This window comes from Paenibacillus sp. J22P218 (assembly GCF_056269195.1).
On sequence record NZ_JBWDNL010000009.1, the window covers coordinates 1 to 115,343 of the forward strand.

A 115,343-nucleotide genomic window follows, 5' to 3' on the forward strand; every position below is an offset into this window, starting at 1 on the left:
GTAGTTCGACTTGCTCATTACTTTGTATTGCTTTAGTTAGAAGCCGAAGCTTCTTAACTGGCAGTTTCGCTCGTTGTTCAGTTTTCAAAGAACAATCTTTTCTTTCGTGTCGGCGCTTTGTCTCAGCGGCGACTTTTATAATATATCACGTTCGCCTATCTCTTGGCAAGTACTTTTTTTTCAACTTTCGACATTTTTTTTAATCTGTCGATTGTTTCATTATTTCCTCTTCAAAAGCGGCGATTACTAATTTAACACATAGGCTTCTAACAAGTCAAGCCTCTTGCCGAATCTTTTTTGAGCAAAGAAAAAGCCGCTTCCCCATTCAATTGAACGGGTCAACGGCCGCAAGTACGATTCAAGGTTAAGCACTATGATTGGCTAGTCTGTAACGAAGCTCAATAATACCGGAGTCATCGCTTTCCTTCATTACAGCAACCTCGCTTATATAGGAACGCTTAACAAGCTTCTGCAATAAAAGGGACAAGTCTACATGAAGCACTTTAATATCTGGATGACTCTGAAGCTCCGCAATGCTCCATGGCTCTGATCTATCCGCTAAAATCTTAAGCAGCAGCGAGCAGCTCGACTTCATCTTATTCATAACCGAGAACTCACAGGCAAGCATAACGAGCTGTACGCGTTGCTCCAACGTCTCCGGACTTGCAGACAATTCTTCATATAGCTTATAGATTCCCGGATGTACAAGCCGCATCTGCTTCCATACGGTAAGCTCCGGATGACGTCCTTCTTCTATTAATACGATATGCGCCCAATGATGCAATGAAGTTAATACATGACTGTACGCATCAAGCAAGTTGCCGTCAAGCAGATCCTGCTTGGCCTGCAAGTATGTTCTTAAAAATCCTGAGAACTCGACAAGCTGCTTCTGTTCGCGCAAGGAGTGAGGAAATTGAAGCAAGCTCTCACGCACACTGCCCAAATAGCCTTCCCGATCCAACAGAATCTCCCCCCGAACGATCCATTCAATGATACTCCGGTTTTCACCGCTCGATATCCAAGCTTCCAAGCTCTTCTTATCAATCGTTCTAATCCATACGCGTTCGCCTTCGAATTGCACATGCTCACTGCTGTTCTCTATAGTTTCTTTGTCCAATACGGCGAGCACTAACAGGTCCAGTCCATCGATCAAAGGATTGTATGGATACGGATTTTCGATCGCTGCAAGACTGATTAGATCGGTATCGTTGCAGTACTGGCTGTTGAAATGACTTTTTATATGTTCCACTGTTTCCTCCATATAGCTAATCAGATTCCATTAAGCTATAATATTAATCTACGGATTTAATTCTTTTTCGACAAGTCTGCTCTTATTTCCTGCTTCGTCCGAAAAGAAAACAGGTCTCAATTTCATAAGCATAAAGACTTAGGAAGGATTGGAACAATGAATAAGATCTTTTTCAAATCAGCTAAAATAAACGAATTTCGCCTATGGGGCTTAGTCTTTACGCTCGTCGGAATGGGTGTAATGATTCTCGGCACAGCCGGCATTGTGTTCTGGGGACAAGCTGGCAAGATCATTGCCGCAATCTTCATGGTTATTGGCATGATCTCCTTGCTGATCAGCGTCGCTGTCTACTTCTGGGCGGGCATGATGTCAACAAGTGCGACGATGCTTCAATGTCCCGAGTGCGGACGTCCTACGAAGATGCTTGGCAAGACTGACCGTTGCATGTATTGCAAAACGATACTTACGCTTGATCCCGCTCAAGCGACTGCAGAGCCTTCGGAGCAACATTCCTAAACGGCTGTCGCTACGCACGAACCGTTAGCTGCGTTTTTGCGCAGCTCGGATCTGTGCCATCCCTTGGCGGCATAAGCTTTCGTTTCGCGTTGAAATATAGGCAGGTGTATAAGAGTGAAACTTATACACCTGCCTATATTTTAAGAAAACACCCTTCGCCGGAAGGGTGTTTTCTTGTTCTTATGGTATGATTACGGGCGCTTGTTGAGCGCTTCATCTATGGTTGTCCATATGGCTTCCGTCTGGAATGTTCGCTGCCATGTTGCGACTCCTGCGAGATCATACTTGCGGGCTAACGCAACGCGAGCCTTCATGGACAAGTCATCCTCTATCCATATCCGCATGAGTGCGCCATCCTCTGTATACTCAACATAGTTTTGCCCCGCCGCTTCATCCAATACGGGATTCAGTTTCTTATCCGCAATGATTTGCTTCACTTTGTCCATGCCAACCGACTTGGACGACACCTTCACAGTACCATCTTCACCTTTTGCTTCGGTCCATATTCTCGTGTATAGAGGCATGCTGAGCACTAGCTTGCTTGCAGGTACGGCATCCTCCTCCAGAATACGTCTGAGCGAATCTTCGACCCATGGAAGCGATGCGACCGATCCGGATTTAGGACTTGAAGCCCAATGCTCGTCATAGGCCATTACCATCATATAATCTACAACTTTGGCCAGTGCGGGACGATCCAAAAATAGCGACCACATCTCACTAGTCGACTTTGGAGTCACATCAATCGACACGACCAGTCCTTGTTCGTGTAGCAGAGGCGTCAGTTCTCTAACAAATTGGACCAAGTTTTCTTTATCGCTCGTTTTCACATTCTCGAAATCAATGTTAATCCCTTGCAAATTATACAGCTCTGCGAAAGACAACAGCTGTTGGATCATAAGAAAACGTGTCTCCACCGTGGCGAGTGCAGCTGTCGTCTGTTCCGGCTCGAAGCCGTTGCTGAACAATGCCCACACTTGCATGCCTTTCCCATGAGCCCATTTGACGTAAGCCGGATCGGCCTTTCCATTAATCGTACCTTTGCCGTCCGCCAATTCGAACCAAGTCGGGCTCACTACGTTAACGCCTGGCATAGGTCCAATTGCCGATGGATTCGGATTTTTGGAATAAACCGCTTCCCAAGTCATATTGATTTTGCTGCCAAGCACCTTCCAGGCGACAAAAGCAGGCACGCGGTCCGGTTCAGCTACTCGTTCAATCTCAGTCAGCTTCACGTCGCCTTTATTCATATAGCCGATATTTCCGTCCCCGCTCTGCACTATGAACCAGCCATCCTCCTCGCCCCATATCCGAAGCGATTCGTTCAATTCCAGCTTCCGAGTGTATGGAGCTCGAATGGTCGGTTCCGTTCGAATTGCTGCGCCATCGGCATCAGTAGCTTCTGCACGCTGCACCGCATTTCCAGCGACGAGCACGGTTACGATCCCCGTCTCCTCCACGTATTCAACTTGCAGACCGTATAGCTCCTGAATCGGCGCTACCGGTATATAGACATCGCCGGCCTCCGTCTTTTCGGCAGCAATTGTCAAGTCAAAAGGCTTGCTATTAACAGTCGCCGTCAAGGAATCGGTCTTCAGATGCAGCACCTTGTTAGCCGTAGTGAAAATAATGGATCCCGAATCCGCTTCATAGCGGACGGGCTTGTCCGGTCCTAACAGCTGTTCAAGAACCGGAAGCGGCAGCTTGATCTCATTATTTTCGATAATAGCGCCTTTATCAGCTTCCGCTCCGCCTACAATAATCGGGTGCTCCGAAGCGTACTCGGGTTCCGTCTGCTCCCTGTTCGGAATGAAATTCATATATCCGTACCAGCCAAGAACGGCTGCCGCTGCGATAACAAATAACAAAAATATAATTCCGATTCCGCTCTTCCGCTTGCGGCGCGGCGTTCGGCTTTGAGCCGTCTCCAAACCATCACTCTCCTCTATGTCAGTAGATGCAGTATAAACTGAGTTATATACGAATATTGTATCAAAATAGTTACAGCTATGGGCATACTAAAACTTTCCGAAGGAAAATATCAGCATAAAAAAAACGTGCAGATCAGCGGAATGCCGCATGCTGCACGTTTCTGTGTGGGTTCATAGCTCTGCTGGTTAATTAACTTGGCTTGCGCATGGAGGGCAAACACCGTAAATCTCCATTCGATGTCCTTCAACCATAAATCCCGTTTCACTTGATGCTGCGCGTTCTGCATCGAGTAAAGGGGGGTAATGAAAGTCAACGATTGACCCGCATTTCTTGCATATCGCATGATAATGGTCGGATAGATCGGAATCGAACCGGCTAGAATCATCGCCATATGTCAATTCACGCAATAAGCCTGCTTCAACAAATAAACGCAGATTGTTATATATCGTAGCTACGCTCATGCTCGGATAGTTAGGCGAGAGCGCTTTATAAATCTCATCTGCTGTCGGATGCGACATGGAATCCATCAAGTAGCTTAATATGGCGTGACGCTGCGGGGTCATACGGACGCCATTCATTTTCAACTGTTCAAGTGCTTGTGTTACGCTGGCTCCCATTCCCCTCACGCCTTTCTTAGTAATTATTCTTATTACTATTGTACGTTCTTCTTTCGGAATTTGTCAATGAAAGCGCATCTATATCATTGCCCAGCTTTTTTCAACGAAATACTGTTGTTCGCATTGACTTGAATACGGTGCGTTCCCGCCCCTACTGAACCCCGAATCGTTTTCTTGCTTATATCGAACGGAAAGTCGCTTGCAATGTTTCCAAAAGTTACCGATCCATAGATGGCAAAGTCGCCGACTTCGGGCAATACAAGCCGTATTTCGCCTACCGAGCTGTCCAAATCCCAGTCTCCGCCCACATGATCGCTGCTCACCTCAATCGATCCATTTAACGTATCCGCTTTGATGGATGCATCCGCTCCGGTTACTTTTATTTTGCCGTTCTTCGTCTCTGCTTCAAGATCTCCGCCAACTGCCTGCAGTTCCAAGCTTCCGTTCAATGTATTCGCGTACAGCTGGCCTTTGATTCCAGTTGCTGCGATCGTGCCGTTCTTCGTCTCGATTGAGCTGTCGCCGTTCACCTCTTGCAACTGAACATTGCCGTTGATCCCTTTTACCTGAACTTCGCCTACGATATGATCGACCTTCACATTGCCGCTGCTGATTCGAATGTCCAGACCGCCCGGAAGCAGCAAGCCTGACACGTCGACCGCGCCTAGCTCCGATTCGATCTTGAGCTTGACGGCACTCTTCATCTCTTGTTGCTCATCTGGCATACTCGTAGATGAAGGGGCTAGCGGCGTGGCCGTAACATTCGTGCCTATATCTGTAACATCAGGCGTAACTGCTGTTCCTTCGTCCGTAACGCCAGGCTGATCTGTCGTTATCGGCGGCGGTTCGGTAGCAACTGGCTCCTCGACATACACTTGATCGGATAGCGCCATTGGTATCGTCAACGTCAGATTCATTCTAGGCTTGTGGCTGCCGTTAGCGCCGTAGGCTTGGCCCTTCGTTTCGAAGGCAACCTCGCTGCCCGGCGTTACTTTAACCGTTGATTGTTCCGCGATTGAATCTGCCTCGGCTTGGTCCTCCACATCGACCCATACCGTTGCAAGCAGCTCCATTTCCTCGACGTCGCCGGAACGAACGGTAACTTGTCCATTCGGATTCACGATTCGAATAGACGAGATTTGCTCATCAAGCGGTACTTTAACAACCGTCTTATCATAACGGAAGCCTTTTTCTTCGCCATATTCTGAAATGCCGCTTATGTCCACATTCCATTGATCGAGCCATCTAAAAGGAAAGTCGGCATACTGGGTAACTACATAGGCCATTAACGAAATAACAAGCGCAACCGAAATACCTGCAACGTCGAGTCTTAGCTTCTGCACAATTTTGCGCGAACGAAGACTGTATATAATCATTTCAATACCAAGCATAATAAAGATAACCGGCCACCACTGGCCAAGCAGCGCAATATCGTTGCGTCCTTGGATCTGATCCCACAGGAGCAAAGCGCCCACAGCTACAATCAATACGGCTGCCGTATATCGACCTAGTTTGAACATTGTCACCAACCTCTTTCGCCTAAACGCCAATAATACAACGGCAATTCCTATAATAGCCGGACCTACGCTTAGCTCAGCCAGTTCATTCATCCATGGCAATATAACATCAGGAGGCTTGACCAATAAGAAGAGCAGTCCACCAGCAGCAGTAAGTGCTATTCCATGCGACAAACCAACATGGATAGGAGCTTCTTCTTCCCGCTCCAAGCTCTGCAACGAATCGTATACGCTCATGAAATAAAACACGGGCAGCATCAGTCCCAAATAAACGATTAGCAGCAGATGCCTGCCACCATCCGAATCCGCCAACCTTATAATAGCTGTCACATCAATGAAATAACCGACCAGCAGCAGCAGTCCTCTCGGATATTGGCCGGCATAGAGATGGCCCGTACCAGGCAATAGGAAAGCGAGAAGAACTGCCACCCATCTTCTTTTGTTGCGCTTTACTCCGAGCTTACCCAATGCACGCCCTCCAGATGCTTTATATGCTCCAGCAAATCAAACAACGGTTCTGACTTCGGCATCAAAACGTGAAAATGCAGCGCTACTCGCCCGTTGCCGTCGCCTTCGCTTTCTTGCAGCAGCATTTTGCGAATCACGATCTGCTTGTCGCTGAGCAGTGTGTTAATGGAACGAAGAATTTCAGCCTGATCCGTTGCCTCAATCTTAAGCAATTGCTCCTTCTTCGCACGTATATATCTTTTCTCCAGCTTATTGAATGCCCATAACGTAAGCAGCACCATCACCGTCGTTACCGTGGAAGCGAAGTAGAAGCCTGCGCCGACCGCAAGCCCTATCGCCGATACGACCCATAGCGATGCCGCTGTCGTTAGACCGGTAATTGATTTCCCGGTGAATAATATCGTACCCGCTCCGAGGAAGCCAACGCCTGTAATAACAGCCGCGGCTAGCCTTGCAGGGTCAACACGGACATTCGGCTCGTCGACGAACGCCGAGAAACCGTATATGGACAGCATCATGAGCAAACATGAGCCGAGACAGACGAGTATATTCGTTCGCAATCCGGCGGCATGCATCGACTGCTCACGCTCAAAACCAATAAGTCCGCCAAGCAGCAAGGCAAGCATAAGACGTAGAAAAATATGAAGTTCGCTAATGTACCATGGGTTTTCAATTGGATTCATGTTCGATTCATCCCGACCTTTCTACACGTTATTGTAACATAATTGTATGCCAATCATCGTCCTTACAGGCTAATACAATTATAGAAAAAGGCAGGCCGGGTGCTCCTTAGAGCTCCACAACCTGCCTTCTTGCTAATCATTACACTTGCCGCAAATATAATCCGCCGGCTTATTTCAGACGTTCAATCAGCAGCTTATTAACAAGCGCAGGATTCGCCTTGCCCTTCGTTTCCTTCATAATCTGGCCAACGAGGAAGCCAATAGCCTTATCCTTGCCTGCTCTATAATCTTCAACCGATTGCGGATTCGCCTCGACAATTTGGTTCACGATGCCAACGAGCGCGCCTTCGTCACTAATCTGAACGAGGCCTTGCTCTTCAACGATCTGCTGCGGCAGCTTGCCCGACTCCAGCATCGACTTGAACACAGTCTTGGCGATCTTGCCGTTGATCGTACCTTTCTCAAGCAGACCGATCATCTCGCCAAGCCCTTGGCCGGTAAGCTTAACGGCATCCAGCTCAAGGCTGTTCGCGTTCAAGTAACCAAGCAGATCGCCCATAATCCAGTTCGATACCGCCTTCGAGTCCTTCGTGTAGCTTAGGCTCTCCTCGAACAGATCAGCAAGTTTCTTCGATGAAGTGATTACTTCCGCATCGTATGATGGCAAGCTGTAGTCTGTTGTATAACGCGCCTTACGCGCATCGGGAAGCTCAGGAATTGTGCTGCGTACCGATTGCTTCCATTCCTCGCTAATATGCAGGCGGACAAGATCCGGGTCCGGGAAGTAACGATAGTCATGCGCTTCTTCCTTGCCGCGCATCGAGAACGATTTGCCTTGCGCATCGTCGAAGCGGCGCGTCTCTTGAATAACTTCGCCGCCGCTGTCGAGGATCTCAGCTTGACGAATTTGCTCATATTCAAGACCGCGTTGAACGCCGCGGAACGAGTTCATATTTTTAAGCTCGGCGCGCGTGCCGAATTTCTCTTGTCCATAAGGACGCAAGCTGATGTTGGCATCGCAGCGTAAGCTGCCTTCTTCCATCTTCACGTCCGATACGTCGCAATATTGCATGATGGCCTTCAGCTTCTCGAGATAAGCTTTGGCTTCCTCAGGCGTGCGGATATCCGGCTCGGACACGATCTCAACGAGCGGCGTACCGACGCGGTTGAAGTCGACAAGCGACGCATAACCGCCGTCAACGTGAGTCAGCTTGCCGGCATCCTCCTCCAAGTGAAGGCGTGTAATGCCGATTCGCTTCGTTTCGCCGTTCACCTCGATATCGATCCAGCCGTTCTGACCGATCGGCTGATCGTATTGCGAGATTTGGTACGCTTTCGGTGAATCCGGGTAGAAATAGTTTTTGCGGTCGAACTTGCTGACGTCAGCAATCTCGCAATTGATCGCCAAAGCGGCTTTCATCGCGTATTCAACCGCTTGGCGGTTCAGAACCGGCAGTACGCCGGGATGCCCTAAGCATACAGGGCAAGTATGTGTATTCGGCGGTGCGCCGAAAGCTGTGGAGCAGCCGCAGAAGATTTTGCTATTCGTATGGAGCTCCACATGGACTTCCAGCCCGATCACCGTCTCGTATTTGGTTGCTTCAGACATTCGTATCGATCCCTTCGTAAACGTATATAACCGCTTATCGCTCGCTTATAGAGGTTGTTCAAAAAGTCCAATTTTGATCACGAAGCTTATCAGGTAGCTTACTCGACATCGAATCTTGAATTCAGCCGGTGCTTACGAAGTATGTTTCCTCCGGAAACATTGTAGCTCACGTAGCTTTTTGCTACGCTCCGCTTCTCATTTCCTAGCTTCTTTCAACCTTCTCGATGCTGAAAACCGGACTTTTTGAACATGCACTTATAGCTGCGGACGCATTTGGTGATGCTCGGTTTGCTGCTCGAATGCATGCGCGGCGCGCAGCACTGTCGATTCGTCGAACGCTTTGCCGATAATTTGAAGCCCGATCGGCAACCCGTCAGCTATGCCGCATGGTACGCTGATCGCAGGAATGCCAGCAAGACTGACTGGAATCGTACAAATATCGTTCAAGTACATCGTAAGCGGATCGCCGACTTGCTCTCCGATACGGAAAGCAGGCGTCGGAGCCGTAGGACCGATAATAAGGTCGAACTTCTCGAACACTTGGTCGAAGTCCTGCTTGATGAGCGTCCGAACCTTCTGCGCCTTCAAATAATAAGCGTCATAATAACCGGAGCTAAGCGCGTAAGTGCCCAACATAATACGGCGCTTCACTTCAGGACCGAATCCTTGGCTCCGCGACTTGCGGTACATATCGATCAGGTTGGCCGCGTCATCTGCACGGACGCCGTAACGTACGCCGTCGAAGCGTGCCAAGTTCGAGGAAGCCTCCGACGATGCGAGCAAGTAGTAAGTCGCAATCGCATAATCGGTATGCGGCAGCGATACTTCTTCCCACGTTGCGCCCATCGATTCGTATACTTGCAGTGCCTTCATAACGGCTTCCTTCACGCGCGGATCGATGCCCGCGCCTAGATACTCCTTCGGTACGCCGATACGAAGCCCCTTCACATCACCGGTCAATGCCGCTGTGTAATCTGGAATATCTACGTTAGCAGATGTTGAATCGCTTGCATCATACCCTGCGATGGCTTGCAGTACGTAAGCCGAATCTTCAACGTTTTTGGTCAATGGACCGATCTGATCAAGCGATGAAGCGAATGCAACAAGACCGAAGCGCGATACTAAGCCGTAGGTCGGCTTAAGGCCGACGATACCGCAATAAGCTGCAGGCTGGCGAATCGAGCCGCCTGTGTCGGAGCCTAGCGCAAAGTATACTTGTCCTGCCGCAACCGATGCAGCAGAACCGCCGCTCGAGCCGCCCGGCACATAGTCCGTGTTCCATGGATTGCGCGTTGGGAAGTAGCTCGAGTTCTCGTTGGAACCGCCCATTGCGAACTCATCCATGTTAAGCTTGCCGATCGTCACGGATTGCGCAGCTTTTAGCTTGCGAACCGATGTTGCATCGTAGATCGGATTGTAGTTGCTTAGGAATTGGCTCGCGCAAGTCGTAAGCAAACCATCCGTTACGATATTATCCTTAATGCCCGCAGGCAAGCCGAACAATAGGCCGCGCTCTCTGCCCTCTTGCAGTTGCTTGTCCAACTCTGCCGCTTGCTGCTTCGCATTTTCTTCATTTAAAGTAATGAACGCTTTGATTGCGGAGTCTGTCTCCGCAATTCTCTTGTATGAAGCATCGACCAGCTCAGTGACCGATAGCTCCTTGTTGTTCAACTTGTTATGTACGTCCTGAAGGCGCAAATCAAACAATGCCAACAGTAGTTCCTCCCTTCAAAATAAACCAGTCTTATTATTCAAGTACCGCAGGCACTTTAATTTGTCCGTCTTCCTCGTCTGGCGCGTTCAGAAGTACTTTCTCAATCGGCAGCGATTCACGCTGCACGTCGTCGCGCATTACGTTCGTAATCGGCAGCACATGGCTGGTCGGTTCGACATTGTCGGTATCCAAACTGTTCAGCTTCTCCGCATATTTCAGTATCGCGTTAAGCTGCTCGGTGAATTGCGATTTCTCCCCGTCGGTCAGCTCAAGCCGCGCAAGCCTAGCTACATGCTCGACATCTTGTATCGTTATGCTCATAGGTGCATGATCCTCTCTCAAAGGTTTAGATGTTGCTTATCCTGCAATCAATCTTCCTATTATAGCTTAAGACCGCGAATAACATCAACGTTATGGCATGATGAATAGAAAGACCGCTCAACCCGTTAATCAAATAACGGACGAAGCGGTCTTCTGTGTCTCTAAATCCAAGCCTTCAAATTAATCTGGCGTATGAAGTCTGCAGGGCTAGCCGGTTCGGTGCTTGCCGTCTCGGCTTCCTCTTCCTCCGTTTCGCCCTTCATAATCCGATTGAACAACTGCTCGTTGTGCGTAGCCAGCGCATAGTCAATGAGAGCCTCTCGTTCAATACGATCGATCTCCTCTTGGATAAGCACCTCTTCAAGCTCAACGTCCTCGTCCGGAACTAGAAAATTACGATTCGCCTTCGGCACTCGCAGCACATAGTCGAATACGTTGTCTGCGTTACGGTCATAAGCAATAATATAGCCATAATCCCCGACGGGTAAATTTTGTTCGAAATGGTCAGCCACTATGACGACCTTTGTGCCTAATTGTAGCATCGTCCTCAACTCCTGTTTCATCGCCGCTGATTCTATCACTATTATCCTACTAAAAAATAATAGCGGTGTCCAATCGCGAGATAGAGAAGCTGCTGGAAATTATGATTTTTGCTAATGAAGCATGGCTAACGCCTTATCAATCTATTGCTGGCGATGCCCGGAGTACGCCGATCGCAACCATAAGCGCTGCAACTATTACAAGAATGCTGCTTACGAGCGACCAACCAAAAGCGGATGTTCCGTACTCGATATTCGCCGCCAGCTTCGCGGCGAAGCCTCCAAGCGCACCTGGACTCCAGCCTGCCTGCTTCGGCAGCAAGGACGCAAGCAAGGTAATGAGCGCCGCAAGGCCAAGTGAAGAGAAGGCTGCTCCTGCCGGACTGCGAAGCAGCGTGCTGAACACTAACGTTAAGGACATCACGACCGTAATCCATAAGCCGTATACGAGGACGCTTGTTATAATCTGCATAGGCGGCACTGAACCGATTAACAGCTCCGTATAATACCATGCACCAGCGTATCCTAGAGCCAATGAGCCCCAAGCAAGAATTAGCATAGCTAACCACTTCGACAATATAAACGAGGTGATCGTTACCGGCTTCACAAGAATAAGCGATGCTGCCCCGCTATTCCTCTCCGTCGATACCGTTCCCATAAATACGAGTACAAGAACGAGCAAACCCATCGTCCCGAATTGCGACAGCGTCCCAGCCATTACACTCGGCGCGCTCGGCAATGGTATGTCGATCACCGCACCTTCGGGAAGATTGCCCGCTTGTTCCAAAATGACCGGCATGTAATAATTCGATACCGGCTGCATAATGCCGAGCAATAGAAACACAAGCGGTACCCAAATAAGCTTGAGGCTGCGGACAAGCTCGAGCAGCTCCTTCTGAATCATTACGAATAAGCGCATTATTGGGACACCGCCTTCATGAAGAGATCTTCTAGGGTAGAATGGCCTACCTTCATATCCAACAGCTTAATGTTCTCCCTCGCAAGCTCTTCAAGCAGCAATTGCCTTGCTGCTTGTACCTCGGACACCTGAATCCGCCCTTGATTAGCAGTTACTTCTATGTCATCAATCAAATCGGCTAAATTTTCACTCGAGGGCATTGACACTGATCCTTCGCGCCTCATCCGCTGCTTCATTCCAGCAAGCCATGACTGCGAGTGGGCATCATTATCTACCGTAAGCTCGATAATCGGCCTGCGGTTCTCGTTCTGAATGGCGGCAATCGCTCCTTGCAGGGCGATTCGTCCATCGCGAATAATGATGACATCATCGCATAATGCCTCGGCATCGTGCAGCACATGCGTAGAGAACAATACCGTTGTCTCCTGCTTCAGTTCGCGAAGCAAGCTCAGCACTTCACGCCTGCCGACTGGATCAAGCGCTGATACCGGCTCATCCATTATGAGCAGCTTCGGACGATGAATAAGCGCTTGGGCAAGGCCAAGCCTTTGCTTCATTCCGCCGGAATACGAGCCGATTTTTTTGCCGGCAGCCTTAGATAGTCCTACTCTTTCCAGCAGATTCTTGGCAGACGACTTCGCCTCCGATGAAGCGAGTCCGCATAGCCTGCCTGCATACACGGCATATTCATATCCCGTCATCCAATTATAGAAGGATGGCGACTGCGGCAAATAACCAATCAACTCACGCTGGCTGCCGCCTTCTCGTATGCCTTGAAAGCTAATTCGTCCGCTCGTAGGAGCAAGCAGTCCGGCAATCATACGAATGGTTGTCGTCTTCCCTGCCCCGTTCGGACCAAGCAAGGCAACGCAATGGCTTTCTTGAATAGCGAAACTCATGTTTGTTACAGCTGAGAAGCTGCCGAACGTCTTGGTCAGCCCCTCCGCCTTCAGCAATACGGTCATCGTCCGTCTCTCCTTCCGAAGAGGAAGAATGCGATTGGTCCGAATAAGCTAACGAACACGATTATGAGAATCCACATAAGCTTCGGCCCTCTCGTTTGATCCGCCTTAATACACAGCACAAGAGCGATGACCATTAAGACGAACTGTATAACGAGAATCGGCGCAATAATAGGCAGAAGGGTAGACAAATCTATCGTTTCATTCATATTGTTCATGCAAAGCACCTCCAAATTTTTTAATCGTCGTTACCTTTACTGCGGTTAAGCCAACCGCTGCGGATAAAGATCCAATAGAAAATGAGCGGCAGCGGAAACTGAATCAGCCCCCACAACGCCCAAAACCATGGAAGACGTTCCCGTTTGCGAGCATCGAGGAACAGCCACGTTGATTGCGTACCTAGGATGAGCAGCAGGAGCAACCAGAACCATACCGACTCCAGCATCATCTGTTCCATCGATGACTCACCTTCTTTTTGCCGAACATGACAGCTACATAACCTACTGCGGCGCATGCAATAATGGCCTGTAAAATCGCGAACCATACAATATCCCGCTCCAGCACCCACATCATGCCTCCGAACAGGAAGCAGCCGATCAGCCAAAGCAACAGTAATTCCTTCCATTGCTTCCGGCGTATGGCTTGCTTATGAGCGCCTACTAGCGCCTCGAATTCAAACCGTTCAGGCGTATAGGGTTTATGCGCATCATCGAACTGCCTAAGGGAGTTTCCAACGCGGCTATCGAACCAGCGCTCATCGTCAGACCCTTTGTTGGAATTGTCATTGTCCATTATCACCCAACTCCTTCCGTAACTGCTTCAAACCGTTATGCAGCCTTGATTTCACTGTGCCGACTGGCAGATCGAGCATGCTTGCAATTTCCTCCTGGGCATAACCGTAATAATATTTAAGCAATACGGTTATTCGTATATCTCCGGCCATACGCCCGATAGCGTCAAGCGCTTCCGGCCAATCCCCGAGCACCGTCTGCGTCTCGTAACGAATCGCTCGGAGCGTCTGCTCCTCTTGCACCCATCTGCGCTCACGCTCCTTGCTGCGAAGCCGATCGACATAGATACGGGATGCAATCGTAATGAGCCAAGTCGAGAACTTTGCTTTTCCTTGAAAACCACTGATCTTCTCAATCGCTCTTAGCATCGTCTCTTGCGTGACGTCCTCGGCATAGCTTTTGTTCATCGTCAGCTTAAGCACATATTGATATAGGAAAGAATAATGCTGCTGCAGCAACTCCGAAAGCGCGTGGGAATCGCCGCGAGCTGCTTTGAGTATTAGACCATGCTCATCAACCACTACAACGATTCCTCCTTCTCTCTATCTATAGCTTTGACGCTTCAGCAGCCCATTTCGTTCACTCGTCATGAAAAAAACTGCGAAGGATTATTTTTCCTCGCAGTTATTCGTTATACGTATATTGTTATTTGGATGTCCTGCGACTATACCAACGCCATGCTTCTTCCACCTTAGTCTGCTCCAAACAGGCTACCCGGTAATCGAATGGACTTCCCATCGCCTGCACGGACAACGTAAGCAATTGTTTGCGCATCTGACTGCGCGAGCGTTTCACGCGCATCACAACGATTTGCGGACGGCGTATCATATAAGTTGACCGACCGATAAACCTTCGTCTTAACGTGAGCTGCCCATGCTCCAGGAGAAGACCTGCCGACTTGTAGCATGCATATCGCCAGCCCAGTACGAGAGGAAGCAATATAAGCGACCAAAGCGCAGCGGCTTTAAACAATACGATGGCTGCCGCACAGAGCACAATTGTTATAAGCAGCGTGCTTCTTACATAATAGAGAAGCGCGCGCTTAGGCGCAGCGGCATAGGCCGCATTTGGAGTGTCCTTTATCTGCGGCACGAACGCTTCTAGCAGCAGCGGAATTTCTGCCCGCGACAAGTAAGGGTGCAGCATCAATTGCTCGTTTTTGTCCGAGGATACGATTTGAAGTTTCACCTCGGCATGGCTTAACGCTTGGCGAAGCAGCCCTTCTTTCACGATAACCGCCTGCACCTTCTTCGGATCGAATAAAAAAGTCTTTTTCTCCAGCAAGCCATAAGACACCGATATTTCCTTGCCTACTCTTCTAGCCGTGTAGCCGCTGTACTTCAATATGTAGAGCAGAATGGATAGCACCCATGCCGCAGCAATGCCCAGTAGGACGATAACGCCGATTAAGAAGTAACCTGGCATTAGACTCGTCGAGTCTTCGACGACATTTTCGAAGAAGTGATCAGGCAGCAGCGCTTGAACGAAATCATCGGCGAATGAATACAGACCCGCTGCAAATGCCGCGACAAGACCAAAGTTCATCGAGGTCGCTGCCGCCTTCAGCAGCTTGACTGCATCAAGACGAAACGCTGCATCGTCGCGATCTGCCTCTGGATCTACCTGAGTACTGCTCCGTTTTTGGGCAGCAAGCTTGTTAGATAAAGCCTGAACGGCTTCCTCTCCTTGCGGCAGTTGCCGTTCTTCATCCGCCTCCAATTCTTGATTGCGCGGAACAGTGTCAGCAGCAGGAATCTGACCGCGAAGCACCAGCCGAATATGATTGGCTTCGCTAATCGATAGGGCAGGCAATATCCCATCCGCCTTCTTATTGCCGCCAGGCGTCTCGATCTTTACCTGTGCCACGCGAAGCAAGCGATGCACAAGCTGCTGCTCCACGTTAACGGAATGAATGCGGGTGAAATAGATCGTCTTCTCATCACGGAAGAAAACTCCTTTGCGAATGATGATGCGATCCGCTTCCACCCAAAATCCGAATTTGCGCCATTCCAAATATCCAAGCACAAGCAATAACGCGGCCAAAGCGCCGCCTCCCGCATACCAATACCAGTCCAGCTCCGACCACGCCGTCCCTTTGACCAAAGCGATCAGGAGGAGCGGAATAAAGCCTTGGATCGTATTCACAAGCGCAAAAAACACATATACGGGATGCAGCTTGCGGCGTTGTATCTCACTCATCCTGATCGTCCACCTTCGCCAGCTTGCCGATTCGCTGCTTAAGCTGCTGCGCTTCTTCCAGCTTCAGCCCGCTTATCTTATGCGTTGTCGCGGCCGTAACAACCGAGACAGCCGCGAGATCAAACTTGCGCATAAGCGGTCCGCTCTCCAGCTCCACATGCTGTACCCGCACCATCGGAACGAGCACATTGCTTATGAAGATAAGCCCTGATCTTATTTCCAGCTCATCCTCGAACAGCTCATATTGAAACCTCGCATACTTCGCTTTCGGTATAATCCACGTAAAGAGAACAAGCGATAAAAGCAAGAGGCCTAAGCTTATCCAAACCGGAATAAACGTCCATTCCTTCCATAACGCTAATAACGAATAAGTAATAATGATGAGCAAAAATACGCCATTCGTTATCATTTCGCTAATTCTGTACACCTTGATGTAGTCGGGATGCAGCCGCTTTGTCAGTTCATTGTTCATAGCAAGACTCCTTCTTCTTAAGGAAGTACGATGAGCCCCAGCTGCGTACGCGTCAAGGCTCTCGCTCCTTCCGATTCTACAAGATAGCTGTTCTCTACACCGACGACGCCAAGCCCCGGCAACGTAAACTTCGGCTCGACGGCGATAACCATGCCTTCTTGCAGCGGTATATCAAACCCTTTGGCTAGTACTGGCCACTCGTCGATCTCAAGACCGATGCCATGACCAAGAAACTTAGCTCGATCAGCGCCATAACCCATGAAATGATCAGCCAATCCCGCTGTCTCGGCGTAAGTAAGCGCATCAGCATATAACTGCGAGCATATAGCTCCCGGAATCATACTCTTCTCCGCTTCCAGCAGCAATTGTTCCGACAATTCATAGGCCTTCATTAACGGCTCGCTCAGTTGCCCAATAACTGCCGTCCTCGTCTGATCAATGACATAACCATCGATGCAGCAGCCAATATCGATGAGTATTGGTTCATTGCGCTTAACCGCCATCCGGCTCACGCTTTGCGGAGAGGCAGCGCCAAGCCCCAGGCCACCGGCAGGACCGTCGAAGTAAGAAGGTACAGCTGCTGCCGCCCCCGAAATAACCATGCCGGTCGTAATCTCTTGATTGTAGCCGCGCATTCTCATCAGCCCGATATGACCGCGCTTCCTTAGCTTATATTCAAGCGAAGCCATCCATTCCAGCTCCATTACGCCTTCCCTCAGCTCGCCGAGCGCTTCCTCCAGCGATTCGGATACGGCTAAAGCTGCCCGCTCAATGCGGCTAATCTCCCAAGGTGACTTGATCATTCGGAGCGTACGAATGATCCCCGAGCCATCGATCAGACGGCAACGATCCGGCACGCCTAGCAGCTCGGCTAGCTTTAAATAAGTTTGAGCGGGCAACACGTCAAGATCACAAGCGATCTTTGGCAGTTGGCCCGCGCCTAACAGCTCAGGATAATCCTTCTCGAGAGTAGCCCTCAGCTGCTTGAAGCTGCCCAGCTCCCGCACGCGCAGCGGCGACTCCTGCTCCGCCCGCCATAGGCTTCGCTTCACATAGAAGGACGGCTCGCCGCTGCACGGAACCAATAAATATCCGTTCTGCATCGAGCCGCTCAAATAATAAATATCAACGTTTTGCGTAACCAAATACGCATCTACGTGCCCTGCCTGCATGGCTGATTGCAGCTTCCTAATTCGCTCCCGCACCAGCTCTGCTGGAATATCCATTGCTATATGTAAGTTGTTCATACGTTACGTGTTCAGCTCCTAACTCGAATTCCCTCCCCTTATTAGACCAATTTTCCAATTTTGCGTCAACCTGCTACGAGCTCGGCTGCCCCCTTTATATACCATTGGATCGGTTCAAGTATGCGAAAGGCTCTCGGGTACTCCACTTTTGCAATGATTACGACGCTTGGCCTATAAAGCGTTACCTCATAGTCATAGCTATCGTTACGATAGACGTAAGGAAAGGTTTCTTCCGAGTTGACAATCTCGAATACGGCAAGCTCCAGCGGCTCGCGAAGAAACGAATCCGGCAACGGAACCCCCGCTTCGTTCAATCGCAGATTACGCTGCAGATAAACAGCAGCCGCCTGTGCCGCTTGCGTCGGAGCAATGCGCAGCTCGCCATTGCCAAGCGCCGTCTCATCAATCTGCTGCGCGGCTGCATGGGCAGCCCGATTGATCGCATGCTTGCCGAGGAACAGTGTCTTCATCGCCATCTCCTCCTCCACCTGCAACATATGAATCGCTCCCCATACGGACATCATCATGACTATTAGCAGCAACTTGTACACGATATTGTTCCTTTCCTCGAACTATCTTTAGATACTCCTGCTTAAGGCACATATTCGCTCATCTTCATGCCGAACGCCTTCATTCTCCCGTTCGCGGGCGGCGGCGAAATGCCGATCAGTCTGTCAATTTGAAATAAATTTTCATACGGATAGCTGGCAGTCAGCGACAAACCCGTTCCTCTCGGCAAGGGAGCGCTGGGATTCGTTGCATTAACCCCGCTCTCCGACTTCACTTCGAATAGGATCGACTCCCGCTTCAGGCCGAATGCCTCCATCCGGGACTTCGCCTGCTCGAGCATCGCAGCGCTAATATAGCCATAGCTTCCGCTTGCTCCTACCTCCAGCAAATAGTCGACTTCCTGCTGCAGCACGGCTTGCCTTACGATAAGCACATGCTTGTAGATTGGAGAGAACATCATCCAACATATAAGCCCCGCGAACAGAACGAACAATAAGATTTGCTTCATGGGCTCATCTGCCTTATATGATCGCTAATCGCCTCTCCAGCCCCGTTCACTTGGCTCTTCATTCCGCTGTCTCCTTCGGCAATTGCCGTGTATAAGAGCACAACCGTAATGAGCAGCAAAGTCGTTATTAGTATAGCCCTCATACTTCATCACCTCCGACATGTTCCGACTCCTGAACGACGACAACATTCATTATGGAACAAGCGCGCCAATCTTCGTATTTGCGGCATTGCCTTGGGATTCGATTTGGCTGCTCGTTCCTGTTGTATCCTTAGCGATGATCGTGTTAAACAATACGATAACAACGACAAGCAGCATGACAGTCATTAGAATATTTCGCATGTGAGTACACCTCCCTTCCATGAACTCGCTACGCAATTTGTTTCTACATTAGCTCAGCGATTGAAATAGTTTCTGCCCTTCACGCACCCACGGATAAATAAATACCTGAAACGTATATAAGATGGGAATACCTGCTATGATGAACAGTACATACGACGTCGATTCCTTCTTACTCTCCTTGGCAAGCTCCAGCTTCTCCTTATAATCCTCAATCCTCGCTCGCAAAATATCGTAATACTGGCTGCTCTCATGCTGGCGGAGCGCGTCGATTGTCTCGACGAAGCTTAATCCTTCATCCGTGCCTAGCCGCCGCTTAAACCGCTGAAGCGCCTCGCCCGCATCGTGATACCATTCAGCGAGCAACCGCTCCAATTCTGGACGCAAAGCTCTTGTAAAAGGAATGCATCGCAGCAGCTTGGCGTGGATATGAAGCGCCGAGTCTGACAAATACAGTAGTTGATTGCTCACTGCATAGATCTCCTTGGTCATTCGAAGCACCCGCACCTTGCGTATCGAGGAGAGCCAAGTCTTGTCAACCATAAGCAGCATTCCTGCAACTAACAGAGCACCGACGAAATAACTGGTCGAGGCAGTCACTATATGCAGAGCCGCGGCGATCAGGAGGATGATCGCTGCAGCAATTACCGTTGCAGCAATCCCGATTCGACGAGCTAATACGTACCAAGCAGCATCGAGCGTATACCCGCAGCCGCCAAGCAGCAGCTCGCGTTCAGTGAATGCCGCGCTTTTCCTAACTACTCCGAACAACCGCAGCCAGCTTGCCGGTGCCTCCTTCGTCCGCCAGCTCAGCAGCGACAGATGCTTCCAACGCATCTGTCGTCTCGGCAGCAGCTGCAGCAATGCTCCTAGAGCGATTGCCGCGAATAGAAACTGTCCGACCGTTGCAGCAATCGAAATGAACGATGCCGTAAAGTGGTGCATAGAACATTCCCCTCCTCCTCCTTCACATCTTCTTGCGCGATAACCAAAGCCCCATTAGGAACGATGCAAAGATAAGCACCATTGCGTTCAGCAGCATGTCTCTTCCGCCGGGATCGATCATGTAATAATAGTAGGAATTATCCCGGTTATACCGAATATTGATGCCGATGAAGAGGGCAAGGAAAAGCAGCGGCGAGAAGTTCGCAATCCGAATTTCCAGCAGACGATTCCGCTCCTGCTCGTTCGCCCGCCTTGCTTTGCGCATATCGGTAATGAGCTCCTTCAAGCTATCCGTAATGGTGACACCCTCCGTTATCGCAACTCGCAGGATGTTCGCGAAATAATCAGCCCATATGTGGCCTAGCGACGCCGATAATAATCGCAAGCTCGCTTCATCGTCGCCCCGCACCGATAGATTGCGATACAATTGTTCGAATACCGCTTGCATCGGACCGAGCAACCGCCGCTCTTCAATAGCCCGCTGCAATGCGATTCTGACTTGCCGCTCGCCCGTGACGAGATAACATTGATAGAACAGCTCAACCGCCGGCAAGAAATCGATCTGCGTCTTCATTCGCAGATTTGCGAGCATCGCTCGCAGCACCGTATAAGGCAACATGCCAAGGAGCAGTCCGAACAGAACCGTTCCCTTCGCGCTTTGAAAAAACAAGCCGCCTACGGCTAATCCGACTAACAGCATTAATACCGAGCTAAAGGCGAGCGCTACTGGCTTCATCCCCAGTTGAAGCGCTTCAAGCAATTCGGAGAGATGACGGTACAGCCGTTCGTTGCCCTTGAACGCTTCGGTTAGTCGATAGCGAATGCCCGAGTGATTCTTATAGCGGAGCCGATTTTGCAAATGACGATTGTTCATCCATAATTGAAGTAGACTGTACAGTGCTATGAATAGGATAGCTCCCAGCAGCAGAAGCATCGCTAGTGAAGACCAACTAGCCATAAGCAGCACCTGATCTCGCAAGCCTCGCTGCAGCTCTTAACGATGGGAGACTAGGGAATCGCCAGTCATCTGCCTCCTCGTCGAACAGAGCCCACTCCCTTACGATCGTCCTTCCGTCCTCCCAGTACAACTCTCCAATTCGGCTTACAATCCGCCGCCCTCGCCACAGCCTCATCTCAATACCGATCTCCGTCACGTATTCCGTGATCCGCTTCGTAAGCCGATCGGGATTCATCCCGCGTCCATCCAGCATGCACATATCTGTAATCGCCTCCGGGACATCCTCAAGACAACCTGCGTGGACCGTCGTCATACTGCCGGAGTGTCCCCTCGTACACGCGCGCACATAAATGTTCGCATCCAAATCACGAATTTCCGCATGGATGATCCGCCTTGGCGACTGCCTAAGCGCAAGCTTGAACGCTTGATCCGACCGATGCTGCGGGTCATCCTCTTCCGTCTCGTACTCGACGATATTTTTGTCCGGGAAATCTCGGCCAAGCATCATTTCATGCCTGCCCTCGATTGTAATAATCCGTTCATCGGCTGGAAGCTCGGCAATGAGTGCCTTCATCAGATTCGTCTTCCCCGAGTTCGTCGCACCGATAATGACGACATTGAAGCTCGCAGACAATACGGAGAGCAGCATGCTCCGTATTCTCCCGTTGATCGTTCGCAGCGCGGGAGCGCATAGCGCTTCCAGACTGAAGCTTCGCACCGTGTAGAAACGAATCGTCAGCGTTGGCGATGAGGTGAAGCCGAAGCCGGTCATCGTTACCCTAGAACCGTCCCGCAGCATGACCTCCGCCCATCGCTTGCGCGGATTAATTCGGTCGTTGTTATACAGCACTAAGTTTTGCTGAATTCGCTCGACGTCTCTTACGCTCTCGAAGGAATAAGCGGAAGCCGCCGTCTGGCCGCCCCTCACCTCGAAGATCCGCTTGCCCACGACTTGAATTTCTTCCAGCCCCTCCTTATCGGCAAGCACCAGTTCCAGCACATTAAGTCCGATTACTTCAGCGAACAGCGCTTCTGCCAATGTCTGATACGGCTGCTGTACATCCTCGAGCGTATGAATGCGAAGCCGAATGAGGCGATCCGTTATAACCGCGAGCACCTGCTCCCGCTCTTGAACGAAGCCAAGCACCGCCCGATTAAGCGTCTCCGTGTATTGCTTGCGCTCGAACTCCGTCAATCCTTGCGGGGCGCTCAAGTACGATCGTATATCTTCCGCCAGCCGCTGAAACTCGGTTGGCTCATTGTCCGCATGATGACTAATCCCCTCCGGTTTGTCTGCCGTCATACGGGCGGGTCTAACCTGCGCAGCGAATTCGGTTGGCGAGAACTTCCCTTGCCCGGCCGTCATGAACTGCTTCCTCTGCGATGCGTCATTAGCTTGCGATGCCATGGCTGCGTCCTGCCCGCCTTGAAAACGGGGTGTATTCCATGCCGATGCATCAACTGTTTGGCAGGCTCGTCCATTGCTTGCTTGCCTTGTGCGTCACTGCGAAGCCATTCCTCATAGCGCCCGCCATCGAGTTGACTGAACAATGACTCTCCAAGCTTGAACTGACCGAGCGATGTTGTACCGAGCTCCTTGCATATTTCTTTCATTCGATAACCTCCGCTTCCATGCGAATTGTGTATAATAACTGTTTCATATTGATCGGGTGTAACGCCGAACAATGGCGATACTTGATTAATCCAGCGCTTGCCGTCCTCTTGAAAATGCGAAAGCGCTGGCGTCGTCACAAGTATCCGCACATCTGCCATCCGCAGCGCACAGACCGTAGCAGCATTGTCCCAATAAGCGCTGACATCCAAAATCACGTACGCGAATGTCTCGCGCGCAACGTCCAACAAGTGATTCACTTCCTCCGGTGAGAAAAACTCCGCTTGATCCCTAACCATGTTGCCGAATAAGACATGTAGATTGGGCAGCTTCGTAATCGGACTGGCCGCTCTTCGCAGCTTGTCCGGAGTCAGCGTTTGCGCGATGAGCTCCGGCCTGAGCTTGTCGAGCGACACCTCGGGCTCATCCTCCCCTAGGAAACGATGAAGCTTTGCGCTCTTCAGGTTCAAGCAGAAATAGGCAATCGGATCACTGCTTGCCCCCGCCATGCGATAGGCGGTCGCAAAGGAGGCTGCAGTCGTACCGATATTCGGCGTTGTCCCGACGAAAGCGGCCAGCGAGGCATCTTGCCGGCTCACGATCCAGCCCCCTCGCCGCCGACCGCATCGACATTCAACGACTCCGGACTATACGCAACAACAACCTTCAGCTTCCCGTCCTTGCACAGCCCGTCGAGCTCCAGCCACTGTTCCTCAGTCATGTTGAGATTCAAATACTCGATCATCCCGTTCGCTTCCCGCCTGGAAGCGTACATCTTCTCCTTATCGCCATCCGCCATCGACATGAGATTCGGGTTGTCCATATTGTCGATTTCGACATTGCCAGACGACTTCACGGAGGCCACGACTATACTCTCGCCGAACAGCCTTCGTGATGGTGTTCCTTCACCGGATGCGTAGATCAGCACCTTATCACCCGCGCGTATGCCATTCGAGATTGAACGAACATACTCCTTCGGAATTTGGAAGGTCGATTCCGTTGGCTTCGGCTGCAAGTAATAGCTGCCGACCTTCCAATCGAGAATCGGCTCTCCCGCCCCTAGCGGTATGACCGTCTCCTTGCCCTGCGCCTCTGCCGCGTCAACCATCATATTCGGCGCCCATGCTGATTCCGGAATATGCTTATAGGTCAGCATATCTGTCGTCAGTCTCTCGCCTGCGCTTATGAAGCGACTCGGCACAATGACCGCAATCGTTCCTTCCTTCTCCATTTGGATTCGCTGCAGTTGATACAGCCCCGCTACGAGCGATGCCGATAAAAGCGCCGCAATCAAGCTAATCCATATATTCCTTCGTCTGTTCATCGCCTCTCCTCCCCCGAGCGCATAAAAAAAGAACGCAGCGGCAGCCCTTCGGCTATACCACATGCGTTCTTCGCAAAACTTGCTCTCATATATGAATTCAACAACCAACTACGCTCATAATAGCAAATGACTGAATATTTTGTCTATCATTATTTTTCCATTTGTTTCTATAAAGACTTGCGACATAACAAAAACAAGCCATAAACCATGGGGAATGTCGCCATTCCGTACCATATTTATGACTTGCTCCTATACTTTTCAAAAATCGATTAAGCCTACACTAATCAACAGTGCATCGTCTACTTTACGCATCGTTTCGTCGTCCAAATGCGTTATTTTGTCGGTCAGACGCTGCTTATCGATCGTTCGAATCTGCTCAAGCAGAACAACGGAATCACGATCAAAGCCATGCGTTGCCGCCTCCATCTCGACGTGAGTGGGCAGCTTCGCCTTTTGGATTTGAGCCGTAATAGCCGCGACGATAACGGTCGGGCTGAATCGGTTGCCGATGTCATTCTGAATAACGAGCACCGGTCGCACACCGCCTTGCTCCGATCCGACTACGGGCGATAAATCCGCAAAAAACACATCTCCGCGTTTTACGATCAAGCTCTACACCCCGCTTACGAGACGGCCAAGCGTATGATCGGCTTCTTCCTCCGCTTGAAAAGCTTCCGAGGCCATGTTCAGGTTAATTTTCGCCATCTCCATGTATCCGCGCTGCATCGACTCACGGATTTGACGTTTTTTGCGCTCCACGAGATACAGCTTCATGGCCTGCCGAATAAATTCGCTGCGGTTAGAATTTTCTTTGGCGACAATTCCGTCAACCTCCTCCAGCAAATGATCGGGCAGGCTAATCATGATTCTTTTCGTATTTTGCACATTGGCCACCGAACTCGCACCCCCAAAACTTTTCCAAAACCTTAATACTCATTATTGCAATATATTGCCGACACTATACTCAAACATATCTATGTCAGCCGTATATCAAATATGCTGTATGTCTTCATGCATCATCCCGGTAGATCAACTGTCATACTACATTCGCTTTAAAGTGCGAAAATCCTTTTGCACAACCACAAATAACTACATGTAATTTTTGGAAAATGATTTAAGCGAGTGCGTTCGTAATAGCCGTGACCTGTCCGTCCTTGACATAAATCCGTGGAACTCGTGCCGCAATCATGCAGATCAGCTCGTAATTAATGGTCCCTAACTGGTCCGCAACTTCCTCGGCCGTGATAACCGACGTGCCTTGACGACCAATCAGTACAACCTCTTCGCCAGCTTGAACGGGCGCAGGTTGACCTTCCGTCTGTGCCCCGTCAAGCGCTATCATGCATTGATCCATGCAGATCGTGCCGCGAATCGGCAGTCGCACCCCGCGTACGAGACCGTACGCCTTGCCTGTCAGCATGCGGCTGAAGCCGTCGGCATAACCAATCGGCAGCGTGCCGATAAGCTCCTCGCCCGAGGTAAAATATCGTGTGCCATAGCTAATGCCCCAGCCTTCAGGCGCCTTCTTCACCATCGAAACTCCGGTCTTCAGCGACAGGACTGGCTCAAGTGCAATTCGCTGGTTATTCACCTCTGCAGAAGGATATAAGCCATACATGCTAATGCCGAGCCTTAGCATCCCGCCCGCCCATTCGGGCGTGTCGATGCCAGCAGCGCTATTCGCTGCATGGATAATAGGGATAGGCAGCTTCTCGCGGCGGACGAACTCCGCAACCTCACTAAAACGATCATGCTGCAGCTTCGTGTAACTTTTGTCAGCTTCGTCAGCGCGGGCAAAGTGAGTGAACATCCCTTCCACCTCTAGCTGCTCCACGTTAAGCGCCTTCCTGATAAAAGCTTCCGCAGCCTTAGCGCCTACGATACCGAGTCTTCCCATGCCTGAGTCGATTTTAATATGAACCTTCAGCTTGCGACCTTCGCGATCTCCTGGAAGCTTGGCTGCCGCTTCAATGATATCGTCTCTGAACAAGCTAATCGTCACATCATTATCTCTAGCTGCCTGCAGCCCATCCGCAGGAACAAAGCCGAGCACCAGAATTGGCGTTCGAATGCCGGCATTACGCAATTGAAGCGCTTCGTCAAGGAAGGCGACGCCCAAGTAATCAACCCCGGCACGCTCCGCTTCCCTTGCAATTTCAACGGCTCCATGTCCATATGCATTGGCTTTCACCGATGCCATAAGCCGGCAATCCGCCGGCATCGCTTGCCTGAACGCCTGCAAATTATGATTCAACGCATCTAAATTTATTTCTACCCTCGTCGGGCGATAAAACGATTCCAAGTCGTTCACCTTCTCCTCATCTGACAACCACAACAGTCCGAGCAGCAAACATCAATAGAAATAATGTTAAACGTTGCTGCTAAGACTGTCAATGAAATGGCATCCAGATTCCACTAGAACGTCTTGGAAATTACGGTAAGCTGCTTCTATTACTTATCGATCTCGCCTTGCACGGATTGAGCAATCTTAATCATCTCGGTTTGCGGCAGATTCGCGCTTGTAAGACGGAATTGACTGCCTTCGTACGTCCACGTCAGTGTCTTCTGATCATTATCCGCGGCGTTTGTCAATTCGCCGATCGTGAAGCCTAGATCAACCATATCGCCGGCGACAAGCGAGGTTGCCATATCCTTCGGTTGCGTCTGAATTAGCGTGTAGCTGTATTCGCCCGAGTAACGGTTCATGACGCCAGGGTTGCCGCCGAACACGATATCAATCATGTCTTGCCAGGTCGCGCCTTCAGGCGTGTAAGACGGTCCCATTGCAACGAATGGCGCGTTCGCATCATTTTCCGTTCCAGCCGATGTTTCTTCATTGTCCTCATTTACCGCATCCGGATCGCCGTTATTGCCCGATCCTTCTTGCTCGCCGCCAACGGCGCTATTGTCCGGCGACTTGTCGCCTTCCGTTGCTTGGTCGCCTTCAGCGGATGCATCATCCTCTTGAACCGCCGCATCGTCGCCGCTATTCTCAGCCGATGCGTTATCGTCATCCTGCTCAGGAATCGCGACTGTCGGTTCATCGCTGCTTTGGCTCGATGGTGCTGCGTTCATGTTGGCTTCCGTCTCGAACACGCTCTTATCGAACTTCTGTCCGAACTCGAAGGAATCGAACTTCACTTCGACCATGACAGCTGCATTCGTGTCGCTGACTTCTACCTTCGACGGACGATAGTTCGATTTGTTCAGCCAAATTTTTTGGCGGGCAAGCGAACCGTTATTGTAGTTGGCCATCACATCGAACACATAATCATTTTCTTCGACCGCGAATTCACGCTGGCCGTCCACGAGAATGCTTTGAACGAGCGTTTGATATAAGTACACTTGGCCTTGATTTTGCGGCCAATCGCTTTGGAAGCGGAATACTTTATTGAGCTTAGGCGTTAATACGAATACGCCGTCATCGTTGCGAAGCACAATTTGGGTAATATCCTTTTCCTCATTCGTCAGCTTAATCCGGTAATAGCTTGGCTTCTGATAAGATACCTCCACCTTGTACGTGAGCGGCTGTTGACTCGTATTCAGCGTCATCGTCCCGCTTCCTTGATAGCTCTCCATACTGTTGACTACTTTGTCGAGATCCTTAATCACGGACTCGGCGTCCTTCGTACCGCAAGCGGCTGCTATTAATGAGAAACATAACAAGATTGCCGCGGTCCATGCAATGCGACGCATGAAATCATCCCCTCTGCACAATGTTTTATAACTGATACCAATCATATGAGGGGACTTGACCAATTATGCGGACTAGTTTGACAAGCTGCCTTGCCGCTAAAAGGCATGAAGTACGGGACGCAGCGTCCAACAATAAAAATACGCAGCACCTTATCAGCAAGGCGCTGCGCATTCCTTTATTCCCGGCGCTTCCGCTCAAAATCGCGGATCAGCGATTCCGTCACTTCGTCCGGCGTGTTATCCTTCAGCCACGTTTGACCGAACATTTGAAAAATCTTGATCACGGGAAAATCGCCCCAGAAGCCGATAAACTCTTCGCCCAGCTCAACCTTGTCGATGACCTGCGCGTTCATGTCGTTCAATCGGGATTCCAGCATATCGCGGGCATCCGAATCGCTGAGCCAATCGTTTAGCAAACTGAACTTATGAAGCGATATTTCTTCTACTCCGAAGTTGTAGTGCTGTCTGGCCCGTAGACGGATGTCTCGCGATGAACCTCCTGCCGCGAGCTGGAAATAGCCGGTCTCGGCGACCCATCTTCCCCACTTCGTATTGTAGTAGGCAAAATCGCGTTCTTCGAGGTCAAAACGGACTTCCTTCGTCTCGCCGGGAGCAAGCTCGACCTTCTCGAAAGCTTTGAGCTCCTGGTCGGGTCTGATCCACTTGCATTCCTCGTCATGGACGTATAGCTGCACGACTTCTTGTCCTCTCCTATCTCCCGTGTTTGTGATGCTAAGCGTTACCGTAACACCGTAGTCTGTCTGTACTGCCTTCATATCGGCGTACGCGAACGTTGTGTAGGATAGTCCGTGCCCGAACGGAAATTGAGGTGCAAGCTCCTTCTTGTCGTAATATCGGTAACCGACGAACAAGCCTTCGCGGTAGTGCAGCTTGCCGTTCTCCCCGCGAATACGCATGTAGGACGGGTTATCGGACAGCTTGACGGGAAACGTCTCGGACAGCTTTCCTGAGGGATTTGCAAGTCCGAACAGGATTTCCGCGATCGCCCGGCCGCCTCCCTGACCGCTAAGCCAGGAGTGGAGCACGCCTGGCACATGCTGAACCCAAGGACGCATCGCGAGCGCGGTTCCGCTGCTCGTCACGACGATGCAACGCGGCTGAACAGCAGCGACCGCTTCGATGAGCTTCGTCTGATGAGCCGGCAGGTCGATGCCGGCAAGGTCGTGCATCTCCGATTCGGCATATTCCGGCTGCCCGACGAACAACACGGCGATGTCGGCCGCCGCGGCCAGCCTCGCGCTCTCCTCAATAAGAGAATCGTCGAGCGAGTCGTCAAGCGGATACCCGTCAGAGTAAACGATCGACATGCCGCTTCCTGCCAGATTGCGCAGTTCATCAAGCGGTACGTCTACGCGCGTCGGCGTCACCTTCGCGCTGCCTGCTCCTTGAATGCGAGGCTGCTTCGCGAACCGGCCAATAACGGCGATTGAGGAGATGCTTCCCTTATCGATCGGCAGGATGCGGTTGTCGTTCTTAAGCAGTACAATGCTTTCAGCAGCAGCTTTCCGTGCCAGCTCGTGGTAGTCGATTGTCGCAAGCGATGCCGTCTCCGAGCTTTCCTTCGTCGTCTTCCGGACAAGCTCCAGAATGCGTCGCACGGACGCGTCAAGCTTCGCTTCCGGCAGCGTGCCGCGGCGTACGGCTTCCGCGATCGCCTTCGCGTTGTATTCGGCCGGCCCCGGCATCTCCAGGTCGAGACCGGCGCTCAAACCTCGGATCCGATCGTTCACCGCCGTCCAATCGGACAGCACGACGCCGTCATATCCCCACTCCTCACGCAAAATATCGCCGAGTAGGTGCTCGTTTTCGCTCGCGTAAGTGCCGTTGAGCAAATTGTAGGAGCACATGATCGTCCACGGGTCCGCTTTCTTGACGATTCTTTCGAACGCGCTCAAATAAATTTCCCGCAGCGTCCGCTCGTCGACCTCCGAGCTTGTGACCATCTTTTCGTACTCCTGGTTGTTGCAGGCGAAATGCTTCACCGATGCGCCGACACCGCGGCTCTGCAGGCCGTTCACGAAAGCCGCCCCAAGCTCGCCCGAAAGGCACGGATCCTCCGAATAATATTCGAAGTTGCGTCCGCCGAGAGGCGTGCGCTTCATGTTGATGCCAGGCCCGAGCAGAAGCTCCACGCCCATCGTCTTTCCTTCTTCGCCAAGCGCGACGCCGATTTCCCGAAGCAGCTCCGTGTTCCAGGAAGAACCGATAGCCGAACCGGTAGGATAACAGGTGGCAGGCATATTTTCGCCCGTGATCCCCATTTCTTCGTCGCTGTTCGTTTTGCGGATGCCGTTGGTGCCATCGTACATATGGATCGGAGGCACGTCCAAACGGTCGACTCCTTTCGTCATCCACATGTTCAGTCCGGCACAGAGGCTCGCCTTCTCCTCCAGCGTCATCTCTTTCAGCAATTGCTCCGTCGTAAGTTTCATTTCTCTCCCACTCCTCTTCCTTTATGCGAGGCTTTTACGCTTTGGAATCCGCCGCCTCTTTTTTGAGCTCCTGCAAGTCATAAGCTTTGTAGAACGGATACCATACGATGAACATCACAGCCAGCACGGCAGCTAGCAAAATCAAGCCATTCAGCCCGGAGACGATGTAAGTCGAGATTCCGATCGGCGTATACCACAACTGGAACAACTGACTTGGTATGTCGACTAGACCAAAATCCAACGCGAGATACACGATAATAGGCACCACGATGCCATTGATCCACATCGGCACCATTAAAAGCGGATTAAAAGCGATCGGCGCGCCGTAGATGACCGGTTCATTAATGTTGAAAAGCGAAGGCACAACCGTCGCTTTGCCGATGGAGCTGAGCTTCTTCGACTTGGCGAACAGGAACAAAATAACGAGAGGCAATGTTCCGCCAAGCCCGCCGACCCCAACCCAACCGGAGAAAAACGTCTCGAACGTATTGATGTTGATCGGATCGAGCCCTTTGGCCACAAGAGCCGCGTTCTCCTCGATAGCGGGAAACCAGATCGCATAGAAGATAGGGACCATCACCCACGGACTGACGCCGAAGGAATACAGCAGCACGCCAACGAAATTGAACAAAACAAACCCGATCAACGTTTGGCTAATTGCGTTAAGCGGCTCAAATACGTTAATGATCAAAGCGAAAATGTCAAAATGCAGCTGATAAATCAGCACCCATCCTCCAGATAGGATAAGGGCGATCGGCACCAGGAAGTCAAACCAGTCGACGATGAATTCCGGCAGCTTCGTATCCTTGCTGAACAAGGAAAAGCGATTGAAAGCGTTCATGACTACCGCTACAACGACGCCGACAAGCAACGCCGCGATCATGCCCGTAGGGCCGAAGCGCTCCAGCACGAACTGCACGGTTCCGTCTTCGCCGAACGTTGGACCCAGCAGCATCAGAAAGAGCGACAAGCCAGCAAACCCCGAAATAAGCTTGATCTTATGGCGCTCCTTCTTCTGCATGACCATATACGGCGTCAAAAACGAAATAAAGATGCCGAGAAGCCCAAAGCTGAACGTCGTAATCGGCGATAAATCCGGCATGCCGGGCACATAATCCTTCAAAATCGAAACCAGCGTAATCAACGAGCCGATAAAAATCATCGGCAGCGTCACCATGATCGCTTCTTGGATGGAATCCACCCAAACGTTTTTGGTGACGACCTCCAGACGCGGAGCGAACTTTTCCGTCATCCATTTCATCAGACGATCCATTCGTTTATTCCCCCCATGCTTTTTGATGTGTCATAACCTGATGCTTTATCAGTATAGTCGCGATTAGTAAGCGCTTTCTTGTCGTTATTTGCCCTTGTCGGGTTTCTTTTTTGCCATGTTGCCTTGATCAGCAATAGATTGACCTGCCCTGCCGATGCCTATACAGCAAAAAACACCCCTATCCGTCAGGGGTGCTCTTACTTTACGAGAATATGCGCTCAAACGTATACAGTGCTACGCCGTGAGGAGGAAGCCCGCATTCCAACTCGTAACGGCCATCAGCTTCGATCAGCTCCGTCCTGATCTCCGGGCCGCTTCTGCCGCGCAGATAGTTCATCTCCTGTTCTGTCAAATGGTAGGGAGCGCCGAGCCGCAGCCATTCGTCGAAGACGGAGCCGTGATCCCGGTCCAGGCGATAGGTCGTTACTTTATAGTGTCCGTTTAGTCCCTCCAGGCCTGCTCGGAAAAATGCGGTCCCCTTTTCCTCGAATACGGAATATCGGTTAAGCTCGCTTAGGCCGGATCGGTCGCCGCTTGCGAACAGCTTGTCGACATGGACGTAATGGTAGACAAGCAGTTGGAGTCCTCCCCCCTCATCCCGGGTTGCCACGTACCCCTCGCCTTTGGCTACGATCCTATTCCCTAGATTCCCAAGCAGCTCGAATGCGTAATAGGCCGGCTTCTTCAAGCCATCCCGGTTAATCAAGCCAAAACCTCCATAGAATGGAGATGGCGGAATAACGCTTTCCTCGAATACGTCCGTGAATGACCAGAACGCGATCGCGTTCATCGTGCCGATCGTCTCCAGCGCCTGATGAACGACGAACGGCGCCATAAACATCGTATCGTGAATCAGATTGCGGTCGTACAACGAAAAATTCCATTCCGTCATATAAAGCCCAAGCTCTTTAAGATCGTCCGTGCCGATCTTCGATCGAAGCTTGCGTACCGTATCCAAATAATAAGTCGGCGGCATAATCCTCGTCAGATTATCTGTTTCATCCTTGCGCAGCGGGTATTCCGAATAGACGTGAAAGGAAAAGAAATCAAGCGGCGCTTCCTTCTCTCGGCAATAAGCCATAAACGCCTCCGCCCAGTCATCGTTCCACAAGGAGCCGTAGCCGAGCGCGGGGCCGCCTACCTTAAGCTTCGCGTCCACCTCCTTCACCGTATGCGCCGTAGCCTCGTAAAACGCGAAATATTCCTCGCGCGTCCCCGCCCAACATACGCCGGAAAGGTCAGGCTCGTTCCACACCTCAAAATACCACCTTCGCACTTCTTCGATTCCATACCGGTTCGCGCAATGGGCGACGAACGCACGCACCAGCCCGTTCCACTTTTGTTGATCCGCGGGGGGCGATATATTGCCCTTCCACAGGAAGATCGTTTCCTTCGAGCGGCGGAGCGCACTCGGCATGAATCCTAGTTCCACGAATGGCCGGATACCCGCTTCAAGCAGAAAATCGTACAGCTTGTCCACATAAGCCCAGTTATAGATTGGCGCGCCTTCCCGATCCTCCTGGTACACCATCATTTCGTCGTTAAAAATACCGTGAAAACGGATATGCCCGAACCTCAGCTTTCGCTGCAGAGCGGCGAACTGTTCCCGCCAATCGGAACGAAGGCCTTCCACGGCTCTGCCGGCCGTCGTCACTTTATTCCAATGAGGCTCATACGGCTTGCCTTGGTCCGAGCACTCGACCGTTATGAAGATCGGGTCCCGCGACGCCGTAACCAACGACGCGCCGGCATCCGGAATCCCCTGATCCGCTTTGCCTAAATAGTGGTAAAGCGACTCCATTGCTTTTATCGTGTCAGTCTCGTAATAGTCGCCGCTCGGTGACTCGTCGTATGTCAGTGGCTTCCGGTCTCCCGTTGCCTGCTTCGGAATTGCGGCGGCTTCCCTGAAGCTGCTTGGCGTGCAGCCGTACTTTTCCTTGAAATATTTATTGAATAGCTTTACGTTGGCGAAACCGCAATCGAGAGCGATCTGTGTCATGCTGCCCCCGGTTTCCGCTAGGGCGGCGGCGGCTTTCTCAAGACGGACGGAGGTCAAATATTTTTGAAATGGCACGCCGATTTTGTCGCTGAAGAAATGGGAGAAATAATGCAGGCTTAAATGCTCCAAATCGGCCATCGTTTGGAGTGTGATCTTCTGGCTGTAGTGGCGGTCTACGTATTGCAGAACGCGGCTAAGCCTTTTGTAATCGTAAGCTTTGCTCTCCGTGTCTTGTGCGCTGTCGCCGCTTTGGGAGAAGTAGCGCAGCAGGTAACCTGCGATGCACTGAAGGCTTCCCATCGAGAAGCTGCGATAGCCCGTTCCCTTCTTGCTGGACTCCCAGGCCAATCTCGCCAGCTCGCGGCGAATCCGGTCGTACGCTTCGCTGTTTCTCTCGCCCGCTTCCTCGGATACGCAATCCAGCCTGACGCCTTCGCCCAGCAGCTCGGGATGGAACTGCAGGGTCAGAAGGACATTGTCCTCCCTCGTCCGCTCGATCTGATGGACCGACATGCTGTTGATTGCAATAATGCCGTCCTGCCCAAGCTCGTATTGCTTCTGGTCGACATGAACGGATACGACTCCTTGCAGCACGTATATGATTTCGATTTCCTTATGCCAATGAAACGGGATATGCGCAACGCTGTTGACGAACAGCCGAATCGGCAGGTCGTCCTGATGTTCGATAATTTCGTAGTGGTAACGCATGGCGCAGTCCCCTCCTTCTTAACCTCCGTTGCGATACCCCTCCGGCGTCGCGCTAACCGACTTCTCGAATACCCGGTAGAACTGGCTCGGCGTAGAGAAGCCCAACATGAAGCTGATTTCCGTGACGGAGTGCGACGTACGCTGAAGGAGCCGCTTCGCTTCCTCTACCCGAAGATGAAGCACGAATTGATAAGGCGAATAACCGGTTGCCGCCTTAAAAGAGCGTATAAAATGAAACCTGCTCTGCAGCGCTATGGCTGCCGCGTCGTCGATCTTAATAGCTTCCGTATAATGGGCCCGAATATACTCCATCGCCTGCAGCAAATGCCTGTCAGCAGGGTTTAGCCGAAGCTTCTCTTCTTCCACCAGGCGCCGTTCATCGGCCCCCCACATAAGCTGCTGCAAATCGTCCAAAATACGCGTTTCCGATTCTTGCGCCGCTAACAGCTCTACGTTTGGATGCTCAAAGGCCAAATCCATCCATCTTCGAAAATAAGCTTTGACGATACCGGGTTCGATCCACTTGCGCAGTGCGGCCTCGTCCCGCTCACCAGGGGGAGCGACATGAAATCGATCGCCTCGCGCAATTGCGATAATGACACCCGCGTCATCTCCCATATGGAAGCAGTGGCGATCACTAGGATGAAGCAGCAACGCTTCCCCTGGCGTTAGCGCTATCTGCTTGTTCTCGTGCGTAAAATAGCAGGTTCCGTGCGTCGGAATCGTCATTTGAAAATGTCCTTCATGAGAATGAAGTATATTTTCGAACCGGTTCACGATTTGAACGATCTCAACCTGCGGCAGCGTTAATTGGATCTGCATCGTCTATCACCTATTTCTATCGTTATAGCAAATCGTGCTCAAAGTCCAGCAACTATCGCAACGACGCGAAAGCACGCTTGGCTGTAGTATTAGAGAATCATTTATTTAGAGAGGATGTTCTTAAATGTCACAAAGAGTTGCTGTCGCCGCAAGCACAAACACAGCATTTACGATTCTACTCGGCGTAAGCGCTGCGCATCTGTTAAACGATGTGATGCAATCTGTCGTACCTGCCGTATTCCCGTTATTTCAGCAAAAGCTTCATCTCAGCTTCGCCGAGATTGGCTGGGTCGCGTTCGCGCTGAATATATCGGCCTCGGTGCTGCAGCCTCTAATCGGATATTACACCGATCGGAGACCCATGCCAAGTCTATTGCCGCTGGGCATGGTATTTACGCTGCTGGGCATGATCGGATTCGCGCTCGCTCCTTCGCTTGCTTACCTGCTGCTTGCATCCGTATTTATCGGCATCGGCTCCTCTGTTCTCCATCCCGAGTCGTCGCGCGTTGCTCATCTTGCTGCGGGCAAAGGCAAGGGCATTGCACAATCGATCTTCCAGGTGGGAGGAAATACAGGACAAGCCCTAGCGCCTCTAATGGTAGCTTATATCATTAGCCCTCAAGGGCAATACGGGTTTTTATGGTTTACCTTGCTTGCCGTCATTGGAATCGTACTGCAAACGCGAATCAGCAAATGGTATCGGTTGCAGATCCGTTCCACCGCTCCGAAAGCCAAAGCGAAGGCTGCAGCCAAATCTACATTCAGCAAGCCGTTTATTCTGTATGTCATGTCGATTCTCGTTCTCATGTTGTTTTCCAAATTCGTCTATCTTGCAAGCATGAGCGGATACTATTCCTTTTATTATATGGAGAAATACGACCTGAGCTTAAAAAGCGCCCAAATGTGCTTGTTCGCCCTTCAATTCGCGGGCATGGCTGGCACCTTCCTAGGCGGCCCTTTGGCTGATCGGTTCGGTCGTCAGAAGGTGATTTGGTTTTCCATTCTTGGCACCGCGCCGTTCTCCCTTCTGCTGCCTTATGCTAGTCCAACCGGCGCAGTCCTGCTGTGCCTTGCAATCGGGCTCATTCTCATGTCGGGCTTCTCCGTCATTATCGTGTATGCGCAAGAAATGCTGCCTGGGCATGTCGGGACGATTGCTGGCTTATTCTTCGGCGTATCGTTCGGACTAGGAGGACTAGGCTCCGTCGTTATGGGCTCCATGATCGACGCCTACGGCGTAGAGCAGATCATCAAAGCATGTGCCTTCCTCCCTCTGCTTGGGTTGCTGGCGCTGCTCCTGCCTAAGGATTCTGTCCTTATGCAGAGAAGCTCCTGAACAAGCTTCCCCCGTCAGACGTCGCATCTCCTCCCCGCCTTAAGCCCAGTTCCCAAAACCGACCGTGGACTGTTACGAAAGCTTCCTCGGCTCTTTACAATAAAGGTATAGCTGAGAGGCAGAAAGGAATGGTTAACCATGAAAAAACTGTTTCGTTCAACAACGGACAGCAAACTATCGGGACTTTGCGGAGGAATTGGCGAGTGGATGGGCATTGACCCTACAATTGTACGACTATTAGTCGTGATCGCATCGTTCTTCAGCTTCGGAGCAGTGGCTGTCATCTACTTAATCGCCACGCTGGTTGTTCCAAAAGCAAACCAAGATTTCAGATTTGTGGATCACTACTAAAATTAACGGATCATAAAGGGAGAGCTGATGAAGATGGGAATATTGCAACGTGTAGTTAATATGACGAAGGCTGCGGCCAATGAGATGTTGGACAAGATGGAAAATCCGGTTATGATGCTGAATCATTATTTGCGTGACTTGGACGAGGAAATTGCGGGGGCTGAGCGCGCTTTGCCGCAGCAGCAAGCACAAGCCCGTATGCTTCAAGCGAAGCTTGCAGAGCTCAATGAGCAAGTTGCTTATTACGAGGGCAAAGCGATTCAAGCGGCTTCGGAACAACGTGAAGCGGATGCTAGGCTCGCTCTCGAGGCGAAGCTGCTGTACATGGAGCAAGTGGAAGAGAAAACGCGCTTGCTGCAAATTGCAACCAATGCCGCTGCCGAGCTTGCGATGCGCATCGAGACTTTAAAAGAAGAGAAGACGCGCCTGCAAAGCAAGCGTACGGAGCTGATTGCCCGCGTTAGACAAAGCGACGGTGTTGCCGGCGGACCATCATCGCAGTCGCTCCAAGGCAGCGAAGCATCGAGAGGGTTCGAACGAATCGAACAAAAGGTAATGGAGTGGGAAGCGCAGCGAGAGCTGTCCAAGAGCAATTACCCATCGTCGTCAATCACGCAAAACCATGCATTCGAGCAACAGAACGAGCTGCGCAATGCGAAGGTCGATGAAGAACTGAAGCGTCTGCTGGAGAAGAAATCCGTGACTGCCGGCTAAGTTCTATTCGATAACCGATACGGCTTACCTTCAAGAAACCGTCTTGCTTTCGGCAAGGCGGTTTATCTATTATACTAGCTTATAATCCCATTACCGAAAGGATGGTTCCATCATGTTCACGCGTCCCGCAAGCGAAGAATACATCCCTTACCAAAATCAATACATAAGTATTGTGTCCGAAGGCAACATTATTGAGCTGCTAGACCGTCAGCAAGCCGATACGGTCAACTACTTCTCTTCACTGAACGAGCAGCAAGCCTTATACCGCTATGCTGCGGACAAGTGGAGCTTGAAGGAAGTGCTCGGGCATATCGCCGACACGGAAGCCATTATGAGCTATCGACTGCTTCGCATTGCCAGAGGCGACCGGACGGCACTGCCCGGTTTCGAACAGGATGATTATATAGAGCCCGCGTCCTTCGACACCCTATCGAACGAAGAACTGCTCGAGCGCTATACAAGCATTCGCCGTTCAACCTTGTCTCTGCTTCGCACATTGCCGATCACCGCACCTGCAAGACGCGGTATCGTCAATAACCATGAGATGTCTGTCAATGCGCTTGCGTATGTTATCGCCGGCCATGAGCTGCATCATATGAATATTATCCGCGAGAGATACAACGTCTAGCTCCTCCACTATAACAAAGCAAGCCCCAGTCGCGTGAACGCTTCTGGGGCTTGCTTTGTTAAGTTAAGCTCAATTTATTCGATTAATTGGAGCATCTTCACGATCGAGGAGACAGCCTCTGCTCTCGTCGTCAATGCCTTTGGCATAAACACTTGGCTATTCTCACCGCCTACGACGAGGATCCCATGTGCTTTGCCTGTAGCAACTGCCTTTTTGGCCCACTGAGGTATTACGGCATCATCCGTATAACCTGTCGTTGCGACTTCTGGCGTTGCAAGGCCGGATGCCCTTACGATCATCGACGCCATTTCCGTATGCGATATATTTTTGGCCGGTTGGAATGTGCCGTCGGTATAGCCGGTTATAATTCCGAGCTGTACAGCCTGCGATACGGCCTTGACTGCCCATGACCCGATGGCGGCCTTATCCTTGAAGCCAAGAGCGGAGCCTAGGACATCCGGCTTTAGTCCATTCATCAGCATGACCGCGAATTCAGCCCTCGTAATATTGCCGTTAGGCCTGAACGTTCCATTCGGGTATCCCTTCGCGATGCCTTTCGTTACAGCCTCTTCAATATACGCGCCGGCCCAATGTCCACCCGTATCCGAGAAGGCTTCAGGTGCTGCTCCAGCCGTAACGACGACCGCCGCCGTATCCGAGCGGCCGCGTTCAACGGTGCGAACAGTGATGATTGCCGTTCCTTCCGCAATTCCCGTTACTTTGCCCTGCGCGTTAACAGTCGCGATCGCCGGGTTGCTCGACTCCCATACAACGTTCTTGTTCACGGCATTGTCCGGAGCCACTGTAGCGAGCAAAACATCGCTGCTGCCCGCTTCAAGCGTCAGAGAAGCTTTGTTCAAATGGACATTGTCGACGCCAACCTTGCCTAACGCATACAACTTATTCGAACTAAGCACGTAAACCGTTCCATCTTTGCCGAACACAGGGGAATAATCGAACCCATATCCATCAGGTATATCGTATTTCCAAATCGCATTGCCACTCTTATCGTAAGCTCTTACTTGCCTACTCCCTGTCGTCAGCCATAGATTTCCGTCCGGTCCGATCCGAATCGGATTGACATAGCTCAGCTTCAAATCCTTCATCCACAACTGCAAGCCATTCGGTTTTAGTGCAATCAGCTTGCCCGAATTGGATAGCGCATAAATGAATCCATCCTTATCTACGGCCGCGGATACTTGCTCCGCGCCGCTAATGGTAAGAATCCATTTGAGAACTCCATCTGCAGTGAAGCCATACAAATTGCCATCTGTAGCAGGAACGAGGATTAATCCGTCTTTGTTAATAACGGGCGTGTTGGATTTACCTTTAATGGATGCATTGGCCGTAAGCGCCTTGCTCCACTGCAAAACGCCCTTGGACGATAGCTTATAGAGGTTGCCTAAGGAAGAAACGAAATAGATCGACCCATCCGATGCAACAGCCGGGGCAAACGATGCTACTTCGCCTGCCGGTAGAGGGAACTTCCATTTGATCGCGCCGCTATTCTTATTCAGTGCAAGAAGTGCTCCTCCTGAACCCATATAAATCGTTCCGTCTGCCGCAAACGCAGGCTTCGAACTCATTGGCGCATCAATTGCCCACTTGACTGACTTGTTTGGATGAAACGCCATCGTCAGATCCATGTATCCTGCATATACCGTACCATCTGATCCAATACCTGCCGTTTTCGTGAGCGGATTATAATTAGCAGAGTCGTCTGCATCCCAGAACCACTTTCTCTCCCCAGCCGGAGAAATCGAAGCCAATCCGTCTTCGAACGTGTACTTATCGCTCTGCTCGATATAGATGGTGCCGTCAGGCGAAACGATCGGATCTCCCGTCATCTCGAACCCGTCCAGCTGCCACCTCAATGGAAGAACGGCAGGTTCTTTCGTTACTATAATTGGCGGTAAATCAATAGGCAGCTCAATAATCGGCACATCGATATCAATATCTATAACCGGCAGAGCATAAGGCTCTAGCTTCGGCTTGACCGAGGCAGCGTTCGCCCCCATAGCGGGCACTACCATCATACAGGCCAATAAAACAGCCAACACTCTCGTTATTGAATTGAACTTTATCATTCCGTCCCGACCTCCCAGCACATGGCTGAAACATGATAATAAACCTTAATTTTCATCACGTATCGTACCATATGCTGATTGCGAAATATCGCGAATAAACACGAAATCCAAAATAGTGCTTGCTCTCCCCGCCTAGTTAGTTAATAATCCGCGTGAGAACAATCGCTGCCTCGGCACGGCTTAACGAGTTTTGCGGTTCGAATTTGCCGTTACTGTAGCCCGATATAAGTCTGGCCGCGACGGCTGCGCCTACCAGTCCCCTATTCTCTGCCTTAATCATGTCCTTGTCCTTTATCCAGTCTAAACCACTCTCGTTGTCCTCCAGCTTTAACGCCCTGGCCGTCCATACGGCCATCTCTTCTCTCGTTACCAATTGTTGAGGCTTGAAGTTGCCATCGAACTCATCTGACATAATCCAGCCAAGCGACAACGCTGCGTCAATTACAGGCTTCGACCATCGCGTCGATCCTACATCCTGGAATACGGCAGTGCTGTCCTTCTCACCATCCTTAACGGCTAGCTTCTTCGCCAGCATCGCGATGAATTGTTCCCTGGATACTTTCGTATCCGGTCTGAATGTGCCGTCTGGGAATCCTTCAACTATACGGTCTCTCGCAAGCTGTTCAATCGCTTCTTTCGCCCAGTGCGTGGAAATATCGGTAAACTGAATGTTTTGCGTTACAGCGACCTCATACATGCTCAAAGCTCTCGACTCGTAATTGTAGGCAGCAAACAAATTGTCTTCGGTAACATTGCTAACATATAAATTTTCACCTATAAGCGGCGACTTCCACTTCATGTTACCATTAAGCTCGGAAGCTCCCAGGAAATGGTGCGATCTCAATTTGTTTTGCGCGTCTACTCCGCTTTCATTTATCCACATTAGCAGTTCATCGCCTCGCTGGCTTAACGATTCCGCATGTTCCTGGATAGTTAATACATTTACGTTCCCCTTTTGCTCCAACTTTGGATTTCCAAAATCCCATACGGACATAACAGGCTTCTCGTCGCTCAAGAAAGGGTTAGACAGCAGGTTCAACTTCAAATTTTCTTTCCAAATCTTCTTTCCGTTAACATCAAGTGCTTCTACAATACCATTCTTATTTGCCATTATAATTGTTCCGTTCTCCAATAAAACCGGCTTTAAGTAGAATTGCTCACTCTTCGTCTCCGGCAGCACATAGGTCCAGCGTGTATTGCCAGTGGCCGTATCTATTGCATGCATATAACCTTTAATGGTATTGAGCACCAAAGAGAACTCACCACCTATTGGTACATTTTCTGTCTTTTCCACTTTCGTCGATACGATATAAAGAGTATCCTCGTTGCTGCTAAACACTGCTTCACGATGCGCTATTTCGCCATCCAAGGACTTCGTCCATAAGAGCTCCTCTTGAGCATTTACGGCCTTAAGCTCTGATGTTATATAAGCATTAATATAACGATTGTTAGGAGTATAGCCTGTATAGCGTACTCCGCTCCGATCCCAATCCAGCATCGAATTGCTATGAGAAGTCGAATTATTGACACTCAATAACCTTTGACCGTTGATGGGGTTATATGCAACTAGTAGTCCGTCATCTCCGCTGACGTACACTCTTCCATCAGGACCAGCTACCGGCTCGGTGGTTATCGGTTGCTTCAAATCCTCCTCCCATCTCAAAGTGCCGTTCTCGCTATAAACCGCCAGCTTCCCCAAGTTGTTCGTTATAAAAACAGTCCCGTCGTCTGCAACCCAAGGCGCATTGTAATACTCTCCCTTTTTAATATCCAATTCAGGAAGCATAACCTCCCATTTCTTTCCTAGTTCGGCGCTGTATGTGACGGTCGGCCGATTCGACGTTTCGGGATTTCCCTCAACCTTCACTCTTGTACTTGTTTTGAATCCCGAATACTCGGCAGTCAATTCAACTTCTCCTGGGCTGACCGTTCGTAACTTATTTTGGTCAAAATACGCAATTTGCTCATTGTTGCTCTTGTACTGTATGCCCGCTGGGTTAATCTCCTTCTTCCCATCGCCGCGTTGGACAACTGCCTCTATTTCATACAGAAAATTAACGGATAGCTGTCTGCTAAGTGTTCCAAACGATAGACCAACGATAGCTTCAGGACTGGCCGCTTGCTTCACGCTCAAGGATACGACTGTGCCGCTGCTGGATCCAGCTATAATGGAATCTAAATTTTGAACCTTCATCTTCACTGATGGATCCATATAGTATTGCGAACGCTGTGACAAATCCAGATCCTTCAAAATCACGCTAGTATAATCATGAGTAAGGATCAGCCCGTCGCCAACAAACTCGGTGTAGTTGTAGTATGGCAATTCTCCTGCGAATGAGGACAGTAATTTACCGTCCTTGCTTAGTCGTATAACTTGCTCCTTATCCTCATAGTAGGTGACTGTGCCACCTCCCGGGCCATTGACTCTTCTTTCTAACGAGCTGAAGAACCGCACGCTTCCATCCTGCTCCACCAGAATATTACGGCCATTCTCAAAAATATCCGTTCGGCCATCAATTACATATTTCCATTCAAGCTTGCCTGCCACATCGAACTTCGAGAGCACTGCGTCTCGCGTAACGATGTATGCGTTCCCTTCCTTATCGTAAGCAGGCGGGGCCAAGGTTCGAGCAGATAATGGATATGTTTTCTTTATTTGATTGTCGCCGACTACAATCAGCTCGGATGGCTCCTTTTCTGGACTTTCATATACACCCGTTTCGAAAAAAGTGTTTTTCACAGTTTGAACGGGAACCACAATATCTCCTGCTCCATCGATGGTTGATGTGCCGTATGTTGAATTGCCCTCCACCTTTTGCTTCCACTCTACAGCCCCAGTGTTGGACAATTGCGAAACATAAAGACTGTTCACGAACCTCGATCCCTCTAATTCACTCTTACTCGTAGTGAAATAGATCTTATCCCCCGACTTTTCCTCATACTTGACGAGCTCGTATACCCATGAATACGTCAACTCTTTCGTACCGTTTGGATTCAGAACAAGCAGATCTCCCATCCAATTTTCATGTATGTAAATCATACCGTCATGCTGAATCTCGAGAGACCGAAAACCGGGATATGTCGTCTCATAATCCCATTTTTTGGCCCCGTTTTGATCAAAGGCTGCCAAATTCCCACCAGATCCTACGTAAACGGTCCCATCCTGGCCAAGTTTAATATGCGTGCGATACTCAGCTTCATTACCTGGCGCTTGAACCGATGCAAGCCACTTGACTGTACCATTTGCATGCAAAGCGTAGAACTTCCCTTTGTCCGTTAAAATATAAATAACGCCGTCCGGTCCAATAACCGGCTGTATAACTACCGCTCCGTCAGCGGCAAAGCTCCAATTCTCGTCAAAATAGCGATTTTGCGTCTGTCCTGCTTCTGCCTCTGCAAACACCTTTTGTTGCACAGCAAAATTAGGCACGCTTACTAGCAAAGCCAGAAGCATGCCTAATATTTTAATACGAAATGAATGTGTCGACATCTTCAATAGATCCTCCTGTTATTTAGAGAAATATTGGTCTAATCTACCTATCTATCATCGTACCTGAATAATGCATTATTGTACATATATGGGATTTCTCACTCTACCAATTCTTTACGATTAAGAGTACATATGCTTGTCGCAAGTCCCCCCGCGGTAATCGTCATGAGCGAGAGAAAGAAGCTGTCGCCAGGGAGTATCCATTCACCGATGCTGATGATGAGCAAGTCGATAATTAACACGATGATGCCAACATTAATCTTGATATACTCGGATAAGTATTCCGCGATCAAATCCATTCCGCCCGTCGATACATGCTGCCTGAGCATAACGCCGATGCCCGTTCCGATCGCCAAGCCTCCAACTACGGCTCTCGTGAACGGCGTCCATTCGATATAGTAGCTGAAATAATATTGATACGGCTCCATGAAATCGATCACATAACTAGAAAGCAATAATCCGCTTACGCTAATATAGAGCAGCTCGCGATTGTAGAACCATGCAAGCACGAAGATCGGTATGCTGCATATCAGCATAATCAACCCAATCTTGATATCGAAGACGTAATTGATGATGAGCGCAACGCCAATGATGCCGCCATCCAGTATACCGAGCGGCACAACGAAAAAATTGATCCCGATAGCGATGAGTATGCTGCCGATAACGATGGCCCCGATCTTTTTCAAAGAAAACATATTCACCAGTCCCCTATAATAGCCTGTCTGATATATATGTTCCTCTGGGGCTTGTCATGATTGATTAATTGGAATGGATTGGATATTCACTTCCAACGAAACGAATTTAGTGCTGCAGTCGTACATAAGGAGTGCCAAACTATATGCAATATTATACAATTGGCATAGGTGTTTATTTATCAGCATATAAGAGGTGAATCATTTGGCAGTAGTAGAGGTTGTCAAATATGATGGAAGTCCCGACGTGTTTGCGTGGAAATATCCGAATGAAGAGATGGGCACATGGACTCAGCTTATCGTCAATCAATCGCAGGAGGCTATCCTGTTCAAGGGAGGCCTGGCGCTCGATTTATTCGGACCTGGGCGGCATACGCTTAGCACGTACAACATTCCTTTCCTGAAAGATCTCATTAATATTCCGTTTGGCGGCAAGTCGCCGTTCACTGCGGAGGTATGGTACGTGAACCGTGCAACCGTGCTTGATGTGAAATGGGGCACAGCCTCCCCCGTCAAGCTTCAGGATCCGAAATACAATGTCATCGTGCCTGTGAGAGCGTTCGGCCAGTTCGGCATTACGATCGAGGACTCGCGCAAGTTACTCGTCAAGCTCGTCGGCACAGTTTCCGAGTTCACGCAAAGCAGCCTTTCCAAATATATTCGCGGCGTGCTCATGATGAATATCAATGAAATATTATCCTCCTATCTCGTTCTTAAAAAAATAAGCATATTGGAGATTAACGCCTACATTAGCGAGATCTCGGCCCATGTCGAGGCAAAAGTGAAGACGATGCTGGAGCCGTTCGGCATCCTGCTGCACAACTTCTACATTGACTCCATCAGCTCGCCGGAGGATGACCCGTCCATCGTCAAGCTTCGCGACGCGCTGGCGCGCAAAGCCGAAATGGATATTATCGGATACAACTACCAGCAAGAGAGAACGTTCGATACGCTTGAAGGGGCAGCCAAAAACGAAGGCAGCACTCAGGCCTCCCTGCTTGGCGCGGGCCTTGGTTTCGGAATGGGCACTAATCTAGGCGGAGCCTTCGGTAACCAGATGGGCCAACTTGGCGGCATATTGAATACGGGGCCCAGCGTATCTAATAGAACCTGTCCTTCCTGCAACAGCGTAAACGATATCAACTCCCGCTTCTGCAACGGCTGCGGCAAACCTTTCGCGGGCACTGTCGGTTCAGGCGGCGGACCCGCTCCAAAGCTACACTCCTGCAACAAATGCGGCGAGCCTATGGCTAGCCATTCAAAGTTCTGCTCCAACTGCGGAGATCCGTACAATCCGTGCCCGAAGTGCGGAGCTGATTGTGAACAAGGAAGCACGCATTGCGACAAATGCGGAGCTGATTTTCCAAAGCCATGCAAGGGCTGCGGGGAGAAAATCGACTCGGACGTCAAGTTCTGCCCGCATTGCGGCACCAATAACCTGCTGCAATGCTCGAATTGCGGGAGCAACGTAGAGCCTAATCAACGTTTCTGCAGGGATTGCGGCCATAATCTCACTTAAAGGAGCGTGCGCTGAATGCTAATCCTTATTGGAATTGTCTTACTTATTCTCGTTCTCATACCGGCAAGTCCTTTTATCTATCGATATGCGCGGTCATTCATCGAGCGGGAGCGGCAAACTGCAGCCTCCGCTAAGGCTTGGAGTTACTTGCAGGTCGTCATACATGAAGCCCTCCTTGCAGTAAAGCAATTGGAGGAGGATCAGCAGCAAGAATTCCAAAAAAGTCTGCTTGCGCTGAAAGAGCTCATTCAATACAGCGATCCCGTCATTCACCCGTCTCTCGTATCCGAGGAGCAGCATCTCATTGCGGATATCAATCAACTGCCTTCCCAGATTGGCGCAGTTAACGGACATGAAGATCGCGAATCCGCACTACATATGCTTCGAAATAAAATCATAACGATAAGCGAACAAATTAAGCTTCGAAACAAACAGCTGCTGACAGTCAAATAAGCGAGAAGAGGATTTCCAAATGAAACCGGGAAAAGCGAAGCAAGTGTGTGGCATTATTTTAACGCTCATAGGGTTAGGCGCAAGCGTTAATTACTCCTTTTTTATGGGAAATGAATTAAATGATATTCTATCAGGTGTAGCCGTGTACATTGCTATTATGATCATTCCGGGTATTTGTCTAATTATTATTGGCAGAAAAAATTATAAGAGCTACATGCAATCGATAGAAGAGGCTGAACGACATGCACGGGAAAATCCGATCATTGTCACGCCTCCTCCACCGTATCCGCCCCCATCGAATGCTAACGGCAGCAGTCATCCCAACATCAATTCCGGTTCTCCGAAAATGATTGACTGTCCAAGCTGCGGGGCGAAGAAGGAGCTGCAGCAGAACCAAACCGGCAATTGCGATTATTGCGGTTCGACACTTGCCTACCGTTAGTTGTCATGATACAAGATAGGAGGCTTCAACCATGTTTTGGGGAATACTTATGATAATTATAGGAGTCCCTGTACTGCTGTTTGGCATGATGTTCATGCTTGCTTTAATTGGGCTTCCTTCTGGAGAAGATGCTGCAACTATCATTACCTTTGGCTTATTACTCTTTATTGTTCCTGGAACAGTACTAACCGTATTAGGCGTAAAGATCATTGCTCGCAGCGACAAAAAGAAACGAGCGCAGCGGCAGGCTGCGTACGATGCTATTAATGCCGCTCAACCTCTCTCAAATCGTCCTGAACCATTGAATCCAGCCCCATCGCCGCCTCAAAGCGTCAATCCGACATTTAAATGGATCGATTGCCCGGGCTGCGGGGCGAAGAAGCAACTGCAATCAAACCAAACCGGCAATTGCGATTATTGCGATACGCTTCTTGTAAATGGTTAGACCTAACGCTCCAAGGTAGAAATGGATTATACTTAACCTATGTGAACGACGATAACATTTCAACTGATAGGAGGAATACATATGAAATACGAGGTGCTGTACCAAGGAGCGTTCGCGCTTCTGAGGGTAGGACTTAATCGGGGCGAGAAAGTGAAAGCCGAGTCCGGCGCAATGGTATCGATGTCGCCAACGATCGATCTGACCGGCACAGTCGACGGCGGACTAATGAGAGGTTTCGGAAGAATGCTTAGCGGGGAAAAGTTCTTCTTCCAAGAAATGACCGCTGCACGGGGAAATGGAGAGGTGCTGCTCGCCCCTACCGCAATGGGCGATATTCAATCCATCGAGCTTGACGGAAGCTACACGCTCAATGTGCAGAAGGACGGCTTCCTAGCCGGCTCGGACAGTATTCAGGTCAATACGAAAATGCAAAATCTCGCGAAAGGCTTGTTTTCCGGCGAAGGTTTCTTCATCGTCGAGATCAGCGGCAGAGGTACCGTTTTCCTCTCCTCGTACGGTGCCATACACGCGATTAATCTTGCTCCAGGCGAAGAAGTCATTGTCGATAACGGGCATTTGGTCGCATGGCCGAGCTATATGCAGTACACGATCGAGAAGGCATCGAAAGGCTGGTTCTCCAGCATAACAAGCGGCGAAGCACTCGTATGCAGATTCCGCGGCGAAGGCGTAATCCTTGTCCAAAGCCGTAATCCGGCAGGCTTCGGCAACTGGGTGAAACAATTCATACCGGCAAGGTAGAACGGTTATCGCCGTCCTTGCAGCGGTGTAGCGCGTTTCTTTCGCGGCATTTTCGATTATACTAATGCTGAATACGGCAGAGGAGCTTGGACGAACCGGCTTCTCTGCCCTTTTTTTATGAAATAGGCTGGAGGGAAAGGGTGCTTACTTACGATGTCGTTGAAAACAATCGGAACCATCGTTCAATTGAACAGATATCCTGTCAAATCTTTCGCAGGCGAGAGCTTGTCTTCGAGTAAAGTCGATACTCACGGCCTGCATGGCGACCGTGCGCGCGCCTTCATAGATGTGACGAAGGAAGGCTGGGATCGTTATTACACCGCCCGCAATTATGCGGGGATGCTTGAATATAAAGCAAAGCTTGTTGGCGAAGGCACAGCGCATGCTTTCCCTAAGGTCCAGATTACTGGACCAGACGGCCGCATTCGTGAATGGAATGAAGAGCTGTTAGCTGAGATTGAATCCCATTCGAAAAACAAGCTCACCCTGCTGGAGTATGCACCTGACCGTGATGGCGTGCTGGCTGTAGATAGCGATGGCATACTTATTATTACGGATCGATCGCTGCGTTTGCTTGAGGACGCTTGGGGCAAGTCGTTGGACTACCGACGCTTTAGAGCCAATATCGTGATAGCCGTCAACAATGAAGCAGGTCATGAACGCGATTGGATCGGCAAACAACTGCATATCGGAGATATAAGACTGCAAGTGAAATCCGAATGCGACCGCTGCTCCATGATTACGATCGATCCTGATCGGCTGGAGAAGGACAGCTCGTTGCTGCGAACCGTGAATGAGAAATTCGGTCTGAACTTTGGCGTCTATGCTAATGTAGAGCAGACCGGCACACTGTCAATTGGCGACGCTGTATATGTAAAAGAATAACCGTCCGACAGGACATATGCGGAGCGGACGGCTATTGGCGATGGACTAGCTGTCCGCAACGATTTGCTGCTGCACAAGCTTATAATATAGCGCATGCGATTCCATAAGCTCCGTATGCGTTCCTTGGCCTGTCACTTCCCCCTTCTCCAGCATAACAATCCGATCGGCGCCGCGTATCGTCGACAGCCGATGAGCGATAACGAGCGTCGTCCTGCCTTGCATCAGCACTTGCAGCGCTTCCTGCACCAGTTGCTCCGATTCACTGTCCAGATGTGCCGTCGCTTCGTCAAGCAGCAAGATATCGGGATCGCGTAAGATCGCTCTGGCAATGGCTAAGCGCTGGCGTTGGCCGCCGGACAGCTTGATGCCCCGCTCGCCTACTTCCGTATCATATCCGTCCGGAAGCGAATCTAGGAACGAGGTCAAGTTCGCCTGCTCAATCGCCTCCCTCAGCTTGTCTTCCGCTTCGAGATCCAGTCCGTAAGTCAAGTTATGCCGAATCGTTCCGGCCATCATCGGACTATCCTGCGAGACGTATGCGATTCGTCCGCGCCATTCGTCCAGCGGCATGTCGGCAATCGGCTGCTCACCATACGTAATGAGGCCTGAGCTTGGCTCATAGAACCGCTCGATCAACGAGAACAACGTTGTTTTTCCCGTGCCGCTTGGCCCAACGAAGGCCGTCGTCTTTCCGGGCTCGACTCGCAACGTAAGCGATTGAAGCAATGGGCGGTCTTGTGTATAACCGAAGCCTACATCTATAAACTCGATTGCCTGTTTATTTGCCGATGAAGTCGCAGCTGCTGCGTGCTTATTGACTCCTTCCAATTCCGCTTCCGATTGTTCCGGCTGTTCATCCAGCAGCTCTTGCAATCGCTCCGATGCGCCCATCGCTTTCTGAAACTGCGTGAAAAACGAGGCCATCTGCGTGAAGGGCATCACGATTTGGAACATGTACAAAATGATAGCTACCAGTTCTCCGCCGCTTAGCGACCCTTGCGCAACCCGTACGCCTCCGTAACCGATCAGCACTACAAGAATGAGCAGCATGACCGACATCATAAGCGGAGATACAATCGCTACGATCTTCGCTTCTTGCAGGCCGAATTGCAGCAGCCTATTGATGCGGTAGCTGCCTTGCCGCTTCTCCAATGGCTCGGCTAGCGATGCCTTTACGAGCCGAATATCGGATAACACGCGTCCTAGATCGCCTTGGAACAAAGCCGTCTCGTTTTGCATCGACTTGGAAACCTTGAACATCTTCGATCCAAGCGGCCATAAGATGAGCAGGGCACCCGGTACGGCTACAAGCATGAGCAGCGTCATCCGCCAATCGATAGTCAGCAGCAAAATAACGCCTCCGATAACCGAGATGATGCCTCCCAAAAACGATATAACCTGTCCAATGATAAAGTCTTTAATAACGTTCGTATCGTTCGTAACGCGGCTCATCGTCTCTCCCGAGCTGTTCCGGTCGAAGAACGGAACAGGCAGCTTCAATACCCGTTGCCACACCTCCCGCCGCAAGCCGCTTATGATGTATTGGCCGATATAGGACATCGTATAGACCGAGAAACCTGACATCGCCGTTTGCGTCAGAAATACCGTCCCCAGCACGGCAATCGTTACCGCCCGCAGGCTTGAGGCTGACAGTTCTTCGACCATATCCATCGTAAGCAGGGGAATCGTAAGCGATAGAGCCGTTTCTCCAATTCCCAGCAGCATGGCGGCTGCAATCAGCCATGCTGCTGGCTTATGCTTTGCAATGAGCTGAACAAATTGTCTGACGTTCATACCGGCTGCTCCCGTACTCTCCGTTTCCATCTTTCCCCTACTCTTCACTGCGCTCACCTCCGACAATCGACTTAAGCGCCTCGATGTGCTCGAACACTTTGGCGAAATAAAGTTCTTCTTCCTGCGTAAAAGCGTTCGGGAATAAGAAGGGATCGATCATCCCCTCCCTCTCGCCCATCTCTTCAAGCTGAGCGCGTTCTTGCTCCGTAAGCTCGCCCATTATCGGAGCTAGCAGCCCTTCCAGCATAGCAACCAGCTCGCCCCCCTTTTCCATGACCTCCGTCTCTGTCGGGTCCTTGCCTTGTTGATGGAACTCCTTCAACTGCAGCAATATGGCAATCATCGTCTTCTCCTGGTCTAGACGAGCTTCCTTGGACATGCCTTTCATAAAGATAGCTTCGACGACGGAAGCCGGCATTTGCTGCGACAACCACTCCTTCTGTACTTCTTCATTCTGAATGCTATGAATGAATACAAGCAGCATGTTGCTGTCAACCTTGCCCGCTCCATCCAATAGCTTCTGCATACGCGAGATCGTCTCCATCACCCGTTCAAGCTGCCTCTGCTTCTGCTGCAGCATTTCATACTGCGAAGCCAAGGAGTGCTGCAGATCGATCTCCGGTTCCTCCAGATAGCTTCGAATCTCCTCCAATGAAAAATCCAAATATTTAAGCGTTAATATTTTTTGCAATTGGAACAGGTCTTGTTCGGTATAAAAACGGTGACCGTGCTCGTTGCGGCTAGACGGCGCGAGCAGCCCTTTGCGATCGTAATATCGAAGCGCCCTTTCTGTTACTCCCGTCAGCTTCGCGAAAGCGCCTATACCGTACTTCTGATTAGACTTCATACTTTGTTCCATTTCCGCACCTCCTGCCTTAAGTGTAAGACTTGACGTAACGTCAAGAGCAATAGATAATACGCAAAAGATATCGACAAATTTTTCTAAAACGAATGTTGAACAGATGTCTATTAATCTACTATTCTAGCGAAAAATAGGACAAGTATCGTAGTATTTTTAATAAATTAGGGGGATTTTAGCAAAAAAGGGATTGTAATAAAGTTTGTTCCCGCTATAATAAGCATGTGAACGTTGTGTGACAACGTTAATCAAACTTAAGGGAGCGAATCAATTGGATTACAACAATCAGCCGCAAGTCAATCCTTACAACGGAGGGTACAATCCGAATCAGCAAGTATCGCCGGTAATCAGCGTTAAGGACTGGATGCTGCAAATGCTTATTCTCATCATCCCTATCGTCAACATCATCATGATGTTCGTGTGGGCATTCGGAGAAGGCAATCCTACTAAACAGAACTACTACAAAGCTGCTCTCCTATGGGCATTAATTGTGACTATTCTTTATTTCTTGATTTTTGTATTGCTCGTGGGCATTTTCTCTGCTTCACTCGGAGCCTAGTTGACCTTCTATTTACATACCAATCCATTATAGCAACAGCGACAGGAAGGTGCGGTCCGTACCTTCCTGTTGCTATTTTGGCACAATACATGTACTCTTTAGGAGTTTATGAAAGCTCTGATTCATTTAAATGAAGGAGATCGGTATGATTAAGAAGAAGGAAACAACTAAACTAAAATCAAAGGCAAAAGGCAACATCCTCATGCTCGAACGGAGCTTCGACGCGCCGCGGGAGCTTGTGTTTCAAGCGTATACGGAAGCGGCCCAGCTCGTACGCTGGTGGGGGCCAAGGGACTGGAATCTTACGTTATGCAATGTCGACCTCCAGCCAGGAGGGGCTTGGCAATATTGCCTGGAATTCAAGGATGGCCAGACGAAATCATGGGGCAAAGCGATCTATCGCGAAATCGCAGCGCCGGACAAGCTCGTCTATGAGGATTATATATCCGACGAGAACGGCGTCATCGAAGCTAACGACGGTTTGCTCGTAACCGCCACGTTCGAAGACGTTCAAGGCAAGACCAAGCTGACTAACCGTGTTGAATTCGTTTCGTCGGGCGCGCTGAAGCGCACCGTGGAGATGGGCCTCATTCCGAGCATGGATCAGACCTGGTCTCGGCTAGCCGAGCACCTGCGCGGTCTTCAAGCGTAAGGATTGTGTTCGCACGCCTGGAAGGAAAGTAAGCATACAAAAAACCGTTCCTTGCTCAGATGGCGGATATTCTCGCCACTTGTCAAAGAACGGTTTTTTTACGTAACTGCGCGCTCGAACGAAATAACTGGAAATTGTATTGCAGATAGGATTGAAATTAACATGAGGATTTCCCGTTATTCACTAATTGTTTGGTCATTCCCTAAAAAATAACGGGAGAAAATCCTGATAAGTGACTAACCCGCAGGCTGGATGCTGCTACACCGTACGGAAACGATAGACACGGCTAGCGTAATCACCGTGGAACTGCGGCAACTTAAGGCCGGCATGCATCAGCTCATCGCCGCCGTATGCGCCTTCCTCGCCAACCAGCTCATAATCGCGGTTCGGATCAAGGCCCTTCAGACGGAAGCGGTTCAGCTTCGGATACGGCTCTTGAAGAACGGCAGCTAACACAACGAATGCCTCGCTCTTATCCTTCGCTACGAACATCCATGCCGTCTCGTTGCCCTCGAACGGGCTAAGCAAGCGGTAGAAGTCGCCGAACTGTACCAGATGACGCACTTCCTTATACAGCGCCACTTGCTCTTTAACGGTTTCCTTTTCTTGTTCCGTAAATTTCGTCAAATCCAGCTCATAGCCGAAGTTGCCCGACAATGCGACATTGCCGCGCGTCTCAAGCGACGTGATTCGGCCTACCTGATGGTTCGGTACAGCTGACACATGCGCGCCCATTGCGCTTACCGGATACACAATGCTTGTACCGTATTGAATTTTCAGACGGGAAACGGCATCGGTATTATCGCTCGTCCATGTTTGCGGCATGTAATACAGCATCCCCGGATCGAAACGTCCGCCTCCGCCCGAGCAGCTCTCGAACAAAATATGCGGGAATGCGCTTGTGATCTTCTCAAGCACTTCGTACAAACCAAGCATGTAACGGTGTGCCGTCTCGCGTTGGCGTTCCGCCGGCAGAAGCGCCGAACCGATCTCGGTCATATTGCGGTTCATATCCCACTTCACGTAGGTGATCGGCGCGCTGGAGAGAATATCCGAAATGACGCGTACGATGTATTCGCGAACGTCAGCACGGCTTAGGTCAAGAATAAGCTGCTGGCGGGCTTGCGTCCGTCTGCGCCCATCAATATGCAGACACCAGTCCGGATGATCGCGGTAGAGCTCGCTCTCCGGCGAGATCATCTCCGGTTCGAACCAAAGTCCGAACTGCATATCAAGCTTCTTCACGCGGCTAACGAGATCCTCAAGACCGTTAGGAAGCTTGTTGCGGTCAACGAACCAATCGCCCAGCGATGTCGTGTCATTGTCACGTTTGCCGAACCAGCCGTCATCTAGTACGAATAGTTCGATGCCCAGCTCTTGTCCGACCTTTGCAATCGATTCGATCTTGTCTGCGGTGAAGTTAAAGTACGTTGCTTCCCAGTTGTTGACGAGAATTGGACGTGTCTGATCGCGGAATTGGCCGCGAATCAGCCTGGAGCGATACAAATCATGGAAGCTGCGCGACATGCCGCCAAGCCCTTGATCAGAGTGAACGAGAACGACCTCCGGTGTCTGGAACTGCTCACCCGCTTCCAACTGCCAGTTGAAGTCGAATGGATTGAGGCCCATGAACAGCCTAGCCGAATGGAATTGATCGACTTCGACGCCGGCAATGAAGTTGCCGCTGTATACGAAGCTTGCTCCATACACATCGCCATGATCCTCGTCGGCTCCTTCAGCTAGCAGCGCGATGAACGGATTTTGCACATGGCTGCTTGAGCCTCTGCGGCTCTCTACAGATTGCATGCCAGGCTCGAGCTTGCGCTTGTGCACATAACGCTCGCGTGTCCATGCACCTGATAATTGCAGCATTTCGAACCGATCATGCGCGAAATCAAGACTCATGCTAAGCGCCCGTTGCAACTGCAGTATTGAACTGCCATTGTTCGTAATCGTTGCCGAGCGAGTAATCGCGTCGAAGTTCTCAAAGACGGTATAGGAAAGAACGACAGTGAGACCCGATAGCTCGTCCTTCAATGTTATTTCCAAAGTTTGCGCCTCGTCGTCTTGCTCCGTGTATACAGAAGGCAATCCAGTTAGCGCCGGCTTGCCGCTGCGAATCGTATGGGATTCGTAGCTTAGCTCCGTAACCGTCGAACCGTTCGGCAGCGCAACTTGAATTGCAGGTGTCCGGAAGTCGGAGCTTCCGTAAGTCGGATATTCCTGCGGCAGCGTATCGAGCGACAACGAAAGCTGGCTTAAATCCGTGCTTGGACTGAACGATGCGCGCTCTTTAAGCTCAAGCAATCGGTCAAGCTGCAGGCCGCGGACCTTCTTGCCCCAATACAAGTGCGCAGGGTAACCTTGCTTCGTTAATTGAATGACATAGCTCGTATCCTTGGATTGCAAATGGAATAATGCTTTCTGTTCATCATAATGAATAGACATCGTAATATCCCCTAACCTATTAATGTAGTTTCGTTAAATCGTGACCGCAGCTTTCCCTTACCATCAATGTCGTATTGACCCTTACATGAACGGCTGCCTCGCGACCTTCAATACGCTCCAGCAGCAGCTGCGCTGCTGTTCTGCCCATCTGCTCGGTATGAGCGCGAACGGTCGTAAGCGGCGGATTCAAGTAGGCGGACAGCTCGATATCATCGAATCCGATGACCGCCATCTCCTCCGGGACCGATACTCCTCGCTCATGCAGGGCGCGCAAGGCGCCGACTGCCATCGGATCGCTTGCAACGAAGCAAGCTGTTGGAAGCTCCGCTTGATCCAGCAACCGATTCATAGCGTCATAGCCGCCGCCGGTTGACCAATCTGCAGTAATCGCAAATTCAGGAAGATACAAGTCTCGCTCTTGCATGAGCAGCTCGAAATGATAGCTGCGGGGATCGAGAATTACCTGAACTTGCTGCGTTTGCTGCCCTAGCGAATGGACACGTTCTTCCCCACCGATTAAAGCGATCTTCGTATGGCCAAGCGTGAATAAATGGCCAAGCACGTCCTTCATCGCTTGTTCGAAATGGAGATTGACCGAATCGCAATCGTGAGGAGGCGTGCTATGGTTCAGAAACACGATCCGGTCGCGATGCGCATAGAGCGAATTGACATCCTGATCGTTAATCGAACCGACGACAATGAGACCGTCCAACTCGTGCAAGGACTGCCATTCAGCGCGAGCATTACCGCGAAGCACCTTTACAATCGAGAGGCCAAGCTCTTCGCATCGCGTCTCAATTCCTTTTCGTATGGAAGAGAAATAGGGATCGTTATGTTCATCCTCAATCGATGACCACATAAGCAAACCTACTTGCTGCCTCGACAGCAGCTCTTCTTTCTTCATTCGCCGCAATCGGGACGGCTTATATTGGAGCTGTTCGGCAATGCTAAAGATGCGTGCTCTCGTCTCTTCGCTGACGGATAAAGTCATATCGTTATTAAGCACCCGAGATACGGTGGCAGCGGAAACACCGGCTTCTTGCGCAATCTGTTTGATCGTTGCCATGTTCCACCTTCTATTTAGTTAATAAATTTACTAAACGTTACAATGCCTATTTTAGCAAATGAGCGCTTTCATGACAAGTCCGCCTGCAACATTCGCATGCCGATTACGTCTGACATCATACAATAACATTCATGAATAACCAGTTGAGGTGATTAGGATGATAAAGAAACTGTTATTTGCCTTCGCGCTAACCGCACTCTTAATAGGGTGTGCAGCTAATGGCGGCAATATCAATTCCAATGAGAACGAGCCGACAACAAGCCCAACAAGCCCGGCAGTCAGCGAGACCGAAGCTCCGCCCCCAACAACCTATGCGACAACCCATGAGGCCGCAGATGCTATTGTTCAAGCGCTTAAAGACAAAGATCTAACGATGCTTGCATCGCTCGTTCATCCGGTCAAAGGGCTGCTATTCTCTCCTTATGCCCATATTGATCAAGCATCCGCGCTCACCTTTCAGGCAGATGCTCTGCCTGCACTGACCGATGCGACCATTCATACTTGGGGTGCTTATGACGGCTCCGGCGAACCGATCGCCCTCACCTTCGCGCAATATTACGATAAGTTTGTCTATGACAAACCGTTTATCGAAGCAGAGAACGTCGGCGAAGACGAGATTATCGGCCATGGCAATACGCTCGTCAATATAAAGGATGTATTCCCTGATAGCTACACGGTTGATTATCATTTCAGCGGCTTCGATGCCCAGTACGAAGGCATGGATTGGGAGAGCCTTATCCTTGTGCTCGAGCAATATGAAGGCGCTTGGTATGTGAGCGCAATCGTTCATTCACAGTGGACGATCTAAGGTAAAAAGAAACGGCTGGCTTAAAGGGGCACTCCTCCCTCTAAGCCAGCCGTTCATCTTTTATTTCGATTGCAGAAATTTCTCCAATTCATCTGTCTTATATGTCTTGTAAACCAGTTTCTCATTATCGAATACGAGAAAGGCCGGGAACGCCTTAAGCGCGAACTCGTCCTTTACATCGACAAGCTCATTTGCTTTCGGATCATATTCCATCAACGAAAGCCCCCCTTGCAGGGCGGTATGGAGTTCTTGCTCCATGTTCGTAGAGTCATATTGCTCTTCAGCAGCAGTACCGCTTGCCACAACCGTATAAAATCGGTTTTTGCTCCGCGCAAGCCAACCCATCCGCTTATATTTCTCCTGTTCGGTCATATCCAGAACCAGCAGCTCCTTAAGCTTATCGCCTGTTGGATCAGGCGGATAGATACGTACCTTCTGGCCATTCTTTAATGCTGCAGGATCAACCGACTCTCCTGCTTCATTGCGAACAATCATGCTGCTAGACAACTTTCCACTATATTCCATTCCCCAATCGTTCTGAGCACCCCCTCTATCGTTCCGATGGGCCCACTCCGAAATATCGACGGTAACCCGCCCCTGTTCGTGATCCAAGCTCGAGAAATGGCCGATTAAGACGTTATCCTTATATCCGCCTTGTCCTCCGCCGCAGCCTGCCGCAAGCAAGACAAGCATGATCAATAATATGACGGCAACAGCAAAGCGGCCACCGATTAATCGCTTCATTGCAATCCCCCTCTATTTTCCATATTAGACGGGGCGCAATCTCTATAGGTTGCTTCATCGATCAATAAACTTGCTTATCTCGTCGTTGACCTCATTCCGCTGCTCCCACATCAATCCATGACCGCTGTTATACAGCCAGATTAAGCGTGAATTGGCAATCCCCTCATGCAGCGCTTCCGCCAGCGGCGGCTTGCTAATCTCGTCATGGATGCCTTGCAGGATCAAAGTAGGTACTTTAATCCAAGGTAAATCGCCGAACAATACCTCGTCCCTTAACGACTCCAGCACTGTTGCTGTCGAGTAACCCGCTGCCTGGAGATTCATCTGAAAAAACCAATCCGCGAGCGGTTCGCCGACATTCTGGTAAAAGAACATATAAGTGAGATCCTGCAGCATTCGCGGTCGATTATTATACGTCGCATCGATAAGCTTATTCACATCAGCCTTCTCCAGCCCATACGGGAAATTCGGACGACGCGTGAAGCTAGGCGCGGCGGCGGCGAGCAGCACGAGCTTCTTCACGCCGTACCCTTGGTAACGGGCCATATAACGGATCGCTATCGCTCCGCCAACCGAATGTGCGACCAGCACGAAGCTCCGCAGTCCAAGCGCTTCGACGACACAGCGAATATCGTCCGCCAGCCGATCGTAGCTATACCCGTCCCACGGCTTGTCGGATTGACCGAAGCCGCGAAGGTCGATACCGATACAACGATAACCCATTGCCGGAAGCACGTTGAACTGATACTCGAACAGCTTATGGCTCGCCGGCCAGCCATGAATGAAGAAGATCACTTTGCTGCTGGACGGATTCACGTCCTCCACATAGATCTTCACATCCGTCTCCACTTCCACAAAATATCCCATCCCGATTCCTCCCTAGGCTCAATCCTCAATACAATCAGCATACGCATCTTGCCGGCAATGGGTGATGGCCTAATCGTCTATAGCAAACCAAACTTACAATGGATATAATTAACAGTAGGTTTCAGCATATCCATTGCGGGGAGGCTTTTGAAAAAAAATGAGTAAGACAACCTATGATCAGTTTGTCGAGCAAGTTATCCGCTATCGCATATTTCCATTCTCCGATCTCGTAGCTGGATATCCTTCACTTACCGCTGCAACAGCCGATAATGAATGGCATACGGGCACAGAGCTCGATCCTTGGCTTTGGCGCACTCGCATCGTGAAGGATGGTTATGCGGCGTACGGGAAATTTTTCGGTACGAAGGCCTCCTTCATTCATGTCGATGCCTTTCCGCTCGTTCGGTTGTTACTATCGGGTGGAACATCGGTAGAAGAGAGGTATCGGGACGGGCTACTATCGACACATGCCTATAGGCTGTACGAGCTTATCCGTGAGGCAGGCAACATAGATACAAGGCAATTACGGAAAGCAGCCAGGCTTGATGCGAAGGAGCAGAAGAAGGATTACGAGTCCGCGCTCGTTCAACTCCAGAACTTCGGAGACATTGTCATTACCGGAGCGAAAGAAAGCGATCATGACGGAGGCTGGAGCAGCATGTGCTACGAAACGTCAGACTACTGGCTCGAGCAGCTTAAGGACAAGCTTCCGCTAGCGGATCCATCAATCGAGCAGGCCAAGGAGCAGATTCAAGCTAGTCTTCGCGAGTTATGTACGACGGACAAGTCGTATAGCTATTTTGCTAAAAAAACTTAAACTAAACGCCTAAGTCCGCGGACTTAGGCGTTTCATTATTCCATCTACGATCACCGCCAGCATAATGCCAATGCTATATCTGACTAAATCAACAAACAGAAACCCGTGGCCAAGGACCAAAGCGCCAAGGGTCGTATCTCTAATCTCATTGATCCAATTCGCTTGATAGAGCTGACTGCACTCCATGCCGAAACAAATGGCCGTGCTTATGACGACCGCCCATCCTACCCTCTTGTTCACCCACAAGCATCGAACGCCGCAATAGATCATGCACGCCCACAGCCCGTCTCCAAAATGGTCCGATACGAATGGAGGAAAAGCAGCCGAATAACGTCTGACGCCAAGGCCCGCAGCAATTAGAAAGAGAATAGCTGCTCCATAATAGAATCTAGCTTTCATCGTCCTCGTTATTGACTAACAGCTCTTTAATGAACGCCTCAGCGCCAGCCTCCGTAATCTCGTACGTGATTTTATGGATTGTGCCATCCCTCTTGACGAAAAAATTAGTTGGGATAGCCGATATCATGTACTGTGCGGACACCGTGCCATCCTCATCAAGCAAAGCCGGCAATTGGATGTCGTACGCATCCAAAAACGCTTGTGCTTCCTCTACCGTATCTTCCGTCGTGACGTTCACGGATATGATCTCGACCTCATCCTTATACTTCGCATAGATGCGGTTTAATGACTCTGCCTCGTCATGGCAGCCCGGACACCATGAAGCCCAGAAATTAATCAGTTTCGGCTTGCCCGACGATGCGGATACCGGGGTCATATTGCCGTTCATATCCGTCAATTCAAAGTCGATCATGCGATTGCCGTACTGTTCCGACATGACGGTCTCAAGCGGCGCAGATTGCAACAAGAACTGAAATACCAGAAACACGCCAACGACAATCCCCGTCGTTACGAGCAAGCCCGCGATCGCCGCGAGCAGCTTTTTCTTCGTCACCTTTAGCGGCCCCCGCCTCTTATCAATTTTTGTTCAGTATGACATATTGTACGGAATGATCCTGCACTCTAATAAACTTGACTAGCAACGAAATTTTGTTGTCTTCGTTAAGTTTGCGCCAATAAAATTCAGCCGTTTCTTCGATTGAATCAAAAATCGGCACCTCCATAGGTTCACCTTGGAACGGCCTCAGTACGCCTTGCTCCTCCGCTCTATAGGTATGTATGCAATGCCCTATTCCTGGCGTAAAGGAACTATAGTGATAGAAATTGCGGATACATACGGACGGATCATTGTTATTCGACTTTAAGATCGATAAGCTGAAACGGCGCTCATGAGTGTCGATTACACCTGAAATCCGAGGCGTATAATGCGGCGGGTCGGGCTCGTACTGTCTCTTTTTTAACGCGTCCTCGAATGATATTCCTTGCGTAAATCCGTCATATAACGTATCAGTCTGATCACCATTCGATACGATATGCTGCTCCCCGCACACCCGAATCGGGTAATAGATAATCAAGGAGGGGTCCTCGAGCTTCGCTGGATCATAAGCCGCGTTCCTCACGCTCTGCCCGTTGAGCTCGAACACACGATTGCGACTATTGTCGCTTCTTCCCATGATCCAATAGATTTGCGCGTAATATTGTTCTGAAGGCGTCATACCAATTGCTAGCGTTCTTCCGGGATACGGATTTGCAAAAAGCTGCTGTTCGAACAAAGTCATTCTGACCTTCCACCTTTATATGTTTTTATGATTTATTTATCATAGCTTTACTTTGTACTAAAAGAAATACCGTCTTCTAGTAGACGGTATTTCCTGTTCGCTATTGGTTATGGTGCAAATAAATTTCCACAAAACGCGCCGCTGGCACAGGAGGGCTGTAAATATAGCCTTGTACGGCATCGCAATTATGCTCGCGAATAATGCTGAGCTCCTCTTGCGTCTCGACGCCTTCGGTTACAACCTTCAGGTTCAAGTTATGGGCAATGACGATCAACGACTTGAATATCATCTGCTTCTTGAAGTCGGATACGATGTCGCTGATGAACGATTTGTCGAGCTTCAGCGTATGCAATGGTATATTTTGAAGATAGCTTAGCGATGAATAACCGGTGCCGAAATCGTCCAGCGACAGCTTCACGCCAAGGTTCTGAAGCTCATGCAGCACTTTGAGCGTATGCTCCGCATTGTCCATGAAGATCGATTCGGTTATTTCCAATTCGATCTGCCCCGGCCTGATGCCGGCGTTGGAAATAATGTGTTCGATCGTATGGACGATATGCTTTTGCTGGAACTGCAGCATCGACATATTTACGCTGACGGACATGTCCGTCATCCCCATCCGCTCCCATTCGCGGATTTGCTGGCAAGCTGTATGCAGCACCCATTCCCCAAGCGGAATGATGAAGCCCGTTTTCTCCGCAATCGGGATGAAGTCCAGCGGCGACACCATGCCGAATTCCGGGTGCTTCCACCTGATGAGCGCTTCCGCGCCGTAAATCCGGCCCGTCGTCATATCAATTTTCGGTTGATAGAAGAGGGTGAATTGGCCTTTCTCAAGCGCTTTGTACAGGCTGTTCTCGAGCATAAGCTCTTTCTTCGGAACATCGTTCATGGACGGCGAGTACATTTTCGAAGTGTTTCGTTCCTTCTTCGCCACGTACATGGCAATATCCGCTTCTTTCACAAGCTGATCGCCCGTCTCCATCCCCAGCTCGCTCTTAATACTCATTCCGATGCTCGCCGTAATGTAGAACATCCGCTCATTAATGACGAGCTGCTCGGAAATTGCCGACAGAACGTCGTCAGCCAGCATCAGCGTCCGATGCAGATGATTGACATCCTCCAGCAGAGCAATGAACTCGTCGCCGCCGAAGCGGAACACTTTGCCTTGCGTACCTACCGCTTGGACGATCCGATCGGCAATCTGCTTCAACAGCTTATCGCCGCTTCCATAATCGAGTGTATCGTTAATGACCTTGAAACGGTCCAAATCGATAAACAGCAGCACAAGATGTCCTTGGCGAGGTATGCCGGATAATAGTAGGTTTTCAATATAACGATGATAAGCGTTGCGATTCGGCAGGCTGGTCAGCAGATCATGTGTCGCCTGGTATTCGATCAACTGCTCCGCCTCAATGCGGTGATCAATCATTTTGTTGAACTGGTGCGCCATGTATTCGAACTCGTCATTCGATTGAATGTCAAGCTTATGGTCCATAATGCCCGCCGCAACAGCGCTCGTTACATGAATGACCTTGCGGATGTTTTCCAATATAATGATGCGGACCAAAAAAATAATAATAATAGACACCAGGAATAGCGCAACAATGGAAATAAGGATCGAATCGGCTAAGCTTTTTTTGAAATCCGCCAGCATATTATCTTTTGGAATAATCGTTTCGAAATGCCACAGCTGATCCTTGATCGGAATGGGATAAAACAATCTGAACACTTTCCCTGTCTGCTCATGATCATCCGTATAATACAGCTCCGGCTTATCGCTTCTCAGCAGCTCGTTCCCTTCTTCGCCTGGCCACGATAGGTAAGGCTTCATTACAAGCTCGGAATTGCTTCCGTTAGCAAGATATCGATTGCCGGATGTAATAATATTCACATAGCCGCCAAGCGGATGGATCTTCTCGATCTGCGCCTGAACTTCCTCAAGCGAATAATCGGCGCCAACCATTCCTAGAAATTCGCCTTGATCGTCCAAAATCGGCAGCACTAGTGAAGTCATTGGCAGCTGCCTGCCTTCTACTTCATACATAAAAGGCTCAATAATTGAAAACCGCTTCGTTTGTTTCGGAATTTGATAAAATGCGCCTTCGACCCCGTCCTCGTAGTTCTGAACAGGCAGTACTGCAATTTCATCTCCCATGCGAACGGCATAAGGGATGAACCTTCCGGTCTCGTCGTCATAGCTTAGCCGGTTTCGATGCAGCGCGTCCTGCCCATCGAATGCATCGGTTTCCCATAATGTATATATGCCAAGCACATCCGGATGCTCTTCCAGCACCTTCTGCAGCACTTGGACAACACTTTCACGATTTTGCGTTTGATCCTGCCGCATCTGCGTCATCGTTGTTCTTAACGTTTCGAGCATCGCAATCGTCTCATCGATTTCCTTCGAGAACCGATGGGAGTATGCCATGGACTCGGTCTGTGCGAGCAGCTCGCTCTCTTTCAGATTCGTATCGTAAAGCTTGCCAAGATGGACCGAAACCAATGTTCCGAATGATAGGAGTATAAGCATCCCTAAGGATATGACAAGCTTCTGGGCGATGCTTAAGCGAAACTTCCTCATTACTCTATCCGTCCCTCCATGTTGGACAAGCATAAATCGACGTAATATGTCAAAATATGATATGGATCTAGTATACTTGACAAAATATAGTCATTACAATGCTATTTGTATAAGTTTACTTGTAAAATAATCGACAAAAAGCGCCACGCAGAGAGTGTCACATGTTTATACATCATTCCATGCAAAAAGAACCGTTAAGCAAGCAAATCGCTTGTCTAACGGTTCTTCATTATTAGCCAGCAGCAATTATGACTGCTACTTGGCTTCTTCGACCTGCTGCTGCTTCTTCTGTTCCTGCTCCCCATCCTGCTCATGAATATGCCAGCCGCCGGAAGGCTGCTCGCCATGACCTCTGCTTCTGCCGCCGTGGAGCTTGTACAATTCTTCGCGCAGTTGCTCTTCGCTCTTGCCGTCCGTCTTGATGCCGTGCTTGGCGGCAATATCGCGTAGATGCTCCAGCCTTCTCGCTTTATGCTCAGCCTTATAGGCTTCCCATTTGTCCTTATTGGACGTCTTCGCAACCTCTAGCTCCTGCTTAAGCTGCTGCGCCGTCTTGCCCGATGTGTCAATGCCGAAGTATTGCGCCATCTCTTTCAGGCGCTCAAGGCGGTGCGCTTCGAAATCTTTGCGCGTCATATGCCCATGATGATGCTCCTGCTTCGCGTCTCCCGGCGTTTGCGCTTGCTGCTCAGAGACGTTAGCCTCTGGAATTGCTGCCGCCCAAACAGGGGATGCGAACAATAGAGCAGATAAAGCTAGCGCCGGTATGAACCATTTTGCTGACATGTATGCCACTCCTTCATCCTATAGAATCGTGATGCTCAAGAGGAAGCCGTCCTCTATTGGATTATTTTGCCCATGCACGATGTCCTATAGACATGAAAATGGCATTATTCGACAAAATCGGCTGGGTATATGCTCGCAGCTAATTCTCCGTTTGCTGATTTCGCCCCTGTTCCTCCAGCTTCTTCAGCTGGCGCAGCAGCCAGTCTTTCTCGAAGTGTTCGCCAATGAATACGGCAACATCATTCACCTTGCCCTGCGGCTCGATTCGCATGAAATCCGACTCCCGATACGCGTATTGGAACAAAAAGCGGCTTGGGGCGTCTGTGAACGTGACAATACCTTTTGCCCGGTAAATATTGTCCGGCAACTGCTGAAGAAGTTCTTCGAACGCCTCGCTGCTGATCGGACTTTGCCAATAATGGGTCACGACCATGACATGATCATGCGAATGGTGATGGGCATGTTCGTGGCGATGCTCATGGTTATGTTCGTGGAGATGTTCGCGTTCGTTGGCTTCGTTACTCGTCTTGGATGGACGGATTGTTTCTGCTCCAGACGTGCTCATCGCCCGCTCCAGCCAGCTCCAGTCGTCGATTGCGCAGCGAACGGTCGCCGTTGCAGGCACATGCGGATTCAAGTCACCCAGCAGTTGCTGGGCTTCGACTAGCTGCTCCGGATCAAGCTTGTCCGCCTTGTTGAGCAGCAGAACGGTAGCGCACCGAATCTGCTCCTGCATCAGCTTGAACGTGCGCCCCTTGCCGCTGCGCGAGCGTGCAAGCAGCTCCGGCCCGTCTACGACCGTAATGACGGATCGCAGATCGATCGGCTTGTAAAGCGCAGCTTCCGTTACGCCGTCGAGCGTCTCCATCGGATTCGCCGCTCCCGTCGATTCGATGAATATAACGTCAGGCCGATGCTCGTCAATGAGCATGCTGATCTCCACGCCAAGATCACCGCGGATGGAGCAACAGATACAGCCGCTCAGCATCTCCGCCATCGGCACTTCCTCGCCCAGCAGTTGGCCGTCCAGATTCGTGTCGCCAAGCTCATTCATAATAACGGCAGGCTTCAAACCTTGTTCTTTATAATAATCAAGCATTCTAGTTAGCAGCGTTGTCTTGCCGCTGCCAAGAAATCCAGACAGCAAATGTACTGGAATAAGACGTTCATGATGTTCCATCTAGGCATACTCCCGTTTCCGTTATGTAATCGGTAATTCGATCTTGTACGTCATCTATTATATCGTAATTATTACGTTTGTTCATCCTCAGGAATAGGATGATCTTACTTTTTTTTAGCCAAGCTAACTTTTTGTTTGATTTCTACGTACGGCGGTAGTACCATATGATCGAAGGCAGGCATGAAAGGCAGGAACCGAATGGAATCCATATCGCAGGAGCTACTATTTCTAACGGAATTGGCGCAAGGCATAGCCGCCCAATTCGGAGACAATTGCGAGGTCGTTGTCCATGATTGGTCGAGGCCGGTCGACAGTACGATCGTCGTTATCGAGAACGGTCATGTTACGAGCCGCAAGGTCGGCGATCCCGGCACGAATCTTGGACTTGAGATTATGCGCGGCACGGCAGCCGGCGATAGCCGCCATAACTATGTTACGCAGACGAAGGACGGGCGATTGCTCCGCTCCACCTCAATGTACATAAAAAATAATGAAGGAACGATTATAGGCGCTCTGTGCATCAACTTCGATATTACCGATCTCATGGTTGCCGAGAAGACGTTGCAGTCGCTTACCGCCAGCGGTCTCGCGCCGGTTCGCGAATCGTTCGTCAGCAACGTTGGCGATCTGCTCGATACGCTCATTCAGGAGACGCAAGAAACGATCGGAAGACCGGCAGCGGTAATGAGCAAGGAGGATAAGATCAGATTTATTCAACTGTTGGATCAGAAGGGCGCGTTCCTCATTAAGAAGTCGGGCGAGAAAGTATGCAGTTACTTGGGCATATCGAAATATACATTGTACAGCTACTTGGATGAATCCAAGCAAAACGATTCCGAAGGAGAGCTGACGTAGATGAGCGAGATGGAGGCAAAAAGCAAGCTTGGCGGCGGCATCGATGAACTCGAGACGCCATGCATCGTCATCGAGAACAGCCGAATTGACGCCAATATAGAAGCGATGGCGCAAGCAGCATCCCGCCGCGGCGTCGCGCTTCGGCCGCATGCGAAGACGCATAAGCTGCCGGAGCTGGCGCTGAGGCAGCTAGCGGCTGGAGCGACGGGCATCACCGTCGCCAAAGTTTCCGAAGCCGAAGTGATGGCCGCAGGCGGAATAAGCGATATATTCATCGCTTATTCGCTGGTCGGGGCGAGGAAGGTCGAACGTGCGATACAGCTTAGCCATGCTGGCGTGCGCATCATCGTGGCGGTTGACAGCCTGGATGGAGCAACGCGCCTATCCGAGGCGGCAGTCGCGAAGGGCACGGTTCTGGAGGTGCGGCTGGAAATCGACACCGGCCTGCACCGTACAGGCGTTAGCGCAGACGCCGCCGTAGCGCTGGCTAAGCAGATCGATGCGCTTGGCGGCATTCGCTTGAGCGGCATCTTCACGTACCGAGGCGCGATGCTTGGCGGCGCCTCGACGCTTGATCTGCAGGCGGCCGGACATGAGGAAGGCCGCCTTATGAGCGAGGCTGCGCAGCTGCTACGCGACGCAGGCATCGCGATCGAGGACGTCAGCGTCGGTTCGACGCCGACCGCGATCTACGCGGCCGAGATCGAGGGCGTGACCGAGATCCGTCCGGGCACTTATATTTATCAAGACCGGATGCAAGCCGCCTTCGGCGTATGCTCGCTTGAGGATTGCGCCGCGACCGTGCATGCTACGGTGGTCAGCCGTCCAGCCGACGATCTGATCATCATCGACGGCGGCAGCAAGACGTTCGCGACCGATGTGCAGCCCGGCAACGCTCCGTTATATCTTCAAGGATTCGCCCATATTATTGGCGATCCAGGTGCTGTCCTTGTGCGCATGAATGAGGAGCACGGCATGATATCCGTGCATCCAAGCAGCGCTTATCGCGTCGGCGATCGGCTAACTCTTATTCCTAACCATATTTGCAGCACCGTTAACCTGCACAATTCAGTATACATCGTGGATGCCGACGATAAACCTCGCAAAGTTCCTGTGGCCGCCCGCGGCATGCTCGAATAATGAAAAACTTTATCTACCTACTATGTACGACATCAAAGGAGTTGTCCCCAATTGTCCATTATTGATCAAAAGCTTGCCGAGCTCGGCATTACGCTGCCAGAAACAACGGCGCCCAAGTTCTCCTACATTCCGGTCAACCAAACCGGTAACCTCATCTATACGTCCGGCTTCGATTGCCGCATTGACGGCATTCTTATGTATGAGGGCAAGGTCGGCTCGGATCTAACGATCGAGCAAGGTCAAGAGGCGGCACGCCAAGTCGTTATCAATCTGCTCGCCGCTATGAAGGCTTACCTCGGCGATCTTGACCGCATCGTGAAGATCGTCAAAATTCTTGGCTTCGTCAACAGCGCGCCGGGCTTTGGCGACCAGCCATACGTTATAAACGGCGCTTCCGATCTGCTTATTGAGGTGTTCGGCGAGAACGGCCGCCACGCCCGCTCCGCGATCGGGACGAGCGATCTTCCGTTCCATACGCCCGTCGAGATCGAACTGATCGCCGAGATTCGCGATTAAGTCTACTACTGAGCACATCACGACGCGGCATGGCATGGCAAAACCCCCAGTCGACTGGGGGTTTTTATTTTCGGAATATCAAACTTATAAGTTTGATCCTGCCATTAAATAGCGGATACGCATTTATACTGATTAGCAAGCAAGCGTTGGTTTACTAAAACAGGCAAGCACGGGATATAATTACAAGCAGAATGAAAAGTACAAGTATAATTCCTAAGCCCGAGAATGCGCCGCCGACTCCAGTTCCGCAAGGTCCAGTTCCAACACCTGCAACAGGGTAAGATGGTGCACAGTGTCCAGTGTTTGCACCTGCTACTCCATAGCTCATTTGTTCATCTCCTTTTTCTTAAGGTACAGTATCCTATGTATAAACGCACAATCGGTATAGGCGATTATATAAATTGTGCGTTTGCTCATTTTTACCTGCAGCCCACACCTGGAGCCATTTAACCTCTCACCCGTCCACTTTCATGCTCATTCAGATGGTCCAATGCCCTTCTTCTCTTCCTTGATGACCATTCCTTTCGCATAAATCCAACCAAGCAGCAGAAGCGGCAGCGCCACACAAAAGGTCATATCGAACCACGCCCAATAATGATCAATGATGTAGTAATAGGTCGTCGTATTTGGCATCACCATGGTTGAAAACACAAGTATGATCATCCCAAGCGGTATCGTCAGCATATTGCTCTCCTTCAATCGCATCAGCTCGGCGATGCCTTGCACCAAAGCGTAGAAATATAGCAGCGTTTTAAAATAAACCGTAATAATCCAAATGAATGCCAATACGGCCTCCATTCGTTCCAAAAAATTGCCGATCGTCAGCTTTTGCGCAAGCACGAAGGTCGGATAAAATTTGGTTATCATCAAATTAGGGCCAAGCACATACACGCATAGCAGCATCGTAATGAACAGCACTGCAGAGCTGATGGCAAATCCGGTCATAATGGGCTTCATCTTATTTGCGCCGATCACGCGGGGAGCAATCATCAATAAGACGATCATCTCCGTAAAACCGACGGAATAGGGCTGCCTCATGCCATTTAGCACCGGAATAAAACCTTTTGCCAGAATTGGTTTCAGGTTGTCTGTTTCAATCTGAGGCAGCAGGAGCACCACAAGAAACAAGAAGAACAGCACGAAGATTGGGAACAGCAGCTCTCCCATTCGGGCGAAAGCCTCCACCCCATAGCGGTATGCAATTATGACGACTGTCATGAACAATATGATGACCGCATTAGCAGGTGTTTCCGGAATCATCTGCGTCGTCATGAACTGGCTCATCTCGCTTGTTAACGTCACATGACAGAAAAAAAAGTAGAACAGAAACAACAGACCAACCACACTTCCGAGCCATACGCCAAGCGACTTCTGCACGTAATGAATAAGTCCGTCTCCTTGGAGCTTATTCGCAATCGCAGCATAAAGAAGAGCCGTCGCGAAGCCCGGTACAAAGCTTATCAGCATCGATATCCATGCGTCTTGCCCTGCAAGCTTGGCAGTAAGCGTCGGAATGATGAGGATGGAGTCGCCTATAGAACCGAACGCAATTAAAATCGCGAATTGGCGCATTGATATTTTCGCATTATTGTATTTGCTCATCGCGACTCCCCTCCCATCCTCATTCGTCTGCCACTTCTGCTTACGCTATTTAAAAGGTTTATATACGATTTCCAAAATGGCATAAGGATTAGGAAGCTTCACTCCCATTACCTGCGCGCTATAAAGAGCCGTTGCCGACAGAAGCAGTACGATATATACGAACATTTCCCGCTTCATGCTCTTCCGCGCAAGGGGAGGGATGTCGAGCAAGGCAACGCCTATTGCTAGCGCAATTACTGCAATTAACGACGACATGCTCCGAGCTCCCTCCTTTTTCAGCCTTCATTACACTAATACATCGTTGTATTGCTCGTCGTGCCCAGTTTACGAATATGGGTTTCGATTTGGTATTGAACCTTGAGGACAGGAAACCACTCTTCATTCCATTCTTTCATAATTGGCTTCCAAAACTGCGGATGCTGCATTCCTAGCGTACTGCCGAATCCAAAAATATCAGACTTTAGCTTTTGCGCTTTTTTAATAGAAGCTTCGGCATTATCCTGGATAATCACCTTAATTTCTTCGTTCAGCTCTTGAATGGTCGCGGGATTTTCCAAATCAATGTTTTTACACATACGGTCCACGATATTAGCTTCTGTTCTAATTTGGATATGCGCCTCCGGCCGCCCATTTTTTATTTCCATTTTAATTTTGGAGTTGGAAGACGTGACTTCAATCCCGATATAGCTATTCTCTCCGCAAGGCAGCTCAATTGAGGTGCTTTTCAGTTTGCCGCTAATATCGGTGAAGCCTTTACTCTCCTGCTCATTCAACCAACCGACTAGCTTATCCGTCTTAAACACGGCAATGCCGGTATATCGAAATCGGGTAGAAGGCATATAAGTCTCCACATTTTGTTTGCTCGTGGCTTTCTTCTTGGTACCTACAAGCTGAATGCCCGTTACAGCCAACTCATCGCCATGCGTAGATAATTTATTTAATAGATCGTCGAGGTTGACCGATACCGTAGGCGCCCAGGACTTCTCCGACGTCTGCAAAGAATGAAGCATGTTCTGGGTCGGCAGCCTCTCCAGCGGCGTGAACAGCTTCAATAGATCCTGTGCCTTCATTCCTTTCGCAATGATGAGGTTGGAGTCCATTCGAAGCTCGTTATCCCGCAAAGAGTTGTCAATGAAATTGCTGATTCCCATTCTCGCAAGCTCCTCGCCAATGACGTAGATTTGCAAATGCCCCATATATACTTTGCGCGGCGCTTCAGCAGTTAAGGAGCGAGCTGCTTCGAACAGCGTCTTTCCCTTAGACTGGTAGAGTGTCATCGGGGGGCGCTCGCCGCCCTTGGGCATCGTCGAAATTTCGCTAGGATTGACGACCTGGAAAGAAACAAGAAATTCGCCATCCTCCCAGTCCAATCCGATTCCTAGCACGATCATTAACTCATTCAGCTCACGTCTGCTCCAGCAGCCGGACAGCATCAGCACGCACAGCAAAAGCAAAAGAGTCTTCTGTATTCGATCGCGAATGATTGACATTCCATCATGCCTCCTCAGGTTCGCCGCTTCAATCTAACCCGGTTGCCCGACTGCGCGCTGCCAGGTCGATTATAAGTAAGCCAACGAGGCATGCGAATCAGTGAATCCCGATTATCAGCGGTCGAATAAGGCGTGAATGGGGCCATGAACGGTTCGCCAAAAGAACGCAACGAGCACAAATGCAGGATTAAGACGAACAAGCCCATAATAATACCAAACAAGCCGAAGCTTGCGCCTACCCCCATAAATAGAAAACGCAGCATTCGAATAGGAATCGACATCGTATACGCCGGCAATGTAAAGGTCGAGATGGCCGTGACTGATACGACAATGACCATTGCCGCAGATACAATGCCTGCCTCCACCGCCGCTTGGCCGATAACGAGCGTCCCGACGACAGAGACAGCTTGGCCGATCGCCCTTGGCATCCGAAGCCCTGCCTCCCGCAATATCTCGAATGTCAGCTCCATCGCAAGCGCCTCGATAAACGCAGGAAATGGTACGCCCTCCCTCTGTGCCGCTAAGCTTATGAGCAGAGAGGTTGGCAGCATATCGCGATGAAACGTCGTAATAGCGATATACATGGATGGGAACAACAGCGAGATGAATACGCTGATGAAGCGCAGCAGCCTAAGCAAGCTGGCATAGCTCCAGCGCTGGTAGTAGTCCTCCGTCGATTGGAAAAAGGTGACGAGCTGAGCCGGCACGACGAGCGCATTCGGCGTCCCGTCGACCATAATCGCTACCTTCCCTTCCAGCAACGCGCCCGCTACGCTATCCGGTAGCTCCGTATTATATACGGTAGGAAACAACGAGAATTTGGCATCCTCAATAAGCTCCTCAATATATCCGCCCTCTAGAATGCCGTCAATGTCGATCGACCTTAGACGACGGCGTGCTTCTGCAACGACCGCAGGTTTGGCGATCCCATTCAAATAGAGAAGTGTCACATCCGTCTTCGTCACGCGACCGATCGTAATCGTCTCCAGCCATAGCCTCGGATCCTTGATCTTCCGGCGAACGAGCGACGTGTTCGTGCGCAGCGTCTCCGTGAAGCTCTCCCTAGGTCCGCGGATAGACGTCTGATTCGTCGATTCGGTTACGTCGCGTCCCTTCCATTGCCGAATGTCGGCGCGGTACGCTTCATTGCTGCCATCGAGCAGGATGATCGCCTCACCAGAAAGCAGGTTGCGATACAGATTCGCCAGATCTGGAACGGGATGGATCGAACCGATTCCTTGGAGCAACGATTGAGCCAAATCTTTTTTGTCCGCAGCAGCTTCGGGTTGGGGTTCGGTTTCGCTGTTACTGTCATTGGAGCTTTGATTGGACGATGTGCTGAACTTCAACACGTCAAAAATATAACTATTAATAATGGCGCTATCCGCCATTCCATCCATATAGACGACTGCGGCTGCGATCTTCTCGCTGCCTTCGTAACGAATCTCACGCAGTACGAGATCATCGCTGCCGCCCAGCTCGCTCCAAACCCGCTCCATGTTGACCTTAACATCGGGATCAATCGGCTTGCCGGTATGCTCGTGAGGCGGATGTGGCTCGAAAGAGTTTTTTTCATTGTCAGAGCTCGTGGACGATTTTGCGCGAGAAGAAAACATGGGACGCATAGGGCGCTTTGGCATAATGTACCGACTCCGATTCTCATGATGGTCTTTTACCCATTATGACCATCAGGGCTTACGGATAAACGGCTTCGACAGTGGATGTCGCGATGCATGGTCATTGATGTTCGGTCAGATCAGACCTTTGCGGTGAATAACGGTAAGGAGTCGGTAGAAATCCTCCGACCCCTCATCGGGTTTATGAATAAGGCCAGCGCTTACAGCAGTATCAACCGCCGCTTGCGCCCAAGCCGGTATGTTCATTCTTTGTTTGTTTTCTAGATAGACGACGCGTTCTGCCAAATGAGTGACCGTCGTCTTGAGGCTTTCCAGTAGTGCTTTCTCTTCCTTCGTCATCAGCTCTCCCCCTGATGCTAATTGTGTCAACTTGTCAGCTATCTGCTGCTTGAATTGCAGCCAGCCTGTCCATTTTCCTTTGTCGTACATAAGTCTGGGGCATATTTTGCCGGACCAGTCAAAATGCCTGCGAAGCCGGTCGATTCCCCAGCCTCGCTCGGCTAATAGCTTTGCGATGAGTTCAGCTGCATGGTCTATCGTCTGTGCGTAGTCGCCGCTCTCGCATATTTCGATAGAGATCGAAGTCCGGTTCCCGCTCGCCGGAACGCTGCCGTCACCAGCATGCCAGCTATTCTCTGAGAGCGGGATGCATTCGATTGCTTGTTGCTCGTCAATGACGATATGATAGGAAGCCGTTCGGTTATTGGTTGGATTCGTAAGCCAGTCCCGCTCGTTTCTCGCCGTGCTCGTTGGATTGCCCGTATTGTGCACCGTAATCGTCGTTGGTTGTTGCATAGGATGCGCTGGTCTGCGATTGCATGGCGTTGTAGGCGGAATGTGATCGACAACGTAGTTACCCATTCCCATTCTTCGTCTCTCCCTTATCGCTCAGTTGGGCTAGGAACTGCTTGAGCTTGCCGGGAAGCGGCACGCCGATCGTCCCGAGATTCTCGATAACGGATAGCCCCTCCCGACCTGCGTAGAAGTAGACAGCCGCCGTGCGAAAGATAGGAACGCCTGGCTGCACCCAGTCGTCCATCAACGCGGCAAGCCCGATTACGAACAGTACCGTAATCTTGCGAACGCCGCCCCAGAACATGACTTCGCTGTCGATCAGCTTCGTCTTAATCGCACCAAGCACGCCAGTCACATAGTCGACTAGCATGAGCAGCAACAATACCTGCAGCGCTTTATCCCAACCGCCAAGCCAGCCGGATACGATCACGCCGGCGGCAGCGATGGAACTGCTGAGGGCGGTTTCTTTGCCGGTTGCTCCAACTACTGCTGATTGAAATGTAAAAAGAAGTTCTCTGATAGGAATCACATTTCCTCACTCCCTTCTAATAAAGAGGCTCCGCATTACGGAGCCCTAAAAATTTTTGCAGAATAGAATTTCAACAATTAACTTGTTCTACACGTCGATTGCATTATTATAACGTTTATCATTTCTCTTCATATGATCATAGATTTGTTTTTGAAGGTTGACTCCCTCATGCGAGAGCACTTCCGGGCTAAATAAAGTATCCATATCCGACAATACAACATCTGCTCCGATAATTCGGTTTGTGATCGTGCAAGCCTCGCCAGTTACGTCAATCAATCCACCAGCTGAGCCTTTCAACGTGCCAGCCGCTTGAATAACGATTGAATTATCGACCACAAACACATCCAGATTATTATGTTGTAGACCATCAACAATTTCGTGCAACATCGTCTCTGATTGGAATAGTTCCATCGATACCTCTTTAAGCACGAGTGTATCGTCCCTAAGATTTACGCTTATAGTTCCGGGGCCGGTCACACTAATCCAAAAAGTTTCGTCCGTCTGCGGTATAGCATTTTCGCCTATCACGTATAGGTACCTTTGAATCGGTTCGTATCCTTCCAAACGTGCGCTTACATCGTAATAGACATGCACATCTGCCTCGACTCTTTTTAATACACGGTTAATTTGCGCTTGCATAATTGTGAAATACGCCTCTCTTGCAACAACTCCTGTATTCAACCGCAATTCCATTTGTAATGCCAAATATACCAACACCCTTCTATGTTATTTCGCTCCAAACTCCACCAATCATGCGTCGTCCGCTTTGCTCTTGCCATATCGAGATGCCGAATCGGTTTCCGTGATCAACATTTTGCCAAGATCCCGACGTAAATCTTTTTACTCCCTCAACGTCTAACTTTACTTTCACAAGATTTGTTATGTTGTTTATCAAAGCAGTATAGTAAAACACTCCATTATCAATTGAAACTGTTCGTATGGTACGTGCATAATCTGCCTGGGGAGCAGCCACTATCCCACTGTTCTTAAGACTCATAACTTCTCCATTAAGCCTGGCACTATACAATAATGAATTTGCCCCATTTGGTATAGTTAGAAGAAGGCACATTACTTGTCCATCAGACATTACGTCGAAATCAATCTGAGCCGTGCTAGTTGTCATGAAAGGATTGTTTAGTAGGTCAGTCGAAGCACTAAATGTAATGCCGTCTGTCGTCTTTAAATAGCTAAGACCCCTGCTGCTTCCGTCATCACTGCGCCACGAATAAAAGACATAGCAGACCCCGTTGTGGTCAACTGTGTTTATTCGATGGATTTTATAACTAGCATCTAAGATAATAAGAGTCTGTGCAGTCTGAAGAGCCCCTGTTGCTGTGAGTCTTCTGCGAAGCATAAGTGTGTTCGCAGATCCGTAAAATATCCAAGTTCGTCCGTCAGCCAAACTATAAACATCAGTATCTCCTTTTAAGGCCGCTGCTGATTGAGTGCCGGAAAGATACGTCGTACCTGAGCTAGGAGCGGTTGTAACATCAGTAGATATATGTCTTTTGTAGCTTGTTGTCGGTGTGCCTTGAGTGGTCGTGTTAATTAGATACTGATACCGACCATGTAATCTTTTTACTTTTGATATACTTATCCAAGCTGTAATAGTCCCGTTATTTCGAGTAGTATATAAATTGGTCGTGGGTAAAATCGTCGTGGCGTCAAAATAGACAGTCATAATACGATCATTATCATTAATATCCGTATAGCCGAATGGCACAAATACATTGTTACCATCCGCAATAATAGAGGAAACGCTAACGATATAGTCCGAATTTTCTCCCGATGTGTGTGCAAGAGTACATAGATTTCGCCATGCATTTCCATCGTCCTCTGAACAGATAAATTGGTAAGTGTCGTCATTAATTGCATAACTAGTAACTAGCCATCCATTTGCTAAACGAGCCACTAAGCTGGTCCTCTTGCCACTAAATATGATTTGTGCCGTAATCCCCATAAAAACCTCCTTAAGATGGCGGTGGAAACCACAAATCTCCATCTGATGCTCCAACTGGTGTCGTTAGCGAGTTGAAAATTCGCATTGGTACTTTATCATTAATCTTTGATGTAACGTAAGCAGTTGTTGCAATTTGAGTGTTATTGACTGTTATTGCCACGGTTGGAGCAGTTGGAGTTCCCGAAAAAATAGGTGAAACTATGTTTGCTTTTAAAGCTGCTGCATCATCAACTGTCTGCTTAATCGCTACATCGTCGAATGCACTTGGAGCAGTAACTTTTACACGACCGCTCGCGTCTCGAATCATTAATCTGCTTGCTGTTGCCGTGCTTACAGATCCATGCACGCCGGCAGTAGCATCCATGTGTGCCCTTGTAGCTTCTAGATTCGTCGCTGGTGCGGTAAGTGCACTTCCTTTTCCAGTAATCCCCCTTATTAATCCGAACAAACTGGAAAATAAGGTCGTTATTGTACCTGTAAATGTCGCTGCCATCGTGTCGTTAGCCGTTCGATTTCCAATAACGACATCCGTTGCAGAGCCTACTGTCCCAGCTCCCTCCGCTATTCCATCTAGTTTCATAATCTTCCCATCTAACAGATCAGCGTTAATATTGAAATTTTCAACCGTTGCGTTGTCGGCAGACTCGTATTTCTTTATGCCACTCGGTAACGTCTGCATCTATGATCCCTCCCAAACTTCTAAATCGCCTAAGGAAATGCTGATTGACTCTACCAAGCCAAATGTGACGCCATATCCTTCGAGTTGTTCAAATGTCATGTAAATGAACATATAATCTGCGATAAGATGAGCCGGCAGAACACTTCTAACTGCTTGCTCCAAATCCGCTAAATTCGGTGGAACGCCGAGCGTGGATACGAAGGTCACCTTGACTGTGTAACCATTAAAATCTTCGGTGACCTCGACTTCACCATTCGCGTAAGCCTCCGCCACCGACTTAATCAGCCGCGCAGTAACCGTCCCCGTCCCACGCAGCTTCGAGCGGATGACAGCTCGACGCTGATCATAGGGTTGGCCTGCGGGTGGCTTAATGCCAAGCTCTCGCTCCCACCTAACCAACCCCCATGTGGCTGAATCAACGAATCTTTGATCGAAGCCAGCTTCAAGAGCCTCCACAAGGCCATCTAACTCTTCACCTTCAGCCTCAGCTAACAAACGAAATTCTTTATTGTTATCATAAAAGTTAGGCAGGTGGCCTAGCCATTCGCGTCCCATAGGACTCGTCAAATCATTCACTCAAGGCCACCTCCCCGATAATAGCAACCTGCCCGGGCAATACGGACACATTCACCTCTCCGCCATTTACCGTCAAGCTCGCAAAGTCATGAATGCCCGGTACGTCAAGAAGCATCGATCCGATGCGTACATACTTAGGTGAAGGATCGCTAGAGAAAGCAATGCTTCTCAGATAAGCTTCCAAAGCTTGACTAAAAACAGTCCACACCGTTTCCAAATTGGCTGTACCGTTGAGTACAACGTTAGCCGACACGTTAATCGCTACTCCTTGCGCGGCAGTTACTGTGACGTCCGCTCCGATTGGCGCAACCCCTTCACCGGCTCCAGCCGTAGGACTAATATACTGCTGCACATCCTGCACAAGCTGACTGCTCGCGGGCTGCTTGTTACTGTCAATGACGATAACGCGAACCGTCCCCGGGCCGTTCCATAGCGGCTCTACCCTCACATCGCCAACGCCCGCAATCGATAGCGCCCATTTCCGATAATCGGACTGATTGCCGCTTGTACCCGGACTCTGTATCTCTTCAAAAAAGCGACTTCGCAACTGTTCGTCCGATTCTTCATCCTCGCCCGGCACCAATATATCTTGCAGCACAGCCGATGCAAGCCCATTCACATAATCAATAGGGAGCATAGCGCCATATGGCTCATTGCCGCTGCGACCGACAGACTCACATTCAAGCTCGTATTGACCAGCAGCAATACGTTCTAATACCTTGAAGTTCAATTGGCTAACCGAAAACCGGCTGCCAACCGGAATCTCGAACGGCACATCTCCCTCTCCATAAAACCGTCCCAGCCGCTTCGCTTTCGTGGCCGATTGCCTTGTAATACCGAAATCTGCTGTACGTCTACTTAAATACTCACCACTGGCCGTGTCGCCAAAAGTTAACGCCATCTGGATATCCAGCTGCGCGTACATTTCTCCTAATTCTGCCGCTGCTGGGGCTAACGCGTCATAGATGATGCTGCCTTCACGCTTGTCCACATCATTAGGCACGCGATCCAGCATACGCTGCAGCAATGTATCGAAATTAACGTTCTCATACATCTTGCCTCACCTCCTCTCGAAAGCTCCCAAAGTTGGATACAACGGTAAAGGTAGCTTTTACACCTTCGCCATCGATCTCCATTGTAAAATCATTTACTTCACTTATCCGATCGTCTTGAAGCAGCGCTTCGCTAATCCTACGCTTAAGCTCCGAACGAACAAACGCCGGATCAGCGCCAACCAAACCTTCCAATTCAACTCCGTAGTCAGCGCTATAGCAAAAGAATCGATAACGTTCCGTTTGCAAAATTTTAAAGACCGATTGCCTCACAGCATCCAGTCCATCGGTTAGACCGATGATGCGATTCGCCACAGTATCCAGATTGTACGTCTTGCTCGTCTCAGCCTGCTCGGTCAATTCCGACTCTGACAAACTCATCCCCTGCGGAATCATGGTCGCACCAACTTATCGAGCACCACGTATTGCTGGCCGCCCTGCACGCGGAGCAACAACACGGCATCGCCAGCCTCTAGCCCCTTGCGAATAACAACCTTGCCCCCGGTCGCTGCCTCTCCCAGGTCGACCTCAAACTTCGTTAAGCTTTCCGGTATAATCAAAAAATCCTCCGGCAGCGTGAAACGTGGATCCACGTTCACTTCCAGAGGATTTAAACTCGTTACTTTACCGACCAGAACGGCCATCGGGTTACCAGCTGCATATGCCGCTGCGCCGGCTTTTTTGATTGAATCTAGTAATGCCATCAAATCACCCTCAATTCCAGACTCATTGTATGCGCATCCGCATCGAACTTATGGGTACAATCTTCCACAAGAAAATATTGGCTAATCGCAAGCTCTTGAATGACGATTGGAATATAAAAGCCTGCCCGAACACGAAGATCGCCAAGCGCTTCGATGCTGAGCGTCTTTTGCTCACGGTTTTTTAAGGTCAGCAACTGATCGACAAGCGTCTTGATCTGCGCTTCATTCATCTTCTCATCCGCCTGCTGGTACAGTTGAAGCCTGCCCCACTTGGCGATATTCGCGCTATCTTGGCCAAGATGAATATCCCGTTTCCCCGTCTTCTTATTGTCCTGATACACTTTAATATAGTTATACGAATCGCTGTCAATCGAGCGCTTATAACCGTAATCATGCATCAAGCTCCAATCGCCGACAACGAAATCGAGCTTCATCTCCTTAATGTTGCGAAGGGACAATTTGCCGAAATCGTCATAGAGAAAGAAGTTTCCTCTTTCATTAATGACCGTCAGATCGAGTGCTTTGCAAATAATGTCAAGCAGCTTCTTGTTGTCTTCCGACATTTTCGGGATTTTGTAGCCCGTATCCGATATCGTTCCCAGCTGAAGCTTAAAATCGGAGGCAATTTTCTTCACGATCTCCGACGCGGTAATATTGGTGAACACGTAGGTGTCGTTAGCGAGCAAATAGCGGATTTGGTCGTACGCCGTAATCGACACGCTCTCGTCCTTACCCGAATCAATATCGAACACATAGCCGTAAAAGACCCCTGCCCCGTCCTTCATCACGCGAATAACGTCACCAACGTTCACCGTAAATAGATCGCTTTGGAACAAGCTGCCCTTAACGAGCGTCAAACTTAAACTGGATGCCGACCCGATTCGCTTCGTCTTGTAGGTCAGTGACGGAACAATACTCGTAATGTCCCATACATTGCCGTTTCGGTTATCGATTAGTATCTCTAGCATCTCATAACTTCCTCAGTTTCAAGATTTTTCCTTCAAGTGCATCTTTCTTCAACAGCTGCCAATCTTTGATTTTGTTCCATTTTGCTATATTACGTGCAAATACCACACTTCCAAGCTGTTTCTTTGCTACCTTAAGAAGTGTATCGCCTTTAGCCATCCTGTACGTCTTAGGGCCTTGCCGTTCTGAAGGTCGACTCACCTGCTTTTTAACACCCGTCTGATCATTACCCAAAATCACTTTCCGAGCGCCGTAAAAAACGAACTTCTTCAACCCGATACTGTATTCGATATCCGACGAACCCGCGATTTCCGACCACTCGAATTTCTCGATGCTAACGGCCATATTGAGATCAAATGAAGCGCCGGTGAAGACGAATCGGATCGGATGCTTCGTTTTCATCCAATTCAGGATCAAGTTCACGTAATATATCGGATCGTACAGAGCCTGGCTTGCGACGAAAGCATAATGATTTACCGGAAATACGCTTTTGAATGAAATATCCGTTAGCTTCGGACTCTGAATCACGTTAATCTCACCTAGACCGGACACCTCGAAGGTTTTGCCGCCGACTGAATCTCCAATTTGAATATCTGGAGGGTTAACTGGAATACGAAAACCCTCCTGCTGATTGTTATAACTGAGCCATATACCATACTCGGAATAATTGTTTATTTGCATTATGCGTACACCCCTTCCGCGGAGGTTGCGATCTGCTCATTGAGCGTCTTCTCGATACGTCCGATGATCGTATCAATGTCGTGTCCACTGTTAATATCACCAGTCTGCACACTGACACTCGGCTGCAAGGATACGAAGTTTTGAATGTTCTTCATCTCGGCAAGCTCCCTCATCGTCTTCAAATCCTCACTGGAAATATCAACCGTTTCGTTGATGCTCCCGACTTCATTGACTCGGTTAATGTCTGGTTGCGTTCCACCCAAACCTTGCGTACCATCTGGTTGTTCTCCCGGCTTTTTACCTGCGGTTGTTTCCTTAAGCTTAGCGCCTAGATCTCCAAGACCGTCATTCATATTGCTCATAAAGCCACTTCCTGCTTTATTGCCTTTATCGAAGGCATCACCAACATCGGTCTGCGCCATTTTGTACTTCGATAGATCAAAGCCTTCCTTATAATTCTCGGGATCGAATTTTTCCAGTGCACTGGCTTCAAATTCAGCTATCAATGGAATCTTAGCTCCGCTGATGGCGTTTAACTTTTCAATAAGCCAGTTCACGTTGTCGATAAGCTTATTGATCAATCCTTCAAAGTACCCTAGCACCGTCTGAACCAAATCAAAGAAAAACTTCCGAACGCCATAAGTAGCATCATTAAAGACATTCACGAAGAAGCCAACGACATCTAAAATAATGTTCCAGAAGCCAGCGAACAGATTTTTTAATACTGCGAAGAATGCGTAGAATACGCCGGTAATAATGCCGACAATGGCTTCCGTTTCCGCGCCGAAGTAAATCATAATTCCAATTAATATTCCAATCGCCAGTATAATAAGCAGGATCGGCCAGTTAATAAGCAGCCATGCTCCTGCTTGTGCCAGCAATGGCGGTATCGCTGCCCATAATGGAACAAGCAGTCCCCAAAGCGCGGTAAGGATAGTCGGTAGAAACATCGAACCGATTAATAAAAATACAGTCGCAATAGCTGGCCAATACGCAATGAACTGATTCACCAGCCATAACGCTCCCTCTGCTACAGAAGCGAGCATTTGCGCTACGAACGAGAGTCCCGCGCCGAAAATATCAAAGAATGGTTGGAGCTTCCCTGAATCAAACAATTCATTGACTGCGGCCAAAATAGGCGTAAATGCAGCTATCGCTCCAGATCCGGCCCCAGCGAGCCCGGCTTTAACATTATTTTGTATATCAGCGATATGCTCATTTGGGGTATTCATTGCCTTAGCTAACGCATCTTCCCCCATATTTGCCTTTATAAGCACTTCATCAAGCGCATTAAGAAATCCATCCACGCTATCCTCGCCTGGCGCAGTGAATTTTGCGATATCGATTCCTTCTACGATTTCGGGACTAATATTGAATTGACTGGCTATGCCAGAAAAATCGCCAGAAGACATTGCTTCTTTGATCGCAGAAGCCGCACCGCCTACACCGCCTCCGCTCGTATCAAACTTTGACATCTTCATAGCCATCGTAGACATACGATCTAATTGTGAAGTGTCGTTGGCTGCAGGCATAAGTTCAAGAGCAGCTTTTACCCCTTCAGTAACATCGACCCCGTTATCCACCGCATTTTTTCGAATATGATCGAATAAAGGACCGCCTGCTTCCTCGCCGCCACTTCTTGCGACGAGCATTGCCCGCATTTCATCCTCTTCCGCGGCGCCCGATACGGCCGTTTTTATCATCTTTGCCGCAGTTTGACCCACTCTCCCCCACAAAGTAGCCCCCGGAGCCGCAGCTGCTGGCGGAGGCGCGGCAGCCAAAAAACGATTTATTCGCAACATAATAAAAGCAAGGGACCCTACAGCTGCAAGTCCTTGTATTATTTTAATAGGAAGCTCTAGACGTTGAGCAATCGTTTTCTTGCCTTTATTTCCGTTGTTTGCGTTGTTGCCATTATTGCCGTTGTTCCCATTATTAGATCCATTAGCACCAGCATTTTGATCTGCTGCTTCTCTAAGCTTTTTAAGAGATTCCGTAAACTTATTCATTGATATGGTTGCTTTCTTGAACTCTGCATCCACTCGCTCGATACTTTGCTTGGCTGCGGTAACTCCTTGAAGCATAATTCTGCTTTGATTGGCAGTGTTCATAATGCTTATTCGAATATTAGCAGAGACTGCTACTGAAGTGCCGATAACCATAAGCATTGATCGGTGGGAAATCATAAATGGGTTGGCCATCCCTTCACCCCCTTCACACGGGCAAGAGCGCTCCCGATGCCGAGAGCGCTGCCCGTCCTTATTTTCGTTTCGATCTGGCTCGCTGCTTCTTTTCGCTTTCGATGCGGACGTCGATCATGGCATAGATAGCTGCTTTCTCGCGGCGGGACATCGCCATCAGCTCGTGGGGCAAGATGCGTAGCTCGTGGAGGGCGTAGTAAGCGTAGTTCGCTTCTCCGTCGCCCTCTTTGATTAGTTTTTTACGTCATCGGCCAGATCGTTCAAACTTTGGTTGAAACCGTTAATGTCCTGCACTCGCTGGACGAGGGACGCATATTCGCCCGGACGAAGCATGGTGCGAAGCAGATTTTCCGCGCCCATGACTCCGTACGACTTTTGCAATTCCGCATCCTTCAAGTTCGGGTAATGTATGCTGCTGACGACCAGCTTCGCCAAGTATTCATCCGTATTCGTCTCAGGTACGAATACCCCATTCTTACCTTTCACTTTGCGCGTCGCCGACTTCCGGCATTCCTCATTCTCCGCCTCGGTCATACTGCGAAGTTGCCATGCAATCGGCTCGCCCTCCGCGTTCTTGAAGCGATTCGATACGATAAAAGGTTCGGTCTCCTCCGCAGCCGCATGTTGCGCAAAAAATAAACTTAATTCACTCATGTTCGTCCTCCGATACGTTTATATGGTTTTTTTATTAATTGCCCGCAAGTTTTGCAAATTGATCTTGGATATCGACGCCCTCAAAGGTGAACTCCAGTTCTTCCTCCAACGCCTCGCTTTCCGTATCCAGCTTGCCGATGATGACCTTGTTCAGGTTGACGTTATACAGCGTCACCGTCTGCTTGCCGATGGAGGAAGCCGGGTCCTCATTCACGATGACGATGTCGAAGTAGGAGTCGATGCCCGTCTTCACGTAGTCCAGCATCATTTGGCGGAACTTCGTCGTCACGTAATAGATCGTCATGCTGCCCGTACCCGACCAGCCCGTCGCCTTGTGCTGCAAGCCGCGATGCCCGAGCGTCTTGATCTCGGCCTTCGTCTTCTCGATGCTTGCCTCAAGCGTCTTAATGTAGAACATTTCCTCGTTGATTCCGTTAATATTGGCATACGCCCGTCCCTCTTGACCGGAAATCGTATCTCCCGCATTCAAAAATGCCATCTTACTTCACCGTCACTTTCATATATACTTTTTCTACGCTGTCTACCGGTTGGATATAAGCATCGATGAAGATGCTGTCAGGCGACTCGCCGCCCGAAACGGTTAGATCCGTCTGCGAATCGAACTGCTGAATAGCACCGCGGCGCTGCAAGCCATCCAAATACTTCACGCATTCGCTGCGGAACAGGCTTCGGCCATCCTGGTTGTTGTCGATCTTGCCGATATACGATGCTTCAAAAATATGTTTAAGGTCGTTCGCAATGCCGTCCAGCACGCGAATGACACGGTTTTTGGCGAACACTTGGCTTTTACCAGCCGTTAGCGTCGTGAGCGTATTAATATCCTGCTCGACGATCGCTTGACCGTTGCTTGCCGTGAATACGAATTCGCCGGCCTGCAGAGCTGCCTCGATCTGCGTATTCGTGTAACGAATATCCGCATCGACAGCATCCTCGTAAGCATCGTAAGTCAACGATTTGTTTATTGCAGCGCCTGCCGTTGCTGCTGCCACCCATACCGTCGCATTTTGCGCATCCACGATCGTGCCATCCGCCAGCTTAACGCCGTTTTTGACGCTAATGACGCCTTCATGATCCGCAGCAGCGTATTTCGCAACGACGACTTGGATTTTGCGGCCTTCTACTTCGCGAAGTCGACGGGCAAAAGCCGCATACGCTGCTTTGAGCGAATCATCGCTGGATACGAGCGCGATCGTATGGAAGTCGAGCAGCTCGACCTTCGACAGGAAGTCGATATGCTGCTGATTCGTAATCGAGCCATTCGCTCCGCCAACAAGCGCCGTGCCAGCTGTTGCGCTAAGAGCGCCAGTACCGCCGAATACGACGAAAGCGTTCGGAAGGAGGGCACCAATGGCATCAACGGTCTGGACATCTGCCTGTACGTTCGATACGTAAGTGATTACATCGAACAAATCACCGTCATCGACGTTCTCCTGAACAGCAACCTTGATATCATTGCCTCGTACGCCGCCGAACTTCGCTGTTGCCGTAAGACTGCCGATCGCAGCCGTTGCTTTCGTACCCTCATTCAAGCGATACACCAGAATCGTCTTAGCACGATTCAGCGCACTTGCAAGCCATCCAAGCTCCGGTGCGTCAAGACTGTAGCCCAGTAAGCCGAATACATCCGATTCCGCATTGATTTCAATCATTTGCTGAGTCTGACCCCAATCAAGCGTTAGCGGGACTGAAACAATACCTCTCTCCCCGATGTTGCTTACTGCCTTCTTCTCGCCGACCACATTAATATAAACGCCGGGACGAATTTTGTTTTGCGTTGTCCAATTTCCTCCTGCCATGTTCTACATGACCTCCTTTGTCAAATAAACGCTGATTTGTTTCGCTGCTTGTTCATGCGAGTAAGTCCCATCCACATCCAGCACGGCGGCTAGAACGTCTTTCTCGGAAGTCGAATACCTGCTCGCTGCAAGCAACTGTGATTTGCTGAAGCTATGCTCCGGCTTCGCTGCTTTCCTGTCGCTTTTCTTCATCCATCCTTACCTCCATCATCTAAAAGCCTACGTCGTGCTGCCCGGCTGCTACATCTGAATCACTCCTCTCGGGCTTGGTACAAAAAAGGGACAAGCAGCTTATCCCTCAGCCGCTTGTCCCTCGCTCATGATCTCTTGCACAATATCATAGTAGCACGGTTTTTTTGGCGATATCGGACATCCGGCGGACAACCTTCGGACATTAAGCGGACATAAACCGGACAAGCTCTTGCACTGCCTTCTGCTTCCATCTGCGGAACGTGCGATCAACAATACCAAGCTCTGAAGCAACGAACTCCGCTTGCTTTCCTTCTATATAACGAAGCTTCAACAGCTGCGCGTATTGCGGCTCGCATTCCTCCAGCGCTTCCAGCGCTTCGTCGATCTCCCGCTTTTGTCGCTCCAGATCCTGAAGCTCGCTAATCTTATCGAGCACGCCCCGATACCCTTCAGATGAGGATGCACCTGCCCTCGCTTCCAGCACCTTCTTGATCTTGGCCTCCAGCTCTTTGAGCAGCTGCTCGTCCTCCGGGCTTGCCGAAGCCTGGATTCGTTTCACTTCCTTAAGTTGCGCGCGCGTCCCAAGCGGATATTTCGTTAAGTTCGCATGAGCAGCCGATTCAATCTGCTGCTCTCTCTCGTCCAAATACATATAAGTCGGCAGCTTACGAAGCTCTCGGTGCAGCTCCTGCAGCTTATCGTCCTCTGACACTGCGCTAAGTCGGATGCCCGGTCCGACCGATGTTTTCTCAAGCTGCTTCATGCGCGCCGTCAGACGGCGATATGAGCCCAACAATTCAAGTGCGATTTCTTCCTTATTCATTTGATACGACCTCCTATTTATTGTTTAAGTATTTTAAATACCCTTGTAAACAAAAAAATATAACGATACTTCGGTATTGACAATACCATCATCGAGAAATATACTAGCTGTGAAGTATTTTCAATAGCAACCCCGCTATTCATTAGACAGCCATACGTTTCCTTCTGATGAATTTCATTGTATTCGGTATTTATAATACCGTCAAGTAGTTTAAATACCGTTACAACAATAATGGAGGGTATTCAAAATGTCACTAGGGTCAAGAATCAAAGAGCTGCGCACCGAAAGAGGGCTGACTCAGCAGGAAATTGCTGCTAAACTGGAAATGGGCCGTTCCAACTTCGGCCATATCGAGAACGACCGCGTAACGCCGACGAGCGAAGACTTGCAGAAAATAGCGGATATTTTAACAACGACAACCGATTATCTACTCGGCCGCGACCATTCCACGGCAACTATTCCGGAATGGGCCACGTATAAAGATAAGCGCGACTTCAAGAAGCTGCTGGAGGACGACGGGGAAGTGATGTTCGACGGCGTGCCGATGAGCCCTACCGACCGTCAGCGTGTCATGGATGTGCTTACCGGACTGTTCTGGGAAGCGAAGCAAATGAACAAACATAAGAAGACTGCACCGCAGGATGCGAGATCTGACGATGCCGAAAGGTAGCTGTTGCTATGGATAAACTAATTCGTAAGCTGATCCGAAAGTTCCAGACCAACGACCCTTTCACGATAGCCGAAGGGCTTGGCATCCATTTGCGGTACGCGGATTTAGGCGAGGATACGAGAGGCATTTATTATAAAATATTGCGCAGGCGTTTCATCGTCATTCACGAACAGCTGCCAGAGGACTGGCGTCGGTTCGTATGCGCGCATGAGCTTGGACATGACCGTCTGCATCCCGGATTCAACCGGTTTTGGCTGGACGAGCAATCATTTTTTAATGTAGGCAAGTATGAGCGGCAGGCAAGCAAGTTCGCCGTCCGGCTTTTAACCGCTGGTGATGCCCCGGGGCGAAGCGAAACGCTCGAGGAGCTGCTGCGGCGTAACGGGGTCCCTCCAGAGATGCAGAAGTTTTACTTCTAAAATTAATGAACAAAAATAAAGCTAGCAATCCGTTCCCCGGATTGCTAGCTTTTTAAGCTTCTTTAGCGCTCAATCAGCCCATACTTGCTTTTGATCCGTTCCAGCTTCTCCAGCATCGGCCGCGAGAGAATGGCCAGGAACACGACTGTTGCGACGGCATGCACCATATCGAACCAGAACCCCGAAGCGTAGGTTGCGAGCAGCGCCTCCCACGAGAAGGTGGACGTGAACATCATCAACGATCCGATGTTAATAATGCCCCCATAGATGAAGAACGTTGCCAGTCCGCCGAATAGGCAAAGCGCCAGCCGCGTCTTCTTCAACAAGCCTTTCTTGAACAAAATGCCCGCCACAAAACCGATGATGCCGAAGCAGAACATTTGCCATGGCGTCCAAGGGCCTTGTCCGAAGAAGAAGTTGGAGACAAATCCCGCAACGGCGCCGACGAGAAAACCCGCCTCCGCACCGAAGCCGACGCCCGCGATAATAACGATCGCCACAACCGGCTTGAACTGCGGCACCATGAAGAAAGCCGCCCGTCCGGCTACAGCAATAGCTGATAATACAGCAATAACGATTAACTCGCGCGCTTGCGGCTTGCGCTTCTCGAAGACGAGCGCGAAAGGCAGCATCGTATACAAAATAATCAATAAGCTAACAAAATAATATTTGCGGTCGTCCAGAACGAAGATGCCGAACAAAATCGTTGCAGGAATAACCAGCAAGATAAGTGCGGTGGATATCAGCGTCCGGCTGCTGAGCCTCTCGCTCACTATCCGCTTCTCCGGCATTGCCCAATCACATCCTCTACCGTTACGCCGCCCGGCCATACGTGGCGAACCATGCGATTGGCTGCCGTTGTGTAGAAGCTATTGCCTGCAAAAAACGTTTTTGTCTCGTTCGTCGCAATAATGCTCCCGTCGAAAAACATCGAGCAAACCTCCCCATGCCTGGCGCAAAACTCGATATCATGCGATACCATTACGATCGTGACGCCTTTTGAATTCAACCGCTTCAGAAAAGCGGCCAGCTTCTCCTTAAAGTAACCGTCCAGCCCTTTCGTCGGTTCGTCGAGCAATAAAATCTTCGGTTCAAGCAACAGCACCTTTGCAAGCGCGGCACGCTGCTGCTCTCCGCCGCTCAGATCGTAAGGATGCATAGCCAATAACCGTTCCAACTCGGCGAACTCAACTACAGCCCCAACTTTGGCGGCCTTCTCCTCTTTCGTCAATCCAGACGAATCAAGCATCTCGTACAAATCCTGCTCAACCGTTTTCTTCACGAACAGATGCTGCGGATTTTGAGGGAGAATTCCGAGATTGCTTGTGAACAGTTCTCTGGCGTTCAGCTTCGCGACGTTTTTACCGCCGATAAGCACCTTCCCTCTATAAGGCTTAAGAATACCGCCAATTAATGATAACGCGGTAGACTTCCCCGTCCCGTTGCCACCGACGATGCAGTGGAACTCGCCTTCTCCAACCTCCAGCGACAAATCCTTGATGACATCGGGCCCGTTCTTCTCGTACTTGAACCAAACGTCTTGAAATATGATAGCCTTGCTGTGCGACTTCTTCGAAACGTCCCGTCGTCCCTCAGCGATCTCCGATTCGGCAGCCTTCTTGCCTTCCAAATACGCATTCAGCCATTGTCGCCCTTCCTTGACTGTAATCGGACAAGGCAGCTCGCTGTCAACGCCGGCACAGATTTGAATGGGAGACGGCATCGAAGCGAACATCGGATGATTCATGCGGGCTAGCGCTTCGCCTACAACCCAAGGAGAATCGTCCGCTATAATCGAGCCTTCGTCCATAACGATGACGCGATCCGAGAGCGGAAGCGCCTCTTCGAGCCGATGCTCGGTCATAATGATCGTCGTACCGAGCTCGCGGTTAATTTTGAACACCGTCTCCAGAAAATCGGTCGCCGCGATCGGATCGAGCTGGGAAGTTGGTTCGTCCAAAATAAGTACGGAAGGCTGCATGGCCATAATGGAAGCCAAATTGAGCAGCTGCTTCTGCCCGCCTGACAATTCCGTCACGTTTTTGTGAAACCAAGTCTGGATGCCGAAGAAGCTCGCCATCTCGGCTACCCTTAGCCGAATCGCCGCGTTGTCTGCGCCTAAGCTCTCGAGGCCGAAAGCCAGCTCATGCCACACTTTGTCCGTCACGATCTGGTTGTCGGGATGCTGCAGCACGAAGCCGATATCCGATGCCTGTGTTCTATGGTCGATTTGCTCGATGGGAATGCCGCGAAAATGGATCTGACCCGTACGCTCGCCGTGAGGCGCAAGCATCGGCTTCAACTGCCTTAGCAGCGTGCTCTTACCGCAGCCGGACCTTCCGCAGATCGTAATGAACTCACCGCTATGGATGGTGAGATTGATGCCCTTCAGCGCCTCCTCTTCTGCAAGAGGAAACTTGAAGCTTAAGTCCTTGATTCGATAGCTTTCCATTTCAGTTCCTCCACCGCATTAGTAATGACAGGCAGCAAACATAATCCGAAATACGCGACATACACGGCCAGGCTAACCGCGGTCATTTCAGCCGCTTTCATCGAGGGAAAATAACGCATCGTATTCTCTCCTATTGCCCACCCGTATAGAATGGCGGCGATGAGTACCAACATGATAGCAAGCACGGTTTTATCCCGCCGATCAAACCGATAAAGCGAGAAGCTCGTCCTCCCCGGCAACCCATACCCTCTGGCTTTCATCGAATCGGCCGTTTCAATCGCATTTTCCAGTGCCCAGGTCGTCATTATGGAAAGGATCGTCAGCCCGTTGCGAACTCTGGCAAGCAGGCTGCCCTGCGTCACATCCCTGCCGATGCTCCGCTGCGCGTTCGATATGATCTTGATCTGATGCATATAGCGCGGCACGAGTCGGAGCGCCATAGAGAAAATAAGCGACAGCGCGGGCAAAATTCGCCCGAACAAATAAATAAATTTATCCGAAGTCATGACGGCATTATAACAAGAGAACCATACAATAACCGTGACGAACATACACGCGGAAGCGAGTCCGTACAAGATCGATTCCAGCGTAATCGGATTGCCGTTTTTTAAATAAAACAGAATCGTGACACCCGCATGGTTAAAAAGCGGATTCAATGCCGCCATCCCAAGCAGCAGCGGAAGCATATATAGAACGTTGAATGTAACGGCTTTCTTGCGCTTCAACATAATAGAGTAAGCGATAGCGCTAAGTAGCGCTATCGCTTGAAAAACAGGATGCATGAACAACATGCTGAAAGCAATAATGACGGCAAAGTATCCGAAGCTTATGAATGGATGGTAACCGGAGAAGCTGTCGCGGTTCGCTTCCCTACTCATTGTCCAGTTCCTCCCGTGGCCGCATCGCCGCCCACGTCGCGTCCAAGATCGCATGTATATACCCAATCAATGACATCGCCGTCCTTCAGCTTGTAGCGGCTGCTGCCGTAGTTCGGAAACCAACCATTCACCTTGTACATCCAGCCGCTCAGCTCGCCGCAATCAAATTCGTACAAATTGTTGATACCTTCGATATAGTTGCTGTTATAGATCGGAGTCATCTCGAATTCCATATGAATTTTGTTCGCCTTCATTTCCCGAAGCAGTACGTCGAATACCGATTCACCTTCGTAAAAAGTCACTTTACGCGCCTTGTAGATGACCCCGTCCTTCGGCAGCACTTCTAGCTTGTCCTTGTCGAGCATATCCAAATTGTCCAGTATAGTAGCGGCGCTTACGGATAACGTGACGGTTAACGCTTTGCTCTTATCGACCGTAACGTCCTGCGGCTCTACTGGCTTTGGCTTGCCGGAAGGGACGGGATCAGTTAGATATTTATCTTTTTCCTTATCCTTGCTTGGTTCCTTGCTCGGCTGCGTCGTTGCCGGCGCCTTCGTCTCAGATGGACGATTCGTAGCCTTGGCCGTCGCCTCAGGCTTACCGGGTTTCGGCTCCGGCGTTGCCGAAGGTGTGCCGGCAGCTTCGGTTGAAGCAGGCGATGGTTCGCCCGCTTCAGCAATAACGCTTTCCGTCGCCTGCGGATTTAAGCTCGGCTCGTTCGCACCGGCGATGTCCGGAGTCGTTGTCGGCCGCTCGCTCTCTCCGTCCAACGAAACCTCGCCCTCTTCCACCACCTGCGAAGCGGCCTCACCGCTCTTGCTCGGCTGCGAAGCGGCCTCACCGCTCTTGCTCGGCTGCGTGCCTTTGCCATAATCGCCGCCCCAGAAGAAAGCAACCGCCAGAACGGCTATTATCGCCAGCGCTGCGAGCCATTTTTTATTATTCATATTGTCGCACCTGCCTTGCTTGCATCTGCTCTATTAAGCGACATCCGACATCTCATACAATCGGTTAAGCCCTTTAATGAACCTGTCATAAGCGACTAACGCATAGAAGGATTGATCCGTTGCCATCAAGTCGACTTCCCCAGGCTTCGCGCCTCCGTTGTCAATACCGCCCGGCTTCACATGATAGAAGCCGCCGCCCTTTACGGCGAAGCCAAGCAGCGCGTCAAGCGCCGAATGGCCGTTCTTCACGAAACGCGGATCGGTATCGGCGTCGATGCCAAGTCCCGATAGAGCCACGATGACCTGTGCAATGCTCTCGGCATTCGACGAGCCCCAGCTTGCATAACTGCCGTCCGCTTGCTGCGCCTTGGACAGCCATGCCAAGCCGCGATCCACGGCTGCTTTCACCTTCTCGTTGGTGCCATAGTAAGGCGTAAGGCTTTGAATCGCCATTGCCGTAATATCCGGATCGGCCGCAGCCGCTTCCTCGCCAAGCGCCCAGCCGCCGCCTGCAATTTCCCGCCCCAGTATGAAGTCGATCAGTAGCTCTCTCGTCGTTTGCGTCTTGACTGCCGCGTCGACTGGAATCTCGTAACCTTTGCTGTCCAGAGCAATCAACGCGAATATAGGTCCGTTAATACCTTGCTTAATGACCGTATTGAAATCTGCAAGCGGCTTAAGCAGGTTGTATCCTGCCACATTGTCTACTTTCTTCCCTAGCGCGGTAAGCGCTAGGACGACTCTGTCGTATTCCGTGTATTTCACATGATGCAGCTTGCCTTCTTTTTCCTTAAGGGTTTGTTCGACATTGGCGAAATACTTGGCATAGTACCCGTCTGGAACGCTTACCCCCGAACGAGCAAGTCCCAGTACTGACCATTCACCGCCAATGCTTGCGATAATTGGATTGGTTACAGTCTTCTGCAAGTAAGATGCAGCCTCATTGATAACCTGCTTGACTGCTTGATCCTGCCCAGCTTCAGGCTGTTCTGCCTGCTTACCGGTAAGAGCATAAGCCCTCATTGCAACGACTGCTGCCATTTCTCTCGTAACGTCAGCTTTCGGCTGGAACTGGTTGCCGTAACCGAGCATCAATTCCAATGCGACAATCGTTTGTACGTCTTTGTTGGCCCAGTTCGATACTGAGCTCAAATCTTTGATCGGCGTTGCAGGGGTTGCTGCTTGCAAACCGAGCGCTCGAACAATTGTAGCCGCCATCTGTTCGCGCGTAATGCTCTTGCTCGGATCAAACTTATTATCGTAGCCCGATACGAAGCCTGCCTTATATGCCGCATTGACGTACGGATAGAACCAATTATCCTTGGCAACGTCCGTAAAGGCGATCACATTGTCAATATCCGTCTTCAATCCAAGCACAGATACCAACAGCTTCGTGAACTCCGCTCTTGTTATCGTCGATTTCGGATTGAACTTTCCGTTGCTGCCTTGAACGAACCCTTTCCCGGTCGCATCGGTAATGGCTTGATAAGCCCATGCCGAGATTGATGAGCTATCGGAATACAACTTCGCGATGTCGATCGCTTGCTTCGTATACGCCACGAATGCCGCGCCGATATTCGATTTAATAACAAGATCATTGCCGTTCACGTATGCATAGATTTTTTTCTCGTTGTCTTTCGTTTCCAGTGCACCTTGCTCATCCGTATCGTAAACCTTTATTTCCGTAAACTTGTTTTTCTCGTAGTACCCCGGAACTTGGCCTGCCGCGTCTTTCAGTGAGATTGTCACCGGCGTATCGAATTTCACAGGTTCCTTGTCATTGCCGAGTACGAAAGCGTAATTCACATTTTTAAGAGAAGCTGTGCTGCCGGCAAGAGCTGACTTAATCAGATGTTCAAGCTCGGAAATCGTAATGCTCGGCGCAGACAAAAGCTCGATCGTTTGCGGGCCGGACACTAGCTTTGTGCGCTTCGCGATCGCCGCGGTTATATTTCCCTTAACGGCTGTTATATGCGGAATACCGTCCGCAACATCCGCCAGCTGCAGTTGCAGCTTCAAGTTCGTAGTAGGAATTTGAACCGTAATGTTGTCGGTATTGTTATGTTCTTTCGATAATTTAATAAAATAGTTTTTCTGAACATCGTTTGGTACTTGAACGACCGGGTTAGATTCGTTAGGATTGACGATCAGTTCCGACGATTTTCCGTCCGATGGGAGCTCCGAGAAACATTGGCTCGGATCGTATATGTCCAAGTCTTCACCCAAATTTGTCGTATAGCGCCATTGAATAACGTCTCCGTCTTCAAGCTCATACAAGCTTGCGCCGTAATTTGGATAAATGCCATTCACGTTGTACATCCAACCGCTATACTGGCCGTGATCGAACTCACCGTCTCCGGCGATCGATTCTACGTAGACGCTGTTGTATTCCTCGCTCCATGAATATTGCATGTTAATATTTTTGCTGCCAAGCACACGCTTGAGCACCGTCCATACCGTATCCCCGGACTGCAGCTCAACTTTAGTGGGGCTCAATACAAAACATTTATTAATCGTCATCTTGTCGACCGACAACGTCGCATACGTTTTCGGCTGAGGCTCCGTGCCGCCGCCCGGTGCTTCGACCTCAGAAGACGAATAAGCGACATAGTCCGTAAAATGATTTGTTTTGACGATGAGATCGGATCCGCTGTCATACGCATATTCGTTCTTGCCGCTTGCTTTGCCCGCCGCATCGTTGGCAAACTTCCCGATTGGATAGGCGGTGCCCCCCTCGATGTAAGCAGCATCCTTGCCCGCTTTTCCTGCGAACGTCAGCGTTACGTAATCGCTGAACTCCACTCTTCCGCTGCCGCCCATGGAGAACGCTTGTACGAGCGCATCCAGGCTGCGATTATCCGGAAGGCTGTCGCTAATCTGAGCGATCAACGCAGGATCCGTCACCGATTTCGACGTCAGCAGCTCGATTGCCGAAGCATCGCCGCTCACAACCTGCGTACCGCTTGGAATGAAAGCAGCAGCTCCACCCTTAACGGCTTTGATTTCCGGCAGGTTCACTGCGCCCGAAAGATCGACGGATACTTTCGACGCCTTGCCCTCCGGAATCGTAATCGTCACTTCTTTGCCGCTGTCGCTGGCCGTGATCGGTACAGTGTACTCCTTGTTGTCCTGCGGCACGATAACTTCCGGCTTATCGCCCTCAGGCAGCGGCAGCTCGCCGTTCTCCTGAGGAATTTCCGGCAATTGGAGCTCAACGTCCGTCATGTCATAGAGACGGTTCATTCCTTTCAGGAATCTGTCATACGCAACAAGCGCGTACGTGCCTTGATCGGTAGCCATCGCATTGGCATCGCTCTCCATTTGCACGTGCTTGAATCCACCGCCGGCGACGGCGAAGTCAAGCAAAGCATTCAAAGCCGATTTGCCGTTTTTAATGAATCTGGAATCGGTATGCGGGTCAATGCCCAGTCCCGTTAGAGCGACAATGACTTGCGCGGTGCTTTCGCTGTTTGCACCCCAATTATCAAAGCCTCCATCGCTCATTTGCGCATTGGATAACCAAACAACGGCTCTGTCCACTGCGGCTTTGACGTCGCTTCTGGCTGCATAATAAGGCGTTAATGCTTGTATGGCCATAGAAGTCATGTCGGGATCCGCCACATCTCCGTAGAAAGTCCATCCTCCCGCATTCTCCGTGCCTTTGTTAATTTCTTTGTCCAATATAGATAGAATTAATTTTTCTTTATCCGTCTGCATCTTCCCGGGGGCTGCTTCTGGAATCTCATAATCGTAGGCATCGAAAGCAAGCAAAGCGAATACCGGACCGTTAAGCCCTTGCCCGCTTACGAAATCGTAGTCCGCCAAGCCTTCCTTCAGGTCGATTCCGCCGATATTCGAAACGTCCATCCCGATGGAAGCAAGTCCGATCATCGTTCTGGAGTAGTCAGTGCTCGACCACAACGCGCCGTAATCCTCGATTTCCTTTTTAATTGCGGCATTCGCATTATTGTAATACGTCTCGTAATACCCTTTAGGCACGTCGTGCCCCGCCCGCGCAAGCGTGAAAATGGTCCATTCTCCGCCAAGCGTACCCCATGTCGGGTTATTCACCGTAGCAAGCAGATAGGCTAAGCTTTTCTTTAAATGATTTTGAGCTGTCTGAACGGCTCCAGGCTTATAAGTAAATGTAAAAGTGCTCTCCGCTATATTGCCCGCCGCATCCTCGGCTGTTACGACAATCGTGTTCGCTCCCTCGCGAAGCGTCGCCTCGTACTTGCCGTTTTTGCCGCTAACGATAGTATCGTTCAGCTTTACTACCGGAACGATTCCCTTGGTTCGATTATCCGTAACGGATACATCAAATTCAAGATGTTCCAAATCGACTTCCTGACCATTAACGATTCCCTGAACCGAGATGATCGGCTGTTTCGTATCCGGCGTCAAAATCTCTACGTCGGTCATATCATACAAATACGTCAATCCGTTAATGTATCGACTGTAGGCAACAAGCGCGTATGTGCCTTGGTCGGTTGCCATGCCGTCCACTTTCCCCGTCTTGACATGCTTGAAGCCGCCTTCGGGCACTGCGAAAGCCAATAGCGCGTCCAATGCCGAGATGCCGTTTTTAATAAAACGCTCATCCGTGTGGGCATCTACCCCAAAGCCGGATAAAGAAGTAATAACTTGTGCGATGCTTTCGCTACTCGAGGATCCCCAGCTCGTATAGCCTCCATCCGCGCTTTGTGCTTTGGATAACCACGCAATCGCTCGATCCGCAGCTCCCTTTACATTCGTGTTCGTCTCGTAATAAGGAACCAGTGCTTGCAGCGCCATGGCTGTCATATCCACATCGGCTGCGCTCGTTCCTAGTGCCCAACCGCCTGCTTGATCAGTACCTTTCTTTATTTCCTTATCGAGCAAAAATTGAACGAGATTTTCCCTTGTCGTTTGCGTCTTTCCCACAGGAGCGTCAGGAATTTCATAGTCATGACTGTCCAGCGCAATCAACGCGAATATCGGACCGTTATTGCCTTGCTTCTTGACATAATCGAAGTCTGCTAACGCGCTTCTCAAGTCAAAGCCGGCAACATCCGTTATATCCCGGCCAACGGATGTAAGGCCAAGAATGACGCGGGAATGCTCCGTGCTTTTCGTCTTGTCGAGCACGCCCGAGTTAGCCGTCATTAGCTCGGTGACTTTATTGGCTACATTATTATAGTAGAGATCGTAATATCCGTTTTGTACGTCATATTGTCCCCGCGCAAGCGAGAGGATGGACCAATCCCCGCTCCCCGTTCCGAATACGGGATTCGTGACGGTTTTTTGGATATATGCAAGGTTTGCATGGATTTGTTGCTCCAGCAGGGCGTCGAACGTTTGCTTGTAAGTAACAACAAAGGTTTGCTCTGCTTTGTTGCCGGCCTCATCCTCCGCCGTTATCGCAATCGTGTTGTTGCCAGCGATTAGCGTCGCCGTATATTGTCCATCCGTTCCCGTAATGACCGTCCCATTCAGCTTCACTTGAGGAGTGATCGCTTCCGATACGTTGTCCGTTACCGTAACGGCGAAATCTAATTCGCTTTTGGTTAAGATGGCGTTGTTTTCTATGCCTGCAACTTCGATAATGGGTAGCTCCGTATCTTCCTCATCGGCGCTCAATGCTTCGCTGAGATCGGCAAGTGCTTCATCGACGCTATCTTGGGAGCTAACCATGCTTTCAAGCGCGTCGTAAGCAGCCGGATCAGATTCATCCTCTGCCGCGAGCGCAATGCTGGCTCCGTTCGTGAACACAACAGAGAATAGGATGCTTGCGATAAGCAGCCACGCTAAATACTTGTTCCTGATCATCTTTTCATTACTTCCTTTCCAGTCCTTCGATTTCTACTAAATCTTGTCTACCATACTTTCAGCGCGCACAAAAAAAACCTTCCGCCGCAATCGGCAAAAGGTTTAATAGCGCACACAGCAAAAAGCCCGCACTAAAAAACATCCTCCTATCGCTCGTAGAATGAATGGCATATCGAAACAGGCAGGTATTCTGGCTCAAGCGTCATCGCCCTTGCATCCTTCCCGGTTTCCCAGTGGCATCTTGCAAGAACTCTTCTTATACAGCGGCGGGACCGCGCGAGATTTGCACTCGCTTCCCTTTTAACCAATCGACAACTCGACGAATCGAGACTGATTATTGGCACCTGTATCTACTATGAAATTATGTTGCTTATCATATCCGATTAATCGGCATTTGTCATGCTTTTGTTTTAAATTCATGCGTGTATGAGCTCACCGCCGGGTATATGGCTCATTAGGTGCATTTCGTCGAACTAATCTCCGTTGCCTCACGGTTGTGAGCTCGATAGTTGCCTTTCATCGAACTAATTCGGCCGATTCGCCACTACCTTACCAAACTATCCCCTTTAGTTGCCTGATATCGAACTAAACAGGTGGCTCGCTTGGTACAAGGCTAATTAGTTGCCTAGAATGACACTATAGCAGATGAGCTGGCTTTTGGAGCGTACCCGCTTCATGCCGTGTAGGAGCTTACCTGCCATTTCAATTTATCCAAGCACCATATAGCATCACAAGTCATCCACAAAACTTAGCGCTCCAAGCCAATCCGCAAAAATGCTCTAAGTCACATCAAGTTCACAGCCATTTAGAACCAAAAAGTTTTTTGCGCCAATTGGTAAGTTGCACATATTTGTTCACGGTTGTCCAAAGTTGTTCAGGTCAAGTGCGCCCTTTTCTTCAGGAGGTGGAGATTTATATGATAAGATAGAATTTGCCACACACTACGATTACGAGGTGCCCATATGTCCATTAGCTTCACTTCTTCAATTATTAGCCGCCTAAAAAGAGAAATTGCCGATACGCAGAATCAGCTTGCGCACGATAAAACGAAACTTACAAAAGTGAGCGCGAAAATAAAACAGCTGCAAAAGGACAGTAAGCTGAGTTCTTCGCCAAGTGACCTAAGCAGCAAAATGACCCAGCTTACGAAGCTGAAGGATGAAGCCGCGAAGCTTGAAGCTTCGCAAGCAGACTTAACGAAACAACTAACTGCGAAAAACGCCGAGCTTAGGCAGCAGCTCAATAAGTCAAAGCCATAATAAGATAAAAAGAGCTTCCGAAGCACATGACATCATGTCCTCGGAAGCTTTTTTCAAAAAGTATTTTAAGTTAATTTAACAAGGCTGTAGTTTTTCTTGCCTTTGCGGATAATGATGAATTTACCGCCGATTGCATGCTCGGACGAAACCGCGAACTCTAGGTCGGTGATCTTCTCGCCGTTCATCGAGATGGCGCCGTTCGATACGTCTTCGCGCGATTGTCGCTTCGAAGGCTCGATACCAATCTCTACAAGCCACTCCACGATGTTTTTCGCTTCGCCTTCGCCGCTCGCCTCGTACGTAGGCATTTCTTTGAAGCCTTGCTCGATCTCGTCTGCCGTAAGCGAACGAATATCGCCGCTGAACAACGCAGCCGTAATACGCTTTGCTTGATCCAACAATTCGTCGCCATGTACGAAGCGAGTCATCTCTTCCGCAAGCGCCTTCTGCGCTTCACGTTTATGCGGTTCGGTCTGCACCTTTTCCTCCAACGCTTCAATTTCCGCTTTGCTGAGGAACGTGAAGTACTTCAAGTATTTCACAACATCGCGGTCATCGGTATTCGCCCAGAACTGGTAGAACTCGTAAGGTGTCGTCTTGTTCGGGTCAAGCCATATGGCTCCGCCGGCCGTCTTGCCGAACTTCGTGCCGTCCGCCTTAAGCATAAGCGGAATCGTAAGACCGAACGCCTTCGCCTCCGAGCCTTCCTTCTTGCGGATCAGATCAAGACCGCTCGTAATATTGCCCCATTGATCAGAGCCTCCGATTTGCAGCTGCACATCCTCGTGTTGGTACAGGTGCAAGTAATCGAGCGATTGAAGAATTTGGTACGAGAATTCGGTGAACGAGATACCGCTATCCAGCCTGCTCGCTACGACATCCTTCGCCAGCATCGTGTTAAGGTTGAAGTTTTTACCGTAGTCACGAAGGAAGTCGATAATATTGATTTTGTGCGTCCAATCGTAGTTGTTCACCATGCGAATCTCGTTGTCGCCGTCCGTGATGAACAGCTTACGCAGTTGAGCACTTAGCGCATTCACATTGTCCTGAACCTGCTCAAGCGTTTGCAACGAGCGCTCCGCCGAACGTCCGCTCGGATCGCCAATCGTACCTGTCGCTCCGCCGATCAGAATAACCGGACGATGACCGGCTAACTGGAATCGCTTCAGCACCATGAACGGAATCAAGTGTCCGATATGCATACTGTCGCCCGTCGGGTCAACGCCGCAATACAACGATACCGCCTTCGTATTTGTTAATTCACGCAAGCCTTCTGCATCTGTCTGCTGATTAATGGCGTCACGCCATTCGAGTTCGTCGATAATGTTCACAGCCACACAACTCCCTTTTTTCGTTAAATGTCAATAAAAACAAAAAACGCCCCTAGTCTATAAAAGACTAGGGACGATTATTAACCGCGTTACCACCCAAATTACACGAACCTATTACCACAAAAACGTTCGTGCCACTCTCGGTGATGTATCGTTCACCATTCCGCTTGGCATTACCCAAGATACTCCGGAGTGTACTTCGCGATCTCTGTGTGTGCCAGGTCCCATCGACCCCTGGCTTTCTGTAACAGGGACAAAGCCGCTACTGCGCTCGTTCAACGTATTCACATATGAGAATACGACAAGTATAGAGAATTGTGATTCGAATGTCAACAAGGTGAAATGGCTATCGCCGTCCTCTGGCGGTGCTGCGCGTCATATCTCCGCTACTTCTCACGTTCAATCAATAACCGCCATCCCACTGCGGCACATGCAACAACTAGAACGCCAGCTGCAATAAGGATTGTCTCCACTTTCACAGCATCTCCGAGAGGACCGAACAGCAGCATGCCCAGCATAAGCGCGAATGAATTCGACACCTGCATGAAGCTGAAGACGCGGCCATGCATCTGCGGATCAACCTTCTCCTGCAGCATGACGGTGAGTGGAGAATTGAACGATGGCGATGTAATGCCTATCAGCAAATTAAACAGTAAATACAGACCAAAATAAGGCGCGGTACCGAGGGCAATCATCAGCAGACCGTATAGCGAGCATGCGAGCAGCGTCGTTAGCATGCGATTGCGGAAGCCGCCCCATGCTGTTATGACGATCCCCCCGATAAGCATACCTGCGCTAAAAGTCATTTCACTTGCAGATAAGCGCCATACCTCCGAGCCGAACGAACGGCTAACCATTAACGGTGTCAGGAAAGCGGCGGGACTAATGAGCAGCATAACTGCGAATAGAAAGACGAGCAAGCGGCGGATATAGGCATGCTCCTTCAAGTATGCGAATCCTTGCTTTATATTTTGTCCGCTGGTGCTTCCTGCCTTGGACTCATTCACAAGCCTCGGCACGGCAATCCTCAGCATGATGACGATTCCTATCGCTGCCGTTACGACATCAATTAACAGAGCCGTCTCAATCGTAGCAAAAGCCAGCACGGCCGCACCTGCCGCAGGTGACAGAAACATCATCAGCGAAGATATGCTGCTGTTGATGCCGCTTACCCGCATGAGCCGATCCTTAGGCACAATCTGCGGAATGATCGCTTGAACGGCCGGTGTCTGAATACCCGTGCCAAACGAGCGAATAAGCAGTACCGGATAAAGCAGCGCGATATCGTTATATCCTGCCATAAACAGTAACGCTAGTAGGAGTGTCGCGATGGCAATTAAACCATCAGCCAACATAATCATCGTTTTGCGGTTATAGCTGTCGATCCACACTCCCGCGAACAGCGAGATGAGAATCTGGGGCAAGAAGCCGCACACCGTGGAAATCATAAGCATGGTTCCCGAGGACGTATGCAAAGTGATATACCAAATAATCGCGAATTGAACCATGGAAGAACCGAATAAGGAAATTGTCTGAGCGGTCAGGAACAACGTTATTTTTCGCTGCCAGCCTTTATCATTTATGTTGTTATCGATATGCATAGTGTGAACACTCCTGTTAAAATGTCATATTTACACGCAAAGAAGCTGCCGACAAAAACGTCAGCAGCTTCTTAATCCTACATACCGGCAGAGAGCATCACGAAAGAAGCGTATGACCATACGCTTTTTTTCCATACATGCGATCTGCCGATGATAGAAGGGAAGCGTAAGCGATTACGCTTCCCGATTAAGCTCCGCACAACGTTCATCGTTTGTCATTTGTCCGGAGCAGCGTGTTGGATAACGTTTCACAGTGTTCAAGCGACTAGTGTCCATCTTCGAACATCCTTTCAATTGATGCCATTGTAGTATGGCGAACCTACCTTGTCAACAAATGACCGATACAACCCTATACAATTCCATAGAATCGCGCGCAGTTGCCGCCAAGCACCTTTTCCCTATCCTCGGCCGACAATTGATCCGCATAGTGAATCACGATATTCATAACAGATTGATAATCGCGGCTAAGCAGACTAACTGGCCAATCCGATCCAATCATAAGCCGCTCAGGCCCGAATGCTTCGAATACGACGTCCAAATACGGCTTGAACTGCTCCGGATTCCATACCGACATATCCGCTTCCGTTACCATGCCCGACAGCTTGCAATATACGTTGTCGTTGGCTGCCAACGCCTGTATGTTCCGCCTCCACTCTACTATCGATCCAATGCTAATTCGAGGCTTTGCTAAATGATCAACAACGAATGGCTGCTCCGGAAATCGCTCTACTAAACGGATCGCATTCGGCAAATGCTTCTCGAAGATCAACAAGTCATATGTCAAACCATACTCCTTTAAAATCGACAATCCGCGCAAGAAGTCATCTCGCAGCATAAAATCATCGTCCGGTTCGTCATGAATAACATGCCTGACTCCTCTTAGTTTCGGGTTCTTGCTGAATGCTTCGAGCTGCTGACGAACATCAGACGAGCATAGCTCTACCCAGCCGACAACGCCTTTAATAAAGTCATACTGATCCGCCAGCGTGAGAAGCCACTCCGTCTCTTCCAGCATCTGCCTCGCTTGCACCGCAATAGCCCCATCGAATGTTATGGAATCCAGCAGCGGCCTAAGATCCGTGGGCAGAAATTTTTGCTTCAAAATGCTTTCTTGCTCGCCGATCCACGGATAATCCTCAGGCCGATAATCGATAAAATGCTGATGCGAGTCGATTCGCATACGTTTCACCTTCTTTGTTATTCATTATTTTAACTCTTATGCTTACCAAGAAAGGTTATGAATAGGTCTTAGAAGCTGCTGCACGTCCTGGAACAGATCCAGATCAATCGGTTCGTTCACCCACGATACATTTTTGACGATATTGGCCGGGTTCGCTGTACCGACGAGCGTCGTCGGAATGGCCGGATTAGCGATCGCATACTGGATGGCCAGCTTGGACAAGTCCTTGGCTCGTTCCTGGCATAGCTGCGCTGCAGCTATGCAGGCGCGTTTGATTTCTTCGGTTGCCGGATGCCAATCGGGAGGTCCTTGCTTGCTTAACAGTCCCATTGAGATTGGCGACGCATTGATAAGCCCTACTCCTTTTTCTTGCAATAGCGGTAAAAGCTCCGTTAGACGGTTATTGTTCAAGCTGTAGTGGCAGTACGAGATAATAGCGTCCACTTGCGTCTGCTCAAGCACGGAACGGAAGATACGGAGCGGGAATCCCGTGATGCCGGTAAACCGAATTTTTCCTTGTTCCTTTAACTTCTGCAACGCCGGTATGCTTTCCTCTATGATTTGGTCTAGATTGCCGAATTCAATGTCATGTAGATGTAGAATATCGATATAATCCGCATTCAATCTTGCAAGACTTTCTTCCACGCTACGGAAGATTCGATCTGCCGAGAAATCGAATTCATTCTCCCCGTAGCGTCCCGCCTTCGTCGACAGTATGAAGCGGTCCCGCTGCACGGTCTGCAGCGCTTTGCCCAGCACGGTCTCCGCTTTCGTCAGCCCATAGTAAGGCGAGACGTCAATGAGATTAATGCCTTGATCGAGCGCCTCATGGACGGTACGAATGCCTTCCTTTTCATCAATGTTCTTGAAGACGGAACCGAGCGAAGAAGCTCCAAAACTAAGTGCCGACACCTTCAAGCCTGTATTCCCTAACGCTCGATATTGCATGCGAATAGCCACCTTTATTAGTTATTAAAATAAACCGCCCTTATACTTACTTAACTTTACTAAGTAAGTATATAGGTCGACTCCACTAAGTGTCAATCAAATAAATAAGCCCCTCGGAGAGGGGCATACACAGGCTTACAGTAAGGTCTGATCTCCCCCAACATCAAACAACCGTTTGATAAGGAAAGTAGCTGAACCGATCGCCGCGGATTGCTCTGCAAGCTCAGACACAACAATCCTCGTATTGCGGCCGGCATATTTCATTTGGTAGCGCTGGGCGTTATCATGTATAGCGGTTATAAAGCTTGATCCTGCCCGTGACAGCCCTCCTTCAAGGACGATCATTTCCGGATCGAGCAGGTTAATCACTTTCGCAAGCGCGAGACCGATATATTCTGCAGCATCTCCTATGATTCGCTGCGCCGCCTCGTTCTGACGGCCTGCAGCCTCGAAAACGTCCTTCGCTTCCAGCCCGCCTTCATCGGCTTTCTTCCGAATAGTCGCATCGTCCAGAATGCCGAGCTCCGCTCGAGCGCGTCTCGCGATGGCATCGCCCGATGCAAGAGCTTCTAGACATCCAGGGTTGCCGCATACGCATATGGGACCGTCCTTTTCCATCGTCATATGCCCTAGTTCACCTGCGCTGCCCGAACCTCCACTGAACAGTTCACCGTCAAGGAACAAAGCCGAACCGATGCCATGTCCTAGATTAACGCAAATGAAGCTATTAACGTCGTCGCGTCCATAGCCAAACCATTTCTGAGCCATAGCCATGGAATGAGTCACATTATGAACGACCATCGGCATCTCAAATCGAGCTTTAAGCGCGGACAGCAGCTCTACCCCCTCCCAATGGAAGTCGGGCGAGAACAGTACCTTGCCATTCTCCTTATCAAGCAGTCCAGGCATGCCAAGTCCAATGCCGAGCAGGCATTCCTGCTCAACCCCTGATTGAGCGATGACCGTCTCGATGGAAGCCGAGATACGATCAATAATGACTTCAGGTGAATCGTTTACCATAGTCGGCACCGAGTGCTTATACACAATGTTCGCCGACATATCCATAAGAATGGATAAAATATTCGTCGTTCCAATGTCGACGCCGACTACATAATGGCGATCCTGAACGAACTCCAGCAGTTGGGGAGGCTTACCTCCGCTGCTCTCCCCTTTGCCGGTCTCTCTCACGAGTCCTCGTGCGATCAATTCATCTGTTATCTTCATAACGGTTGGAATGCTAAGCCCTGTACTGCGGGCAATTTCCGCCTTGAATATTTGTCCCGATGCCCGAATCGCCAACAGTACATTTCTCTTGTTCATCGTATTAATAACGCTTTTATCTATTTTCATTGCCGCTGCGCACCCGCTAACTTATTTCATTTACTTAAGTAAGTGTATGAACGGGTGCTGCGAAAGTCAAGTTGCTTCACCTGGGGCAGTTAGCATGCCTAGTTATCTAAGCCCAAGCTCCTTAGCGGCATCTAGCAGATAATAACCTATGACAGCTCGATTGAACAGATTCCAGTTCTCATCCAACTGAAGGCGTTCAAGCGACTCATCGACAAGCGTTCGAACCTGTATTTGCAGCCTCTCGTTTGATACACCGTTTGGATTCTTGCCTACAAGTTTGCAGTATCTTTTAGCTGCTTTTCTTTGGCTATCGTCGTCATACATTCGGTAAATACAGATACAACGAATCTGTTCACGTATTGTTTAGGCTGACCGCTTGCGAACGCGTTCAAATTAAGCGTTCGATAGATGAATCTAACATCAGCGATCGGGCCTGCCAATCGCTCGGAAATGATTTTATTATATTTACGAACGAGCAACAGCTCTTGAAACAAAGCTTGTTGTGCGGGTTGTGCCATAACGGCTATAAAGTCATTTGTGTTGACAGCTGCTTGTGCCATTCCCGTAGATGAGACTGCCGCCATCTCTTTACTAACCAGGTAATCGCTATAGAACGTCATGTTCTCAATCGATCCATCCCATTCGTCGATCTCACTACGAAGCTTCGTCAGCGTCACATTCGCCAGTTCTTCTACATCCGGCTTCGTATTGCTCTTATATAGCTGATAGGCTTTCAATACCAGTTTGTCCTGTTTTTCCACATCGATCATCTCATCTGCACTCCTTCTAAGTTAGCGTATTCGCTTCTATTTAGTTGAACTGCGCCGCTATGAATGCCATATCGGACAACAGTCTTTGTTTCAGCCCTTCTAGATCTAGCGTATGAAGCCTTGGTCCATGCTTGTATCTGCCTATTTGAAGGTGGGAACAACTTTCGCTCCAAAGGGATGGCCATGCCATTCCGCTCCTGATTGCTTGCTGCTCGTCCAAGTAACGGTTCAAACGCGTCTCCGACATTTTGTTTTTTCCGACGTAAGGAACGGGGATCGTCTTCATTTCGAAAGTAAGATCCTTGTACCAAGAGAAATAGAGGTTAATCTCAAGCTCTTTGTACGCCATATGCCAATACGACAGGTGAAAAATAAATTCATATAAGATTTGCGCTTTCCCGTTCTCTACATTCCGACGGCTAATGTAAGGGAGAGCTTCTCCCCGGAAAAGATAGTCAGTCAATCGGTCGAAAATAATCTCTTTCTCCGTCTGATCCTGGCCCCATTCATGCAAATCGGCAAGAGCCTCTTCAAGCGGGACTGACAATGCGGCATTAATCGGCTTATAATAGGCTTCCAAAAAATAGTCCCACCAAGACTGCAAAATGACATTGCCTGGATCGATATCAGGCTCAAAAGCAGCATGAATCTGTTCGTAAGTGATCGTCACAATCCTTCGTTCACGCAACTCCTCAAGCTTAGCCGGCGTCATATAGCCTGATTTGAAGAAGACCGGCAAAACGGCCATCTCCGGATTTTGCTCCCTCAGCTTTAATTCATAGCGCTCCGGCTGCTTGTCGCCATGTTCGCCGCTTCGCGTCTTATCCTCAATCATGACATGAAATTGGTGGCCGCTCACTTTGGAAGTAAAGGTCAGCAAAATATCGATCTGCTGGACCTGCTGCTGAATGCCAACGTTGTAATGATCCCATTGCTCGGCGATGAAGGGCTCTCGGTGCAAGCCGTTATAGCTGTCTATCATAACATCCAATAGCCTTCTCGCGATCCGTTTAGGCGCACGATCTTCTTCCATACTCGCATGGCCGAACAGCCAACATAAGAAAGCATCCTGCGACAGCTCTTTCGTCGCATAGCGGAAAATATTCGGTTCCATCGCGACCTTCCTATCTTGGCAACTTTTGTGCTATCCCTATTACAATAATGAATCGCAACGTATTACGTAGTCAATTGGAATTTTTATTATTGAACAATATGATTCTGTGCATCAAACGTAAAAAAATGATACTATGTATGATGGGTAAAGGACTTTACAATAAGCAAATCACCATTATATGTTGCAACAAAAGGAGATTATATGAGTAACGAACACAATTTTTGGCTTGATTTACCGAGGCCGTTTTTTATATTAGCGCCAATGGAAGATGTCACAGATGTGGTATTTCGTCACGTCATTAGCGAAGCTGCAAAACCTGACGTATTTTTCACGGAATTCACAAGTACAGAAAGTTATTGTCACCCCGTAGGAATAGACAGTACTCGTGGTCGGCTAACGTTCACAGAAGATGAGCAGCCGATCGTCGCTCATATTTGGGGCAATAAGCCCGCATTGTTTGAACAGATGAGTATCGATATGAAAAAGCTTGGTTTTCGTGGTATCGATTTAAACATGGGGTGCCCCGTACAAAACGTCGCATCCAATGGAAAAGGTGCTGGTTTAATCCAACATCCTGAACTTGCGGCAGAAATTATTCAAGCAGCCAAAGCAGGCGGATTACCCGTTAGTGTTAAAACAAGATTGGGATACTTTGAGATTGAAGAGTGGCGCGATTGGTTATCACATATATTGAAACAAGATATTGCGAATCTATCCATCCACCTTCGGACAAAGAAAGAAATGAGTAAGGTAGAGGCGCACTGGGAACTTATCCCTGAAATCAAAAAATTACGCGATGAAATAGCTCCTAATACGTTATTAACGATAAATGGAGATATTCCTGACCGTGCAACAGGATTGAAATTAGTTGAACAATACGGCGTTGATGGCGTCATGATTGGCCGCGGCATCTTCACCAATCCATTTGCTTTTGAAAAAGAACCTAAAGAACATAGCGCGAAGGAGTTTCTCAATCTACTGCTTTTACAGTTAGATCTTCACGATAAATATTCAACAGAAACCTCACCGCGTTCATTTAAACCGCTTCTTCGCTTTTTCAAAATCTATGTTCGCGGGTTTAGAGGCGCAGGCGAGCTAAGAAACCAATTAATGGATACCCGATCTACTGATGAAGTACGTCATCTAGTACTTCCTGTATTAGAGCAAGAATTAGATTGAATCATACCCATCAGAGACCTAGGTTTTAAAATACGACACTTCCTCCAACAAGCGTAAACGGCTATCGCCGTCCTTTGGCGGCGTAAGCTGTCGTTTCGCGGATGAAATATAAGCACTGTATAAATAAAAATTTTATACTTCCTTATATTTTTACAAAAAAAAGAGGCCCCGCAAGTTCAAAGAACTTACGAGGCTTCTTTTGTGTTACCATTTAGAGGTTTTCCTTACGAAAAACCCTTGATGTATAAGGGATTAATCCCTTATTACCGCATGGAGCGCACTTTGCTCCATCGGCGATGAAATCTACCGCTTAAACGCGGTCGCTCATCATCGAATTACTTCGATAATGATTTCATCACATCATGCCGCCCATACCGCCCATGCCGCCCATGTCTGGCATGCCGCCGCCTGCACCCTTAGGCTCAGGTTTGTCAGCGACAACCGCTTCAGTCGTCAAGAACATAGCCGCAACGGAAGCTGCGTTTTGCAGCGCGGAACGCGTTACTTTAGCAGGGTCAACGATACCTGCTTCGAACATGTTCACCCATGCGCCGGTAGCTGCGTTGTAGCCTACGCCGATTGCTTCGTTTTTCAGACGCTCAACGATAACGGAGCCTTCTTGGCCTGCGTTCGCTGCGATCGTGCGGATTGGCTCCTCAAGGGAACGAAGCACGATGTTAACGCCTGTTTGCTCGTCGCCGTCTGCTTTGACAGCGGCAACCGCTTTGTATACGTTCACGAGAGCTGTACCGCCGCCCGATACGATACCTTCTTCCACAGCTGCGCGTGTGGAGTTCAGAGCATCTTCGATGCGAAGCTTGCGCTCTTTCAATTCTGTTTCAGTAGCTGCGCCAACTTTGATTACCGCTACGCCGCCAGCAAGCTTAGCAAGACGCTCTTGCAGTTTCTCACGGTCGAAGTCGGAAGTCGTTTCTTCCAGTTGAGCGCGGATTTGGTTCACGCGAGCTTGAATGTCAGCCGAGTTGCCCGAGCCGTCAACGATGATCGTGTTTTCTTTTGTGATGCGGATTTGACGAGCGGAACCGAGTTGGTCGACAGTCGTCGATTTCAGCTCAAGGCCAAGCTCTTCCGTAATCACTTGCGCGCCAGTAAGAGCCGCGATATCTTGCAGCATCGCTTTGCGGCGGTCGCCGAAACCAGGAGCTTTAACCGCTACGCATGTGAACGTGCCGCGAAGTTTGTTGACGATAAGCGTAGCTTGCGCTTCGCCTTCTACGTCTTCAGCAATGATCAGCAATTGTTTGCCGGATTGAACGACTTTCTCAAGAACCGGAAGGATCTCTTGAATGTTCGTGATTTTTTTGTCGGTGATCAGGATGTACGGGTTATCAAGAATCGCTTCCATTTTGTCCGTATCCGTAATCATGTAAGGGGAAACGTAACCGCGGTCGAACTGCATGCCTTCAACCACTTCAAGCTCCGTTACGAAGCCTTTCGACTCTTCTACTGTAATAACGCCGTCGTTGCCGACTTTCTCCATCGCTTCCGCGATCAGTTGGCCAACTTCTTCGTCAGCAGAGGAGATCGAAGCAACTTGTGCGATCGATTGTTTGCCTTCGATTGGTTTCGAGATTGCTTTCAGCTCTTCAACAGCAGCTTTAACGGCTTTCTCGATGCCTTTGCGGATAACCATAGGGTTAGCGCCGGCTGTAACGTTTTTCAAACCTTCGCGAATCATCGCTTGTGCAAGAACAGTCGCCGTAGTTGTACCGTCGCCTGCCACGTCATTTGTTTTTGTTGCTACTTCTTTAACCAGTTGAGCGCCCATGTTCTCGAACGCGTCTTCCAGCTCGATTTCTTTGGCAATGGACACGCCGTCATTCGTGATGAGCGGGCTGCCGAATTTTTTCTCCAATACAACGTTGCGGCCTTTAGGACCGAGCGTTACTTTAACCGCATTCGCAAGCGCGTCAACCCCGCGAAGCATAGCGCGGCGTGCGTCTTCACTAAATTTAATTTCTTTAGCCATGATTGTCTTGACCTCCTAGAAATAGGTTTAAGTAGTGTTGCCTCTTACTGTCTAGCGTTCTATGTGACCCGAATAAGTGACGGGCAGCTTATCCAAAAATAGCGTGAATGTCGCTTTCTTTCATAATCAAATACTCTTTGCCTTCGTATTTGATTTCTGTTCCTGCATATTTGGAGAACAGAACGCGATCGCCTTCTTTAACTTCCAATGCAACGCGAACGCCGTCCTTAAGCGTGCCGCTGCCAACTGCCACCACTTTGCCTTCTTGCGGCTTCTCTTTTGCCGAATCCGGCAATACGATTCCGCTAGCAGTCGTTTCTTCCTTCGCGATCGGTTCGATCAATACGCGTTCACCCAAAGGTTTAATCATTGAAAATAGCCTCCTTCTAAATTTGTCGCTTATTGGTATTTCGTTAGCACTCGTAAGCATGAAGTGCTAACAATCCATTTTATCATACTCATTTTCAGGTCTGATTTCAAGTGCTTGGGACTATTTTGCGATAAATTCATAAGTACTGATTATGTACGGACATGGTCGCAAAGCCTACTTGTTAGCTTATCCTAATCACGTACAATTCATGTGCACATTATTTGATTGCTTTATCGATTGGAAAAGACATGCCAGACCACGCCTTTCTCGACGTCCAGTCCTGGGCTGCACCGCTCCAGAACGGATGAACGGCAGGCAGGCCAAGCGGGAGAAATACAGCAGCGCACAAATAAACGCTGCCGGTGGATATATAATGCTCGCCAACACTAGGCTGATGCCCGCAGAAGCCGATGGTCAACCAGCCTTCCTCCGAGAAGTTGCCCGGCAGCTCAAGCGTACGCCGAATTACGGCTGTTAACGCACTGCGCACCCCAGCTGGAGCGAGTCCGGCAGGCAGATCATCACGCAGCGCACTATGTGCTAGACTTTGGAATGCACCGAACCGATAAGCAAGCGATCTGCCGATCGGCGGATACGTGCCGTCCGGCGCGATTAGACGCTCCTGTACTTCCGCGAATCGACGTGCCCGTGTATGAACCGCTTCCCTCATCGAGCTCCATTCTTCATACGTATCCCCTACTGCTGCCAATACATCGACAAGCATCGGCTGAATGACGAAGCTATTGTAATAATCAAAGTGGAACTCAGGCCCGTCTCCATATACGCCGTCGCCTAGATACCATTGCTCATGCTGCTTCAACGCGTAATCGACGCGCATATGATCCCAATCGGTTTCGCCGAGCGCATATAACGCTGATTCAATGGTAGCCGCGAATAACAGCCAGTTGCTGAACACAGGCTTTCTCGATCGGGTCAGCTTAAGCGCATGAACGACATTATCTTTCACCCTCGGCTCAAGCGCCCCTAGCAACTCCTTCGGCGAACGAAGCAGAGCTTGCGCAACGAATGCCGCATCGACGATCGGCTGCAAGCCGTCCCCGAAATTCATGTAGTCGGGCGATAACGGATCGGTTGCTGCATCCAAGCCGGCCCGGGACAGCTCCGCATAACGTTCACGCAGCTCTCCTTCCGCTCCGTATCGCTCGCCGTTCTCCAGCCATGGCGCGATACCCGACAGCAATCGGCCGAACGCCTCCAAATGCGAGTACTTGCTCCTTTCTACCGCGGATTCCGCCGTTCCGCTGCTCGTTTCAATCGGCATAGCCAGCTTTAATCGACGTTCTGCCAGCGCCTCCAGCACAGGGCCTCCAATCGCATCAAGCTGCTCCAGCCAATAATCCCGGTCCTCCACCTCATCGTGAATCGTTTTGCCGCTTCGCATCCTATACCCGACTCTCCTTTCAGCCTGGTTTAACATGGTAATCACCTTGCTCTCTCTATGTCTGCACGCCTAAGTACGAATAAGTTGTTATGTGGTAAATTATACTCTATTTCCTATTAATCGACGATCCATCTACTCTACCAAAATTGGATTGCAGCGAATAAAAGCCGCATCACGATGTATTCATCGTCTGCGGCTTCCATTGTGACAACGTACTATTCCGAGCGGCATTGCAATCCGTTAATAATGAATGCTGTCATATCTTCAATCATCATCTCTATAGAGTCTCGTTCTTGACCCTGCAGCACTGTCCAATACTCATTATCGCGGTGAAATAGAAGCGTACCGACAATCGACATGAGCACGGTATCCAATGAACGGAATTCGAACTTGCCTTGTTCACGGCCCTGCTCTAACCAAATGCGCAACTGTTCCCACATCGGCATCACATGCTCACGAATCTTCTTGATCCTTGGCGTGTTGAGTACAATCTCCTGTTGAACAATGCGGATGAGCTCGGGCTCGGCCCGGCGGTAGAGCGTTACCTCACGGATAAGCAGTCGGACGCCGGCGACCGGTTCGATCTGCTCGGCCTGCAAGATGCGTATTTTATCATTAGGAAAAAAATTTTCGAACAAGGCAGCGAACACATTCTCCTTGCCTCCAAAATGATACGATACAAGCGCTACATTAGCGCCAGCCGCTTCGCAGATTTGCCTCACTGACGTACCCTCGAAGCCGTTCTCGGCGAACAGCTTCTTGGCTGCATGCAAGATTCTTACTTTTATATCGCTATCCAAGTTTGACATGGCGTTCCTCCGTCAAATCTGTTCTTTTGCAAATTATTATTTGTGGCTTGCGATAGCTGCCGTCGGCTGCGTTGCAGGCTGGCGGCGTTTAACGGCTACCGCGAAGACGCTGATAGCAGCGGCAATGACAGCGATAATGAGCAAGCTAATAATATCTGAACCGACCGCCGGGCCGCCGAAGAGCAAATTCATATTGCCATCGACTGCGTAAGTAGCCGGCAGCGCACTGCCCAAGCCCGTATAGAAATCAGATAGCAGCTCCCGCGGAACGATCGCTCCGGACGATACAAGCTGTGCCGATAGCAGCATAATGTTGAACAGCATGCCGGCCATTCCGAACAAGTACAGGAACATTTGGGACACGAACATGAAGGTAAGCAGGAATACGAACTCGAACAGCCATAGCAGCAGGAAACCTTGTTCGATCTGCCCCCCAAGAGCGACTAGTAGAGAAGCGCCTACGAGAGATACGAAGAATGCAGCCGCAATATTAATGATGCTGCGCGCGCCGAAACGTTTCCATCTGCTTAGTTGGCCGCTTACGGCCATCGAGGATTGCTCTAAATTCATCCCCATAATCATCGCCCCCACGTATGATGCAAGAACCATCATCATCGGAACCATCTGATTGTTCATCCCTTGTACCACATTCGTCGATTGAATATCGGATACGACGCGTTGTGACAAGCTCGCTGCTGCAGCCGTAGCTTGCTCTTGCGGCATGTTCAAGCTTCCTAGTACATTTTGCAGTCCTGCCGTCACGGCTTGCGTGTTGACCTCCGAAGTGATCTGCGCAGCCGCGCCGCTCATAATGCTTTTAATTAGAGCCGGATTCGACTCATTTAGCAAATATTGCACCGAAGCCTGCTCGCCTTGCGCAGAAGCTTTCTGCGAGAAGTCCGCTGGAACGTACACAATCATTTGAAGATCGCGTGCGTCAAGCTGTTCCTTGGCTTCATCGAGATTATCGAGCTGTACCATGTCGAACGGCAGCTCCTTCACCAAATTAGCGGCAATCTGCTGTCCGAACTGCGTATCCTCGTTAACAACCGCAATACGAAGCTGATCCACGCGATCCGTTACACCGTTATAGCCCGTCATCCAAATAACCGAAAAAATAATTTGAAACATCAAAGCTGTGACAATACCAACGATCGTCGTCGGCCGTTTCATAAATGCCTTTATTGCTGTACCCATTCCTATCCACTCCTCTGTCTATGTTAAACATTCGTTTTAAACAACTGTTTAAATAATACTGCCGGATCTATTTTCTGTCAACAATAAAAAAAGAAGAAGGTTTGGTCACCTTCTTCTTCCCTTTGGCATCATTGCTAACCTTGTCCAAACTCCGCTTCCCATCTTGCATCCTTATCCTGCTGCTTGCGATACACAAAGCCTGACAGAATAACGCTGACTTCATACAGCAATATTAACGGTATGGCGACCAAAACGTCCGAAATGAAATCCGGCGGCGTCACCGTTACGCCAATGAAGATCATAATAAAGTAAGCGACGCGGCGCATCTTGCGCAGCCGCTTCGGATTGAGCAGCCTAATCGCTGTGAGGAACATAATAACGAGCGGCAGCTCGAACAGTAACGAAATCGGTATTAGAATATTGAACATAAACGTAAAGTATTGAGCAATGCCATATGTTTCTTCCAGGTTCAAATGCTCCGATACGCTTCTTGTAAAGTTGAAGGCGAGCGGAAATACAACAAAGTACGAAAAGGCGAGTCCGATCAAAAACATAATGAGCGCGAACGGCACATATTTTAAGGTCGATCTCTGCTCATGCTCATGCAGCGCTGGCTTCACGAATGCCCATAGCTGATAAGCAATGATCGGCAACGCAATGATTAACGCTATGACGAAAGCAAACTTCATGTACATGCCGATACCGTCCCATAACGAGAACGTATGAAGCGATATCGTATTCGCAGGCTTTTGGCTCATTAGAAAGTTATAGACCCGTTGAGCCAGCAGCAGTCCTACAACAAGTCCTAACGTAAGGGCAATCAGTATGTATACGATTCGTTTGCGCAGTTCGCCGAGATGTCCAAGCAGCGGCATGAGCCCTTCTTCACGAATAATCTGCTTGCGCGACTTTTGCTCCGACGAGCTGTTTTGATCCGATCCCATCTGCTTTATCCTCCATTCCGCAAGAACTGCCTAGATCATGCTTATCTAATTTCATATTTCAACAAAAAAGCGGGCCCGGTCAGTCCGGAAGCCGCTTATTGTTCTTCTCCAAATTGTCTACCCGATTCACTTCAACACGATTCGTATCCTTGTCCTTGCGATCATCGTCTTCCATGATGTCCTTTGCTCCTGCCTTGAACTCGCGCAGCGTCCGTCCGAATGCCCGTCCAAGCTCTGGCAGCTTGTTAGGACCGAACAGCAGCAATGCGACAAGAACGAGCAATATAATACCTGTTGCACCTATGCCTGACATTCC

112 protein-coding genes, 1 riboswitch and 1 other annotated feature are annotated in these 115,343 nt (G+C 49.8%); of the genes, 22 read left to right on the forward strand and 90 right to left on the reverse strand.

The window, feature by feature from the left end:
- Nucleotides 1–364: 364 nt before the first annotated feature.
- Entirely contained in the window at nucleotides 365–1,249 is an 885-nt protein-coding gene (locus AC0YN0_RS28480) for a nucleotidyltransferase-like protein (protein WP_475824331.1), read from the reverse strand.
- Nucleotides 1,250–1,405: 156 nt separating this feature from the next.
- Between AC0YN0_RS28480 and AC0YN0_RS28485 the strand changes: the two genes are divergently transcribed.
- On the forward strand, nucleotides 1,406–1,765 hold the full coding sequence (locus AC0YN0_RS28485; RefSeq protein ID WP_337100860.1) for a YgzB family protein: 360 nt from the start codon (nucleotides 1,406–1,408) through the stop codon (nucleotides 1,763–1,765).
- Between the two features lie 191 nt (nucleotides 1,766–1,956).
- Here AC0YN0_RS28485 and AC0YN0_RS28490 read toward each other — a convergent pair whose 3' ends face one another.
- The 34 genes from AC0YN0_RS28490 to AC0YN0_RS28655 form a co-directional block, all read right to left on the reverse strand.
- Nucleotides 1,957–3,693 carry a glycosyl hydrolase family 18 protein gene (locus tag AC0YN0_RS28490; RefSeq protein ID WP_475824332.1) on the reverse strand — a complete coding sequence of 579 codons (1,737 nt, stop codon included), beginning with the start codon at nucleotides 3,691–3,693 and terminating at the stop codon, nucleotides 1,957–1,959.
- A gap of 186 nt (nucleotides 3,694–3,879) precedes the next feature.
- On the reverse strand, nucleotides 3,880–4,311 hold the full coding sequence (gene perR, locus AC0YN0_RS28495) for a peroxide-responsive transcriptional repressor PerR (RefSeq protein ID WP_337100862.1): 432 nt from the start codon (nucleotides 4,309–4,311) through the stop codon (nucleotides 3,880–3,882).
- Nucleotides 4,312–4,394: 83 nt separating this feature from the next.
- Nucleotides 4,395–6,296: a DUF4097 family beta strand repeat-containing protein gene (locus tag AC0YN0_RS28500; protein ID WP_475824333.1), complete on the reverse strand. Its 1,902-nt coding sequence runs from the start codon at nucleotides 6,294–6,296 to the stop codon at nucleotides 4,395–4,397.
- On the reverse strand, nucleotides 6,278–6,970 hold the full coding sequence (locus AC0YN0_RS28505) for an MgtC/SapB family protein (protein ID WP_475824521.1): 693 nt from the start codon (nucleotides 6,968–6,970) through the stop codon (nucleotides 6,278–6,280). Before AC0YN0_RS28505 ends, AC0YN0_RS28500 begins: the two co-directional genes overlap by 19 nt.
- 178 nt (nucleotides 6,971–7,148) lie before the next feature.
- Entirely contained in the window at nucleotides 7,149–8,588 is a 1,440-nt protein-coding gene (gene gatB, locus AC0YN0_RS28510) for an Asp-tRNA(Asn)/Glu-tRNA(Gln) amidotransferase subunit GatB (protein WP_475824334.1), read from the reverse strand.
- A 255-nt stretch (nucleotides 8,589–8,843) separates the two neighbouring features.
- Nucleotides 8,844–10,301 (reverse strand): Asp-tRNA(Asn)/Glu-tRNA(Gln) amidotransferase subunit GatA, encoded by a 1,458-nt coding sequence (gene gatA, locus AC0YN0_RS28515; protein WP_475824335.1) that lies wholly within the window; start codon nucleotides 10,299–10,301, stop codon nucleotides 8,844–8,846.
- A 34-nt stretch (nucleotides 10,302–10,335) separates the two neighbouring features.
- Nucleotides 10,336–10,623: an Asp-tRNA(Asn)/Glu-tRNA(Gln) amidotransferase subunit GatC gene (gene gatC / locus AC0YN0_RS28520; RefSeq protein ID WP_337100866.1), complete on the reverse strand. Its 288-nt coding sequence runs from the start codon at nucleotides 10,621–10,623 to the stop codon at nucleotides 10,336–10,338.
- A gap of 161 nt (nucleotides 10,624–10,784) precedes the next feature.
- Nucleotides 10,785–11,165 carry an ATPase gene (locus AC0YN0_RS28525; RefSeq protein WP_475824336.1) on the reverse strand — a complete coding sequence of 127 codons (381 nt, stop codon included), beginning with the start codon at nucleotides 11,163–11,165 and terminating at the stop codon, nucleotides 10,785–10,787.
- A 136-nt stretch (nucleotides 11,166–11,301) separates the two neighbouring features.
- Nucleotides 11,302–12,081, reverse strand: coding sequence for an ABC transporter permease (locus tag AC0YN0_RS28530; protein ID WP_475824337.1), 780 nt, complete (start codon nucleotides 12,079–12,081; stop codon nucleotides 11,302–11,304).
- A complete protein-coding gene (locus AC0YN0_RS28535; RefSeq protein ID WP_475824338.1) occupies nucleotides 12,081–13,046 on the reverse strand; it encodes an ABC transporter ATP-binding protein in 966 nt (321 codons plus the stop codon). The genes AC0YN0_RS28530 and AC0YN0_RS28535 overlap by 1 nt, the downstream gene beginning before the upstream one ends.
- A complete protein-coding gene (locus tag AC0YN0_RS28540; RefSeq protein WP_442050827.1) occupies nucleotides 13,043–13,261 on the reverse strand; it encodes a PLD nuclease N-terminal domain-containing protein in 219 nt (72 codons plus the stop codon). The genes AC0YN0_RS28535 and AC0YN0_RS28540 overlap by 4 nt, the downstream gene beginning before the upstream one ends.
- 20 nt (nucleotides 13,262–13,281) lie before the next feature.
- Nucleotides 13,282–13,500, reverse strand: a complete 219-nt coding sequence (locus tag AC0YN0_RS28545) for a sigmaY antisigma factor component (protein WP_442050826.1) — start codon at nucleotides 13,498–13,500, stop codon at nucleotides 13,282–13,284.
- Nucleotides 13,488–13,835 carry a YxlC family protein gene (locus AC0YN0_RS28550; protein ID WP_475824339.1) on the reverse strand — a complete coding sequence of 116 codons (348 nt, stop codon included), beginning with the start codon at nucleotides 13,833–13,835 and terminating at the stop codon, nucleotides 13,488–13,490. Before AC0YN0_RS28550 ends, AC0YN0_RS28545 begins: the two co-directional genes overlap by 13 nt.
- Nucleotides 13,825–14,355, reverse strand: a complete 531-nt coding sequence (gene sigY, locus AC0YN0_RS28555) for an RNA polymerase sigma factor SigY (protein WP_475824340.1) — start codon at nucleotides 14,353–14,355, stop codon at nucleotides 13,825–13,827. The genes AC0YN0_RS28550 and sigY overlap by 11 nt, the downstream gene beginning before the upstream one ends.
- Before the next feature lie 124 nt (nucleotides 14,356–14,479).
- The gene (locus AC0YN0_RS28560; RefSeq protein ID WP_475824341.1) at nucleotides 14,480–16,033 is read right to left on the reverse strand and encodes a PH domain-containing protein; all 1,554 of its coding nucleotides are present in this window, start codon (nucleotides 16,031–16,033) and stop codon (nucleotides 14,480–14,482) included.
- Nucleotides 16,026–16,505, reverse strand: a complete 480-nt coding sequence (locus tag AC0YN0_RS28565) for a PH domain-containing protein (protein ID WP_475824342.1) — start codon at nucleotides 16,503–16,505, stop codon at nucleotides 16,026–16,028. Before AC0YN0_RS28565 ends, AC0YN0_RS28560 begins: the two co-directional genes overlap by 8 nt.
- 17 nt (nucleotides 16,506–16,522) lie before the next feature.
- Nucleotides 16,523–17,752, reverse strand: coding sequence for a M24 family metallopeptidase (locus AC0YN0_RS28570; RefSeq protein WP_475824343.1), 1,230 nt, complete (start codon nucleotides 17,750–17,752; stop codon nucleotides 16,523–16,525).
- A 65-nt stretch (nucleotides 17,753–17,817) separates the two neighbouring features.
- Nucleotides 17,818–18,303 carry a hypothetical protein gene (locus AC0YN0_RS28575; protein WP_475824344.1) on the reverse strand — a complete coding sequence of 162 codons (486 nt, stop codon included), beginning with the start codon at nucleotides 18,301–18,303 and terminating at the stop codon, nucleotides 17,818–17,820.
- 41 nt (nucleotides 18,304–18,344) lie between these two features.
- The gene (locus AC0YN0_RS28580) at nucleotides 18,345–18,770 is read right to left on the reverse strand and encodes a hypothetical protein (protein WP_475824345.1); all 426 of its coding nucleotides are present in this window, start codon (nucleotides 18,768–18,770) and stop codon (nucleotides 18,345–18,347) included.
- Nucleotides 18,767–18,913, reverse strand: coding sequence for a hypothetical protein (locus tag AC0YN0_RS28585; protein WP_337100880.1), 147 nt, complete (start codon nucleotides 18,911–18,913; stop codon nucleotides 18,767–18,769). Before AC0YN0_RS28585 ends, AC0YN0_RS28580 begins: the two co-directional genes overlap by 4 nt.
- 49 nt (nucleotides 18,914–18,962) lie before the next feature.
- Nucleotides 18,963–19,112: a hypothetical protein gene (locus tag AC0YN0_RS28590; protein WP_307207455.1), complete on the reverse strand. Its 150-nt coding sequence runs from the start codon at nucleotides 19,110–19,112 to the stop codon at nucleotides 18,963–18,965.
- A 48-nt stretch (nucleotides 19,113–19,160) separates the two neighbouring features.
- Entirely contained in the window at nucleotides 19,161–20,054 is an 894-nt protein-coding gene (locus AC0YN0_RS28595; protein ID WP_475824346.1) for a hypothetical protein, read from the reverse strand.
- A gap of 22 nt (nucleotides 20,055–20,076) precedes the next feature.
- Complete coding sequence (locus tag AC0YN0_RS28600; protein ID WP_475824347.1) at nucleotides 20,077–21,012, reverse strand: hypothetical protein; 936 nt, start codon at nucleotides 21,010–21,012, stop codon at nucleotides 20,077–20,079.
- Nucleotides 21,005–22,420: an ATPase, T2SS/T4P/T4SS family gene (locus tag AC0YN0_RS28605; protein ID WP_475824348.1), complete on the reverse strand. Its 1,416-nt coding sequence runs from the start codon at nucleotides 22,418–22,420 to the stop codon at nucleotides 21,005–21,007. Before AC0YN0_RS28605 ends, AC0YN0_RS28600 begins: the two co-directional genes overlap by 8 nt.
- Nucleotides 22,375–23,223, reverse strand: coding sequence for a CpaE/TadZ family protein (locus AC0YN0_RS28610; protein ID WP_475824349.1), 849 nt, complete (start codon nucleotides 23,221–23,223; stop codon nucleotides 22,375–22,377). Before AC0YN0_RS28610 ends, AC0YN0_RS28605 begins: the two co-directional genes overlap by 46 nt.
- The gene (locus AC0YN0_RS28615) at nucleotides 23,220–23,948 is read right to left on the reverse strand and encodes an SAF domain-containing protein (protein WP_475824350.1); all 729 of its coding nucleotides are present in this window, start codon (nucleotides 23,946–23,948) and stop codon (nucleotides 23,220–23,222) included. The genes AC0YN0_RS28610 and AC0YN0_RS28615 overlap by 4 nt, the downstream gene beginning before the upstream one ends.
- 258 nt (nucleotides 23,949–24,206) lie before the next feature.
- Complete coding sequence (locus AC0YN0_RS28620) at nucleotides 24,207–24,557, reverse strand: type II toxin-antitoxin system PemK/MazF family toxin (RefSeq protein ID WP_337100886.1); 351 nt, start codon at nucleotides 24,555–24,557, stop codon at nucleotides 24,207–24,209.
- A 3-nt stretch (nucleotides 24,558–24,560) separates the two neighbouring features.
- The gene (locus AC0YN0_RS28625; RefSeq protein ID WP_028609437.1) at nucleotides 24,561–24,842 is read right to left on the reverse strand and encodes a CopG family ribbon-helix-helix protein; all 282 of its coding nucleotides are present in this window, start codon (nucleotides 24,840–24,842) and stop codon (nucleotides 24,561–24,563) included.
- Between the two features lie 220 nt (nucleotides 24,843–25,062).
- Complete coding sequence (gene alr, locus AC0YN0_RS28630) at nucleotides 25,063–26,250, reverse strand: alanine racemase (protein ID WP_475824351.1); 1,188 nt, start codon at nucleotides 26,248–26,250, stop codon at nucleotides 25,063–25,065.
- Between the two features lie 149 nt (nucleotides 26,251–26,399).
- On the reverse strand, nucleotides 26,400–27,644 hold the full coding sequence (locus tag AC0YN0_RS28635; RefSeq protein ID WP_475824352.1) for a LolA family protein: 1,245 nt from the start codon (nucleotides 27,642–27,644) through the stop codon (nucleotides 26,400–26,402).
- A gap of 176 nt (nucleotides 27,645–27,820) precedes the next feature.
- A complete protein-coding gene (locus tag AC0YN0_RS28640; protein ID WP_475824353.1) occupies nucleotides 27,821–30,097 on the reverse strand; it encodes a beta-glucosidase in 2,277 nt (758 codons plus the stop codon).
- Nucleotides 30,098–30,131: 34 nt separating this feature from the next.
- Nucleotides 30,132–31,370 (reverse strand): PTS sugar transporter subunit IIC, encoded by a 1,239-nt coding sequence (locus tag AC0YN0_RS28645; protein ID WP_475824354.1) that lies wholly within the window; start codon nucleotides 31,368–31,370, stop codon nucleotides 30,132–30,134.
- A gap of 202 nt (nucleotides 31,371–31,572) precedes the next feature.
- Complete coding sequence (locus AC0YN0_RS28650; RefSeq protein ID WP_475824355.1) at nucleotides 31,573–34,077, reverse strand: GH39 family glycosyl hydrolase; 2,505 nt, start codon at nucleotides 34,075–34,077, stop codon at nucleotides 31,573–31,575.
- An 18-nt stretch (nucleotides 34,078–34,095) separates the two neighbouring features.
- Nucleotides 34,096–34,899 (reverse strand): helix-turn-helix domain-containing protein, encoded by an 804-nt coding sequence (locus tag AC0YN0_RS28655; protein ID WP_475824356.1) that lies wholly within the window; start codon nucleotides 34,897–34,899, stop codon nucleotides 34,096–34,098.
- A gap of 124 nt (nucleotides 34,900–35,023) precedes the next feature.
- Here AC0YN0_RS28655 and AC0YN0_RS28660 point away from each other — a divergent pair, with 124 nt between their 5' ends.
- The 4 genes from AC0YN0_RS28660 to AC0YN0_RS28675 all read left to right on the forward strand — a co-directional run bounded on the left by AC0YN0_RS28660 (nucleotide 35,024) and on the right by AC0YN0_RS28675 (nucleotide 37,928).
- A complete protein-coding gene (locus AC0YN0_RS28660; protein WP_475824357.1) occupies nucleotides 35,024–36,235 on the forward strand; it encodes an MFS transporter in 1,212 nt (403 codons plus the stop codon).
- A 138-nt stretch (nucleotides 36,236–36,373) separates the two neighbouring features.
- A complete protein-coding gene (locus AC0YN0_RS28665) occupies nucleotides 36,374–36,586 on the forward strand; it encodes a PspC domain-containing protein (protein WP_442050808.1) in 213 nt (70 codons plus the stop codon).
- A gap of 33 nt (nucleotides 36,587–36,619) precedes the next feature.
- Nucleotides 36,620–37,300: a PspA/IM30 family protein gene (locus tag AC0YN0_RS28670; RefSeq protein ID WP_475824358.1), complete on the forward strand. Its 681-nt coding sequence runs from the start codon at nucleotides 36,620–36,622 to the stop codon at nucleotides 37,298–37,300.
- Between the two features lie 112 nt (nucleotides 37,301–37,412).
- On the forward strand, nucleotides 37,413–37,928 hold the full coding sequence (locus AC0YN0_RS28675; RefSeq protein ID WP_475824359.1) for a DinB family protein: 516 nt from the start codon (nucleotides 37,413–37,415) through the stop codon (nucleotides 37,926–37,928).
- A gap of 74 nt (nucleotides 37,929–38,002) precedes the next feature.
- Here the strand turns inward: AC0YN0_RS28675 and AC0YN0_RS28680 are convergent, their stop codons facing one another.
- The 3 genes from AC0YN0_RS28680 to AC0YN0_RS28690 all read right to left on the reverse strand — a co-directional run bounded on the left by AC0YN0_RS28680 (nucleotide 38,003) and on the right by AC0YN0_RS28690 (nucleotide 44,200).
- A complete protein-coding gene (locus AC0YN0_RS28680) occupies nucleotides 38,003–40,015 on the reverse strand; it encodes an S-layer homology domain-containing protein (RefSeq protein WP_475824360.1) in 2,013 nt (670 codons plus the stop codon).
- A 136-nt stretch (nucleotides 40,016–40,151) separates the two neighbouring features.
- Nucleotides 40,152–43,505: an S-layer homology domain-containing protein gene (locus AC0YN0_RS28685; RefSeq protein WP_475824361.1), complete on the reverse strand. Its 3,354-nt coding sequence runs from the start codon at nucleotides 43,503–43,505 to the stop codon at nucleotides 40,152–40,154.
- A 98-nt stretch (nucleotides 43,506–43,603) separates the two neighbouring features.
- Nucleotides 43,604–44,200 carry a YitT family protein gene (locus tag AC0YN0_RS28690; protein WP_475824362.1) on the reverse strand — a complete coding sequence of 199 codons (597 nt, stop codon included), beginning with the start codon at nucleotides 44,198–44,200 and terminating at the stop codon, nucleotides 43,604–43,606.
- 193 nt (nucleotides 44,201–44,393) lie between these two features.
- On the opposite strand from AC0YN0_RS28690, the gene AC0YN0_RS28695 reads away from it, so the two are divergent.
- The 6 genes from AC0YN0_RS28695 (at nucleotide 44,394) to AC0YN0_RS28720 (ending at nucleotide 48,700) form a co-directional block, all read left to right on the forward strand.
- A complete protein-coding gene (locus AC0YN0_RS28695; protein ID WP_475824363.1) occupies nucleotides 44,394–45,716 on the forward strand; it encodes an SPFH domain-containing protein in 1,323 nt (440 codons plus the stop codon).
- Nucleotides 45,717–45,731: 15 nt separating this feature from the next.
- A complete protein-coding gene (locus AC0YN0_RS28700) occupies nucleotides 45,732–46,169 on the forward strand; it encodes a hypothetical protein (protein ID WP_475824364.1) in 438 nt (145 codons plus the stop codon).
- 19 nt (nucleotides 46,170–46,188) lie between these two features.
- Entirely contained in the window at nucleotides 46,189–46,611 is a 423-nt protein-coding gene (locus tag AC0YN0_RS28705; protein ID WP_475824365.1) for a hypothetical protein, read from the forward strand.
- 31 nt (nucleotides 46,612–46,642) lie between these two features.
- Nucleotides 46,643–47,056, forward strand: a complete 414-nt coding sequence (locus AC0YN0_RS28710; RefSeq protein ID WP_475824366.1) for a hypothetical protein — start codon at nucleotides 46,643–46,645, stop codon at nucleotides 47,054–47,056.
- Nucleotides 47,057–47,137: 81 nt separating this feature from the next.
- Entirely contained in the window at nucleotides 47,138–47,815 is a 678-nt protein-coding gene (locus AC0YN0_RS28715) for a TIGR00266 family protein (RefSeq protein ID WP_337100900.1), read from the forward strand.
- 153 nt (nucleotides 47,816–47,968) lie between these two features.
- On the forward strand, nucleotides 47,969–48,700 hold the full coding sequence (locus AC0YN0_RS28720) for an MOSC domain-containing protein (protein ID WP_475824367.1): 732 nt from the start codon (nucleotides 47,969–47,971) through the stop codon (nucleotides 48,698–48,700).
- A gap of 45 nt (nucleotides 48,701–48,745) precedes the next feature.
- Here the strand turns inward: AC0YN0_RS28720 and AC0YN0_RS28725 are convergent, their stop codons facing one another.
- Both AC0YN0_RS28725 and AC0YN0_RS28730 read right to left on the reverse strand, forming a co-directional pair.
- A complete protein-coding gene (locus tag AC0YN0_RS28725) occupies nucleotides 48,746–50,524 on the reverse strand; it encodes an ABC transporter ATP-binding protein (RefSeq protein WP_475824522.1) in 1,779 nt (592 codons plus the stop codon).
- 7 nt (nucleotides 50,525–50,531) lie between these two features.
- Nucleotides 50,532–51,353 carry a MerR family transcriptional regulator gene (locus tag AC0YN0_RS28730; RefSeq protein ID WP_475824368.1) on the reverse strand — a complete coding sequence of 274 codons (822 nt, stop codon included), beginning with the start codon at nucleotides 51,351–51,353 and terminating at the stop codon, nucleotides 50,532–50,534.
- 271 nt (nucleotides 51,354–51,624) lie between these two features.
- Here AC0YN0_RS28730 and AC0YN0_RS28735 point away from each other — a divergent pair, with 271 nt between their 5' ends.
- Nucleotides 51,625–51,912 carry a hypothetical protein gene (locus AC0YN0_RS28735; protein WP_475824369.1) on the forward strand — a complete coding sequence of 96 codons (288 nt, stop codon included), beginning with the start codon at nucleotides 51,625–51,627 and terminating at the stop codon, nucleotides 51,910–51,912.
- Nucleotides 51,913–52,057: 145 nt separating this feature from the next.
- Nucleotides 52,058–52,564 carry an SRPBCC domain-containing protein gene (locus AC0YN0_RS28740; RefSeq protein ID WP_475824370.1) on the forward strand — a complete coding sequence of 169 codons (507 nt, stop codon included), beginning with the start codon at nucleotides 52,058–52,060 and terminating at the stop codon, nucleotides 52,562–52,564.
- Nucleotides 52,565–52,822: 258 nt separating this feature from the next.
- Here the strand turns inward: AC0YN0_RS28740 and AC0YN0_RS28745 are convergent, their stop codons facing one another.
- Nucleotides 52,823–55,012, reverse strand: a complete 2,190-nt coding sequence (locus tag AC0YN0_RS28745) for an alpha-galactosidase (protein ID WP_475824371.1) — start codon at nucleotides 55,010–55,012, stop codon at nucleotides 52,823–52,825.
- A gap of 19 nt (nucleotides 55,013–55,031) precedes the next feature.
- Entirely contained in the window at nucleotides 55,032–56,078 is a 1,047-nt protein-coding gene (locus AC0YN0_RS28750) for a LacI family DNA-binding transcriptional regulator (RefSeq protein ID WP_475824372.1), read from the reverse strand.
- Nucleotides 56,079–56,235: 157 nt separating this feature from the next.
- On the opposite strand from AC0YN0_RS28750, the gene AC0YN0_RS28755 reads away from it, so the two are divergent.
- Nucleotides 56,236–56,886 carry a hypothetical protein gene (locus AC0YN0_RS28755; RefSeq protein ID WP_475824373.1) on the forward strand — a complete coding sequence of 217 codons (651 nt, stop codon included), beginning with the start codon at nucleotides 56,236–56,238 and terminating at the stop codon, nucleotides 56,884–56,886.
- 60 nt (nucleotides 56,887–56,946) lie between these two features.
- On the opposite strand, the gene AC0YN0_RS28760 is transcribed toward AC0YN0_RS28755, so the two are convergent.
- Nucleotides 56,947–57,630 (reverse strand): hypothetical protein, encoded by a 684-nt coding sequence (locus tag AC0YN0_RS28760; RefSeq protein ID WP_475824374.1) that lies wholly within the window; start codon nucleotides 57,628–57,630, stop codon nucleotides 56,947–56,949.
- 54 nt (nucleotides 57,631–57,684) lie between these two features.
- Nucleotides 57,685–58,497: an alpha/beta fold hydrolase gene (locus AC0YN0_RS28765; protein ID WP_475824375.1), complete on the reverse strand. Its 813-nt coding sequence runs from the start codon at nucleotides 58,495–58,497 to the stop codon at nucleotides 57,685–57,687.
- Nucleotides 58,498–58,654: 157 nt separating this feature from the next.
- Between AC0YN0_RS28765 and AC0YN0_RS28770 the strand changes: the two genes are divergently transcribed.
- On the forward strand, nucleotides 58,655–59,314 hold the full coding sequence (locus tag AC0YN0_RS28770) for an AlkZ-related protein (RefSeq protein WP_475824376.1): 660 nt from the start codon (nucleotides 58,655–58,657) through the stop codon (nucleotides 59,312–59,314).
- A 9-nt stretch (nucleotides 59,315–59,323) separates the two neighbouring features.
- Here the strand turns inward: AC0YN0_RS28770 and AC0YN0_RS28775 are convergent, their stop codons facing one another.
- The 6 genes from AC0YN0_RS28775 to AC0YN0_RS28800 all read right to left on the reverse strand — a co-directional run bounded on the left by AC0YN0_RS28775 (nucleotide 59,324) and on the right by AC0YN0_RS28800 (nucleotide 65,540).
- Nucleotides 59,324–59,713 carry a ribosomal maturation YjgA family protein gene (locus AC0YN0_RS28775; RefSeq protein WP_475824377.1) on the reverse strand — a complete coding sequence of 130 codons (390 nt, stop codon included), beginning with the start codon at nucleotides 59,711–59,713 and terminating at the stop codon, nucleotides 59,324–59,326.
- The gene (locus tag AC0YN0_RS28780; protein ID WP_475824378.1) at nucleotides 59,703–60,266 is read right to left on the reverse strand and encodes a TlpA family protein disulfide reductase; all 564 of its coding nucleotides are present in this window, start codon (nucleotides 60,264–60,266) and stop codon (nucleotides 59,703–59,705) included. Before AC0YN0_RS28780 ends, AC0YN0_RS28775 begins: the two co-directional genes overlap by 11 nt.
- A gap of 22 nt (nucleotides 60,267–60,288) precedes the next feature.
- A complete protein-coding gene (locus tag AC0YN0_RS28785) occupies nucleotides 60,289–60,990 on the reverse strand; it encodes an IMP cyclohydrolase (protein WP_475824379.1) in 702 nt (233 codons plus the stop codon).
- Nucleotides 60,991–61,090: 100 nt separating this feature from the next.
- Nucleotides 61,091–63,574, reverse strand: a complete 2,484-nt coding sequence (locus AC0YN0_RS28790) for an EAL domain-containing protein (protein ID WP_475824380.1) — start codon at nucleotides 63,572–63,574, stop codon at nucleotides 61,091–61,093.
- A gap of 255 nt (nucleotides 63,575–63,829) precedes the next feature.
- A complete protein-coding gene (locus AC0YN0_RS28795) occupies nucleotides 63,830–64,360 on the reverse strand; it encodes a hypothetical protein (RefSeq protein ID WP_475824381.1) in 531 nt (176 codons plus the stop codon).
- 139 nt (nucleotides 64,361–64,499) lie between these two features.
- Nucleotides 64,500–65,540 (reverse strand): CobW family GTP-binding protein, encoded by a 1,041-nt coding sequence (locus AC0YN0_RS28800; protein ID WP_475824382.1) that lies wholly within the window; start codon nucleotides 65,538–65,540, stop codon nucleotides 64,500–64,502.
- A 198-nt stretch (nucleotides 65,541–65,738) separates the two neighbouring features.
- Between AC0YN0_RS28800 and AC0YN0_RS28805 the strand changes: the two genes are divergently transcribed.
- The 3 genes from AC0YN0_RS28805 to AC0YN0_RS28815 are packed head-to-tail and all read left to right on the forward strand — an operon-like array spanning nucleotide 65,739 to nucleotide 68,051.
- Complete coding sequence (locus AC0YN0_RS28805; protein WP_475824383.1) at nucleotides 65,739–66,395, forward strand: helix-turn-helix transcriptional regulator; 657 nt, start codon at nucleotides 65,739–65,741, stop codon at nucleotides 66,393–66,395.
- Nucleotides 66,396–67,535 (forward strand): alanine racemase, encoded by a 1,140-nt coding sequence (locus AC0YN0_RS28810; RefSeq protein WP_475824384.1) that lies wholly within the window; start codon nucleotides 66,396–66,398, stop codon nucleotides 67,533–67,535. It abuts the gene before it with no gap.
- 51 nt (nucleotides 67,536–67,586) lie between these two features.
- Nucleotides 67,587–68,051: a RidA family protein gene (locus tag AC0YN0_RS28815; protein ID WP_475824385.1), complete on the forward strand. Its 465-nt coding sequence runs from the start codon at nucleotides 67,587–67,589 to the stop codon at nucleotides 68,049–68,051.
- A gap of 474 nt (nucleotides 68,052–68,525) precedes the next feature.
- Here the strand turns inward: AC0YN0_RS28815 and AC0YN0_RS28820 are convergent, their stop codons facing one another.
- From AC0YN0_RS28820 to AC0YN0_RS28920, 21 genes are all read right to left on the reverse strand, one after another.
- Nucleotides 68,526–69,653 carry a GerAB/ArcD/ProY family transporter gene (locus AC0YN0_RS28820; protein WP_475824386.1) on the reverse strand — a complete coding sequence of 376 codons (1,128 nt, stop codon included), beginning with the start codon at nucleotides 69,651–69,653 and terminating at the stop codon, nucleotides 68,526–68,528.
- Between the two features lie 45 nt (nucleotides 69,654–69,698).
- A complete protein-coding gene (locus AC0YN0_RS28825; RefSeq protein WP_475824387.1) occupies nucleotides 69,699–69,908 on the reverse strand; it encodes a hypothetical protein in 210 nt (69 codons plus the stop codon).
- 35 nt (nucleotides 69,909–69,943) lie between these two features.
- Entirely contained in the window at nucleotides 69,944–71,143 is a 1,200-nt protein-coding gene (locus tag AC0YN0_RS28830; protein WP_475824388.1) for a Ger(x)C family spore germination protein, read from the reverse strand.
- A gap of 14 nt (nucleotides 71,144–71,157) precedes the next feature.
- Nucleotides 71,158–72,783: a spore germination protein gene (locus AC0YN0_RS28835; protein ID WP_475824389.1), complete on the reverse strand. Its 1,626-nt coding sequence runs from the start codon at nucleotides 72,781–72,783 to the stop codon at nucleotides 71,158–71,160.
- Between the two features lie 111 nt (nucleotides 72,784–72,894).
- Nucleotides 72,895–73,647: a peptidoglycan recognition protein family protein gene (locus tag AC0YN0_RS28840; protein WP_475824390.1), complete on the reverse strand. Its 753-nt coding sequence runs from the start codon at nucleotides 73,645–73,647 to the stop codon at nucleotides 72,895–72,897.
- Nucleotides 73,634–74,104, reverse strand: a complete 471-nt coding sequence (locus AC0YN0_RS28845; protein WP_475824391.1) for a phage holin family protein — start codon at nucleotides 74,102–74,104, stop codon at nucleotides 73,634–73,636. The genes AC0YN0_RS28840 and AC0YN0_RS28845 overlap by 14 nt, the downstream gene beginning before the upstream one ends.
- Before the next feature lie 87 nt (nucleotides 74,105–74,191).
- Nucleotides 74,192–74,809 carry a hypothetical protein gene (locus tag AC0YN0_RS28850; protein WP_475824392.1) on the reverse strand — a complete coding sequence of 206 codons (618 nt, stop codon included), beginning with the start codon at nucleotides 74,807–74,809 and terminating at the stop codon, nucleotides 74,192–74,194.
- A 16-nt stretch (nucleotides 74,810–74,825) separates the two neighbouring features.
- Nucleotides 74,826–76,064 (reverse strand): hypothetical protein, encoded by a 1,239-nt coding sequence (locus AC0YN0_RS28855; protein ID WP_475824393.1) that lies wholly within the window; start codon nucleotides 76,062–76,064, stop codon nucleotides 74,826–74,828.
- Nucleotides 76,065–76,074: 10 nt separating this feature from the next.
- A complete protein-coding gene (locus AC0YN0_RS28860) occupies nucleotides 76,075–76,743 on the reverse strand; it encodes a hypothetical protein (RefSeq protein WP_475824394.1) in 669 nt (222 codons plus the stop codon).
- The gene (locus tag AC0YN0_RS28865) at nucleotides 76,744–77,319 is read right to left on the reverse strand and encodes a putative phage tail protein (protein ID WP_475824395.1); all 576 of its coding nucleotides are present in this window, start codon (nucleotides 77,317–77,319) and stop codon (nucleotides 76,744–76,746) included.
- Nucleotides 77,312–78,373 (reverse strand): baseplate J/gp47 family protein, encoded by a 1,062-nt coding sequence (locus tag AC0YN0_RS28870; protein WP_475824396.1) that lies wholly within the window; start codon nucleotides 78,371–78,373, stop codon nucleotides 77,312–77,314. Before AC0YN0_RS28870 ends, AC0YN0_RS28865 begins: the two co-directional genes overlap by 8 nt.
- A complete protein-coding gene (locus AC0YN0_RS28875; protein WP_475824397.1) occupies nucleotides 78,366–78,752 on the reverse strand; it encodes a DUF2634 domain-containing protein in 387 nt (128 codons plus the stop codon). Before AC0YN0_RS28875 ends, AC0YN0_RS28870 begins: the two co-directional genes overlap by 8 nt.
- An 11-nt stretch (nucleotides 78,753–78,763) precedes the next feature.
- On the reverse strand, nucleotides 78,764–79,075 hold the full coding sequence (locus AC0YN0_RS28880; protein WP_475824398.1) for a DUF2577 domain-containing protein: 312 nt from the start codon (nucleotides 79,073–79,075) through the stop codon (nucleotides 78,764–78,766).
- Nucleotides 79,075–80,043: an XkdQ/YqbQ family protein gene (locus AC0YN0_RS28885; RefSeq protein ID WP_475824399.1), complete on the reverse strand. Its 969-nt coding sequence runs from the start codon at nucleotides 80,041–80,043 to the stop codon at nucleotides 79,075–79,077. The genes AC0YN0_RS28880 and AC0YN0_RS28885 overlap by 1 nt, the downstream gene beginning before the upstream one ends.
- A gap of 1 nt (nucleotide 80,044) precedes the next feature.
- Nucleotides 80,045–80,722, reverse strand: coding sequence for a LysM peptidoglycan-binding domain-containing protein (locus AC0YN0_RS28890; protein WP_475824400.1), 678 nt, complete (start codon nucleotides 80,720–80,722; stop codon nucleotides 80,045–80,047).
- Nucleotides 80,722–82,923 carry a hypothetical protein gene (locus AC0YN0_RS28895; protein WP_475824401.1) on the reverse strand — a complete coding sequence of 734 codons (2,202 nt, stop codon included), beginning with the start codon at nucleotides 82,921–82,923 and terminating at the stop codon, nucleotides 80,722–80,724. Before AC0YN0_RS28895 ends, AC0YN0_RS28890 begins: the two co-directional genes overlap by 1 nt.
- A gap of 231 nt (nucleotides 82,924–83,154) precedes the next feature.
- Entirely contained in the window at nucleotides 83,155–83,577 is a 423-nt protein-coding gene (locus tag AC0YN0_RS28900) for a phage tail assembly chaperone (protein WP_475824402.1), read from the reverse strand.
- Nucleotides 83,578–83,611: 34 nt separating this feature from the next.
- Nucleotides 83,612–84,076: a phage tail tube protein gene (locus tag AC0YN0_RS28905; RefSeq protein ID WP_475824403.1), complete on the reverse strand. Its 465-nt coding sequence runs from the start codon at nucleotides 84,074–84,076 to the stop codon at nucleotides 83,612–83,614.
- 1 nt (nucleotide 84,077) lies between these two features.
- On the reverse strand, nucleotides 84,078–85,394 hold the full coding sequence (locus AC0YN0_RS28910; RefSeq protein ID WP_475824404.1) for a phage tail sheath family protein: 1,317 nt from the start codon (nucleotides 85,392–85,394) through the stop codon (nucleotides 84,078–84,080).
- Between the two features lie 3 nt (nucleotides 85,395–85,397).
- Nucleotides 85,398–85,586 carry a hypothetical protein gene (locus AC0YN0_RS28915; RefSeq protein ID WP_475824405.1) on the reverse strand — a complete coding sequence of 63 codons (189 nt, stop codon included), beginning with the start codon at nucleotides 85,584–85,586 and terminating at the stop codon, nucleotides 85,398–85,400.
- A 202-nt stretch (nucleotides 85,587–85,788) separates the two neighbouring features.
- Nucleotides 85,789–86,409, reverse strand: coding sequence for an ECF-type sigma factor (locus AC0YN0_RS28920; protein ID WP_337100942.1), 621 nt, complete (start codon nucleotides 86,407–86,409; stop codon nucleotides 85,789–85,791).
- Between the two features lie 247 nt (nucleotides 86,410–86,656).
- Between AC0YN0_RS28920 and AC0YN0_RS28925 the strand changes: the two genes are divergently transcribed.
- Nucleotides 86,657–87,079: a helix-turn-helix domain-containing protein gene (locus AC0YN0_RS28925; protein WP_475824406.1), complete on the forward strand. Its 423-nt coding sequence runs from the start codon at nucleotides 86,657–86,659 to the stop codon at nucleotides 87,077–87,079.
- Between the two features lie 8 nt (nucleotides 87,080–87,087).
- Nucleotides 87,088–87,498 (forward strand): ImmA/IrrE family metallo-endopeptidase, encoded by a 411-nt coding sequence (locus tag AC0YN0_RS28930; RefSeq protein ID WP_475824407.1) that lies wholly within the window; start codon nucleotides 87,088–87,090, stop codon nucleotides 87,496–87,498.
- A gap of 62 nt (nucleotides 87,499–87,560) precedes the next feature.
- Here the strand turns inward: AC0YN0_RS28930 and AC0YN0_RS28935 are convergent, their stop codons facing one another.
- Genes AC0YN0_RS28935 through AC0YN0_RS28955 form a run of 5 tightly spaced genes read right to left on the reverse strand, consistent with a single transcriptional unit; the run spans nucleotide 87,561 to nucleotide 97,583 of the window.
- On the reverse strand, nucleotides 87,561–88,289 hold the full coding sequence (locus AC0YN0_RS28935; RefSeq protein ID WP_475824408.1) for an ECF transporter S component: 729 nt from the start codon (nucleotides 88,287–88,289) through the stop codon (nucleotides 87,561–87,563).
- On the reverse strand, nucleotides 88,271–89,950 hold the full coding sequence (locus AC0YN0_RS28940) for an ABC transporter ATP-binding protein (RefSeq protein WP_475824409.1): 1,680 nt from the start codon (nucleotides 89,948–89,950) through the stop codon (nucleotides 88,271–88,273). Before AC0YN0_RS28940 ends, AC0YN0_RS28935 begins: the two co-directional genes overlap by 19 nt.
- The gene (locus tag AC0YN0_RS28945) at nucleotides 89,923–90,828 is read right to left on the reverse strand and encodes an energy-coupling factor transporter transmembrane component T (protein WP_475824410.1); all 906 of its coding nucleotides are present in this window, start codon (nucleotides 90,826–90,828) and stop codon (nucleotides 89,923–89,925) included. The genes AC0YN0_RS28940 and AC0YN0_RS28945 overlap by 28 nt, the downstream gene beginning before the upstream one ends.
- Complete coding sequence (locus AC0YN0_RS28950) at nucleotides 90,825–91,775, reverse strand: DUF4430 domain-containing protein (RefSeq protein WP_475824411.1); 951 nt, start codon at nucleotides 91,773–91,775, stop codon at nucleotides 90,825–90,827. Before AC0YN0_RS28950 ends, AC0YN0_RS28945 begins: the two co-directional genes overlap by 4 nt.
- A 33-nt stretch (nucleotides 91,776–91,808) precedes the next feature.
- The gene (locus AC0YN0_RS28955; RefSeq protein WP_475824412.1) at nucleotides 91,809–97,583 is read right to left on the reverse strand and encodes an S-layer homology domain-containing protein; all 5,775 of its coding nucleotides are present in this window, start codon (nucleotides 97,581–97,583) and stop codon (nucleotides 91,809–91,811) included.
- Between the two features lie 163 nt (nucleotides 97,584–97,746).
- A riboswitch (cobalamin riboswitch) is annotated at nucleotides 97,747–97,946 on the reverse strand.
- A 599-nt stretch (nucleotides 97,947–98,545) separates the two neighbouring features.
- On the opposite strand from AC0YN0_RS28955, the gene AC0YN0_RS28960 reads away from it, so the two are divergent.
- Nucleotides 98,546–98,842, forward strand: a complete 297-nt coding sequence (locus AC0YN0_RS28960; RefSeq protein ID WP_475824413.1) for a hypothetical protein — start codon at nucleotides 98,546–98,548, stop codon at nucleotides 98,840–98,842.
- Nucleotides 98,843–98,907: 65 nt separating this feature from the next.
- Here the strand turns inward: AC0YN0_RS28960 and tyrS are convergent, their stop codons facing one another.
- The 7 genes from tyrS to AC0YN0_RS28995 all read right to left on the reverse strand — a co-directional run bounded on the left by tyrS (nucleotide 98,908) and on the right by AC0YN0_RS28995 (nucleotide 107,136).
- A complete protein-coding gene (gene tyrS, locus AC0YN0_RS28965; protein WP_475824414.1) occupies nucleotides 98,908–100,173 on the reverse strand; it encodes a tyrosine--tRNA ligase in 1,266 nt (421 codons plus the stop codon).
- 66 nt (nucleotides 100,174–100,239) lie between these two features.
- Nucleotides 100,240–100,461: a binding site (T-box leader), on the reverse strand.
- Between the two features lie 98 nt (nucleotides 100,462–100,559).
- The gene (locus tag AC0YN0_RS28970) at nucleotides 100,560–101,774 is read right to left on the reverse strand and encodes an MFS transporter (RefSeq protein WP_475824415.1); all 1,215 of its coding nucleotides are present in this window, start codon (nucleotides 101,772–101,774) and stop codon (nucleotides 100,560–100,562) included.
- 349 nt (nucleotides 101,775–102,123) lie between these two features.
- Complete coding sequence (locus AC0YN0_RS28975) at nucleotides 102,124–102,954, reverse strand: amidohydrolase family protein (RefSeq protein ID WP_475824416.1); 831 nt, start codon at nucleotides 102,952–102,954, stop codon at nucleotides 102,124–102,126.
- Between the two features lie 42 nt (nucleotides 102,955–102,996).
- Entirely contained in the window at nucleotides 102,997–103,902 is a 906-nt protein-coding gene (locus AC0YN0_RS28980; protein WP_475824417.1) for an aldo/keto reductase, read from the reverse strand.
- 135 nt (nucleotides 103,903–104,037) lie between these two features.
- A complete protein-coding gene (locus AC0YN0_RS28985; RefSeq protein ID WP_475824418.1) occupies nucleotides 104,038–105,252 on the reverse strand; it encodes an ROK family transcriptional regulator in 1,215 nt (404 codons plus the stop codon).
- A 269-nt stretch (nucleotides 105,253–105,521) separates the two neighbouring features.
- Nucleotides 105,522–106,022 (reverse strand): hypothetical protein, encoded by a 501-nt coding sequence (locus AC0YN0_RS28990; protein ID WP_475824419.1) that lies wholly within the window; start codon nucleotides 106,020–106,022, stop codon nucleotides 105,522–105,524.
- A gap of 40 nt (nucleotides 106,023–106,062) precedes the next feature.
- The gene (locus AC0YN0_RS28995) at nucleotides 106,063–107,136 is read right to left on the reverse strand and encodes a hypothetical protein (RefSeq protein WP_475824420.1); all 1,074 of its coding nucleotides are present in this window, start codon (nucleotides 107,134–107,136) and stop codon (nucleotides 106,063–106,065) included.
- A 201-nt stretch (nucleotides 107,137–107,337) separates the two neighbouring features.
- Here AC0YN0_RS28995 and AC0YN0_RS29000 point away from each other — a divergent pair, with 201 nt between their 5' ends.
- Nucleotides 107,338–108,315: a tRNA dihydrouridine synthase gene (locus AC0YN0_RS29000; RefSeq protein WP_475824421.1), complete on the forward strand. Its 978-nt coding sequence runs from the start codon at nucleotides 107,338–107,340 to the stop codon at nucleotides 108,313–108,315.
- Between the two features lie 355 nt (nucleotides 108,316–108,670).
- Here AC0YN0_RS29000 and groL read toward each other — a convergent pair whose 3' ends face one another.
- From groL to AC0YN0_RS29035, 7 genes are all read right to left on the reverse strand, one after another.
- Nucleotides 108,671–110,305: a chaperonin GroEL gene (groL, locus tag AC0YN0_RS29005; RefSeq protein WP_475824422.1), complete on the reverse strand. Its 1,635-nt coding sequence runs from the start codon at nucleotides 110,303–110,305 to the stop codon at nucleotides 108,671–108,673.
- Nucleotides 110,306–110,393: 88 nt separating this feature from the next.
- Nucleotides 110,394–110,675, reverse strand: a complete 282-nt coding sequence (gene groES, locus AC0YN0_RS29010) for a co-chaperone GroES (protein WP_042170723.1) — start codon at nucleotides 110,673–110,675, stop codon at nucleotides 110,394–110,396.
- Between the two features lie 217 nt (nucleotides 110,676–110,892).
- Nucleotides 110,893–112,077 (reverse strand): DUF2264 domain-containing protein, encoded by a 1,185-nt coding sequence (locus tag AC0YN0_RS29015; RefSeq protein ID WP_475824423.1) that lies wholly within the window; start codon nucleotides 112,075–112,077, stop codon nucleotides 110,893–110,895.
- 215 nt (nucleotides 112,078–112,292) lie between these two features.
- Nucleotides 112,293–112,886: a TetR family transcriptional regulator gene (locus AC0YN0_RS29020; RefSeq protein WP_475824424.1), complete on the reverse strand. Its 594-nt coding sequence runs from the start codon at nucleotides 112,884–112,886 to the stop codon at nucleotides 112,293–112,295.
- Between the two features lie 36 nt (nucleotides 112,887–112,922).
- Nucleotides 112,923–114,083, reverse strand: a complete 1,161-nt coding sequence (locus AC0YN0_RS29025; RefSeq protein ID WP_475824425.1) for a YhgE/Pip domain-containing protein — start codon at nucleotides 114,081–114,083, stop codon at nucleotides 112,923–112,925.
- Nucleotides 114,084–114,217: 134 nt separating this feature from the next.
- Nucleotides 114,218–115,027, reverse strand: coding sequence for a twin-arginine translocase subunit TatC (tatC, locus tag AC0YN0_RS29030; RefSeq protein ID WP_475824426.1), 810 nt, complete (start codon nucleotides 115,025–115,027; stop codon nucleotides 114,218–114,220).
- Between the two features lie 79 nt (nucleotides 115,028–115,106).
- Nucleotides 115,107–115,340 (reverse strand): twin-arginine translocase TatA/TatE family subunit, encoded by a 234-nt coding sequence (locus tag AC0YN0_RS29035; protein WP_337100962.1) that lies wholly within the window; start codon nucleotides 115,338–115,340, stop codon nucleotides 115,107–115,109.
- Nucleotides 115,341–115,343: the final 3 nt, after the last annotated feature.

Bases quoted from the DNA above. Each gene is read 5' to 3' on its own strand.
- AC0YN0_RS28860 (WP_475824394.1), bottom strand. From the start codon at position 76,743: ATGCAGACGTTACCGAGTGGCATAAAGAAATACGAGTCTGCCGACAAC.
- perR (WP_337100862.1), bottom strand. From the start codon at position 4,311: ATGGGAGCCAGCGTAACACAAGCACTTGAACAGTTGAAAATGAATGGC.
- AC0YN0_RS28805 (WP_475824383.1), top strand. From the start codon at position 65,739: ATGGAATCCATATCGCAGGAGCTACTATTTCTAACGGAATTGGCGCAA.
- AC0YN0_RS28540 (WP_442050827.1), bottom strand. From the start codon at position 13,261: ATGAACAATATGAATGAAACGATAGATTTGTCTACCCTTCTGCCTATT.
- tatC (WP_475824426.1), bottom strand. From the start codon at position 115,027: ATGGGATCGGATCAAAACAGCTCGTCGGAGCAAAAGTCGCGCAAGCAG.
- AC0YN0_RS29025 (WP_475824425.1), bottom strand. From the start codon at position 114,083: ATGGGTACAGCAATAAAGGCATTTATGAAACGGCCGACGACGATCGTT.
- AC0YN0_RS28485 (WP_337100860.1), top strand. From the start codon at position 1,406: ATGAATAAGATCTTTTTCAAATCAGCTAAAATAAACGAATTTCGCCTA.
- AC0YN0_RS28930 (WP_475824407.1), top strand. From the start codon at position 87,088: ATGGATAAACTAATTCGTAAGCTGATCCGAAAGTTCCAGACCAACGAC.
- AC0YN0_RS28880 (WP_475824398.1), bottom strand. From the start codon at position 79,075: ATGGCATTACTAGATTCAATCAAAAAAGCCGGCGCAGCGGCATATGCA.
- AC0YN0_RS28820 (WP_475824386.1), bottom strand. From the start codon at position 69,653: ATGAGCAAATACAATAATGCGAAAATATCAATGCGCCAATTCGCGATT.
- AC0YN0_RS28870 (WP_475824396.1), bottom strand. From the start codon at position 78,373: ATGTATGAGAACGTTAATTTCGATACATTGCTGCAGCGTATGCTGGAT.
- AC0YN0_RS29015 (WP_475824423.1), bottom strand. From the start codon at position 112,077: ATGCGAAGCGGCAAAACGATTCACGATGAGGTGGAGGACCGGGATTAT.
- AC0YN0_RS28855 (WP_475824393.1), bottom strand. From the start codon at position 76,064: ATGGGGATTACGGCACAAATCATATTTAGTGGCAAGAGGACCAGCTTA.
- AC0YN0_RS28770 (WP_475824376.1), top strand. From the start codon at position 58,655: ATGAGTAAGACAACCTATGATCAGTTTGTCGAGCAAGTTATCCGCTAT.
- AC0YN0_RS28720 (WP_475824367.1), top strand. From the start codon at position 47,969: ATGTCGTTGAAAACAATCGGAACCATCGTTCAATTGAACAGATATCCT.
- AC0YN0_RS28905 (WP_475824403.1), bottom strand. From the start codon at position 84,076: ATGGCATTTTTGAATGCGGGAGATACGATTTCCGGTCAAGAGGGACGG.
- AC0YN0_RS28595 (WP_475824346.1), bottom strand. From the start codon at position 20,054: ATGCACCACTTTACGGCATCGTTCATTTCGATTGCTGCAACGGTCGGA.
- groES (WP_042170723.1), bottom strand. From the start codon at position 110,675: ATGATTAAACCTTTGGGTGAACGCGTATTGATCGAACCGATCGCGAAG.
- AC0YN0_RS28700 (WP_475824364.1), top strand. From the start codon at position 45,732: ATGCTAATCCTTATTGGAATTGTCTTACTTATTCTCGTTCTCATACCG.
- AC0YN0_RS28925 (WP_475824406.1), top strand. From the start codon at position 86,657: ATGTCACTAGGGTCAAGAATCAAAGAGCTGCGCACCGAAAGAGGGCTG.
- AC0YN0_RS28640 (WP_475824353.1), bottom strand. From the start codon at position 30,097: ATGAAACTTACGACGGAGCAATTGCTGAAAGAGATGACGCTGGAGGAG.
- AC0YN0_RS28935 (WP_475824408.1), bottom strand. From the start codon at position 88,289: ATGCCGGAGAAGCGGATAGTGAGCGAGAGGCTCAGCAGCCGGACGCTG.
- AC0YN0_RS28655 (WP_475824356.1), bottom strand. From the start codon at position 34,899: ATGCAGATCCAATTAACGCTGCCGCAGGTTGAGATCGTTCAAATCGTG.
- AC0YN0_RS28710 (WP_475824366.1), top strand. From the start codon at position 46,643: ATGTTTTGGGGAATACTTATGATAATTATAGGAGTCCCTGTACTGCTG.
- AC0YN0_RS28840 (WP_475824390.1), bottom strand. From the start codon at position 73,647: ATGGGAATGGGTAACTACGTTGTCGATCACATTCCGCCTACAACGCCA.
- AC0YN0_RS28775 (WP_475824377.1), bottom strand. From the start codon at position 59,713: ATGAAAGCTAGATTCTATTATGGAGCAGCTATTCTCTTTCTAATTGCT.
- AC0YN0_RS28535 (WP_475824338.1), bottom strand. From the start codon at position 13,046: ATGACCGTATTGCTGAAGGCGGAGGGGCTGACCAAGACGTTCGGCAGC.
- AC0YN0_RS28765 (WP_475824375.1), bottom strand. From the start codon at position 58,497: ATGGGATATTTTGTGGAAGTGGAGACGGATGTGAAGATCTATGTGGAG.
- AC0YN0_RS28960 (WP_475824413.1), top strand. From the start codon at position 98,546: ATGTCCATTAGCTTCACTTCTTCAATTATTAGCCGCCTAAAAAGAGAA.
- AC0YN0_RS28790 (WP_475824380.1), bottom strand. From the start codon at position 63,574: ATGAGGAAGTTTCGCTTAAGCATCGCCCAGAAGCTTGTCATATCCTTA.
- AC0YN0_RS28570 (WP_475824343.1), bottom strand. From the start codon at position 17,752: ATGAACAACTTACATATAGCAATGGATATTCCAGCAGAGCTGGTGCGG.
- AC0YN0_RS28995 (WP_475824420.1), bottom strand. From the start codon at position 107,136: ATGGAACCGAATATTTTCCGCTATGCGACGAAAGAGCTGTCGCAGGAT.
- AC0YN0_RS28685 (WP_475824361.1), bottom strand. From the start codon at position 43,505: ATGTCGACACATTCATTTCGTATTAAAATATTAGGCATGCTTCTGGCT.
- AC0YN0_RS28825 (WP_475824387.1), bottom strand. From the start codon at position 69,908: ATGTCGTCGTTAATTGCAGTAATTGCGCTAGCAATAGGCGTTGCCTTG.
- AC0YN0_RS28725 (WP_475824522.1), bottom strand. From the start codon at position 50,524: ATGGAAACGGAGAGTACGGGAGCAGCCGGTATGAACGTCAGACAATTT.
- AC0YN0_RS28645 (WP_475824354.1), bottom strand. From the start codon at position 31,370: ATGGATCGTCTGATGAAATGGATGACGGAAAAGTTCGCTCCGCGTCTG.
- AC0YN0_RS28650 (WP_475824355.1), bottom strand. From the start codon at position 34,077: ATGCGTTACCACTACGAAATTATCGAACATCAGGACGACCTGCCGATT.
- AC0YN0_RS28600 (WP_475824347.1), bottom strand. From the start codon at position 21,012: ATGGCTAGTTGGTCTTCACTAGCGATGCTTCTGCTGCTGGGAGCTATC.
- AC0YN0_RS28895 (WP_475824401.1), bottom strand. From the start codon at position 82,923: ATGGCCAACCCATTTATGATTTCCCACCGATCAATGCTTATGGTTATC.
- AC0YN0_RS28835 (WP_475824389.1), bottom strand. From the start codon at position 72,783: ATGCCAAAGCGCCCTATGCGTCCCATGTTTTCTTCTCGCGCAAAATCG.
- AC0YN0_RS28795 (WP_475824381.1), bottom strand. From the start codon at position 64,360: ATGTCAGCAAAATGGTTCATACCGGCGCTAGCTTTATCTGCTCTATTG.
- AC0YN0_RS28990 (WP_475824419.1), bottom strand. From the start codon at position 106,022: ATGATCGATGTGGAAAAACAGGACAAACTGGTATTGAAAGCCTATCAG.
- AC0YN0_RS28565 (WP_475824342.1), bottom strand. From the start codon at position 16,505: ATGAACAATGAACTGACAAAGCGGCTGCATCCCGACTACATCAAGGTG.
- AC0YN0_RS29020 (WP_475824424.1), bottom strand. From the start codon at position 112,886: ATGTCAAACTTGGATAGCGATATAAAAGTAAGAATCTTGCATGCAGCC.
- AC0YN0_RS28740 (WP_475824370.1), top strand. From the start codon at position 52,058: ATGATTAAGAAGAAGGAAACAACTAAACTAAAATCAAAGGCAAAAGGC.
- AC0YN0_RS28660 (WP_475824357.1), top strand. From the start codon at position 35,024: ATGTCACAAAGAGTTGCTGTCGCCGCAAGCACAAACACAGCATTTACG.
- AC0YN0_RS28885 (WP_475824399.1), bottom strand. From the start codon at position 80,043: ATGCTAGAGATACTAATCGATAACCGAAACGGCAATGTATGGGACATT.
- AC0YN0_RS28755 (WP_475824373.1), top strand. From the start codon at position 56,236: ATGATAAAGAAACTGTTATTTGCCTTCGCGCTAACCGCACTCTTAATA.
- AC0YN0_RS28680 (WP_475824360.1), bottom strand. From the start codon at position 40,015: ATGATAAAGTTCAATTCAATAACGAGAGTGTTGGCTGTTTTATTGGCC.
- AC0YN0_RS28875 (WP_475824397.1), bottom strand. From the start codon at position 78,752: ATGAGTTTGTCAGAGTCGGAATTGACCGAGCAGGCTGAGACGAGCAAG.
- AC0YN0_RS28605 (WP_475824348.1), bottom strand. From the start codon at position 22,420: ATGGCATCGCAAGCTAATGACGCATCGCAGAGGAAGCAGTTCATGACG.
- AC0YN0_RS28670 (WP_475824358.1), top strand. From the start codon at position 36,620: ATGGGAATATTGCAACGTGTAGTTAATATGACGAAGGCTGCGGCCAAT.
- AC0YN0_RS29035 (WP_337100962.1), bottom strand. From the start codon at position 115,340: ATGTCAGGCATAGGTGCAACAGGTATTATATTGCTCGTTCTTGTCGCA.
- AC0YN0_RS28915 (WP_475824405.1), bottom strand. From the start codon at position 85,586: ATGAAGAAAAGCGACAGGAAAGCAGCGAAGCCGGAGCATAGCTTCAGC.
- AC0YN0_RS28585 (WP_337100880.1), bottom strand. From the start codon at position 18,913: ATGAGGGCTATACTAATAACGACTTTGCTGCTCATTACGGTTGTGCTC.
- gatB (WP_475824334.1), bottom strand. From the start codon at position 8,588: ATGTCTGAAGCAACCAAATACGAGACGGTGATCGGGCTGGAAGTCCAT.
- AC0YN0_RS28955 (WP_475824412.1), bottom strand. From the start codon at position 97,583: ATGATCAGGAACAAGTATTTAGCGTGGCTGCTTATCGCAAGCATCCTA.
- AC0YN0_RS28580 (WP_475824345.1), bottom strand. From the start codon at position 18,770: ATGAAGCAAATCTTATTGTTCGTTCTGTTCGCGGGGCTTATATGTTGG.
- AC0YN0_RS28800 (WP_475824382.1), bottom strand. From the start codon at position 65,540: ATGGAACATCATGAACGTCTTATTCCAGTACATTTGCTGTCTGGATTT.
- AC0YN0_RS28950 (WP_475824411.1), bottom strand. From the start codon at position 91,775: ATGAATAATAAAAAATGGCTCGCAGCGCTGGCGATAATAGCCGTTCTG.
- AC0YN0_RS28760 (WP_475824374.1), bottom strand. From the start codon at position 57,630: ATGAAGCGATTAATCGGTGGCCGCTTTGCTGTTGCCGTCATATTATTG.
- AC0YN0_RS28690 (WP_475824362.1), bottom strand. From the start codon at position 44,200: ATGTTTTCTTTGAAAAAGATCGGGGCCATCGTTATCGGCAGCATACTC.
- gatC (WP_337100866.1), bottom strand. From the start codon at position 10,623: ATGAGCATAACGATACAAGATGTCGAGCATGTAGCTAGGCTTGCGCGG.
- AC0YN0_RS28980 (WP_475824417.1), bottom strand. From the start codon at position 103,902: ATGCAATATCGAGCGTTAGGGAATACAGGCTTGAAGGTGTCGGCACTT.
- AC0YN0_RS28730 (WP_475824368.1), bottom strand. From the start codon at position 51,353: ATGGAACAAAGTATGAAGTCTAATCAGAAGTACGGTATAGGCGCTTTC.
- AC0YN0_RS28810 (WP_475824384.1), top strand. From the start codon at position 66,396: ATGAGCGAGATGGAGGCAAAAAGCAAGCTTGGCGGCGGCATCGATGAA.
- AC0YN0_RS28545 (WP_442050826.1), bottom strand. From the start codon at position 13,500: ATGGAACAGATGATGCTGGAGTCGGTATGGTTCTGGTTGCTCCTGCTG.
- AC0YN0_RS28715 (WP_337100900.1), top strand. From the start codon at position 47,138: ATGAAATACGAGGTGCTGTACCAAGGAGCGTTCGCGCTTCTGAGGGTA.
- AC0YN0_RS28705 (WP_475824365.1), top strand. From the start codon at position 46,189: ATGAAACCGGGAAAAGCGAAGCAAGTGTGTGGCATTATTTTAACGCTC.
- AC0YN0_RS28665 (WP_442050808.1), top strand. From the start codon at position 36,374: ATGAAAAAACTGTTTCGTTCAACAACGGACAGCAAACTATCGGGACTT.
- AC0YN0_RS28970 (WP_475824415.1), bottom strand. From the start codon at position 101,774: ATGCATATCGATAACAACATAAATGATAAAGGCTGGCAGCGAAAAATA.
- AC0YN0_RS28900 (WP_475824402.1), bottom strand. From the start codon at position 83,577: ATGAGTGAATTAAGTTTATTTTTTGCGCAACATGCGGCTGCGGAGGAG.
- AC0YN0_RS28985 (WP_475824418.1), bottom strand. From the start codon at position 105,252: ATGAAAATAGATAAAAGCGTTATTAATACGATGAACAAGAGAAATGTA.
- AC0YN0_RS28530 (WP_475824337.1), bottom strand. From the start codon at position 12,081: ATGCGCTTATTCGTAATGATTCAGAAGGAGCTGCTCGAGCTTGTCCGC.
- AC0YN0_RS28635 (WP_475824352.1), bottom strand. From the start codon at position 27,644: ATGCGTCGCATTGCATGGACCGCGGCAATCTTGTTATGTTTCTCATTA.
- AC0YN0_RS28785 (WP_475824379.1), bottom strand. From the start codon at position 60,990: ATGACTTTGTTCGAACAGCAGCTTTTTGCAAATCCGTATCCCGGAAGA.
- AC0YN0_RS28560 (WP_475824341.1), bottom strand. From the start codon at position 16,033: ATGAGTGAGATACAACGCCGCAAGCTGCATCCCGTATATGTGTTTTTT.
- groL (WP_475824422.1), bottom strand. From the start codon at position 110,305: ATGGCTAAAGAAATTAAATTTAGTGAAGACGCACGCCGCGCTATGCTT.
- AC0YN0_RS28750 (WP_475824372.1), bottom strand. From the start codon at position 56,078: ATGGCAACGATCAAACAGATTGCGCAAGAAGCCGGTGTTTCCGCTGCC.
- AC0YN0_RS28550 (WP_475824339.1), bottom strand. From the start codon at position 13,835: ATGGACAATGACAATTCCAACAAAGGGTCTGACGATGAGCGCTGGTTC.
- AC0YN0_RS28940 (WP_475824409.1), bottom strand. From the start codon at position 89,950: ATGGAAAGCTATCGAATCAAGGACTTAAGCTTCAAGTTTCCTCTTGCA.
- AC0YN0_RS28920 (WP_337100942.1), bottom strand. From the start codon at position 86,409: ATGAATAAGGAAGAAATCGCACTTGAATTGTTGGGCTCATATCGCCGT.
- AC0YN0_RS28975 (WP_475824416.1), bottom strand. From the start codon at position 102,954: ATGCGAATCGACTCGCATCAGCATTTTATCGATTATCGGCCTGAGGAT.
- AC0YN0_RS28890 (WP_475824400.1), bottom strand. From the start codon at position 80,722: ATGCAAATAAACAATTATTCCGAGTATGGTATATGGCTCAGTTATAAC.
- AC0YN0_RS28675 (WP_475824359.1), top strand. From the start codon at position 37,413: ATGTTCACGCGTCCCGCAAGCGAAGAATACATCCCTTACCAAAATCAA.
- AC0YN0_RS28910 (WP_475824404.1), bottom strand. From the start codon at position 85,394: ATGGCAGGAGGAAATTGGACAACGCAAAACAAAATTCGTCCCGGCGTT.
- AC0YN0_RS28945 (WP_475824410.1), bottom strand. From the start codon at position 90,828: ATGAGTAGGGAAGCGAACCGCGACAGCTTCTCCGGTTACCATCCATTC.
- AC0YN0_RS28615 (WP_475824350.1), bottom strand. From the start codon at position 23,948: ATGAACAGACGAAGGAATATATGGATTAGCTTGATTGCGGCGCTTTTA.
- AC0YN0_RS29000 (WP_475824421.1), top strand. From the start codon at position 107,338: ATGAGTAACGAACACAATTTTTGGCTTGATTTACCGAGGCCGTTTTTT.
- AC0YN0_RS28745 (WP_475824371.1), bottom strand. From the start codon at position 55,012: ATGTCTATTCATTATGATGAACAGAAAGCATTATTCCATTTGCAATCC.
- AC0YN0_RS28830 (WP_475824388.1), bottom strand. From the start codon at position 71,143: ATGTCAATCATTCGCGATCGAATACAGAAGACTCTTTTGCTTTTGCTG.
- AC0YN0_RS28525 (WP_475824336.1), bottom strand. From the start codon at position 11,165: ATGCTACAATTAGGCACAAAGGTCGTCATAGTGGCTGACCATTTCGAA.
- AC0YN0_RS28590 (WP_307207455.1), bottom strand. From the start codon at position 19,112: ATGCGAAATATTCTAATGACTGTCATGCTGCTTGTCGTTGTTATCGTA.